Annotated in this window: 103 protein-coding genes, 3 rRNA genes and 1 riboswitch (1 of these 107 only partly in view); of the genes, 65 read left to right on the top strand and 41 right to left on the bottom strand. The window is 67.3% G+C overall.

Annotation, left to right across the window (positions count from 1 at the left end):
- The first annotated feature begins 218 nt into the window (after nt 1–218).
- From AB0L70_RS19070 to ribH, 6 genes are all read left to right on the top strand, one after another.
- Nucleotides 219–1,592 (top strand): serine/threonine-protein kinase, encoded by a 1,374-nt coding sequence (locus tag AB0L70_RS19070; protein ID WP_363685703.1) that lies wholly within the window; start codon nt 219–221, stop codon nt 1,590–1,592.
- A 169-nt stretch (nt 1,593–1,761) separates the two neighbouring features.
- Nucleotides 1,762–1,895, top strand: a riboswitch (FMN riboswitch).
- A 126-nt stretch (nt 1,896–2,021) separates the two neighbouring features.
- Nucleotides 2,022–3,071 carry a bifunctional diaminohydroxyphosphoribosylaminopyrimidine deaminase/5-amino-6-(5-phosphoribosylamino)uracil reductase RibD gene (gene ribD / locus AB0L70_RS19065; RefSeq protein ID WP_363685701.1) on the top strand — a complete coding sequence of 350 codons (1,050 nt, stop codon included), beginning with the start codon at nt 2,022–2,024 and terminating at the stop codon, nt 3,069–3,071.
- Nucleotides 3,072–3,677, top strand: a complete 606-nt coding sequence (locus tag AB0L70_RS19060) for a riboflavin synthase (RefSeq protein WP_363685699.1) — start codon at nt 3,072–3,074, stop codon at nt 3,675–3,677.
- Nucleotides 3,674–4,348: a nicotinamide riboside transporter PnuC gene (gene pnuC / locus AB0L70_RS19055; protein ID WP_363685697.1), complete on the top strand. Its 675-nt coding sequence runs from the start codon at nt 3,674–3,676 to the stop codon at nt 4,346–4,348. Before AB0L70_RS19060 ends, pnuC begins: the two co-directional genes overlap by 4 nt.
- A 1-nt stretch (nt 4,349) precedes the next feature.
- Nucleotides 4,350–5,588: a bifunctional 3,4-dihydroxy-2-butanone-4-phosphate synthase/GTP cyclohydrolase II gene (locus AB0L70_RS19050; RefSeq protein ID WP_363685695.1), complete on the top strand. Its 1,239-nt coding sequence runs from the start codon at nt 4,350–4,352 to the stop codon at nt 5,586–5,588.
- The gene (ribH, locus tag AB0L70_RS19045; RefSeq protein WP_363685693.1) at nt 5,588–6,058 is read left to right on the top strand and encodes a 6,7-dimethyl-8-ribityllumazine synthase; all 471 of its coding nucleotides are present in this window, start codon (nt 5,588–5,590) and stop codon (nt 6,056–6,058) included. Before AB0L70_RS19050 ends, ribH begins: the two co-directional genes overlap by 1 nt.
- Here the strand turns inward: ribH and AB0L70_RS19040 are convergent.
- Entirely contained in the window at nt 6,053–6,931 is an 879-nt protein-coding gene (locus tag AB0L70_RS19040) for an NAD(P)-dependent oxidoreductase (RefSeq protein ID WP_363685691.1), read from the bottom strand. The genes ribH and AB0L70_RS19040 overlap by 6 nt on opposite strands.
- 81 nt (nt 6,932–7,012) lie before the next feature.
- Nucleotides 7,013–7,975, bottom strand: a complete 963-nt coding sequence (locus tag AB0L70_RS19035; protein WP_363685689.1) for a hypothetical protein — start codon at nt 7,973–7,975, stop codon at nt 7,013–7,015.
- A 63-nt stretch (nt 7,976–8,038) separates the two neighbouring features.
- Here AB0L70_RS19035 and AB0L70_RS19030 point away from each other — a divergent pair, with 63 nt between their 5' ends.
- Together AB0L70_RS19030 and AB0L70_RS19025 are read left to right on the top strand one after the other, a co-directional pair.
- Nucleotides 8,039–9,004 (top strand): WYL domain-containing protein, encoded by a 966-nt coding sequence (locus tag AB0L70_RS19030; RefSeq protein WP_363685687.1) that lies wholly within the window; start codon nt 8,039–8,041, stop codon nt 9,002–9,004.
- An 86-nt stretch (nt 9,005–9,090) separates the two neighbouring features.
- A complete protein-coding gene (locus AB0L70_RS19025; protein ID WP_363685685.1) occupies nt 9,091–9,729 on the top strand; it encodes an NAD(P)-binding oxidoreductase in 639 nt (212 codons plus the stop codon).
- On the opposite strand, the gene AB0L70_RS19020 is transcribed toward AB0L70_RS19025, so the two are convergent.
- Entirely contained in the window at nt 9,730–10,689 is a 960-nt protein-coding gene (locus AB0L70_RS19020; RefSeq protein WP_363685683.1) for a P1 family peptidase, read from the bottom strand.
- A gap of 61 nt (nt 10,690–10,750) precedes the next feature.
- Here AB0L70_RS19020 and AB0L70_RS19015 point away from each other — a divergent pair, with 61 nt between their 5' ends.
- Genes AB0L70_RS19015 through AB0L70_RS19005 form a run of 3 tightly spaced genes read left to right on the top strand, consistent with a single transcriptional unit; the run spans nt 10,751 to nt 12,386 of the window.
- On the top strand, nt 10,751–11,014 hold the full coding sequence (locus AB0L70_RS19015; RefSeq protein WP_363685681.1) for a phosphoribosyl-ATP diphosphatase: 264 nt from the start codon (nt 10,751–10,753) through the stop codon (nt 11,012–11,014).
- A gap of 45 nt (nt 11,015–11,059) precedes the next feature.
- Nucleotides 11,060–11,908 (top strand): ATP phosphoribosyltransferase, encoded by an 849-nt coding sequence (hisG, locus tag AB0L70_RS19010; protein WP_363685679.1) that lies wholly within the window; start codon nt 11,060–11,062, stop codon nt 11,906–11,908.
- A 13-nt stretch (nt 11,909–11,921) separates the two neighbouring features.
- Entirely contained in the window at nt 11,922–12,386 is a 465-nt protein-coding gene (locus AB0L70_RS19005; protein WP_363685677.1) for a PH domain-containing protein, read from the top strand.
- Here the strand turns inward: AB0L70_RS19005 and AB0L70_RS19000 are convergent.
- Entirely contained in the window at nt 12,364–13,245 is an 882-nt protein-coding gene (locus AB0L70_RS19000) for an aldose 1-epimerase family protein (RefSeq protein WP_363685675.1), read from the bottom strand. The genes AB0L70_RS19005 and AB0L70_RS19000 overlap by 23 nt on opposite strands.
- 186 nt (nt 13,246–13,431) lie before the next feature.
- Between AB0L70_RS19000 and AB0L70_RS18995 the strand changes: the two genes are divergently transcribed.
- Genes AB0L70_RS18995 through AB0L70_RS18985 form a run of 3 tightly spaced genes read left to right on the top strand, consistent with a single transcriptional unit; the run spans nt 13,432 to nt 15,457 of the window.
- Nucleotides 13,432–13,776, top strand: a complete 345-nt coding sequence (locus AB0L70_RS18995; RefSeq protein WP_363685673.1) for a YciI family protein — start codon at nt 13,432–13,434, stop codon at nt 13,774–13,776.
- Nucleotides 13,777–15,021 carry an RNA polymerase sigma factor gene (locus AB0L70_RS18990; protein ID WP_363685671.1) on the top strand — a complete coding sequence of 415 codons (1,245 nt, stop codon included), beginning with the start codon at nt 13,777–13,779 and terminating at the stop codon, nt 15,019–15,021.
- Complete coding sequence (locus tag AB0L70_RS18985) at nt 15,005–15,457, top strand: oxidoreductase (RefSeq protein ID WP_363685669.1); 453 nt, start codon at nt 15,005–15,007, stop codon at nt 15,455–15,457. The genes AB0L70_RS18990 and AB0L70_RS18985 overlap by 17 nt, the downstream gene beginning before the upstream one ends.
- Here AB0L70_RS18985 and AB0L70_RS18980 read toward each other — a convergent pair.
- Nucleotides 15,436–16,116, bottom strand: coding sequence for a hypothetical protein (locus AB0L70_RS18980; RefSeq protein ID WP_363685667.1), 681 nt, complete (start codon nt 16,114–16,116; stop codon nt 15,436–15,438). The two genes, AB0L70_RS18985 and AB0L70_RS18980, sit on opposite strands and share 22 nt — an antisense overlap.
- Entirely contained in the window at nt 16,103–16,606 is a 504-nt protein-coding gene (locus AB0L70_RS18975; protein ID WP_363685665.1) for a hypothetical protein, read from the bottom strand. The genes AB0L70_RS18980 and AB0L70_RS18975 overlap by 14 nt, the downstream gene beginning before the upstream one ends.
- Before the next feature lie 111 nt (nt 16,607–16,717).
- Here AB0L70_RS18975 and AB0L70_RS18970 point away from each other — a divergent pair, with 111 nt between their 5' ends.
- Entirely contained in the window at nt 16,718–17,215 is a 498-nt protein-coding gene (locus tag AB0L70_RS18970) for an SseB family protein (RefSeq protein WP_363685663.1), read from the top strand.
- Here AB0L70_RS18970 and AB0L70_RS18965 read toward each other — a convergent pair.
- From AB0L70_RS18965 to AB0L70_RS18955, 3 genes are read right to left on the bottom strand one after another with little or no spacing between them, the layout of a single operon-like run.
- Complete coding sequence (locus tag AB0L70_RS18965) at nt 17,201–19,657, bottom strand: FtsX-like permease family protein (RefSeq protein WP_363685661.1); 2,457 nt, start codon at nt 19,655–19,657, stop codon at nt 17,201–17,203. The two genes, AB0L70_RS18970 and AB0L70_RS18965, sit on opposite strands and share 15 nt — an antisense overlap.
- A 3-nt stretch (nt 19,658–19,660) precedes the next feature.
- Complete coding sequence (locus tag AB0L70_RS18960) at nt 19,661–20,389, bottom strand: ABC transporter ATP-binding protein (protein WP_363685659.1); 729 nt, start codon at nt 20,387–20,389, stop codon at nt 19,661–19,663.
- Complete coding sequence (locus tag AB0L70_RS18955) at nt 20,386–20,811, bottom strand: DUF1707 domain-containing protein (RefSeq protein WP_363685657.1); 426 nt, start codon at nt 20,809–20,811, stop codon at nt 20,386–20,388. The genes AB0L70_RS18960 and AB0L70_RS18955 overlap by 4 nt, the downstream gene beginning before the upstream one ends.
- Nucleotides 20,812–20,951: 140 nt before the next feature.
- On the opposite strand from AB0L70_RS18955, the gene AB0L70_RS18950 reads away from it, so the two are divergent.
- Nucleotides 20,952–21,668, top strand: coding sequence for a TetR/AcrR family transcriptional regulator (locus tag AB0L70_RS18950; RefSeq protein WP_363685655.1), 717 nt, complete (start codon nt 20,952–20,954; stop codon nt 21,666–21,668).
- Here the strand turns inward: AB0L70_RS18950 and AB0L70_RS18945 are convergent.
- Nucleotides 21,665–22,831, bottom strand: a complete 1,167-nt coding sequence (locus AB0L70_RS18945; RefSeq protein WP_363685653.1) for a glycosyl hydrolase — start codon at nt 22,829–22,831, stop codon at nt 21,665–21,667. The two genes, AB0L70_RS18950 and AB0L70_RS18945, sit on opposite strands and share 4 nt — an antisense overlap.
- Before the next feature lie 38 nt (nt 22,832–22,869).
- Complete coding sequence (locus AB0L70_RS18940) at nt 22,870–23,886, bottom strand: LacI family DNA-binding transcriptional regulator (RefSeq protein WP_363685651.1); 1,017 nt, start codon at nt 23,884–23,886, stop codon at nt 22,870–22,872.
- Between the two features lie 100 nt (nt 23,887–23,986).
- Between AB0L70_RS18940 and AB0L70_RS18935 the strand changes: the two genes are divergently transcribed.
- The 3 genes from AB0L70_RS18935 to AB0L70_RS18925 are packed head-to-tail and all read left to right on the top strand — an operon-like array spanning nt 23,987 to nt 27,071.
- Complete coding sequence (locus tag AB0L70_RS18935) at nt 23,987–25,282, top strand: sugar ABC transporter substrate-binding protein (RefSeq protein WP_363685649.1); 1,296 nt, start codon at nt 23,987–23,989, stop codon at nt 25,280–25,282.
- The gene (locus AB0L70_RS18930) at nt 25,282–26,160 is read left to right on the top strand and encodes a sugar ABC transporter permease (protein WP_363685647.1); all 879 of its coding nucleotides are present in this window, start codon (nt 25,282–25,284) and stop codon (nt 26,158–26,160) included. Before AB0L70_RS18935 ends, AB0L70_RS18930 begins: the two co-directional genes overlap by 1 nt.
- Complete coding sequence (locus AB0L70_RS18925) at nt 26,157–27,071, top strand: carbohydrate ABC transporter permease (RefSeq protein WP_363685645.1); 915 nt, start codon at nt 26,157–26,159, stop codon at nt 27,069–27,071. Before AB0L70_RS18930 ends, AB0L70_RS18925 begins: the two co-directional genes overlap by 4 nt.
- 534 nt (nt 27,072–27,605) lie before the next feature.
- Here the strand turns inward: AB0L70_RS18925 and AB0L70_RS18920 are convergent.
- The 4 genes from AB0L70_RS18920 to AB0L70_RS18905 are packed head-to-tail and all read right to left on the bottom strand — an operon-like array spanning nt 27,606 to nt 29,112.
- Complete coding sequence (locus AB0L70_RS18920; protein WP_363685643.1) at nt 27,606–27,923, bottom strand: helix-turn-helix domain-containing protein; 318 nt, start codon at nt 27,921–27,923, stop codon at nt 27,606–27,608.
- 47 nt (nt 27,924–27,970) lie between these two features.
- Entirely contained in the window at nt 27,971–28,348 is a 378-nt protein-coding gene (locus tag AB0L70_RS18915) for a type II toxin-antitoxin system RelE/ParE family toxin (RefSeq protein ID WP_363685641.1), read from the bottom strand.
- Between the two features lie 33 nt (nt 28,349–28,381).
- Nucleotides 28,382–28,633, bottom strand: a complete 252-nt coding sequence (locus tag AB0L70_RS18910; protein ID WP_363685639.1) for a helix-turn-helix transcriptional regulator — start codon at nt 28,631–28,633, stop codon at nt 28,382–28,384.
- Nucleotides 28,633–29,112, bottom strand: coding sequence for a DUF2975 domain-containing protein (locus AB0L70_RS18905; RefSeq protein ID WP_363685637.1), 480 nt, complete (start codon nt 29,110–29,112; stop codon nt 28,633–28,635). Before AB0L70_RS18905 ends, AB0L70_RS18910 begins: the two co-directional genes overlap by 1 nt.
- A gap of 99 nt (nt 29,113–29,211) precedes the next feature.
- Here AB0L70_RS18905 and AB0L70_RS18900 point away from each other — a divergent pair, with 99 nt between their 5' ends.
- Both AB0L70_RS18900 and AB0L70_RS18895 read left to right on the top strand, forming a co-directional pair.
- Nucleotides 29,212–29,889 carry a TetR/AcrR family transcriptional regulator gene (locus AB0L70_RS18900; RefSeq protein WP_363685635.1) on the top strand — a complete coding sequence of 226 codons (678 nt, stop codon included), beginning with the start codon at nt 29,212–29,214 and terminating at the stop codon, nt 29,887–29,889.
- Nucleotides 29,886–30,989 carry an NAD(P)/FAD-dependent oxidoreductase gene (locus tag AB0L70_RS18895; protein ID WP_363685633.1) on the top strand — a complete coding sequence of 368 codons (1,104 nt, stop codon included), beginning with the start codon at nt 29,886–29,888 and terminating at the stop codon, nt 30,987–30,989. The genes AB0L70_RS18900 and AB0L70_RS18895 overlap by 4 nt, the downstream gene beginning before the upstream one ends.
- 60 nt (nt 30,990–31,049) lie before the next feature.
- On the opposite strand, the gene AB0L70_RS18890 is transcribed toward AB0L70_RS18895, so the two are convergent.
- The 3 genes from AB0L70_RS18890 to AB0L70_RS18880 form a co-directional block, all read right to left on the bottom strand.
- Nucleotides 31,050–31,364 carry a CopG family transcriptional regulator gene (locus AB0L70_RS18890; RefSeq protein ID WP_363685631.1) on the bottom strand — a complete coding sequence of 105 codons (315 nt, stop codon included), beginning with the start codon at nt 31,362–31,364 and terminating at the stop codon, nt 31,050–31,052.
- Complete coding sequence (locus AB0L70_RS18885) at nt 31,364–31,555, bottom strand: hypothetical protein (RefSeq protein WP_363685629.1); 192 nt, start codon at nt 31,553–31,555, stop codon at nt 31,364–31,366. Before AB0L70_RS18885 ends, AB0L70_RS18890 begins: the two co-directional genes overlap by 1 nt.
- Before the next feature lie 195 nt (nt 31,556–31,750).
- Entirely contained in the window at nt 31,751–32,125 is a 375-nt protein-coding gene (locus AB0L70_RS18880) for a DUF1844 domain-containing protein (protein ID WP_363685627.1), read from the bottom strand.
- A gap of 361 nt (nt 32,126–32,486) precedes the next feature.
- On the opposite strand from AB0L70_RS18880, the gene infC reads away from it, so the two are divergent.
- The 5 genes from infC (at nt 32,487) to AB0L70_RS18855 (ending at nt 35,590) form a co-directional block, all read left to right on the top strand.
- Entirely contained in the window at nt 32,487–33,131 is a 645-nt protein-coding gene (gene infC / locus AB0L70_RS18875; RefSeq protein ID WP_363685625.1) for a translation initiation factor IF-3, read from the top strand.
- Between the two features lie 87 nt (nt 33,132–33,218).
- Nucleotides 33,219–33,413, top strand: coding sequence for a 50S ribosomal protein L35 (gene rpmI, locus AB0L70_RS18870; protein ID WP_360159247.1), 195 nt, complete (start codon nt 33,219–33,221; stop codon nt 33,411–33,413).
- Between the two features lie 81 nt (nt 33,414–33,494).
- Nucleotides 33,495–33,887: a 50S ribosomal protein L20 gene (rplT, locus tag AB0L70_RS18865; protein ID WP_363685622.1), complete on the top strand. Its 393-nt coding sequence runs from the start codon at nt 33,495–33,497 to the stop codon at nt 33,885–33,887.
- Between the two features lie 28 nt (nt 33,888–33,915).
- Nucleotides 33,916–34,722: an RNA methyltransferase gene (locus AB0L70_RS18860; protein ID WP_363685620.1), complete on the top strand. Its 807-nt coding sequence runs from the start codon at nt 33,916–33,918 to the stop codon at nt 34,720–34,722.
- Nucleotides 34,723–34,888: 166 nt separating this feature from the next.
- Nucleotides 34,889–35,590: a hypothetical protein gene (locus AB0L70_RS18855; RefSeq protein WP_363685618.1), complete on the top strand. Its 702-nt coding sequence runs from the start codon at nt 34,889–34,891 to the stop codon at nt 35,588–35,590.
- Here the strand turns inward: AB0L70_RS18855 and AB0L70_RS18850 are convergent.
- Nucleotides 35,580–36,284: a TetR/AcrR family transcriptional regulator C-terminal domain-containing protein gene (locus AB0L70_RS18850; protein ID WP_363685616.1), complete on the bottom strand. Its 705-nt coding sequence runs from the start codon at nt 36,282–36,284 to the stop codon at nt 35,580–35,582. The genes AB0L70_RS18855 and AB0L70_RS18850 overlap by 11 nt on opposite strands.
- Nucleotides 36,285–36,342: 58 nt before the next feature.
- On the opposite strand from AB0L70_RS18850, the gene AB0L70_RS18845 reads away from it, so the two are divergent.
- From AB0L70_RS18845 to AB0L70_RS18815, 7 genes are all read left to right on the top strand, one after another.
- Entirely contained in the window at nt 36,343–37,875 is a 1,533-nt protein-coding gene (locus tag AB0L70_RS18845) for an MFS transporter (protein ID WP_363685614.1), read from the top strand.
- 91 nt (nt 37,876–37,966) lie between these two features.
- Nucleotides 37,967–39,076: a phenylalanine--tRNA ligase subunit alpha gene (gene pheS, locus AB0L70_RS18840; protein ID WP_363685612.1), complete on the top strand. Its 1,110-nt coding sequence runs from the start codon at nt 37,967–37,969 to the stop codon at nt 39,074–39,076.
- Nucleotides 39,076–41,616, top strand: coding sequence for a phenylalanine--tRNA ligase subunit beta (locus tag AB0L70_RS18835; RefSeq protein ID WP_363685610.1), 2,541 nt, complete (start codon nt 39,076–39,078; stop codon nt 41,614–41,616). Before pheS ends, AB0L70_RS18835 begins: the two co-directional genes overlap by 1 nt.
- A 46-nt stretch (nt 41,617–41,662) precedes the next feature.
- Entirely contained in the window at nt 41,663–43,213 is a 1,551-nt protein-coding gene (locus tag AB0L70_RS18830) for a gamma-glutamyltransferase (protein WP_363685608.1), read from the top strand.
- Nucleotides 43,214–43,229: 16 nt separating this feature from the next.
- A complete protein-coding gene (locus AB0L70_RS18825; protein ID WP_363685606.1) occupies nt 43,230–44,219 on the top strand; it encodes a glycosyltransferase family 2 protein in 990 nt (329 codons plus the stop codon).
- Nucleotides 44,216–46,423 (top strand): hypothetical protein, encoded by a 2,208-nt coding sequence (locus tag AB0L70_RS18820; RefSeq protein WP_363685604.1) that lies wholly within the window; start codon nt 44,216–44,218, stop codon nt 46,421–46,423. Before AB0L70_RS18825 ends, AB0L70_RS18820 begins: the two co-directional genes overlap by 4 nt.
- Nucleotides 46,424–46,553: 130 nt before the next feature.
- Nucleotides 46,554–52,358, top strand: coding sequence for a tandem-95 repeat protein (locus AB0L70_RS18815; RefSeq protein WP_363685602.1), 5,805 nt, complete (start codon nt 46,554–46,556; stop codon nt 52,356–52,358).
- A 35-nt stretch (nt 52,359–52,393) separates the two neighbouring features.
- Here AB0L70_RS18815 and AB0L70_RS18810 read toward each other — a convergent pair whose 3' ends face one another.
- Genes AB0L70_RS18810 through AB0L70_RS18800 form a run of 3 tightly spaced genes read right to left on the bottom strand, consistent with a single transcriptional unit; the run spans nt 52,394 to nt 54,402 of the window.
- On the bottom strand, nt 52,394–52,912 hold the full coding sequence (locus AB0L70_RS18810) for a GNAT family N-acetyltransferase (protein WP_363685600.1): 519 nt from the start codon (nt 52,910–52,912) through the stop codon (nt 52,394–52,396).
- Nucleotides 52,913–52,945: 33 nt separating this feature from the next.
- Nucleotides 52,946–53,839, bottom strand: a complete 894-nt coding sequence (locus AB0L70_RS18805) for an RNA polymerase sigma-70 factor (RefSeq protein WP_363685598.1) — start codon at nt 53,837–53,839, stop codon at nt 52,946–52,948.
- Complete coding sequence (locus AB0L70_RS18800) at nt 53,836–54,402, bottom strand: carboxymuconolactone decarboxylase family protein (RefSeq protein WP_363685596.1); 567 nt, start codon at nt 54,400–54,402, stop codon at nt 53,836–53,838. The genes AB0L70_RS18805 and AB0L70_RS18800 overlap by 4 nt, the downstream gene beginning before the upstream one ends.
- Before the next feature lie 145 nt (nt 54,403–54,547).
- Here AB0L70_RS18800 and argC point away from each other — a divergent pair, with 145 nt between their 5' ends.
- The 8 genes from argC to AB0L70_RS18760 are packed head-to-tail and all read left to right on the top strand — an operon-like array spanning nt 54,548 to nt 62,419.
- Nucleotides 54,548–55,579, top strand: a complete 1,032-nt coding sequence (gene argC / locus AB0L70_RS18795) for an N-acetyl-gamma-glutamyl-phosphate reductase (RefSeq protein WP_363685594.1) — start codon at nt 54,548–54,550, stop codon at nt 55,577–55,579.
- Nucleotides 55,576–56,778 carry a bifunctional glutamate N-acetyltransferase/amino-acid acetyltransferase ArgJ gene (argJ, locus tag AB0L70_RS18790; RefSeq protein WP_363685592.1) on the top strand — a complete coding sequence of 401 codons (1,203 nt, stop codon included), beginning with the start codon at nt 55,576–55,578 and terminating at the stop codon, nt 56,776–56,778. The genes argC and argJ overlap by 4 nt, the downstream gene beginning before the upstream one ends.
- Nucleotides 56,775–57,653, top strand: coding sequence for an acetylglutamate kinase (gene argB, locus AB0L70_RS18785; RefSeq protein WP_363685590.1), 879 nt, complete (start codon nt 56,775–56,777; stop codon nt 57,651–57,653). Before argJ ends, argB begins: the two co-directional genes overlap by 4 nt.
- Nucleotides 57,650–58,864, top strand: coding sequence for an acetylornithine transaminase (locus AB0L70_RS18780; RefSeq protein WP_363685587.1), 1,215 nt, complete (start codon nt 57,650–57,652; stop codon nt 58,862–58,864). The genes argB and AB0L70_RS18780 overlap by 4 nt, the downstream gene beginning before the upstream one ends.
- Complete coding sequence (argF, locus tag AB0L70_RS18775) at nt 58,861–59,796, top strand: ornithine carbamoyltransferase (protein WP_363685585.1); 936 nt, start codon at nt 58,861–58,863, stop codon at nt 59,794–59,796. Before AB0L70_RS18780 ends, argF begins: the two co-directional genes overlap by 4 nt.
- Nucleotides 59,793–60,305: an arginine repressor gene (locus AB0L70_RS18770; RefSeq protein WP_363685583.1), complete on the top strand. Its 513-nt coding sequence runs from the start codon at nt 59,793–59,795 to the stop codon at nt 60,303–60,305. Before argF ends, AB0L70_RS18770 begins: the two co-directional genes overlap by 4 nt.
- Before the next feature lie 13 nt (nt 60,306–60,318).
- Nucleotides 60,319–61,722, top strand: coding sequence for an argininosuccinate lyase (gene argH, locus AB0L70_RS18765; RefSeq protein WP_363685581.1), 1,404 nt, complete (start codon nt 60,319–60,321; stop codon nt 61,720–61,722).
- A 22-nt stretch (nt 61,723–61,744) separates the two neighbouring features.
- Nucleotides 61,745–62,419, top strand: coding sequence for a DNA-3-methyladenine glycosylase (locus AB0L70_RS18760; RefSeq protein WP_363685579.1), 675 nt, complete (start codon nt 61,745–61,747; stop codon nt 62,417–62,419).
- Here AB0L70_RS18760 and AB0L70_RS18755 read toward each other — a convergent pair.
- Nucleotides 62,416–63,369, bottom strand: a complete 954-nt coding sequence (locus AB0L70_RS18755; RefSeq protein WP_363685577.1) for an LLM class flavin-dependent oxidoreductase — start codon at nt 63,367–63,369, stop codon at nt 62,416–62,418. The two genes, AB0L70_RS18760 and AB0L70_RS18755, sit on opposite strands and share 4 nt — an antisense overlap.
- 109 nt (nt 63,370–63,478) lie before the next feature.
- On the opposite strand from AB0L70_RS18755, the gene AB0L70_RS18750 reads away from it, so the two are divergent.
- From AB0L70_RS18750 to rrf, 5 genes are all read left to right on the top strand, one after another.
- Nucleotides 63,479–64,516, top strand: coding sequence for a phosphatase domain-containing protein (locus AB0L70_RS18750; RefSeq protein ID WP_363685575.1), 1,038 nt, complete (start codon nt 63,479–63,481; stop codon nt 64,514–64,516).
- Between the two features lie 59 nt (nt 64,517–64,575).
- Entirely contained in the window at nt 64,576–65,880 is a 1,305-nt protein-coding gene (gene tyrS / locus AB0L70_RS18745; RefSeq protein WP_363685573.1) for a tyrosine--tRNA ligase, read from the top strand.
- A gap of 590 nt (nt 65,881–66,470) precedes the next feature.
- Nucleotides 66,471–67,990: ribosomal RNA gene (locus AB0L70_RS18740) — 16S ribosomal RNA — on the top strand.
- A 490-nt stretch (nt 67,991–68,480) separates the two neighbouring features.
- Nucleotides 68,481–71,607, top strand: a 23S ribosomal RNA gene (locus tag AB0L70_RS18735).
- A 162-nt stretch (nt 71,608–71,769) separates the two neighbouring features.
- A 5S ribosomal RNA gene (rrf, locus tag AB0L70_RS18730) occupies nt 71,770–71,887 on the top strand.
- Together the 16S, 23S and 5S rRNA genes form the textbook arrangement of a ribosomal RNA operon.
- A gap of 62 nt (nt 71,888–71,949) precedes the next feature.
- Here the strand turns inward: rrf and AB0L70_RS18725 are convergent.
- Nucleotides 71,950–72,231 carry a helix-hairpin-helix domain-containing protein gene (locus AB0L70_RS18725; RefSeq protein WP_363685571.1) on the bottom strand — a complete coding sequence of 94 codons (282 nt, stop codon included), beginning with the start codon at nt 72,229–72,231 and terminating at the stop codon, nt 71,950–71,952.
- A 67-nt stretch (nt 72,232–72,298) separates the two neighbouring features.
- Here AB0L70_RS18725 and AB0L70_RS18720 point away from each other — a divergent pair, with 67 nt between their 5' ends.
- Nucleotides 72,299–72,784, top strand: coding sequence for an AAA family ATPase (locus AB0L70_RS18720; protein WP_363685569.1), 486 nt, complete (start codon nt 72,299–72,301; stop codon nt 72,782–72,784).
- Nucleotides 72,785–72,811: 27 nt separating this feature from the next.
- Here the strand turns inward: AB0L70_RS18720 and AB0L70_RS18715 are convergent, their stop codons facing one another.
- The 5 genes from AB0L70_RS18715 to AB0L70_RS18695 all read right to left on the bottom strand — a co-directional run bounded on the left by AB0L70_RS18715 (nt 72,812) and on the right by AB0L70_RS18695 (nt 79,559).
- Complete coding sequence (locus tag AB0L70_RS18715) at nt 72,812–73,462, bottom strand: hypothetical protein (RefSeq protein WP_363685567.1); 651 nt, start codon at nt 73,460–73,462, stop codon at nt 72,812–72,814.
- 239 nt (nt 73,463–73,701) lie between these two features.
- Nucleotides 73,702–76,824 carry a chromosome segregation ATPase gene (locus AB0L70_RS18710; protein WP_363685565.1) on the bottom strand — a complete coding sequence of 1,041 codons (3,123 nt, stop codon included), beginning with the start codon at nt 76,822–76,824 and terminating at the stop codon, nt 73,702–73,704.
- Nucleotides 76,821–77,495 (bottom strand): hypothetical protein, encoded by a 675-nt coding sequence (locus AB0L70_RS18705; RefSeq protein WP_363685563.1) that lies wholly within the window; start codon nt 77,493–77,495, stop codon nt 76,821–76,823. Before AB0L70_RS18705 ends, AB0L70_RS18710 begins: the two co-directional genes overlap by 4 nt.
- The gene (locus AB0L70_RS18700) at nt 77,488–78,372 is read right to left on the bottom strand and encodes a hypothetical protein (protein ID WP_363685561.1); all 885 of its coding nucleotides are present in this window, start codon (nt 78,370–78,372) and stop codon (nt 77,488–77,490) included. Before AB0L70_RS18700 ends, AB0L70_RS18705 begins: the two co-directional genes overlap by 8 nt.
- Nucleotides 78,369–79,559 (bottom strand): hypothetical protein, encoded by a 1,191-nt coding sequence (locus AB0L70_RS18695; protein WP_363685559.1) that lies wholly within the window; start codon nt 79,557–79,559, stop codon nt 78,369–78,371. The genes AB0L70_RS18700 and AB0L70_RS18695 overlap by 4 nt, the downstream gene beginning before the upstream one ends.
- Before the next feature lie 302 nt (nt 79,560–79,861).
- On the opposite strand from AB0L70_RS18695, the gene AB0L70_RS18690 reads away from it, so the two are divergent.
- From AB0L70_RS18690 to AB0L70_RS18680, 3 genes are read left to right on the top strand one after another with little or no spacing between them, the layout of a single operon-like run.
- Complete coding sequence (locus AB0L70_RS18690) at nt 79,862–80,656, top strand: TrmH family RNA methyltransferase (protein ID WP_363685557.1); 795 nt, start codon at nt 79,862–79,864, stop codon at nt 80,654–80,656.
- Between the two features lie 49 nt (nt 80,657–80,705).
- A complete protein-coding gene (locus tag AB0L70_RS18685) occupies nt 80,706–81,686 on the top strand; it encodes an SGNH/GDSL hydrolase family protein (protein ID WP_363685555.1) in 981 nt (326 codons plus the stop codon).
- An 11-nt stretch (nt 81,687–81,697) separates the two neighbouring features.
- The gene (locus AB0L70_RS18680) at nt 81,698–82,027 is read left to right on the top strand and encodes a DUF1801 domain-containing protein (RefSeq protein WP_363685553.1); all 330 of its coding nucleotides are present in this window, start codon (nt 81,698–81,700) and stop codon (nt 82,025–82,027) included.
- Here the strand turns inward: AB0L70_RS18680 and AB0L70_RS18675 are convergent.
- The 3 genes from AB0L70_RS18675 to AB0L70_RS18665 all read right to left on the bottom strand — a co-directional run bounded on the left by AB0L70_RS18675 (nt 82,024) and on the right by AB0L70_RS18665 (nt 87,404).
- The gene (locus tag AB0L70_RS18675) at nt 82,024–82,974 is read right to left on the bottom strand and encodes a hypothetical protein (RefSeq protein ID WP_363685551.1); all 951 of its coding nucleotides are present in this window, start codon (nt 82,972–82,974) and stop codon (nt 82,024–82,026) included. The genes AB0L70_RS18680 and AB0L70_RS18675 overlap by 4 nt on opposite strands.
- A 34-nt stretch (nt 82,975–83,008) precedes the next feature.
- Nucleotides 83,009–84,034 carry an SWIM zinc finger family protein gene (locus AB0L70_RS18670; protein WP_363685549.1) on the bottom strand — a complete coding sequence of 342 codons (1,026 nt, stop codon included), beginning with the start codon at nt 84,032–84,034 and terminating at the stop codon, nt 83,009–83,011.
- Between the two features lie 523 nt (nt 84,035–84,557).
- Nucleotides 84,558–87,404, bottom strand: a complete 2,847-nt coding sequence (locus AB0L70_RS18665) for a DEAD/DEAH box helicase (RefSeq protein ID WP_363685547.1) — start codon at nt 87,402–87,404, stop codon at nt 84,558–84,560.
- A 114-nt stretch (nt 87,405–87,518) separates the two neighbouring features.
- Between AB0L70_RS18665 and AB0L70_RS18660 the strand changes: the two genes are divergently transcribed.
- Nucleotides 87,519–88,490, top strand: a complete 972-nt coding sequence (locus tag AB0L70_RS18660; protein ID WP_363685545.1) for a zinc-binding dehydrogenase — start codon at nt 87,519–87,521, stop codon at nt 88,488–88,490.
- Nucleotides 88,491–88,500: 10 nt separating this feature from the next.
- On the opposite strand, the gene AB0L70_RS18655 is transcribed toward AB0L70_RS18660, so the two are convergent.
- Nucleotides 88,501–89,835 carry a GGDEF domain-containing protein gene (locus AB0L70_RS18655; protein ID WP_363685543.1) on the bottom strand — a complete coding sequence of 445 codons (1,335 nt, stop codon included), beginning with the start codon at nt 89,833–89,835 and terminating at the stop codon, nt 88,501–88,503.
- Between the two features lie 120 nt (nt 89,836–89,955).
- Here AB0L70_RS18655 and AB0L70_RS18650 point away from each other — a divergent pair, with 120 nt between their 5' ends.
- Entirely contained in the window at nt 89,956–90,141 is a 186-nt protein-coding gene (locus tag AB0L70_RS18650) for a DEAD/DEAH box helicase (protein ID WP_363685541.1), read from the top strand.
- Nucleotides 90,142–90,240: 99 nt separating this feature from the next.
- Here the strand turns inward: AB0L70_RS18650 and AB0L70_RS18645 are convergent, their stop codons facing one another.
- Nucleotides 90,241–91,485, bottom strand: coding sequence for an MFS transporter (locus AB0L70_RS18645; protein ID WP_363685539.1), 1,245 nt, complete (start codon nt 91,483–91,485; stop codon nt 90,241–90,243).
- Nucleotides 91,486–91,865: 380 nt separating this feature from the next.
- Here AB0L70_RS18645 and AB0L70_RS18640 point away from each other — a divergent pair, with 380 nt between their 5' ends.
- Both AB0L70_RS18640 and AB0L70_RS18635 read left to right on the top strand, forming a co-directional pair.
- The gene (locus tag AB0L70_RS18640) at nt 91,866–94,421 is read left to right on the top strand and encodes an MXAN_6230/SCO0854 family RING domain-containing protein (protein WP_363685537.1); all 2,556 of its coding nucleotides are present in this window, start codon (nt 91,866–91,868) and stop codon (nt 94,419–94,421) included.
- Between the two features lie 194 nt (nt 94,422–94,615).
- The gene (locus AB0L70_RS18635) at nt 94,616–95,161 is read left to right on the top strand and encodes a hypothetical protein (RefSeq protein WP_363685535.1); all 546 of its coding nucleotides are present in this window, start codon (nt 94,616–94,618) and stop codon (nt 95,159–95,161) included.
- A gap of 69 nt (nt 95,162–95,230) precedes the next feature.
- Here AB0L70_RS18635 and AB0L70_RS18630 read toward each other — a convergent pair whose 3' ends face one another.
- Genes AB0L70_RS18630 through AB0L70_RS18620 form a run of 3 tightly spaced genes read right to left on the bottom strand, consistent with a single transcriptional unit; the run spans nt 95,231 to nt 99,092 of the window.
- Nucleotides 95,231–96,631, bottom strand: a complete 1,401-nt coding sequence (locus tag AB0L70_RS18630) for an ATP-binding protein (protein WP_363685533.1) — start codon at nt 96,629–96,631, stop codon at nt 95,231–95,233.
- On the bottom strand, nt 96,631–98,280 hold the full coding sequence (locus tag AB0L70_RS18625) for an FAD-dependent oxidoreductase (protein WP_363685531.1): 1,650 nt from the start codon (nt 98,278–98,280) through the stop codon (nt 96,631–96,633). The genes AB0L70_RS18630 and AB0L70_RS18625 overlap by 1 nt, the downstream gene beginning before the upstream one ends.
- A 53-nt stretch (nt 98,281–98,333) precedes the next feature.
- A complete protein-coding gene (locus tag AB0L70_RS18620; RefSeq protein WP_363685529.1) occupies nt 98,334–99,092 on the bottom strand; it encodes a FadR/GntR family transcriptional regulator in 759 nt (252 codons plus the stop codon).
- A 189-nt stretch (nt 99,093–99,281) separates the two neighbouring features.
- Between AB0L70_RS18620 and AB0L70_RS18615 the strand changes: the two genes are divergently transcribed.
- Genes AB0L70_RS18615 through AB0L70_RS18575 form a run of 9 tightly spaced genes read left to right on the top strand, consistent with a single transcriptional unit; the run spans nt 99,282 to nt 108,794 of the window.
- Nucleotides 99,282–100,787 carry an ABC transporter substrate-binding protein gene (locus AB0L70_RS18615; RefSeq protein ID WP_363685527.1) on the top strand — a complete coding sequence of 502 codons (1,506 nt, stop codon included), beginning with the start codon at nt 99,282–99,284 and terminating at the stop codon, nt 100,785–100,787.
- Nucleotides 100,784–101,731 carry an ABC transporter permease gene (locus tag AB0L70_RS18610; RefSeq protein ID WP_363685525.1) on the top strand — a complete coding sequence of 316 codons (948 nt, stop codon included), beginning with the start codon at nt 100,784–100,786 and terminating at the stop codon, nt 101,729–101,731. Before AB0L70_RS18615 ends, AB0L70_RS18610 begins: the two co-directional genes overlap by 4 nt.
- The gene (locus tag AB0L70_RS18605) at nt 101,728–102,546 is read left to right on the top strand and encodes an ABC transporter permease (protein WP_363685523.1); all 819 of its coding nucleotides are present in this window, start codon (nt 101,728–101,730) and stop codon (nt 102,544–102,546) included. The genes AB0L70_RS18610 and AB0L70_RS18605 overlap by 4 nt, the downstream gene beginning before the upstream one ends.
- The gene (locus AB0L70_RS18600; protein WP_363685521.1) at nt 102,543–103,523 is read left to right on the top strand and encodes an ABC transporter ATP-binding protein; all 981 of its coding nucleotides are present in this window, start codon (nt 102,543–102,545) and stop codon (nt 103,521–103,523) included. The genes AB0L70_RS18605 and AB0L70_RS18600 overlap by 4 nt, the downstream gene beginning before the upstream one ends.
- Entirely contained in the window at nt 103,516–104,376 is an 861-nt protein-coding gene (locus AB0L70_RS18595) for an ATP-binding cassette domain-containing protein (protein ID WP_363685519.1), read from the top strand. Before AB0L70_RS18600 ends, AB0L70_RS18595 begins: the two co-directional genes overlap by 8 nt.
- Nucleotides 104,373–105,806 (top strand): aldehyde dehydrogenase family protein, encoded by a 1,434-nt coding sequence (locus tag AB0L70_RS18590; protein ID WP_363685517.1) that lies wholly within the window; start codon nt 104,373–104,375, stop codon nt 105,804–105,806. Before AB0L70_RS18595 ends, AB0L70_RS18590 begins: the two co-directional genes overlap by 4 nt.
- A 9-nt stretch (nt 105,807–105,815) precedes the next feature.
- Nucleotides 105,816–106,580: an SDR family oxidoreductase gene (locus AB0L70_RS18585; protein ID WP_363685515.1), complete on the top strand. Its 765-nt coding sequence runs from the start codon at nt 105,816–105,818 to the stop codon at nt 106,578–106,580.
- Between the two features lie 9 nt (nt 106,581–106,589).
- Nucleotides 106,590–107,960 carry an amidase gene (locus AB0L70_RS18580; protein WP_363685513.1) on the top strand — a complete coding sequence of 457 codons (1,371 nt, stop codon included), beginning with the start codon at nt 106,590–106,592 and terminating at the stop codon, nt 107,958–107,960.
- Between the two features lie 12 nt (nt 107,961–107,972).
- Complete coding sequence (locus AB0L70_RS18575; protein ID WP_363685511.1) at nt 107,973–108,794, top strand: hypothetical protein; 822 nt, start codon at nt 107,973–107,975, stop codon at nt 108,792–108,794.
- Between the two features lie 94 nt (nt 108,795–108,888).
- Here AB0L70_RS18575 and AB0L70_RS18570 read toward each other — a convergent pair whose 3' ends face one another.
- Nucleotides 108,889–109,704, bottom strand: coding sequence for a L,D-transpeptidase (locus AB0L70_RS18570; protein ID WP_363685509.1), 816 nt, complete (start codon nt 109,702–109,704; stop codon nt 108,889–108,891).
- A 206-nt stretch (nt 109,705–109,910) separates the two neighbouring features.
- Here AB0L70_RS18570 and AB0L70_RS18565 point away from each other — a divergent pair, with 206 nt between their 5' ends.
- Complete coding sequence (locus AB0L70_RS18565) at nt 109,911–110,654, top strand: Type 1 glutamine amidotransferase-like domain-containing protein (protein ID WP_363685507.1); 744 nt, start codon at nt 109,911–109,913, stop codon at nt 110,652–110,654.
- Here the strand turns inward: AB0L70_RS18565 and AB0L70_RS18560 are convergent.
- Nucleotides 110,651–111,067, bottom strand: a complete 417-nt coding sequence (locus AB0L70_RS18560) for a hypothetical protein (protein ID WP_363685505.1) — start codon at nt 111,065–111,067, stop codon at nt 110,651–110,653. The genes AB0L70_RS18565 and AB0L70_RS18560 overlap by 4 nt on opposite strands.
- A 173-nt stretch (nt 111,068–111,240) precedes the next feature.
- Between AB0L70_RS18560 and AB0L70_RS18555 the strand changes: the two genes are divergently transcribed.
- Nucleotides 111,241–112,128, top strand: a complete 888-nt coding sequence (locus AB0L70_RS18555) for a LysR family transcriptional regulator (protein ID WP_363685503.1) — start codon at nt 111,241–111,243, stop codon at nt 112,126–112,128.
- On the opposite strand, the gene AB0L70_RS18550 is transcribed toward AB0L70_RS18555, so the two are convergent.
- Nucleotides 112,125–112,874 carry an alpha/beta hydrolase gene (locus AB0L70_RS18550; RefSeq protein ID WP_363685501.1) on the bottom strand — a complete coding sequence of 250 codons (750 nt, stop codon included), beginning with the start codon at nt 112,872–112,874 and terminating at the stop codon, nt 112,125–112,127. The genes AB0L70_RS18555 and AB0L70_RS18550 overlap by 4 nt on opposite strands.
- A 207-nt stretch (nt 112,875–113,081) precedes the next feature.
- Nucleotides 113,082–113,230: the 3' portion of an aldo/keto reductase gene (locus AB0L70_RS18545; RefSeq protein ID WP_363685499.1), read on the bottom strand. 826 nt of this gene lie beyond the right edge of the window; 149 of the gene's 975 nt are visible here — the last part of the coding sequence; its start codon lies off the right edge, out of view; the stop codon is at nt 113,082–113,084.

Below are 113,230 nucleotides of genomic sequence, written 5' to 3'. Positions count from 1 at the left end.
AATCCACAATCAGGCAGGGTCCGGAATGGCTTGAGCAGGTCGTAACCCGACCACGGCTCGGCTCAAAACCGGGCACATGGGGTCGGGGCGGGATGCTCGCCTTTGCGGGCTTCCCGAGCGAATCCTCTGCACCCGCGGACGTAGGGGAGTGGATCCTCCGCACCCCGGGACGCGGGTGGAATGGGCGTAGTGGGCGGGTGGGACGGTAGTTTCTTCGGGTGGAGGCGTTTGCTGGGCGGTATCGGCTGATCGACCTGATCGGGACCGGCGGGATGGGTTCGGTCTGGCGGGCGTGGGATCTGCGGCGTTCGGCGTACGTGGCGGCCAAGGTGCTCGGGCAGCATGATGCGGCAGCGTTGCTGCGGTTTGTCCGGGAGCAGTCGTTGCGGATCGAGCATCCGCATGTCGTTGCGCCACACGGGTGGGCCGCGGATGACGACAAGGTCGTGTTCGCGATGGAGCTCGTTCGTGGTGGATCCGCCGCGACCTTGCTCGGTGATCACGGTCCGTTGCCTTCGTCGTACGTCGCCGTTCTGCTTGATCAGCTGCTGCACGGGCTGTCCGCGGTCCACGCCGCGGGTGTCGTCCATCGGGACGTGAAACCGGCCAACCTGTTGCTCGATGCCACCGGTACGGGGCGACCACATCTCCGGTTGTCGGACTTCGGCGTCGCGGGCTTGGTCGACGAGCCGCGGATGACTCGCAACAGCACGATCCTCGGGACCCCGGGATACCTCGCGCCGGAGCAATTGGCTGGTGCCGACCCGGACTCGCGGCAGGACCTGTACGCCGTTGGCGCGGTGGCCGTCGAGCTCCTCACCGGCGGACGACCTGGCGTCAGCGGCGGCCTGCCGACGGTTGAGGGTCCGCTTGGTGAGTTCATCCGTCGGTGTACGGCGACCGATCCGTCCGACCGCCCCGAGTCCGCGAAGGAGGCCGGTCGCCTCCTCGCCGAAACCGGCGTACTCCCGCCCGACGGAACCACACCCTGGGCGGAGGCCCCCGACCCACCCGAAGTCTTCGACCAACTCCCACCCCTCCCACACACCTGGACCCCAACCGGCCCCGCAATCCACCCACCAACCGCACCCCCACAGCCCACGCCCGCGCAGTCGACACCCGGGCAGGCCACCTCCGCGCGGGCTACGCCTGCGGAGCCTGCGCCTCTGCAGTCCGGCTCACCGGCGGCCGTGCCTACACCACTGAGCGAGCTGAATGCGACTTTGGCGCCGTCGGACAGGCTGACTAGCTCGTCAGGTAGCTCGACTGCATCGGGGGATAGGTCGAGCGGGTCGTCGGATGGGTTGAGCGGGTCGTCGGACGGGTCGGCTAGATCGGCGGATCGGGCGACTACATCGGCGGACCGGGCGACCGGGGTGGCGGATGGCTCGATCAGATCGTCGGATGGGTCGGCCGGGTTGGCGGATGGGTCGACCGGGTCGTTGGTTGGGGCGAGCGTGGTGTCGGGTGGGGCGAGCGCGGTGTCGGGTGGTGGGCGGGGGCGGCGGGTGTTGCTGTTTGTGGTTGTCGGGTGCTTTGTTGGGGCGGCTGGGTTGCTTGGTGCTGCTGTGTGGGTGTTGCTTCGGCAGTGAAGACCGGAGTCGGTGCATGCGACCCCCGGCGCGCGCTCAGCGAGTGGTGACCCGGGTGGTGACCGGATGGGTCGGATGGCCGCCACTGCGCCGCCCGGGGACCACGATGTGACCTGGGTCGTGGTGTGAGTTGCGGGGGAGGGCATACTTGAAGCACGAGTGAACCCACTCGCGTGCTCCGGGGTCGGTGTAATTCCGAGCCGGCGGTGACAGTCCGCGACCCGGCCGCTGCGGTTTGGCGGTCGGTTGACCTGGTGGAATTCCAGGACCGACGGTGAAAGTCCGGATGGGAGGCGCACGCGGTCGGCGGGTGTGCTCTGGCGTCCGATCGGCGTTGCGAGAGCGGCGTACGCGAGAAACCCCGGACGGCGGAGCGTGTGCGCCGGTTGTCACGAGCCCCGGAACGCGTCCGAAACGACGAGGGGCCGGGTGACTGGCACAGTGAGCAACACGTCGCCGATTGACGTCGCGTGGATGCGACGCGCGATCGAGCTGGCCGCGAAAGGTGTCGGCAGCACCCACCCGAACCCGGTGGTCGGCTGCGTGATCACCGGCCGGGACGGACACCCGGTCGGCGAGGGCTTCCACGCGGTTGCCGGTGGCCCCCACGCCGAGGTCGAGGCGCTGCGGATGACGGGAGACCGAGCCCGCGGCGGTACGGCGTACGTGACGCTCGAGCCCTGTAACCACACCGGCCGGACTGGCCCGTGCGCTGATGCGCTGATCGAGGCCGGGATCGCGCGAGTGGTGTACGCCGTACCTGATCCGAACCGGCAGGCCGCCGGTGGCGCCGAGAAGCTCGCAAACAAGAACATCCAGGTCGAGCAAGGCGTCCTCCAGGACGAGGCCGAGGCCGTCAACCATGTCTGGCTGCACAGCGTGCGAGTGGGCCGCCCTTTCGTCACCTGGAAGTTCGCCACCACCCTCGACGGGCGCAGCGCGGCGCCGGACCGCACCAGCAAGTGGATCACCGGCCCGATCGCCCGAGCCGACGTGCACCGGCAGCGGGCCGCGTGCGACGCCATCGCCGTCGGCACCCAGACCGTCCTCGACGACGACCCCGAACTGACGGTCCGCGACGAGCACGACGTACCCGCCGCACGCCAGCCACTGCGGGTCGTCGTCGGCGACCGCGAGATCCCGCCGACCGCGCGAGTACGCAACGATCGCGCGGAGACCCTGCTGCTGCCCACTCATGATCCCGCCGAGGTGCTCCGGCAGCTGGACGACCGGCAGGTCCGGCACCTCTGGCTCGAAGGCGGCCCGACTCTGGCCGCCGCCTTCGTCCGCGCTCAGCTGGTCGACCAGATCGTCGCGTACGTCGCCCCGGCCGTGCTCGGCTCCGGGTACGCCGCGATCGGCGACCTGGGCGCGGAATCGATCGACCACCTGCGGAGGTTCAAGCTCACGGACGTCACGCGCCTCGGCGACGACGTCCGGCTGATCCTGACGCCGCTCGAACCGCAAAGGACGCACTGAATGTTCACCGGAATCGTCGAAGAGCTCGGCACCGTCGAAGCGCTCGACCTACTCGAAGGGGACGCCGCCCGGCTCACCATCCGCGGCCCCAAGGTGACCGAGGACGCCGGCCACGGTGACTCGATCGCGGTCAACGGCTGTTGCCTGACCGTGGTCGACACCGGCGCCGGCACGTTCACCGCGGACGTGATGCGCGAGACGCTGCAGCGCACCAGCCTCGGCCAGGCGGCCAAGGGTTCGCAGGTCAACCTGGAGCGCGCGGTCGCCGCCCACGAGCGGCTCGGCGGGCACATCGTCCAGGGCCACGTCGACGGCGTCGGCACGATCGCGAGCCGCACCCCGTCCGCGCACTGGGAGGACGTCCGCGTCGCCGCCGGGCCGGAGATTCTCAAGTACGTCGCCGAGAAGGGCTCGATCGCCATCGACGGCGTATCCCTGACCGTTACCGATGTGGACGACGCGACCGGGACGTTCGGCGTCAGCCTGATCCCGACCACGCTCGAACTCACCGTGCTCGGTCACAACAAGGTCGGCGACAAGGTCAACCTGGAGGTTGACGTGATCGCCAAGTACGTGGAGCGACTGCTTGTAGGAGGCAACAAGTGAACCCCGTTGATTGGCTGTTGCACGCCCAGGTGACGATCGCCGGCTCGCCCGTGCTCGTCCGCGAGATCGTGGGCAACGTCTTCGGTCTGGCCAGCGCGCTGTTCGGCATGCGCCGGCTGGTGTCGGCCTGGCCGGTCGGCATCGTCGGCAACGTCCTGCTCTTCACCGTCTTCGTCGGCGGTGTCTTCGACACACCGCAGGACAAGGACCTGTGGGGTCAGGCCGGCCGCCAGGTGTTCTTCGCGCTGGTCAGCCTCTACGGCTGGTACCGCTGGTACCAGACCCGCCACGGTGGCGCCGCGAAGGGAGTCCAGCCGCGCTGGGCGACCACGCGGGAGCGGCTCGAGCTGCTCGGCCTCGCGGTCGTCCTCTATGCGATCTCGTTCTTCGTGCTCCGCGCGCTGGGTTCGTGGGGTCCGCAGTGGGACGCCTGGATCCTGACCGGCTCGATCCTGGCGACGTACGGGATGGCTCGCGGGTTCGTCGAGTTCTGGCTGATCTGGATCGCCGTCGACGTGGTCGGCGTACCGCTGCTGGTGCAGTCGAAGTTCTACCCGTCGGCGACGATGTACGTGATCTACGGACTGTTCTGCGTGCTCGGGTTCGCGTCCTGGTGGAAGATCCAGAACCGCGAGCGCACCGCCGTACCGGAACCTGTCGTGGTGGGCTGACATGGGCACCGTGCTGAAGCTCGACACGATCGAGCATGCGATCGACGAGATCCGGGCCGGGCGCCCGGTGATCGTGGTCGACGACGAGGACCGCGAGAACGAGGGCGACCTGATCTTCGCGGCGTCCAAGGCGACTCCGGAGCTGCTGGCGTTCCTGATCCGGTACAGCTCCGGCGTGGTCTGCGTGCCGATGGAGGGCGCCGAGCTCGACCGGCTCGGGATCCCGCTGATGACCCCGCACAACCGGGAGCGGATGCGTACGGCGTACACGATCTCGGTCGACGCCCGTGACGGCATCAGCACCGGGATCTCGGCCGCCGATCGGGCGCGGACGATCCGGGTACTCACGGACTCCGCATCGGAGTCGTACGACCTGGTCCAGCCGGGTCACGTGTTCCCGCTGCGTGGTCGTGAAGGCGGCGTACTGGTCCGGCCCGGGCACACCGAGGCGTCGATCGATCTGGCTCGCCTGGCCGGGTTGACTCCGGCCGCGGTGATCTCGGAGATGGTGAACGACGACGGGACGATGAAGCGTGGTGCGGAACTGCGCGCGTTCGCCGACGAGCACCAGTTGGTGCTGGTGTCGATCGACGACCTGATCCGCTACCGGCGCCGTACCGAGTCACAGATCAAGCGGGTCGCGACCACCACGCTGCCGACGCAGTACGGCGATTTTGTTGCCCACGGCTACCGGAACACGGTGGATGGGTCGGAGCAATTGGCCTTGGTTCGCGGTGAGATCGGCGCGGGGCCGACGTTGGTGCGGTTGCACTCGGAGTGCCTGACCGGCGATGTGTTCGGCTCGTTGAGGTGTGACTGTGGTCCGCAGCTCGACGAGGCCATGCGTCAGGTCGCGGCCGAGGGCGGGGTTGTGGTTTACCTGCGCGGGCATGAGGGCCGCGGGATCGGGCTGCTGCACAAGCTGCAGGCGTACGAGTTGCAGGACGCGGGCCGGGACACGGTCGACGCGAACCTGGACCTCGGTCTGCCCGCGGACGCCCGCGACTACGGCACCGGTGCGCAGATCCTGGCCGATCTGGGCGTGAAGGAAGTCCGGTTGCTGACCAACAATCCGGACAAGCTGTCCGGCGTACAGGGTTATGGCATCGACGTGGTCGAGCGGCGCGGCATCTCGATCGACCCGACCGAACACAACCTGCGCTACCTGCGTACCAAGCGCGACCGGATGGGCCACCACCTGCCCGGTGGCGTGCTCACGGAAGAGAACGGAGCCGGCTGATGTCGGGCAGTGGAGCACCAACCATCGAGGTCCCCCGCGTCGACGGCGCCCGGGTCGCGATCGTCGCCGCCCAGTGGCACCCGAAGGTCACCGACGCCCTCGTCGCCGGCGCCATCCGCGCGCTCGACGACTCCGGCGTCACCAGCTACACCGTCATCCGCGTACCCGGCTCCTTCGAACTCCCGGTCGCCTCGTTGCACGCAGCAAAGAACGGGTACGACGCTGTCGTCGCGTTAGGCGTGGTGATCCGCGGCGACACGCCCCACTTCGAATACGTCTGCCAGGCCACGACGGACGGCCTCATGCAGGTCGGCGTAACCACCGGCATCCCGGTCGGCTTCGGCGTACTCACCTGCGACAACGACCCCCAAGCCCTCGACCGAGCCGGCCTCCCCGACAGCCGAGAAGACAAAGGCTACGAAGCAACCCAAGCAGCCCTGTCAACCTTGCTCGCCATCCGCGAGTTATAAGGCCGGGATGCGGCCTGGGGCCCAGAGGTTGGTGACGTCTTCGCCGGTGGCTTCACGGCGCTGGAGGTCGGTGAGGAACTCGATGAAGTCGTGGTCCGGGCGCCAGTTGAGTAGGTCCGCGGCCTCGCTGAGGTCGTGTTGCTCGACGGTTTCGGGGAGCGTGAGGTTGTGGCGTTCGATCAGGTCCGCTGCGCCCGGCAGCCGTGACTCCGACCATTCGGGGCCGCGGGTGGTGAAGTTGGCGCGGACCTCTTCCGGCATTCCGTGGTTGCTGTGGACGATGGTGCGGAAGAGGTCGAAGCGGTGGGCGAGGGCGGCCTGGGTCGCGGCGGCTGTTGCGGTCGCGATGTCGCGTACGTCGACGCCGTTCCGGAGCAGCCGCTCGCCCCAGCGCAGGTAGGGCTCGGGCACGAAACCGTGGTAGCGCAGGAGCGCGACCGAGGCCCCGGTGGTCTCCTGATACATCTTCCAGAGGTCCTCGCCGAGCACTTTGGTGACGCTGTAGACGCTGCCCCAGCCGTACGCCATCGAGGATGCGAAGACGACGCTCTGGATGCCGGCCGCTCGGCACGCCTGTACGACGTTGAACGTGCCGTCGACGTTGACCGCGAAGATCGTCTCGTCGCTGACACCCGGGCGGTGGGCGTTATGCCAGGCCGCAAGGTGCACAACCGCGTCGCACGACTCCACCGCTTCGAGCACGTCGGTCGGCGTGCGAGTGTCGCACCGTACGAACTCGCCGACCGCATCGTCCGCGGGATCAGGCGAGGGAGCCACATCCGCCCGCCGCACCCGATGCCCCGCCGCAACAAGCCGCCGGGAAACCTCCCGGCCCGCGATGCCAGACGCCCCGGTAACCAGGACTGTGCTCATTCGGATCCTCCACGTCGATCGGGAAGCATGGCCGAAGGCGACGCTACCCGGTCGACATCCACCCCTGAGCCGAACCTCAGATCACGAGATGCGGGTGTGTTGCATCTTCCAGTTGGGGTGCCAGGTTTGGCCGTTGTCGGTGGAGAAGGATTGCTCCCAGGCGGCCTTGTCCACGCCGGGGGTCCAGCGGAAGCGGACGTCGATGGGTTGGCCGTCCCATACATCCGGGCCTTCGAAGACGCCGGTGCCGTCGGCATCGAAGGAACCGATGACCGGGTCCTCCAACTGGCCGCGGAGGCTGTTGATCCAGTGGATGGCCCAGGTCTTGGACTCGGGGTTGTAGATGCGGAAGGTCGCGCCGCGGAAGCCTTCGGTGGGGAACCAGCCCTCGTCGAAGCTGATCGCGCCGTCGAAGTACGTCGTCACCTGCATCTCGGACTTCATTTCGTACCACTCGGCCGGCTCGCCCAGGGCGGGCTTGCGGCGTTCGTTGTGCATGTCCCAACGGCCGACCAGGAAGTCGAAGTCACCGGTCAGCTTCGGGATGTCCAAGGCGGGCGGGGGAGTGGAACGGCGGGTGAAGTCCATGATCCAGTTGGTCTCCCAGGTCTCGCCGCCGTCGTTGGAGTACGCCTGTTCCCAGTGCGCGGTCTCCGCGGTGACGTCCGACCACTCGTAGCTGCAGAGGATGGGCTGACCGTCGAACTCGTCCTCGCCCACCAACCGGCAGCTCTTTCCATCAGCGGCCCAACCGCCGCGGACCGGCGGGTACAGCCGCATTGTTCGGCTGTCGACCCACCAGATGCTCCACTGCTCGGCCACCGGGTCGAACAGCCGGACGGACAGCCCGTACGACCCCTTCGTGGGGAAGCGCATCTCGTCGATGCTGATCGCGCCGTCGAAGTACGTGTGCGCTGTCGTGGTGCCGTCGTACTCGAGCCACTCGTCGGATCCGGCGAAGGCTTGTTTCAGGGTGCGGTGCCGGACGTCGAAGTACCCGTTGAGGAAGTCGAAGTCGCCGGTTGCCTTGGTCCATGTCGTCATGCAGCCAAGCGTCGCGGGCATACCTGACAGTCCATGGCAGTGTTTGCGGCTAACCTGACAGACATGCGTTCGAGTCGGTTGCTGTCGATCCTGTTGCTGCTGCAGACGCGGCGGCAGCTGACGGCGCGTGAGCTCGCGGACGAGCTGGAGGTCTCGCTCCGGACGATCTATCGCGACGTCGAGGCGCTCGCGGCAGCCGGCGTCCCGGTGTACGCCGATCAGGGTCGGGCCGGCGGGTATCGGCTGGTCGAGGGCTACCGCACCAAGCTGACCGGGCTCACCGAGCAGGAGGCGGCCGCACTGTTCCTGGTCGGGATGCCGGGCGCGGCCGCTGCGCTCGGGCTGACCGCGGAGACGAGCGCGGCCGAGCTGAAGCTGCTGGCAGCGCTTGCGCCCGACCAACGAGATCGCGCCGGACAACTGAAGAATCGCTTCCACCTCGACCTCCCGGCTTGGTACCAGGACGCTGAGATCTCGCCCCACCTCGCCGCCGTCGCCGATGCGGTCCTCCACGACCGCCGGGTCAAGGTCCTGTACCGCCGCTGGGAGGCGCCGCGCGAGGTCGAGCGCGTGCTGGAGCCGTACGGCCTCGTCCTCAAGAACGGCGCCTGGTACGTCGTTGCCGCGACCCCCGGCGGGATGCGTACGTACCGCGTCTCCAACATCCTCGAGCTCACCGCGACCGAGGAGGAGTTCGAGCGCACGCCCGGCTTCGAGCTGGCCGATTTCTGGCAGGAGCACCTGGACCAGTTCGATCAGGTCCGCTTCACCGGGTACGCCGTACTGCGCGTCTCGGCGGGGTTGGTCGCGCGCATGCACGACGTGTCGTTCCCCCAACTGGTGAAGGCAGTCGCGGGCGCCGAGCGGGCCGAAGACGGCAGCGTCACGGTCACCCTGCCGATCGAGTCGATCCCCAACGCCGCCGCCACTCTCAGCCGGTTCGGCGATGGACTCGAGGTGCTGGAGCCCCCAGAGCTCCGCACCGAACTCGCAAACCTCGGCCGGACGTTGACCGACCTCTACTCCTGAACCCGTGGCGCGCGTCACGCGATCTCTCTCTATCTCATATCGTATGAGTTCCGTACGATATGAGTTACAGAGCAGAGGAGTGCGGGATGAGAATCACGGTGTTCGGGGCAACAGGCGGGATCGGCGGTCACGTCGTACGGCAGGCGCTCGACGCGGGGCACAAGGTGACGGCGGTGGTCCGGACGTCCTCGGCGTTCGAGCTGGAGCACTCGTCGCTGGAGGTCGTCCGGGTGCCCGGTCTGACGGATGCGGAGCCGCTACGGGATGCGGTCGACGGGAGCGAGGCGGTCATCTCCGGGGTGGGCGCCCGAGGCCGGAAGGACGGTCCGGTCGCGTCGAACAGCACGCGGTCGATGCTGGCCGCGATGTCAAAGGTCGGCGTACGGCGGTTTGTCGCGGTCAGCGCCGCGCCACTCGGGCCGATCCCGGCGGACGAGAGTTTCTTCAACAAGCGGGTCGTCTACCCGGCGATCAACGCCTTCGCGGCCGACGTGTACGCCGATCTCCGGCTCATGGAGGCGGACATCATGAGCAGCTCGCCGGCCTGGACGATCGTGCGGCCGCCGAAGCTCACGAACAAGGCGCTCACCGGGACCTACCGGACCCTGGTCGGCGGCACAGTCACCCGCGGCTACACGATCTCGCGAGCCGACGTCGCGCACCTGATGCTCGCGGTCCTCGACGACCCGACAACGATCAACCAGCCGGTCGGGACGGCGTACTGACTAGGTCGCTCGTCGGATCAGATCGTGGGGGACGGCGCGGGCGCTGTTGCCGCGGAATCCGGTCGTCGTCGTTGCCATCGTGAGGGAGTTGAGGAGGGCTTCCTCGACCGACTCGGTGACGGCCTGGAACGGGCTGCGGAGGTCGCGGTCCGCGTAGGCCGCCGTACCGCCCATGCTGAAGGCGATGGCGTAGTCGCCGCTGCCGGGGGCGTAGTCGGAGCCGACCCGGGCTAGCGCGAAGATCGCGCGGCGCGCGAGGCGGCCGAGTTGGCGGGCGTCGAGGGGGAGGTCGGTGCCGACGACGATCATGCAGGAGTTGCCGTCGGCGTCGATCGGTTCAGCCGGGATCGGGGTGCCGCGGACGGTGAGCGTGCCGGAGAAGTTGGACTGGACGAGCGCTCCGACGGTCCCGGCGTCGACGACCCGGGACGCCGTACCGATGCCGGCCTTGAAGCCGAGCGCGGTGGTCCCGGTGCCGGCTCCCACACATCCTTCCAACGGGAGGCCGGTCGAAGCCGAGTCCAGGGCGGCGTGAACGTGCTCGGGGGTGATCGGCCGGCGGCGGATGTCGGAGAGGAACCCGTCGTTGGTCTCGCCGACGACGGGGTTGCGGCTGGTGGCCGTCGGGTTGCGATCCAGGAGCCACGTCAGCAGAGCATCGGCGGCGCGGAACACGCTCAGTGTGCCGGTGAGCAGGATCGGCGTCTCGATCACGCCTAGCTCGTCCACCTGCGTGGTCCCGACCAGCTTTCCGTACCCGTTACCCACCGCAACCGCGGCCGGCAATCCGGTCGCATAGCTGTCGGGCACGATCGCGGTCACACCGGTCTGCAGGTCCCCCTCCGAGATCGTGGTCTGCCCGACCAGGACACCCGGTACGTCGGTGATCGCGTTCAGCGGGCCGGTGGGCAGTGTGCCGACGACGACGCCAAGATCGCGCACTCTTCGGGGAGCCTGCATCCAGCCAGTATCCGGACCTGGGGGCCGAGGAGTGGATCCGGCCCTCTAGGCTGGGCGGGCGATGAAGAGTTTTGAGGAGCTGTTTGCCGAGCTGGGTGAGAAGGCGGCGACACGGCCGGAGGGTTCCGGGACCGTGGCGGCGCTGGATGCCGGCGTGCACACGATCGGCAAGAAGCTGGTCGAGGAAGCCGCCGAGTCCTGGATGGCTGCCGAGTACGAGAGCAAGGACCGGGCCGCGGAAGAGCTGTCGCAGCTCCTCTACCACGCCCAGGTGATGATGCACGCACTCGGACTGGACCTCGACGACGTGTACCGACATCTGTGATCGACACACAGATCCGTTAGTTCACTCTTCGAGAAAGGCAGTGCCATGCTGCGCGTCGCAGTACCGAACAAAGGCTCGCTGAGCGAAGCGGCCACCGAGATGCTCTCCGAGGCCGGCTACAAGCAGCGCCGGAGCACCAAGGACCTGACCCTGACCGACTCGGCGAACGAGGTCGAGTTCTACTACCTCCGCCCCCGCGACATCGCCGTGTACGTCGGCGAGGGCACCCTCGACGTCGGTATCTCCGGCCGTGATCTGGTCCTCGACTCTCACGCGGACGCCGACGAGATCCTGAGCCTCGGCTTCGGCGCGTCCACCTTCCGGTTCGCCGGCCGGCCCGGTGCCGCCGACTCCGTGAAGGACCTGGGCGGCAAGCGGATCGCCACGTCGTACGCCGGTGTCCTGCGAGATCACCTGGCCGAGAACGGGGTGGATGCCGCCGTCGTCCGCCTCGACGGCGCGGTCGAGTCCGCCGTCCAGCTGGGTGTTGCGGACGTGATCGCGGATGTCGTCGAGACGGGTACGACGTTGCGCCAGGCCGGACTGGAAGTGTTCGGCGAGCCGATCCTGAAGTCCGAGGCCGTGCTGATCAAGCGGCACGGCGTGGAGACCGCGGCGAACGGGATGCAGCAGCTGGTGCGCCGGCTCGAGGGCGTTCTGATCGCGCGCAACTACGTGATGATGGACTACGACATCCGCGCCGAGGACGTCGACGCGGCGACCGCGGTCGCGCCTGGGCTCGAGTCCCCGACGGTCTCGCCGCTGCACCGACAGGGTTGGGTCGCCGTCCGGGTGATGGTCCAGCGGGCCGACGCCCAGCGCCTGATGGACCAGCTCTGGGAGGTGGGCGCACGTGCCATCCTCACCACAGACATCCACGCCTGCCGGATCTGACCGGGTCCCCGACATGGCACACGCCGGCCGGTTGTTTGCGTTCCATCCGCGGATTGTGGCGTTGATGGCCGGTGGGATGGGGTTGTCGCTGATCGCGGTGTTCGGGGTGATCTGGTTCCGGTTGCCGGAGAGCGCGCGGGACACGTTCAGCTGGTTCCAGCGGCTGACGTTGCTCGCGTTCTTCGGCGCGGTGCTGTGGATCCTGTACCGGATGACGACGTTGCGGGTGACGGCGTACGCGGATCGGCTGCACATCCGCAACGTGTTCAAGTCCTACACGCTGCGCTGGGACGAGGTGTCCGCGCTGCGGTTCCGGTCCGGTGACGCATGGCTGCAGCTGTTCGATGCTGATGGCAACCGGCTGGGCATTCTCGCGGTGCAGGCCGCGGAGGGACGGCGGGCGAGCCGGGCCGCCAAGGAACTGGCGGCCGTGGCCCGCGAGCACGGTGCAGGTCCTAAACGGAAACTCGGAACGTAGTCGAGTGCGATTCACCGGGCTTCAGGACCACCAGGTCCTGCCCGGTGCGGAACGAGTCGGGCGGACACGTCATAGGCTCGACCGCGAGCGCCGTACGCCCGATCGCGCCGCCGGTGTAGAGCTGCATCCACGGCGTGTCACTGGTCAGGACCGACCTGGCTCCCGTGTCCGGATCGCTCAATGTGACCGACCACGAGCCGCCGCCGAGCCCGGTGAAGGCGTTGTCGATATCCAGCGAGCCCAGCACCCGGCCGATCGCGAAGTCGAAAGGCGAATCGGCGACCGGTGCGAGCCCGATCGGGGTCAGCCGCTCCGCGGTCACCTCCAGCCACTCGGCCGCGCTGAACTCCAGCACGCACTCGTCGATCTTCCGGCCGACGCTCAGATAGGGATGCGTCCCATACCCGTACGGCGCCGCACTCGAGCCCACGTTGGTCGCCGACGCGGTGACCGTCAGGCCGTCGGACAGCTCGTAGGTCAGCGACAGCTCGAGCTGATGTGGATACCCGGGCTGCCCATGTAGCCGGTGGCCGACGGTCACCTTCGCCGGGTCGGAGTCCACCAGCGACCAGTTGGCCCACCGGGTCAGGCCGTGAATCGCGTTCTGCCGGGCCGGCTCGGTCAGGTACAGCTGCTGGTCCACGCCCTCGAACGTGTATTGGCCGTCCGTGATGCGGTTCGGCCACGGGAACAGGTGCTGGCCGATCCCCGCATGCGCCGGCTCGTCCTCGCCGTACCCGAGCAGGACCGGGCGTCCGTCGTACGTGAGCCCGCGCAACCCACCGCCCACGCTCACCACGGTCGCCTCGTACCCGCCGCCCTGGATCGTCCACTGCTCGCCCGATGGCAATACGCTCATACGCCAATCTTCGCCGATGCCGTACGTAAGGACAGGTAGTAGTCCATCCAGCCGACGCCCTCCCCGCCTGAGCGCCCCCGGCGAATCGTGGGAAAGGGGACTACTACCTGTTCTTAGGTACACAGATGTCCATCTGGGCCGACCCCGTTCGTGGTGATGCTGTAGACACGCTCACAGGAGGTTCTGATGAAGTACATGCTCTTGATCAACGCCGGCGAACTCGACCTGAGCGGGGGAGCGGTCGGGTGTGAGCCCGAGGACTGGATGCGGTTCGACAAGGAGATCAGCGACGCCGGGGTGGTCGTCGCGTCCGAGTCGATGGCCGACCTGGTCACCGCCACCAAGGTCGAGGTCGCGAACGACGGCAAGCGGACGATCACCGACGGACCGTTCGCCGAGACCCGGGAGGTGCTTGGCGGGTTCTACGTGATCGACGTCCCTGATCTCGACGTCGCACTCGACTGGGCCGCGAAGTGCCCGGGGTCGCGGGCCGGCGGGTCGGTGGTGGTCCGCCCGGTCGCGGAGTTCTGAGTGGATCAGGTCGAGGAGGTCTTCCGGGAGGAGCGCGGCCGGTTGCTGGCCGCGCTCGCCCGGCGGTTCGGCGATCTCGACCTGGCCGAGGAGGTCACCTCGGAGGCGATCGAGGTGGCGCTGGTCCGCTGGCCGGTTGACGGCGTACCGCCGAACCCGGGCGGCTGGCTGATGACGACGGCCCGGCGGAGGGCGGTCGACCGGCTGCGGCGGGACCAGGTGTACGCCGCGAAGCTCGCCGTACTGCAGATCGAGGCGGACCGGGCCGCGCCGCAGCCGATCGGCGACGAGCTGCCGGATGAGCGGTTGCAGCTGTTCTTCACCTGCGCGCATCCGGCGCTGGCTGCCGAGGATCGGGGTGCGTTGACGCTGCGCTGCCTGGCGGGATTGACCACGCCGGAGGTGGCGCGGGCCTTCCTGGTTCCGACCGCGACGATGGCGAAGCGGATCGTCCGGGCGAAGGCGCGGATCAGGGTGGCGCGGATCCCGTTCCGCGTTCCCGGCCCGGAGGAGTTGCCGGAGCGGCTGCCCGGCGTACTGCAGGTGATCTACTCGGTCTTCACCGAGGGGTACGCCGCGAGCTCCGGGCCGTACCTGCAACGCCTCGACCTGGCTGAGGAAGCGATCCGGCTGGCCCGGATCCTGTACCGGCTGCTCCCCAACGAGCGCGAGGTGACCGGTCTGCTCGCGTTGATGCTGCTGGTCCACGCCCGCCGCGACGCCCGCACCGGGCCGGACGGTCAGATCGTCCTGCTCGAGGACCAGGACCGCGGAGCCTGGGACCAGGAGATGATCACCGAAGGACGCGAACTGGTCGTCGCCGCCCTCACCGGCGGACCGGCCGGACCGTACGCCGTCCAGGCCGCGATCGCCGCCCTCCACGACGAGGCGACCGACTTCGCCGGCACCGACTGGCTGCAGATCGTCACGTTGTACGACGTACTGCTCGGCATCGACCCGTCTCCCGTGATCGCGCTCAACCGCGCGGCCGCGATCGCGATGCGCGACGGCGCCGAGGCCGGGCTGGCCCTCCTCGACGAACTGTCCGCCGAACCACGGCTGCGGGACTACTACCCGTTCGCCCTCGCCCGGGCCGACCTGCTGCACCGGCTCGGACGTTTGCCTGCGGCAAGGACGGCGTACGGGCGGGCTCTCGAGCTGGCCGGGACGGAGCCGGAGCGGGCGCATGTTCGTGACCGTCTGGCCGAAGTAGAGCAGACTGAGGCCCATGCAGACGGTGTATGAAGCAGCGGGTGGGGCCGAGGGGATGCTGCGGCTGGCGCACGCGTGGCACGAGCTGGTGATGGCGGACGAGGTCGTGAGCCACGCGTTCCACGGTGGGGCCAAGCCGGACCACACCGAACGGTTGGCGGCGTACTGGGGTGAGGCGCTCGGCGGACCGGTGGCGTACTCCGGGACGTTCGGCAGCGAGGCGGAGGTCGAGCGGCTGCACAGTGGGAACGGCGAGCACGACGAGATGAACCACCGCGCGATCGCCTGTTTCGACCAGGCGATGACCGACAGTGGACTCACCGATCCACGCCTGCGCCAGGTCCTGCACGACTACTTCGCCTGGGCGACCTTCACCACGATGTACCACCACAACGGGGACGAGATCCGCGAGGACGCCGGCGTCCCGCGATGGTCGTGGGACGGGCTTCAGGACGCAGCTGAGTCGTGAGGCGGTAGCGCGACCGACTTCGGGATGATCTCCAGCGCCGGATCGTGCGGGACGGTCGGGTTGCCGTCGACGATGACATGGGCGCGGGAGCGGGTGGCCTGCTCGGCGAAGTGGTCGCGCTCCCAGCGCATCCATTCCAGCCACTCGTCGCGTAGCGCTTCACCGTCGCGTTCGATGCCGCGGTCGAGCCGGACCTCGTTGGACGTCTCGATCCACAGCCGCAGCGACTGCCAGGGGCCGGCCTCGCGGTCGCAGGACGTGACGCCTTCGACGATGAGCAGGTCGACGGTGATCGGTACGACGTGGAGTTCGGCGTACGCACCGCTGTTCCAGTCGTAGCGGCGGTAGCGGCCCTCGCGGCCGTCGGCGATCCGCTGCAGGACGTGGTCACGCAGCAGGCCGAAGCCGCGGACGGCGCCGGCCCAGCCGTCGTACAGGTCGTCCATGTGGATGACATAGGTGTTCAGTCCGCGGGCCTCGGCCCGCGCCTGCAGGGATGCGGCCAGCGTGGACTTGCCAGAGCCGGCCGGCCCGTCGATGCCGATCAGTCTGGTCCGGCCCAGGTGAGGCGGGCCCGCCAGCACGTTGTCGATCAGGGAGTCGATGGTCAGTGGGGCTGTGGTGGTGCTGTGGTCAGCAGCACGATCAGTTGATTCCATGGCGTTTCAGAATGTCCTCGATCTCGTCGAACTCCGACGATTCCTGCTGCTTCCCCTTGGAGGGTTTGGCAGCTTTGGCGGGAGCGGCCGACGCGGGTGCGGGACCCGTCGTGGTCAGCTCACCCGCGGGCGAGGCGGGTTTCTTCTCCTTCGATGCCTTCGGCGCCTTCGCGGTGTCCCCACGACGGCCCCGGGCCACGCCGGAGACGACGTACAGCACCACCGAGACACCGAACAGCGCGACCCCGGCCCAGACGGTCGGCGAGAAGATCAGGTGGGTGACCCAGCTCACCGTCGAGTGGACCACCTCCCAGACCAGCTTCAGCAGTCCGGTCAGGTACAGCGAGACCGGAAGCAGGGACCAGGCCACACCGCGGGTGCCGGCCGCCGCCCCGCGGCGCCGCCAGGCGGCCCACGAGCCGATCAGGCCGAGCAGCGTGAGGCCCACGCAGAGCGGCAGCATCGTCGTCACATCGCTGAAGTCAGGCACATACCCAGGCTCGCACAGTCCGCGCCCGAACCAAGAGGGGAAGAGCCCTGACGCACCCCTGAAACACCGCTCCGGGGGAAGGGGAGGAAAGAAGGGGAGGACAATGGTCGGGTGCAACCACCACAGCGCCGCTTGGCCTTCACCGGGTTCGACAACGATGACGGGTCGGCCGACGCCGCGCTGGCGGCTGCGCTCGCGGAGGGTGATCACGGTGCGATGCTCGCCGCGCTGACCAAGGCGCGGCTGTTGGTGCCGGTGGTGGCGATGCTCGGCGAGGTCGAGTACGACGACAACGGGCTGGCGCACGACAAGACGTCGGACATGGCCGTCGCGCTCCTCCAGGGCCAGGACGGCCGCAACGCCCTCCTGGCCTTCACCGGGACCGAAAGCCTGGCCCGCTGGAGCCCGGAAGCCCGCCCGATGCCGGCCCAGACCCAACTCGCCGCGACCGCGGCCATCCAGGAAGGCGCCGCCGCGATCGTCCTGGACATCGCCGGCCCGGCGACCGGCGTGATCGAAACCGACGACGTACGCCGTCTGGCCGCCGGCCTCCAGGTGGTACGCCTGGAAGACGGCGGCTACGGGTGGGTCGAATCAGCCGACGGGTGAGCTGAGGGCGTCCATCGGCTTCGGACGCATCGCGATCCGGCCAGTGATCGCGGTGGTCGGGAGGACGAGGGCCAGGACCACGACGACCCAGGCGAGCAGGATCCAGGACGGACCGGAGGGGATCGGCCAGCCTCGGGTCGCGACCGCGATCGGCAGTACGGAGAACGCCGCCGCGATCAGGCCGAGGACGAGACCGAGGGCCGCGATCACCAGACCTTCCAGAGTGAGCATCCGCCGTACCTGTCGACGGGTCGACCCGGTCAGCCGTTGCAGACCGAACTCCCGCCTGCGGTCGAGCACCGCGACCGCGATCGTGTTGATCGAGGCGATCGCTGTGTACGCGACCGCGATCCCGGCCAGCAGGTACCCGATCCACGCGTCGACTCCGAGGCCGGCGTCGTACCCAGCGCCGAGCAGGTCCCGGTCACCGATCGTTGCCCCAGGCCACTTCGACAGGTCGAACGCGGGAACCTTGTGGTTGTCCGTGCGCAGCAGCAGTTGGCTGGGCAGCCCCGTCGTGGTGTGTGCGGCGAGCAGGGCCGACGGCAACAGGATCGACTCGTAGCCCGACGGCCCTTCGGCCAGCGCCACGATCTTGACCTTCACCAGCGCGTTGTCACCGAGTCGAACGCCGATCTCGGATCCGACGCCGACCTTCAGCTTCTTGGCAGTGCCGGGTGGGAGGGCCACAGTGTCGCCGGTCAGGTCGTCCAGCGACCCCTTGGTCACTTTCCCCTTGTAGACCGGACCGCTCAGGCCCAGCAGCGGCCACGCGTCACTGGTGTGCGAGGTGTCGTACGGCTCCTCGATCCAGCCTTTGCTGCGAACGAGTTCCGACGTCGCAGTCACGCCGGGCAGGTTGCGGGCCGCCTCGGTCAGTGAGGCGGGGATACCGCCGGTGCTGCTGGTCACGACGACGTTCGCGTTCAGGTTGTCCGTGTACGCGTCGACCGCGGCCTTCTGCTGGGTGGTCTGTGCGTAGATGTTGCCGAGCGCAATGGTCGTGGCGATCGTGATCGGGATCAGGATCGCGGCGAACTGGACGGCGCGGACCCGCAAGTTGATCACCGCGAGGACGCCGCTGGTCCCGCGCTTCTCGATCAGTGCCGTGAGCCGCGGTACGAGGGCCCGCTGAATCACCAGGGGAGCGAGGATCGCGACGGCGATGGATCCAGTCAGACCCGCCGGTCCACCGATCGCGGCCGCGTTGGTCGGGTTCATGAAGAGCGTGGACAGCGCGATCGCCACCGTCGCTCCGGCGAACACCGCGCCGATGATCAGCCGGATCTTCCCCAGCGCAACCTCAGGTACGGCGGCCTCCGCCAGCGCCTGGATCGGACGGATCCGGGCCGCGCGGCCGGCGGCGAAGCCGACCGTGATCCGCAGGACGAGGAAGGTCAGGATCGCTGCACCCGCGAAGGGGAGCGGGCCCTGGTCGAACCGCAGCTGGGCCGGCACGATGTCGCCGTCGATCAGCATCCCGAAGATCCAGTTGCCCGCGGTCCGGCCGCAGAGCAGACCGATCAGCAGACCGATCACGCCGACCACCATGGTCTCGGCGATCACCATCTTGGCGACCTGGCCAGGGGTTGCGCCGCTGGCTCGCAGCAACGCGAGTTCGCGCCGCCGTTGGCGGACCGAAAGTCCGATCGTGGCCGAGACCACGAGCGCCATCACCACGGCCACCATCCCACCGAAGACGCCGGACATGATGATGAGCGGGAGGCTCGTCGCGATCCCGCTGTACTCGGCGACGCCGCGGTCGTCTCCGGCGTACGCGCGGATTCCTTCTGGCAGGTCGAGTCGCTTGATCAGGTCCTTCGCCGGCCCGGTCGGAAAGACTCCGATGGCGTCGACACCTGGTGCCATCCGAGCAGCGTCGGCATCGGCGAAGAAGATGGACGGTACGTCGACCTGCCGCTCAGCAGTCGCGATCCCGGCGAGGGTCAAGGTCTGCGGTTGCCCGCTGACGGTCACGGTGACCTGGTCACCGGGCTTGGAAGAACCGACGAGACGCTGGTCAAGCACAACCTGACCACTCAGCGGTGCCCGCCCGGCGGTCAACGTGTACGGCGTGAGGGCCGCGGACGCCCAACCGTGCCCGCTCGACGCACCAGAGTTCACCACAGCTGGGACCGAGCGGTCTGCGATTGCTTTTGCGACTCCCGGCGTACTGGCGAGTTTGGGGGCGAGGGTGGGGTCGACGCGGTGGCGTTCGGGGAAGGGGGCTGAGCCGGAGCCGTTCGGGGGGTGGTAGGCGGGGTCGCCGGTGACGACGATCGGGGCGGCGGCGAGGCGTTGGGGTGGTGCGTTCAGGCGAAGTCCGGTTTCGAGCAGTCCGCCGGCCGCACTGAGCAGGGCGCTGCCGAGCAGGACCGCGACGAAGATCGCGAGGAAGGCGGCGGTCCGGTACCGCAGGGTGGTGAGGGCCAGGCGGATCATGATTCAGCGCTCCGAGGGAGACAGGCTGAGGTGCGCGAGTTCAGCAGCGACAGCCTCGGCGGTCGGTTGGATCGATTCCGAAACGATCTGGCCGTCCACGAGGTAGACGACGCGATCGGCGTACGACGCCGCGACAGGATCGTGGGTGACCATCACAGTGGTCTGCCCGAGATCGCGGATCAGCGCGAGCACTTCCAGCGCGGTGACCGTGTCGAGTGCGCCGGTCGGCTCGTCGGCGAACGTGATCGCCGCCCGCCCGGCCAGTGCCCGCGCGATCGCAACACGCTGCTGCTGACCACCGGACAGCTCACTCGGCCGATGCCGCATCCGCTCGCCCAGACCGACGCGCTGGATCACTTCCGACACCCAGGCGTTGTCCGGCGACCTCCCGGCCAGTGTCAGCGGCAGTACGACGTTCTGGCGCACAGTCAGCGCCGGCATCAGGTTGAACGACTGGAAGACGAAGGCAACGTGTTCACGCCGCAGTTGGGTCAGTGCGGTCTCGTCGAGCCCGCGCAGCGACTGTCCGGCCAGGTGCACGTCACCGGAGGTCGGTGAGTCGAGACCAGCCGCGCAGTGCAGCAGTGTGCTCTTGCCGGAGCCAGACGGGCCCATCACCGCAGTGAAGGAGCCCGCCGCGAACCCGTAGGTCACACCGGCCAGCGCGGTCACCGCGCTGGGACCGGTGCCGTAGACCTTCCGGACGTCGGTGAGCTGGACCGGCGCGTTCACTGCGTGACCAGTACGTCGGACTTGCGGTGGTACGACTCGTTGGTCCACCAGAGGATGCCGACGACCATGCCGAGGCCGATGTCCGACCAGAGCCACCAGGGCCAGTCGAAGTGGCCGAAGGTGGCGAGCACCACCCAGATCACGAACTGCACGACGCAGGTGACCAGCCAGAGCGCACTGGCCGCGCGGAGCGCCATAGTGAGGCCGCGGGCCGGCAGAGCCTCGGTTACGCCGTCGAAGACCTGACGAAGCTCACCGCGGGTTCGCGCGGCGTCAAGGAGTTCGAATCGGTCGAGGGCCTGCGGTGGGGTGAGCTTGCCCTGCCGGACCGCGCTCTCGAGCTTGGCGGCGGCGGACTTCCGGTCCGCGGCGGACAGCTGGACCTGGTCGGGGAGCAACAGGGGTTCGAGCATCGTGTGCATCGGAGGATTCCTTCCGGGAGTGGCTTGATGTGAAATAGCGTATGGGTTGAACAGTTTCTGTCGCCCGGTGTCCAGGACCCGTTTTCGAGGTGGTGCTAGCACCCCTCTGTGCCGATGGCGTCGTACGCGAAGATGGAGACATGACCGAGGACCGCGCGGACCTGCCGCCGGGGCTCGCCCTGTCCTGGGGCGTGCAGCCGGTCCAGCGGCGTGGGCCGAAGCCGGCGCTGTCGGTCGAGCAGATCGTGGCGGCCGGGATCGAGTTCGGCGACCGGGACGGGTTCGAGGCGATCTCACTGCAGAAGATCGCGGCCCACTTCGGCGTCAGTACGAACGCCATGTACCGCTACGTCCGGTCCAAGGACGAGCTGCTCGTGCTGGTCCACGACAAGGCGATCGGGCAGCCGCCGGAGCTACCGTCCGGCTGGCGGGAGGCGGCGACCGCCTGGGTGACCGCCCAGGTCGAGCTGTACGCCGAACGCCCCTGGCTCCTCGATATGCCGATCCACGGTGCGCCCGCGACGCCGAACGCACTGCGCTGGCTCGAGTCGATGCTGCAGGCCATGGCCGACACCGGGCTCAGCCAGCACGACACCTTGGGCTGCCTGATGCTGCTGGACGGGTACGCGCGGAACTACGGCGATCTGGCCCGGCAGCTCGGAGCCGCCGACAACATGCCGGTCCAGGCGGAGCAGGTCGGCCAGTTCCTCGTACCGCGGCTGATCGAGGGTGGCTACCCGATGCTGACCGCCATGTACACGAATCAGGAGTACGAGGACGGCCTCGACGACGACCTCGAGTTCGGTCTCACCCGCATCCTGGACGGTATCCAGGTGCTGATCTCGGGCAAGTCTTAGGGCAGGACGATCCGCACCGGTCCGTTGGCGCGGGCGGCGACCCACTGCAGGTGGAATTCGCTGCCGGGCGCAACTTCCGGGCGGCGATGCGGCTCGGTGCGAAGGTTGACCGGCGCCGTGATTGTGGTCGCAGGCTGCGGTCGGATGCCTCGAGTACGCGTCTCTTCGATGAGGTCAGCCAGGGCTTGTGCAGCCGGCTTCCGTTGGTGGTCGACGGTGAACAGGCCCAAGTCGTACTCGCGATCGGGGAAGTCCAGCAGCCGCCGATCGATGTCGTGCGAGGACCACCAGGTCACACCCCACAACGCCGGGTTGGGCAGCACGGTCTCGACGGTCCGCCGGGTGAACTCGGCCTGCAGCTCCACCGGGATATCCGGTCCGGGTACGCCGATCTCCTGCAGCCATACGGGTCGGGCCGGATCGAGCGAGGTCGCCCTGGCCAGCTCGACCAGGTAGTCGGCGTGGGTGAGCGTGGCCGGTCCGAGGGGACCGTCCACCCGTGAGACCCCGTTGAAAACCCACGAGTGGACAGTGCTCAGGTCACCCAGTTCCACGACATCAACGGGGTGGAACGGGTGGTCCGCCTTGTACCAGGCGTCGTCGAACAGCGAGTGCAGTGCGAGTACGTCGGGTGCCGCCTTCTTCACCGTGGTGAGCAGGTCCTGCGCCCACCCGGTCGAGCTCTCGGAGGTCGTCGTACTGTCCGGCCAGAGGTTGTTGACCTCGTTCCCGAGCGTGATCGCGAAGACGTTCGGCCGGGTCGCGACCGCGCGCGCCACGGCGTCGACGTACGCCGTGAGTCCGTCGCGGATGGTGGCATCGTCGAACAGGCCGGCCTTGTGCCAGGTGAGCACCCAGGACGGCAGGAAGTCGAAGCTGGAGAGGTGGCCCTGGATCAGGTCGACCGCGACGCCCAGGCCGTGTTCGGCGGCGGCGTCGATGGTGTCCAACAGGTCCTCGATCGCGCGCTCGCGGATGATCGCCCGGTTCGGCTGGATCCACGGCCAGACCGGGAACACCCGGACGTGGTCGAGGCCGATCCCGGCCAGGTCCGCGAAGTCCCGTCGGACCGCGTCACCGTCGTAGTCGAGCCAGCTGTAGAACCAGCCGGCCGAGGGGACGTAGTTCGCGCCGAACCGGGGCGAGACGGGATCCGAGGACATATCGACGATGCTAAATCGGTTTAGGAAGCCGAGCAAGCTCAGGCCGGGGGAGCGGTCGACTCGCGGACGGTCAGGACTGGGTCGGCGGTGCGGCGGTTGATCACCTGGGTGGGGTCGGCGATGACCTCGAGCAGCACCTCGGCGGCCTGGCGGCCGAAGTCGAAGGTGTCGCGGGACAGCGCGGTCAGGGCCGGGTGCATCAGCTGGGTCAGGATCGAGTCGTCGAAGGCAACGATCGACAGGTCGCCGGGGACGGACACGCCCATCTCCATCGCGACGCCGAGCCCGGCCACCGCCATCACGTCGCTGTCGTAGACGATCGCGGTCGGGCGGTTCGCCTGGGAGAGCAGCTTGCGAGTCGTTGCCGCGCCCTCGGCGTCGCTGAAGTCGGTGGTCAGCGAGGGTGCATCGATCAGCCCGAGCCGCGGTGCGGCGTCGCGGACGGCCCGGATCCGGCGCTGGGTGTGCTGGAACACCGGCGTACCGGCGACGTGGGCGATCCGGCGGTGGCCGAGCGCGGCCAGGTACTCCACGATCGAGAGCATCGCGTCCCGGTCGTCCGCCCAGACGGACGCGAGCGCGCCCTTGCCGCCGCGGCCGCCGATCACGACGGCCGGCAGCTCGAGCGCCTTCAGCTCGTCGACCCGCAGGTCCTTCACGGTCAGGTCGACCAGGATCACGCCGTCGACGCGGTGCTCGGAGGCCCAGCGGCGGTAGACCTCGATCTCCGCCTTGGTGTCCTCGACGATCAGCAACTGCAGCGAGATCGACTCCGCGGACAGACCGGACTGCACGCCGGAGAGCAGGTGGGCGAAGAACGGCTCGACCCCGAGCGTGCGGGCCGGCCGGGCGATCACCATGCCGACCGAGTCGACCCGGCCCTCACCGAGCGCCCGCGCCGCACTGTGCGGCCGCCAGCTCATCTGCTCGGCGATCTTCAGGATCCGCTCCCTGGTCGCGTCGCTGACGCCCGGCCGCCCGTTCAGCGCGAACGACACCGCGCCCTTGGACACTCCGGCCCGGTTCGCGATGTCGGCGATCGTCGGTCTGGCCATCCGGCACCTCCCTCCGAGACTGTCTGTCTCCCCTTGACAGCGGATTCTACGATGTGGATAGTGCAGGAGCTATACCGGTTTATCAAACCCAGGAGAATCCATGCGTAGACGCCGTCTGGCGCCGGTGGCCGCCCTCGCCGCCGCTGCCCTCACTCTGGCTGGTTGCGGCCTCGGATCCGACTCCGGCAGCGACAGTGGGGGCTCGAAGCCGACCGTCGGCGCGGATGCACAGGTGACCGGTGAGGTCAGCTTCCAGACCTGGGCCCTGAAGCCGAAGTTCACGACGTACGTCGAGGGCGTGATCAAGGCCTTCGAGGCGAAGTACCCGGGCACGAAGGTCACCTGGCTGGACCAGCCCGGCGACGGCTACGACAAGAAGGTGCTGAGCCAGGCGTCGGCCGGTCAGCTGCCGGACGTGACCAACCTGCCGCCCGACTTCGCGCTCTCGCTGGCCAAGCAGAACATGCTGCTCGACGTCGGCGCCGCCGATCCGAAGATCAAGGACGAGTACGTCGAGGGCGGCGTACAGGCGTACGAGTACCAGGGCATGGACGGTACGTTCGGCTACCCCTGGTACCTGAACACCGACATCGACTACTGGAACTCGACCAAGTTCGCCGCGGCCGGGCTCGATGTGAAGAACCCGCCGAAGACGTTCGACGAGCTGCTCGCGGCCGCCAAGGTCATGCACGACAAGACCGGCGGCAAGGAGTACCTGATGAGCCGGCTGCCCGGCATCGGTGACTTCACCAACGCCGGCGTCAAGATCGTCTCCGACGACGGCAAGAAGTTCGTCTTCAACACCCCTGAGGCCGCCGCGCTGCTGGACAAGTACCGCGACGCCTACAAGGCCGGCTATCTGCCGCGCGACATCCTGACCCAGGAGTACCTGGGCAACTCCAAGCTCTTCACCCAGGGCAAGGTCGCCTGGACCACCGGTGGTGGCAACGCGATCCAGGACTTCCAGAAGGACAACCCGTCGCTGAAGGGCAAGGTCGTCCCGTCGCCCGCGCTCGACACCCCGCCGCTGTACGTGCAGGGCCTGTCGGTGTCGGCGAAGACCAAGAACCAGGCGGCCGCGATCGCGCTGGCCCGGTTCGTCACCAACGCGGAGAACCAGGCCGCGTTCGCCAAGATCGTGAACATCTTCCCGTCCACGAAGGCGTCGGCCTCGGACCCCTACTTCTCGAAGAGCGACGGTACGCCGGAAAGTGACGCGAAGGTGCTCGCCTTCGAGTCGCTGGCCAAGGCGAAGGTGCTGCAGCCGCCGGTAATCAGTGGTGCGACCAACGACTTCATCGGTCAGCAGATCTCGCTCGCGATCTCAGGCAAGCTCTCGTCCCAGGCAGCCCTCGACGCGGCGGTGGCGAAGGCCAACCAGCTCCTCACGCAGTAATGCGCTACAACCGGTGGTTCACCCCGTGGGTGCTGGTGATCCCAGCACTCACGTGGTTGCTGGTGTTCAACCTGTGGCCGTCGATCAACACCGTCATCCTGTCGTTCACGAACGCCAGGCCGATCGGCGGCGGCCACTTCGTCGGGCTGAAGAACTTCGAGACCCTCCTGCATGACGAGCAGCTGCGCTGGGCGTTGCTGAACAGCGTCATCTACATGGTGGTCTGCCTGCCGTTCCTGACCGTCCTGCCGCTGTTCCTCGCCGTACTGGTGGAGAAGAAGTTGCCCGGGATCACCTTCTTCCGGACCGCCTTCTACACACCGGTGGTGGCGTCGGCGGTCGTGGTGGCGCTGATCTGGCAATGGATCCTGGACGATCGCGGTCTGGTCAACGGACTGGCCGAGAAGCTCGGCGTGATCTCCGGCCCGTTGCCGTTCCTCTCGGACCAGTGGCTGTTGTTGCTCAGCGCAATCAGTCTGACGATCTGGAAGGGGCTCGGGTACTACATGATCATCTACCTGGCCGCTCTCGGGAACGTCGGTCGTGAGCTGCACGAAGCGGCGGCAGTCGACGGTGCGGGTTCGTTCCGGCGGTTCGTTCACATCACGATCCCCGGCGTACGCGGGACGATGATCCTGATCTCGATCCTGATCTCGGTGTCGGCGCTGCGGGTGTTCTCCGAGTTGTTCATCCTCAGTGGTGGCAAGGGTGGTCCGGGTGGGCGGGACAACTCGGTGGTGATGCTGATCCAGCAGTACAGCCAGGGCTTCGAAGGCAACCTCGGGTACGCCTCGGCGTTGTCGATCGTGCTGTTCTTCGTGACCGTCGTACCGATGCTGGTGCTGGCGCGGCTCAACCGTCGAGGGGCGGAAGCATGAGCGTTGTGACTGATCCGGCTCGGCCTGCGGTGCGTCCGGAGGTTCCCGGTCCTGGTGGGCGGCGTCGCGGTTCCTTTGGCTTCAACACTGTGTCGCCGCGCGAGAAGGTCGTCCGGTATCTGCTGCTGGTGTTCGTACTGCTGATTACGATCGGGCCGTTCCTGTGGCAGCTGTCGACCTCGCTGAAGGGGTCCGGGGAGGACATCTACACCCGGATCCCGCGGCTGCTGCCGGCTCAGCCGACGTTCGATCATTACAAGGAAGTCACCGACACGATCCCGGTGCTGGACTACGCGCGGAACTCGCTGGTCGTGGCATTCCTCGTTGTCGGCGGCAACGTTCTTGGTGCATCGCTGGCTGGGTTCGCGTTGTCGCGGTTGCAGTTCCGGGGGCGTCGGTTGGTGCTCGGGTTGTTTCTGGCGACTCTGGTGCTGCCGGGTGAGGTCACGATCATCTCGCAGTACGTGACGGTGCGGGAGTTCGGACTGGCTAACACGCTGTTCGGTGTCGCGCTGCCCGGCATGATCGGTGCGTTGAACGTGTTGCTGATGTACAACGCGTTCAGGTCCCTGCCGATCGAGGTTGACCATGCCGCGATCGTGGACGGCGCGAACGCGTGGCAGCGGTTCATTTACATCGGTCTGCCGTCGGTGCGCGGGACGATCAGCGTGGTCGCGATCTTCGCGTTCATCGGCGCATGGGACGACTTCCTCTGGCCGCTGATCGTGCTCACCGACCCGAACAAGTACACGCTGACCGTGGGCCTCCAGTACCTGTCCGGCACCTTCAGCAACAACCCCCGCCTCATCGCCGCCGGCACGATGATCGCCTTCATCCCCATCGTCATAGTCTTCGCCACCCTCCAACGCTTCTTCTTCAAAGGCGTCGAGGAAGGCGCCGTCAAGGGCTGAACCTGTACTTGGGGGCGCGCGTGTGGTCCGCCCCACGCGTGCTGCGCGGCCGCTCTCCTCGTCGCTGCGCTCCTCACCGCGCCCGCTCCGCGCGCTCCCGCCCGCCCCAGGGGCGCGCGCTGTCGCGCTTCATCGACTACACCGGGGTCCCGGGGCACGTGGTGATGTGAGCTGGCCGGTGGCGGGGTGCGCGCGTGGTCCGCCCCACGCGTGCTGCGCGGCCGCTCTCTTCGTCGCTCCGCTCCTCACCGCGGCCGCTCCGCGCGCTCCCACCCGCCCGGGTGCGCGCTGTCGCGCTTCATCGACTACACCGTGGCTCCGGGCATTGTGGTGATGTGAACCAAGCGGTGATGGGGTGCTCCTCGCAAGAGCGCGTGCTGTCCCGCCTCGCCGTCTGCACCGTGGTTGCGTGGTGAGGCGACCCAGCCCGGTTGACCGCGGGATTCTGCTCGTTCGTCCCAGCGGTGCCGCGCTACCGCGTAATTGTCAGCGTGGATCTAGCTGGAGGCGGGCGACCTGTTGAGGCGTTCGACGTCAGCCGAGGACCAAGCGCTCGTCGCCGAAATTCGCGACGATCTCGATCCGGCCGCCTAGCGCCTCGACGTACTTCTGGATCGTGCTCAGCTCGGAACGGCTCAACTCACCACGCTCGATCGACGACACCGCCGCCTGGCTGATGTGCATCGCGTCAGCCAGTTGGACCTGCGTCAGGCCCTGGTGCCGCCGCACTTCCTTGAGCCGATAGGCGCGTTGCTCGGCCCGAGCAGCCTCGCGATGAGCAGTGACCCGCGCTTCAGCCTCCGGGGTGGTGATCCGTTCCGACCGCACGCTGTCCCATGAGCGGTGTGCCATTCTTCTACTCCTTCGCCGAGTGTGAATATCCCTTGCGTGCAGGTTGTCTAGCCTCCTAGTTGGTCCGGGCTGTCAGCCCAGTCCGGATTCCGTTCCAGATTGGCCAGCCAGTCGTCGAACAGATCGTCCGCGATCGGGATGTTCTCGTCGTACCACTCAGTCCACCGATTCTCCTTGCTGCCACCGATCAGGAGCACAGCATGAGTCTGCGGGTCGAACGCGAACAGCACGCGAAGCTTGCCGCACCGTAGTTCCTTCATGTTGGAGTGCCGCGAACCCTCGATCGTGTCAACGGTCGGTCGTGGTGTCGCCGGTCCATGCTCGGCCAGTAGATCAATGCGGCCGGCGAGTGGCTCGAAGTCTTTGTCCGGCAACGAGTCCAGCCACTTCTGGCACCCGTCTAGGACGCAGATCGCGTACTCCATCGCGCCAACGATACAAGATCCAGTTTATATAAGCTAGGTCTTGTTTTCCTGTCGGGCGCTTACGTGCTGCTCGGTCGTGTCCTCGGGGATCCATTCCAGGAGGTCACCCGGTTGGCAATCGAGGACTTCGCACATGGCTTCCAAGGTGCTGAAGCGGACTGCTTTGGCTCGGCCGTTTTTGAGGACTGCGACGTTGGCCGGCGTCAGACCGACCTTTTCGGCGAACTCGCCGACGCTCATCTTTCGTTTGGCCAGTTCGACGTCGATGCGGACCACGATCGGCATCAGATGACTGCTTCCATGTCGGTGCGCAGCGTCGTTGCCTGTTGCAACAAGGCGCGCAGTACGACGACCAGCAGGATCAGAACCCCGCCGACCAGCATCATGCCGGTCATGACGATCGGCAGCGCGGGATCGGTGGCGAGCAGGCCCAGGTAGATGTAGACGCCGAAGAACAGCACCCAACCGATACCGAGCGCCCACACGATCGCGTCGACCCAGGCAAAGGCCGCCGTACTGAAGATGCGGTCGGCGGTGACGAGGGTGAGCAGCTTCCAGGTGCAGATGATCACGGCCTGGACGCAGAGCAACTCCACGATCGACCAGATCGTCAGCGGCCAGCGCAGATAGGCCATCTCCGGATCCTCGCGCGCCATGTACGCGAACTGCCCCGGCATGCTCATCACCTGCGCCACCACCAACCCCGCGAACAACAGCACAAGCAGGACCCGCAGCGGCCACACCACCCGATTCAGCAGTCTCATGGATCGACTGTCGGCCACTATCTATCGACAGTCAATAGATCCAGGACGATTGCAGCCAACGAACTTGTTCGTAACGAACATGTTCGTTACCGTCAGAGCATGACGGAAGAACCGAAGAGTCGACGAGAGCGCCCGGCCAAGGCACCCCTCAACCGGCGCGGGATCGTGGCAGTCGCGGTCGAGATCATGCGGACCGAGGGCCTCGACCGCGTGACGATGCGGCGACTCGCGAAGGAGCTCGATACCGGCCCGGCCTCGCTGTACGTCTACTTCCGCAACACGGCCCTGCTGCACGCCGCCGTACTCGACGACCTGCTCGGTGCAGTCGACCTGTCGCCGGTCGAGGCCGACGGAGATTGGCGCGACCGGTTGGAGGCAGTGCTGGCGTCGTACACGCGAGTGCTGTTCGAGTACCCGAGTCTCGCCCGATCCGCGGTGTCGACGCGGCCAGCGGGGGAGAACTATCTCCGGCTGGTGGAGGGCCTGCTCGCGCTGCTGGACGAGGGCGATGTGCCACCGCCACAGGCGTCCTGGGGTCTCGACCTGCTGTTGCAGGTGGCAACGGCGACGGCAGCCGAACACGCCGGTGGCGACGACCCGGACCAGTGGGATGCGATGACCGCCGCGATGCGCGCGGTCCGGCCCGAAACACACCCGCGGATTGCCGCGCTGGGGGAGGACCTTCTCGGCGGTGCCGGGCAGCGATCGTCCTGGGGCGTCCGTGTCCTGATCAACGGAGTCCTTGCCACTCCACGTACTGAAGGAGATGCGACATGACCACCCACCACGCAATCGCGATCATCGGCGCGGGCCTCGGCGGCCTGACGCTGGCACGGATACTGCACGTCAACGGCATCGAGGCCGCTGTCTACGAGCTCGACTCGTCACCCACCGCCCGCACGCAAGGCGGCATGCTCGACATCCACGAGGACTCCGGCCAAGCCGCACTGAAGGCAGCCGGCCTGTACGACGAGTTCCTCCGCATCATCATGCCCGGCGGCGAGTCGATGAAGCTCTACGGCCAAGACGCCGTACTGCGCTACTCGGACGATGACCGTGATGGCGGCCGGCCGGAGGTGCATCGCCGGGACCTGCGCGACCTGTTGATCGGCAGTCTGTCGGACGGTGTCATTCGGTGGGGTTCGAGGGTTGTCGAGATCTCGGACGATCGGGTGGTGCGGCTCGCGGACGGCAGGACGTTCACCGCGGAGCTGCTGGTCGGTGCCGACGGCGCTTGGTCCAAGGTTCGACCGCTCGTCTCGGACGCGATGCCGGCGTACACGGGTCTCTCGTTCGTGGAGTTCGATCTGCGGGATCCCGACGTACACCCGGACAGCGCCGAGTTGATCGGCGCGGGCGCCATGATGGCGCTCGGCGACGGCCGCGGCTTCCTGGCCCACCGCGAACCCGACCGCCTCCATGTGTACGCCGCCCTTCGTACGGACGCGGACTGGTCGACCAGACCCATCACCAAGGAGTCCTTGCTGACCGAGTTCCCGGGCTGGGACGAGCGTTTCCTCCGCCTCATCCGCGAGTCCGACGGCGCCCTGACCCCGCGCCCGATCCACGCTCTCCCCGTCAGCCACCAATGGAAACGAGTCCCCGGCATCACCCTCCTAGGCGACGCCGCCCACCTCATGTCCCCCTTCGCCGGCGAAGGCGCCAACCTAGCCATACAAGACGCCGCAGACCTAGCCGCAGCCCTCCTAGCCAACCCCCACAACCTCGAGACCGCCCTCGAGTCCTACGAGTCCACCCTCTTCCCCCGCTCCCACCAATCCGCCACCGAATCCGCCGCCAACCTAGCCCTCTCCTTCGCCCCAGACGCCCCGGCAGGCATCCTCAACTTCTTCACGACCATGCCACCAAGGGACTAGCGCCGCGTACTCGGTGGCCCGTCGGGCTGCATGGGCCATTCCTGAAGCGTCTGGGTGCGGTCAGCCGGCGATGCGGTGAGTTTCGAGATATTCGCGCACCGCTTCCCTTACCACTTCGCTCGGAGTGGTGTGGCTTTGCTCGGCGAAGGCAAGCAGGTCGGCGTCGAGTGCACGCGGAAATCGCACCTGCCTCACAGGCGACTTCTCGCCTGGCGGTGCGGTGGGATCGATCGATGGCCGCCCGCCGCGGGAACGCTCGATCAGGTCTCGTCCGAACTCGGTCGCCGCCTTGCCGCGCAGCGCAGTCTTTGAGTTCTCGGGCAGTTGCATGTCGTGCTCAGCCCACTCGGCAGCAGCGTCGTAGTCGTGAGTCATCACTGTTCCTCCTTCATGCGCTCAAGGTGCTTGGAACGGGCAACCATCACGTGGAACACGTGCACATCGCGAGGCGGACTGATCTCAACCATGACCTCCAGGAGGTCGCCGCCGAGTTGACGTGGTGGACCGATGAACAGGGTTGGTCGAATCGTCGCCGGCGGCCGTGGTTCGTCGAACTCCTCCTCCACGTAGTACGCATGTGCTATCGCATGCAGCGCATCTTCACGATCGACACCGTGCTTGTCTGCGCTGGGTGCCTATGTGATGGCCATGTGAATAGTGTACGACACAACATGGTTTTGTATGACATAACGCCACGAGGTTTTGTGTTACACAACCCAACGTACTTCGTTGGATCGTCGATGTCTGCCTTTGGGTGTGAGTCACCTGTGGGAGGCGGTGGGGTGGACTTGGCCGGTGTATTTTTCGCCTGGGCCGGCGCCTGGGGCGTCGGGGATCTCGCTGGATTCTCGGAAGGCCAGCTGGAGGGAGCGGAGGCCGTCTCGGAGGGGGGCGGCGTGGTGGTGGCCCAGGGAAGGGGAAGCGGCGTCGAGGAGGCCGGCTAGGGCGTCGATCAGGGAGCGGGCTTCGTCCAGGTCCTTGTGGTCGGGGAGGTCTTCGGCCAGGCCGAGGTTGACGGCGGCGGCGCTCATCAGGTGCAGGGCGGCGGTGGAGATGATCTCGACGCTCGGTACGTCGGCGATGTCGCGCGATACCGTCGACAGTGGATCGGGTGAAGTGGCACCTGGATCGGTCATGCTGCTACTCTTACACGGCGACCGACCTGGTCCGATGGTGACCCCTGAGCGGAATACTCAAGGCGAGCCAACGGTTCAAGTCTAAGCGGAGGGCCACCTCCCACCCAGTCGATGAAGAGTCGGCGGGTCCCGGTCACGCTGAGAGATTCTGGAGGACATCCGGAGAATCGAGGCGATCGTACGGCGTAGCTCGCAGGAGCCGTCGTCGATCTGGGAATTGGGCCTTCGTGTGATCGCACGAGGGCCTTCGTGTTTTCCAGGGGGACTTCGGAGATCACGAGGTGGCACCAGTAACTAGAACAACCCAGGAGGACCCATCACCATTGAACTGCGCGTCAACGAGCGCATCCGCGTTCCCGAGGTGCGACTGGTCGGACCGAACGGTGAGCAGGTAGGCATCGTCCGGATCGAGGACGCACTTCGGCTGGCACAGGAAGCTGATCTCGACCTGGTCGAGGTTGCAGCCACGGCACGCCCGCCGGTCTGCAAGCTGATGGATTTCGGCAAGTACAAGTACGAGACCGCGCAGAAGGCGCGCGAGTCCCGCCGGAACCAGACCAACACCGTCATCAAAGAGATGAAGCTGCGGCCGAAGATCGACCCGCACGACTACGAGACCAAGAAGGGTCACGTCGTACGGTTCCTGCGTGCCGGTGACAAGGTCAAGATCACCATTATGTTCCGTGGGCGCGAGCAGTCCCGGCCCGAGCTCGGGTTCCGGTTGCTGCAGCGGCTGGCCGAGGACGTGAGCGAGCTCGGATTCGTCGAGTCGTCGCCGCGGCAGGACGGCCGGAACATGATCATGGTGCTCGGACCGCACAAGAAGAAGTCCGAGGCGCGCGTGGACGTGGAAGCCGAGAAGGCGAAGAAGCAGGCCGAGCGTGAAGCCGAGCAGGAAGCGGAGCGCGTCGAACGCGCCGAGCAGGTGCAGGCACACGAGGCCGAGCGCGCCGCCGGCCAGACGAAGAAGCCGAAGGGTCCGGCAGACAACCTCGACCCGGAGTGACGTGTCGCTCCGGCCGCCGAGAGCGTCGGCCGGAGCTGGTCACCCGAAGATCGAGTCAACGAAAAGAATCTCAGGAGCACAACAGCCATGCCGAAGATGAAGACCCACTCGGGGATGAAGAAGCGTGTCCGGGTCACGGGCTCGGGCAAGATCCGCCGCGAGCAGACCGGTATCCGCCACCTCGCCGAGGCGAAGTCGTCCAAGCGCAAGCGTCGCCTGTCCGGCACCGTCGAGGTCGCGCCGTCGTTCGCGAAGAAGGCCAAGAAGCTCCTCGGCATCTGAGCAGCACCCTTACCCCCCGAACATCCCCGCCGAGTGGGCCCTAGTCCGGCTCCGGCGCAGAAATACAAGGAGTAACACCTCATGGCACGCGTGAAGCGGGCGGTCAACGCCCACAAGAAGCGCCGGGTCGTACTGGAGCAGGCCAGCGGTTACCGCGGCCAGCGCTCGCGGCTGTACCGCAAGGCCAAGGAGCAGGTCACCCACTCGCTCGTCTACGCCTACCGCGACCGCAAGGCGCGCAAGGGCGACTTCCGCAAGCTGTGGATCCAGCGGATCAACGCTGCGGTCCGGGCCGAGGACCTGACCTACAACCGCTTCATCCAGGGCCTGCGGCTCGCCGAGGTCGAGGTCGACCGCAAGATCCTCGCCGACATGGCTGTCAACGACCCGGCCGCGTTCTCCGCGCTGGTGCAGGTGGCCAAGGCCGCCCTCCCGGCCGACGTGAACGCGCCGAAGTCCGACGCCGCGGCCTGAGCAACACCCCGCAAGTAAGCACTTACAAGTGGCGAGCCCTGGTCTGCTGACCGCACAGTCTGTGCGGATCAAGCAGGCCCGGCGGCTCGCCACTCGTGCGTTCCGGCGCAAAACCGGCCGCTTCCTGGTCGAAGGCCCGCAGGCGGTCCGCGAAGCCCTCGAACACCGCGAGCTCGTCCTCGAGGTGTACGCCGAACCCGCCGTCGCCGAGCGCCATCGTGACCTCCACGACCTCGCCGCGAGCGCCAACGTGCCGTGGTTCGAAGTCAACCGCGCGGCCATCGAGGCCCTCAGTGAGACCGTCACCTCCCAAGGCGTCGTCGCCGTCTGCTCACTCGTCGACGTGCCGCTGGCACTCGGACCCACCACCAAGCTGGTGGCCGCAGGCGTTCAGGTCCGTGACCCCGGCAACGTCGGCACCCTGATTCGTACGGCGGACGCCGCCGGTGCGGATGCCGTCGTACTGTCGTCCGAGTCCGTGGATCCACATAATCCGAAGGCGGTCCGGGCCAGCGTGGGCAGCATCTTCCATGTACCCGTCGTCGTCGATGTGGACATCGCCGCGGCCGCCAAGGCCTGGCGGGATCAAGGCCTGCAGGTGCTCGCAGCCGATGGGTACGGCGCGACCGACCTCGACACGTGTATCGATGACGGCACGCTCGCCAAGCCCACGGTCTGGCTCTTCGGCAACGAGGCCCACGGCCTCCCGGACGGCATCGACGCGATCGTCGACCAGTCGGTCAAGGTCCCGATCTACGGCCGCGCCGAATCCCTCAACCTCGCCACCGCCGCGGCGATCTGCCTCTACGCCTCCGCCCGGTCGCAACGGCGTTGACGGCCGCACCGGCGGCGTGTCAATTTAGAGCCAGCGCGCGCCAGGGCGCCTCCTCTCCGCGGCAAGCACCGAGTGCACCTGGGACAACTGCAAGACCCACAATTGGCCGGTGACCCCTTCGGGACGGCCTGGTTCAGCGGAGCGGGCTGCCCTGGAAGGACTGTCGATGTCGACCACACCCCTGCCTGCCAAAGCCAGCCTCAGCCAGTTGCGCGCCCAGGCCAAGGACCTCCGCAAGGCCGTCGTCAAAGGCCGGCCGGATGCGATCGAGCGGATCCGGGAGCAGCACCGCGACCCGGAGAACTTCACTCTCCGGGATGCGCAGCTGACGATCGCCCGCGAGTACGGCCTGGCCAGTTGGGGCGAGCTGATGGAGAAGGTAGCCACCGAGCTGGTCGAGGGCCGCGAACTGCACAGGTACTTCGGTGTCGAGCTCAACAACGAGACCTGGGACCTCCTCGAGCAGATCGACGAGACCAGCCCACTCCTCGACCAGGAACGCGTCCTGTACGGCGCGTACGCCGCCTGCCTGCACTGGCTCGAAGCCGGCAACGAAGCGAACCACGCACGCGCCGAGCACCTGATCGCCCGGGTCGCCCTCCGGATCGGTCGGGCCGAGCTCGGGCTGCAGCACGCCAAGCGGTGTCTGCAACTGGTCCAGGACCACCCGGATCAGATGGCTGACTGGGACGAGCCGTTCGCGCGGGAGGCGCTCGGCCGTGCGCTCGCGGCGACCGGCTCCCGCGATCAGGCGCTGGCTGAGCGGCACCGGGCCGAGGAGCTCACGCAGCAGGTTGCCGGCGACGGCGACCGCGAGGTGCTGCTGACCGAGCTCGCCAAAGAACCGTGGTTCGGACTCACTTCTTGACGCGGGCCTGGAGCCCGTCGAGCAGGGCGTCCAGCCCGAACACGAAGGTCTGGGTCAGCGCCGCGTCCAGGTCCTGCCGGGTCCGGCGCCGGACCGACGCCTGCATCTCGGGGTAGTCGGTGGCGATGGCCTCCGCCTGGCTCAGCATCCCCTCGGCCCACTCGTCCATCGACTGACCCGACCGCCGGACCATCTCGCGGGTGGCGACCTCGGCGCTGACGGTGCCGAGCACGTACGACATCACGCTGCTCATCGCGAGATCGACATCGTGCTCGGAGAAACCGGCGGCACCGAACAGCACCAGACCGCGCGAGCCCAGGCCCATCGCGTTCGGCCCGACGCTCGGCCGCGTGTACATGACCTCGGGCAGCCAAGGATGCCGCAGTACGGCGGAACGCAGGCTGTGCCCGAACAACAGGGCACCGCTGCGCCACCCGGCCAGCTCCGGTTCGGGTACGTCGATCTCGCCCCAGATCTCGTCGATCAGCAGGTCGATCAGGTCGTCCTTCGTCGGCACGTGCCAGTAGAGGCTGGTCGCGCCCGAACCGAGCTTGGCGGCCAGCTTCCGCATGCTCAGTCCGGCCAGGCCGTCCGCATCGAGGGTCTCCATCGCGACCTTCACGATCTGGTCCCTGGTGAGCGTCTCGCGAGCCGGTGCCGTGGCGCGCTGCCGGGTCCAGACCGATTCCTTCATGACGCCATCTTAGCCAATGCACTGGAACACTGTGCGAGTCTTGTCGTACAGTGTGCGAGTGACTAGTACACCGTTCGAGTCTGCTGACACCTCCACAGCGACCGGTCATCCGCGACGCTGGTGGATTCTGCTGATCCTGTGCCTGGCCGTGATGGTGCTCGTCGTCGACAACACCGTCCTCAACCTGGCCATCCCGTCACTGATGCGGGACCTGGATGCGACGCCCCAGGACATCCAGTGGGTGATCGACGCCTACATCCTGGCGTTCGCCGGACTGCTGCTGACCGCGGGCAGCCTGTCCGACCGGTTCGGCCGGCGGAAGATGCTGCTGATCGGGCTGGTCCTGTTCGGGGCCGCGTCCTTGCTGGCGACGATGGCCGAGACGCCCTGGCAGCTGATCGCCTGCCGCGGGCTGATGGGTGTCGGCGGCTCGCTGCTGATGCCGAGCACGCTGTCGCTGCTGTTCACGGTGTTCCCGCCGGAGGAGCAGCGCAAGGCGATGGCCGGCTGGTCGATGGTCGCGATGGTCGGTGTCGTGGCCGGCCCGACCGTTGGCGGCGTACTGCTGAACCACTTCTGGTGGGGCTCGATCTTCCTGATCAACGTGCCGATCGCGGTACTGGCGATCATCGGGACGGTGGCCCTGATCCCGGAGTCGAAGGGCCCGGCGCGCGATGTCGACCCGGCCGGTGCGGTGCTCTCGATCGTCGGTATGGCGGCGATCGTGTGGGCGATCATCTCGATCCCGGCCGACGGGTTCGGCTCTGCCAAGGTGCTCGGCGGGCTGGCCGTCGGGGTGGTGGCGCTGACCGGATTCGCCCTGTGGGAGAAGCGAAGTGAGCATCCGATGGTGCCGCTCGCGCTGTTCCGGGACCGGAACTTCAGTGGGACCAGCTTCTCGATCGTGCTGCTGTCGTTTACCGCCGGTGGGTTGCTGCTCGCGTTGACGCAGTACCTGCAGTTCGTGCTCGGGTACACGCCGTTGAAGGCCGGCCTGGCGTTGATCCCGTACGCCGTGGCCGCGACCGTGTTCAACGGATTGGGCGCGACGCTGGGCAAGAAGATGGCGGACCGGAGCCTGATCTCGCTCGGACTGGCGATCATCGCCGTGAGCTTCGGGATCATGTCCCAGGTCTCCGACTCGAGTGGTTACGGCCTGCTGATCATCGGCCTGCTCGTGATGGGCGTCGGTGGTGGACTGGCCGGACCCGCGGCGTACACGCTGCTCATGCAGTCTGTGCCGGCGGATCATCGCGGGGTTGGTTCCGCGATGAACGACACCGTCCAGCAGACCGGGGCTGCGTTGTCGGTGGCCGTACTGGGGAGTGTGCTGGCTGGGGCGTATTCGTCCGCGCTGCCGGACTCGGTGCCTGAACAGGCCCGCAAGTCCATCGCGGACACCCTGGCTCTCGGTCCTGACTTCATGCCTGCGGCCCGCACCGCATTCGTGGATGCGATGTCGATCGCGATGACTGTTGGCGCCGTCGGTGCGGTAGCTGGTGCGGTGGTTGCATTGGTCGTGCTGCCTCGCCGACAGGCCAAGGCGGACGCGGCGGACCTGGTCTCGGCCGGGGACGACTCGGCCGGCTGAATCCACAGGCTTGTGGACACCGATTCACGCTCTTGGGGTTCTGGTTTCTAGACTGCAATCCGCAGAAGTTCCAAAACCCCGAGAGCGAGCCATGTCCGGTCCCAACACTGATTACGACCCGGTCGAAGTGACGCCGCTGCATGCCGAAGAGGTGGAGCGGAGCCGCGACGAGGCGCTGAAGGCGTTTACCGGGGCGGCCGATCTGGCTGCCCTGCAGGAAGCGAAGGTCACGCACCTCGGGGAGAAGTCGCCGATCGCGCTGGCGAACCGGGAGATCGGCGCGCTGCCGCCGCAGGGCCGCAAGGAGGCCGGTCAGCGGATCGGCGCGGCCCGGAAGGCGATCAACGAGGCCTTCGCCGGCCGCCTCGCCGTGCTCGAGGCCGAGCACGAGGAGCGGATGCTGGCCACCGAGCGCGTCGACGTGACGCTGCCGTGGCACACCCCCGAGCTCGGCGCGCGGCACCCGCTCTCGCTGATCTCCGACCAGGTCGCGGACGTCTTCACCGCGCTCGGCTGGGACGTCGCCGAAGGCCCCGAGGTGGAGGCCGAGTGGCTGAACTTCGACGCCCTGAACTTCCAGCCCGACCACCCGGCCCGGCAGATGCAGGACACGTTCTTCGTCGAGCCGGCCGGCTCCGGCAAGGTGCTGCGGACCCACACCTCTCCGGTGCAGGCCCGCTCGATGCTGACCCGGAAGCCACCGATCTACGTGATCTGCCCGGGCCGCGTGTTCCGCACCGACGAGCTGGACGCGACCCACACGCCGGTCTTCTACCAGGTCGAGGGCCTGGTCGTGGACGAGGGCATCACGCTCGCGCACCTGAAGGGCACGCTCGACCACTTCGTCGTCTCGATGTTCGGCGAGGGCCTGGAAGCACGCCTGCGGCCGAACTTCTTCCCGTTCACCGAGCCGTCGGCCGAGGTGGACCTGAAGTGCTTCGTCTGCCGCGGCGCATCCGTCGGCAACCCGGACCGCCCGTGCCGCACCTGTGGCAGTGAGGGCTGGATCGAGTGGGGCGGCTGCGGCGTGGTCAACCCGCGCGTCCTGCAGGCCTGCGGCATCGACACCGACCGCTACTCGGGCTTCGCGTTCGGGATGGGGCTGGAGCGGACGCTGATGTTCCGCAACGGCGTCGAGGACATGCGGGACATGGTCGAGGGTGATGTGCGGTTCAGCCGCCAGTTCGGGATGGAGATCTGATGCGGGTCCCACTGTCATGGCTTCGTGAGTACGTCGACCTCCCGGCCGGAGTCACCGGCCGCGACGTCGGGGAGAAGCTGATCCGGGCCGGCCTCGAGGTCGAGACCGTCGAGGAGTCGGACCTCAAGGGCCCGCTCGTGGTCGGCAAGGTGCTCACGTACGAGAACGAGCCGCAGAAGAACGGCAAGACCATCCGCTGGTGCTCGCTCGACATCGGCAAGGACGAGCCGCAGTGGGTCGTCTGCGGTGCGCACAACTTCGAGATCGGTGATCTCGTGGTCGTCGTACTGCCGGGTGCGGTGCTGCCCGGTGGGTTCGCGATCTCCGCGCGCAAGACGTACGGCCATGTCTCCAGCGGCATGATCTGCTCCAGCACGGAGCTCGGCCTCGGTGACGACGGTACGCACGGCATCGTCGTACTGGAGCCGGGTGAGGCCGAGGTGGGCGATGACGCGATCGAGCTGCTGTCGTTGAGCGACGACGTACTCGACATCGCGGTCACGCCGGACCGTGGGTACTGCCTCTCGATCCGTGGGGTCGCGCGCGAGGCGGCGACGGCGTACGGCGTTGCCCTGAAGGACCCGGCGGATCTTTCGCTGACCGGATCCGGTGCGGGTGGGTACCCGGTGCGGGTGGATGACTCCGAGGCCTGCAGTGTGTTCGTGACCCGGACGGTGACCGGGATCGACCCGAAGGCGTTGTCGCCGCGGTGGCTGCAGAAGCGGCTGCTCGCGACCGGGATGCGGCCGATCTCGATCGGGGTCGACGTCACCAACTACGTGATGCTCGAGCTCGGTCAGCCGATCCACGGGTACGACAAGGACCGGCTGAGCGGCGAGATCGTGGTCCGGCGGGCGAACTCCGGCGAGAAGCTGGTGACGCTGGACGACCAGACCCGTGAGCTGGACGCCGAGGACCTGCTGATCACCGACGACTCCGGGCCGATCGGCGTGGCCGGCGTGATGGGTGGCGCGTCCACCGAGATCTCCGACTCGACCAGCACCGTGGTGATCGAGGCCGCGCACTTCGACCCGATCGTGATCGCGCGGGCGTCGCGCCGGCACAAACTGTCGTCGGAGGCGTCCCGGCGGTTCGAGCGTGAGGTCGACCCGCTGCTGCCGCGGTACGCCGCGCAGCGGGTCGCTGATCTGCTGGCCGAGCTGGCCGGCGGCACGATCCAGCCGGACGAGACCGTCGTCGACACCCACAGCCTGCCCGAGCCGGTCACGATCCGCGCCGACCACGCAGCCCGCGTCGCCGGCGCCCCGATCTCCATCGAGGAGACCGTCCGCCACCTCGAGTCGGTCGGCTGCTCGGTTGACCCAGCCGTGGCGGAAGCGACTCCGGCGCCGTTGGCTGCCGGCGCACACGCGGCGGCCCTGGTTGCCGGTGGGGACGACCTGCTGACCGTGACTCCGCCTTCGTGGCGGCCGGATTTGCGGGATCCCAATGACTTTGCCGAAGAGGCGATTCGGCTCTTCGGGTTCGACAACGTGCCGTCGGTCCTGCCGCCTGCGCCTGGTGGTCAGGGTCTGACGGTGTCGCAGCGGCGCCGCCGCCGGGTCGCGACCGCGCTGGTCGGCGCGGGCCTCACCGAGGTCGTGTCGTACCCGTTCACAGGCGAGGCCGACTTCGACGCGATGGGCATCCCGGCCGACGACTCCCGCCGTACGACGGTCAAGTTGGTCAACCCCTTGTCCGACGAAGAGCCGTCGATGCAGACCACGCTGCTCGCGACCCTGCTCCGGACCGCCGAGCGCAACGTCGGCCGCGGCTCCGGCGACCTCGCGATCTTCCAGACCGGCCTGGTCTTCAAGCCCAAGCCGGAAACGAAGCCCGCGCCGTTGCCGTCGGTCGCGCAGCGCCCGAGCGAGGCCGAGCTCAAGTCCTTGTACGACGCTCTGCCCGAGCAGCCGCTCCACATCGGAGTCGTGCTGACCGGGTCACTCACCCCAACCGGTTGGTGGGGCAAGGGCCGTCCGGTCGGCTGGGCGGATGCCGTTCAGCTCGCCCGGACGATCGCGTCTGCTGTCAGCGTCGAGCCGGTCGTGCAGAACGCCGAGCTCGCGCCGTGGCACCCGGGCCGGTGTGCGGAGTTCTTCGTCGACGGCAAGTCCGTCGGGCATGCCGGTGAGCTGCATCCGAAGGTCTGCCAGGCGTTCGGTCTGCCGGCCCGGTCGAGTGCGGTCGAGCTCGACCTGGGTGCGTTGATCGCGGCCGGTCCGGCGTCGGTGTCGGCCGAGCCGTTCTCGTCGTACCCGGTGGCCAAGGAGGATGTGGCGCTGATCGTCCCGGCCGACGTGGCCGCGGCGGACGTGCAGGCGGCGCTGGCCGAGGGCGCGGGCGCGCTGCTCGAGTCGGTCCGGCTCTTCGACCTCTACACCGGCGAGCAGATCGGCGAGGGGAAGAAGTCGCTCGCGTTCGCGCTCAGGTTCCGGGCGCCGGATCGAACCCTGAAGGAGAACGAGGTTGCCGACGCGCGGCAGGCCGCGGTCCAGGTCGCGGTCGATCGCTTCGGCGCCGTCCAACGGGTCGGCTGATTCCCATGAGGCGGGGCCGGGCGCCACGCACTGACGGGCCGACGCGATGAGCGGCGGTCACCCGCGGGTTGCGGTCGCGGCGCCGAACGCGGCCGCGGCCGAGGCCGGCGTCCGGGTCGCCGCCGAAGGTGGGAACGCGGTGGACGCGGCGATCGCGGCCACCCTGGTGACGATGGTGAACGAGATCGGCGTGGTCTCACCGGCCTCGGGCGGCTTCGTCACCCTGCAGGTGGCGGGTGGCGACGCGGTCACCATCGACGGCTGGGTCGAGATGCCCGGCCGAGGCCTGCCCACAGACCGCTTCGGCCGAGGTGTCTGGGACATCACGACCGACTACGGCGGCGGTACGACGACCACCGTCGGCCACGGGTCCGTGGCCACGCCGGGCGGGATGAAGGCGCTCGACCTGGCCCACCGCCGATCCGGCAAGGCGCCGTGGCACGAGGTCGTCCAGCCCGCGATCGACGTCGCCCGTGACGGCTTCCCGCTGAGCCGCACCTCCGGCTACTACCTCGGCTTCACCCACGAGATCATCTTCGGCTGGCATCAGCCGAGCCACGGTGTCGTGCACTCCGAGGACGGCGAGGTGATCAAGGCCGGCACCACGGTCGTGATCCCCGAGCTGGCCGAGGCGCTCGAGCTGATCGCCCGCGACGGCGCCGAGACTCTGTACACCGGCGAGCTCGCCCAGCTGCTCATCCGCGATATGGCTGAGAACGAAGGCATCCTCACTGCGGAGGACCTGGCCGCGTACGAGGCCGTCGTACGCCCGGCCCTGATCGTCAAGCAGAACGGGTGGCGTCTCGCGACCAACCCGCCGCCGGCCGTCGGTGGCGTCGCGGTCGCGGCGATGCTGGCGTTGCTCGACGGTGTGCCCGCGGACGGTAGTTGGCGGCCGTCCGAGCTCGAGCGGCTGGTCGACGTGCAGCACGCCGTACTGGGGCAGCGGCTGGCCGAGTTGGACGGGGAGGATCAGCGGCAGCTGGAGGGCAAGAAGCTGCTGGACCTCGCTTCGGCTGGTGATCTGCGGGCGTTGACGTCACCCAGCACGGCAACTGTCTCGGTGGTCGACGACGAGGGCGACGCGTGCGCGATCACCGTGTCGTCCGGGTACGGCTCCGGCGTACTCGCCCCGGGGACGGGCATCTGGCTCAACAACGCGCTCGGGGAGCAGGAGCTGCTGCACGGCGGTCCGCACAGCCTGGCGCCGGGGACGCGACTCACCTCGAACATGGCGCCGAGCGTCGCCCGCCGCGAGAGCGATGGCGCTGTGCTCGCGATCAGCTCACCCGGTTCGGACCGGATCCCGACCGCGCTGGCCCAGGTTTACGCGCTCTACACGCACGGTGGGCTGCCGCTGCGTGAGGCGATCGACCACCCGCGGCTGCACGTCCGGGTCCGCCAGGACGTGGTCGTCGACTACGAGGACGACCTGGAGGAGGTGGCCGGTGCGACCTCGCTGCCGACCCGGCCGATGCCGCCGCACTCGATGTACTTCGGCGGTGTCGCGGCCGCGTTCTGGGACCCGGCCGACGGCCTGATCGCGGTCGGAGACCCCCGCCGCACCGGTGCCGTGGCGGTCTCCCCGCCGACCTGATCGGTATGGTCAACCCTTGATCACTGAACCGGAAGGTCCGCAGCCGATGCCCGAGCTCTCCGTCGTCGTACCGATGTACGACGAAGAAGACGTGCTGCCGATCTTCTTCGACCGGATGCATCCGCTGCTCGACAGCCTCGGCATCTCCTACGAGTTGCTCGTCGTCGACGACGGCAGCCGGGACAAGACCGCCGCCCTGCTGCTCGACGCGGCCACGGACTGGCCGCAGCTCCGCGTCGTCCGGCTGCTGCGCAACAGCGGCCACCAGGCGGCCCAGTCGGCCGGCTTCCGCCGCGCCCGCGGCCGGTACGTCGTCACGATCGACGCCGACCTCCAGGACCCGCCCGAGGTGATCGCCGAATTCCTCCAGACCGTGCGCGAGCGCGACGTCGACGTCGTGTATGGCGTTCGCTCGGATCGGTCGAGTGATTCATGGCCGAAGCGAACGTCGGCCCGGCTGTACTACCGGCTGATGTGCCGCCTGGTCGGCAAGGACATCCCGTTCGACGCCGCCGACTTCCGGTTGGTCTCGCGGCGCGTGGTCGACGCGGTCAACGCGTTGCCGGAGGACGGCCGCGTCTTCCGGTTGGTGATCCCGTGGCTCGGGTTCCCGAGCACGGAAGTGAAGTACGTCCGCGCCGAGCGAGCCGCCGGGACCACGAAGTACAACCTGTCCAAGATGCTCCGGCTCGCGTTCGACAGTGTGACCGCGTTCTCGGCCGCGCCGCTGCGGCTGGCGACCTGGCTCGGGCTGCTCGGCGGCGTGATGTCCGGGTTCTTCGTGGTCGGCGCGCTGGTGATCAAGCTGGCCGGCCGCAGCATCCCGGGCTGGACGTCGACCGTCATCGCGGTGAGCGTGATCGGCGCGATCCAGCTGCTCTGCCTCGGGGTGCTCGGTGAGTACGTCGCCCGGCTCTTCCAATCGAGTCAGCGCCGGCCGCAGTTTCTCGTCGGTTACGACAGCCTCGAAGACCAAGGGCACCAGGAACCGGTCCACCAGAGATGAGGCGGTTGCTCCCGTGGCTGCTGCCTCTGCTGGCGGCGGTCGCCGGGCTCGCCACGGTCGACGTCGGCCCTGGCCCGATCATCAAGTACGGCGGCTACTTCGTGCTGGCGATCGCCCTCCCGGGCACCCTGCTGCTCCGCGCGGCCTGGCGTAGTACCGGCAACTGGGCCGAGGACCTCGGCCTCGGCTCGGTCGTCGGCGCGACCTGGCAGCTGATCGGCTGGGCGATCTTCACCGCCCTCGGTTGGCAACGCTGGTTGATCGTCTGGCCCGCGCTGGTGCTCATCGCGTTCGCGATCGCAGGACGCAAGTACTGGCGCATCGCCGACCCGAAACCGTTGCCGGTGGCATGGACCTGGGGTCTGGCCGTGTCGGCCGCGGTCATGGTGGGCGCGACCTGCGTCGGCGTCTTCGCGTACCACCCGATGCCACCGGACGGTACGGCGTACTATCCGGACCTGCTGTATCACCTGTCGATGGTGAACGAGCTGACCCGATCGGTGCCGCCGGAGATGCCGCAGGTGGCGGGGGAGCGGCTGGACTATCACTGGTTCGCGAATGCGGACATGGCCGGGGCTGTGGACATCACCCGGCTGACACCGGTGGTCGTGCTGTTCCGGCTGTGGTTGCTGCCGTGGCTGGTCGTCGTACTGCTCGTGTGTGCGACGTTGGCCCGGATCGTGAGCCGCACGTGGTGGACCGGCGTACTCGCGGCGCTCGCGTTGGCGGCGCCGCAGGTCTATCTGTTCGTCGACACGAGTGTGAATCTGACGGCGCCGGTCAGCTTCCTCAGTCCGTCGCAGACGTTCGGGATGGTTGCGGCCGTGACGGTTGCGGTGGTCCTGATCGAGCTGTTGTTCGCCGGCGCGCGTAGCACTGCCTGGCTGGTGGTCGTGCCGGTTGCGATCGTGGGCGGCGGGTCGAAGCCAACAGTGTTGCCGCTCCTGGTCGCGGGAGTCGCGTTGGCAGCTGTGTATCTGCTGGTGACGACTCGGCGGGTGTCGCGACGGGTCATCATCGCTGGAGCTGTGCTGGTCGCGGTGGGCGTCGGGACGATCCTGACTGTTGCCGGTAGCACCAATGGCTCGAGGGTGCAGTTGCTGGCGGTGCTGAAGTCGCTGCCCGTCTACTCCGCCGCGACCGGTGACTCGACGCCGCCGGGGGCGGGTGGTCTGATTCTGCCGGCGCTGGCGCACGGTGCCGTGATCGGGACGTTGGCGCTGCTGCTCGGTCTGCTGCTCACCTTGCAGGCGATGGCGTGGGCCGGCTTCGGAGTCGTCGGACGCCGGGATCCGATCGCCTGGTTCCTGCTCGGCGTGATGATCGCGGGCTGGCTGGGATACCTGCTGGTCGATCATCCGTCCGTCAGCGAGTCCTACTTCATCTACACCGCTGCGCCGTTCAGCTTGGCGGGTGCGGGCTGGTTCGCGGCGACCAGCGCCCGAGCCGCGGGACGACCGATCCCGATTGCCGCGGTCGCACTCGGATTGTCCGTGCTCTACGCCGCCCTGCTGGTCTGGGCGAAGGGCGTGCCGGCCGGTCCGCCGACCCGGCACCTCTGGCTGAGCACCCGCCTGCTGTTGGTGGTCCTGGCGTTCACGATCGTGCTGCTGGTCGTGTGGCGGCTGTTCTTCCGGCAAGCCGGTGGGGGGCTGCTCGTCGTACTGATTCTGCTGGCGACCGCACCGATCAGCTCGTTCGCACAGAGCGCGCTGCATGGGGACACCGAGAAGTCGCCGACGTACCGGGCGCCGCAGTGGCGGGTGTTTCCGGATGAGACGTCTGCCGCGCTCTGGCTCGGGCAGAACTCCGCGCCGACCGATGTGGTCGCGACCAATACCTGGTGCCGTCCGGCCGGCAAGGTGGCGCCGGGGTGTGACGCGCGCGGGTATCTCGTCAGCGGCATCGCCGGTCGCCGGACCCTGATCGAAGGCTGGGCGTACACGAATCAAGCCATGGCCGCGCAAGGCGTCGGCGGCCGCCGCTACACCGAGCAGCCGTCGCCCTGGCCCGACCGGGTCGCGCTCACCAGCCAGGCCCTCGTCGCGCCGACTCCTGAGGTCCTGCACCGACTGCACGACGAGTACGGCGTTCGCTGGTTGTACGCCGACACCCGCAACGGTCCCGTATCACCCGCGTTGGACCGGCTCGCCGAGCTGCGACACAGCGCCGGGATGGTCCGGATCTACGAACTCGGAGAGTGATTGTCCCGTAACATTGGGTCCGCGTAGGCCGTTACCTGTGCATATTTTGACAGCTCATCGCGTCTGGCGCAGGCCCGCCCGCCCGCGGCCGAAACATGCGGCGACGTGATTGCTCGGGAGGGCGGCAGGAATGCGGGCGACACGACCGGGCGCGGCCATCGTTGTGGTGCTCGGCCTGCTGGCACTCGGCTCCGTCCGGGCGACGGCGTACGAGGTCCCCGCGACTCCCTTCAGTACCGGCGACTCGGCGACCGCGGTCATGCCGGAGACCGAGCTGAAGCAGACGATCACCGTCACCGGCCAGACCGAGTTGAGTGACGCGACCACCGCCGGGATCCGTGGGACAGGGCCGACGACCTATCAGCCCGCGATCTCGCGGACCACGCCTGCGCAGGACGTGGTCGTGAACACCGGCACCTGCGCCTCGATCGGCAGTTGCGGCGACCGCGGCACGGTGACGATCGCGTTCAGCCAACCGGTGCGCAACCCGGTCCTCCACCTCGCGGGCATCGGCGGCGCAGCTGTCCAAACCGTCAGCGGTACGCCGAGTGCCCAGTCCGAACTGCACTCGATCCTCAAACTCACCACGGCCGGACTGAGCCTGACGAAGGTCGGTCAAGGCAACAATCTCGCCGTCACCAGCGACACGATCACCGCCGCCAATCACGACGCCGGCCCGAACTGCGTCAACGCCAAGACCGGCATCGGCCTCGACGCCACCGCGAGCGCCGCCTGCGGCTCGGTCCGCGTCAACGGTGTGGTCACCAAGGTCACCTTCGACCTCACCGCCTTCTTCACCAAGCACGCGAAGCTCCCGGCCTTCAACACCACGTCCTCCGGTGACGTGTTCTCCATCCTCGCGTCCACCGGCGAAGACTTCGGTGACGCACCTACGAAGTACGGCGCCGCCTGGTCGGTGCTCAGCGACGTACGGCTCGGCAAGGATGCGACCGAGGACAACGCGACCGTTGCCAATGGCACCACCGGCCCGACGACCGCCGATCAGGCCGACGACGGGGTCGTCTTCAAGCCGCTCCGCACCAACACGACGACCTACACTGCCGAGCTTTCGCTGACCGGAGCATCCAAACCTGGTCGGGCGTGTGCCTGGATCGACCTCGATCTCGACGGCGCCTTCGAGCCGGCCGAACGATCGTGCACCAACTTCGCCGCCGGTCAGGGTGCGGTCACGCTCAACTGGACCGAGCTCAGTCCGAAGGCAGGAGCGTCGTACGCGCGAGTGCGGGTCGGCTACACCGAAGCCCAGGTGGAGAAGCCGACGGGTCCGAGCGACGCCGGTGAGGTCGAGGACTACCCGGTGACGATCACGCCGCCGCCTCCGCCGATCCTGGTCAACGACAGCGCGGCGACGGCCTTCAACACCCCAGTCATCGTCGATGTCCTTGGCAACGACAAGCCGGGCGCTTCGGACACGCCACTCAAACCCAGCACCTTGTGCCTGGTCGACGGCAACGACTGCGTCGTGATGGTGAACGTCGTGGGTGAGTCCAAGTACGTCGCCCAGGCCGGGAAGATCCGGGTCGAACCGGTCCCAGGTTTCGTCGGCCCCGGTAAACCGGTCACCTACCGCGTTGCCGACAGCAACGGGACGACCGCGACCGCGAAGCTGACCCTCACCGTCGCGTTACCTTCCAAGCCCGTCGCCACCCCGGACACCGCGCTCACCCCGCAGAACGTCAGCATCGCCGTGAAGGCGTTGCTCAACGACCGCGCGGCCCCCGGAGTGAAGTTCGTCCCGGGGAGCGTCGTGCTCCGCGATCCCGCCGATGCGACCTTCAAGAAGAAGGTGGTCATCACCGGTGAGGGCCAGTACGCCGTCAAGCCGGACGGCGGCGTGGACTTCGTCCCGGTCCCGCAGTTCACCGGCGTCGGCACGTCGATCGGCTACCGCGTCACCGACTCCACCCACCAGAACGCCGAGTCGACGCTGGTCGTGACGGTCACGCCGGTGCAGCCCACAGCCACCGGGGATTCCGTCTCGACGGCCTTCGACACGAATATCGCCGTACCCGTGCTGGACAACGACCTGCCGGGCTCGCCGGATGCACCGCTCGATCCCACCAGCCTGCGGCTCGTCGACCCGATCAGTCACAAACTCGTCGACAAGGTAGCCATCGCGCGACAGGGCAACTACCTGGTTGCTGCCGGCAAGGTGACGTTCCAACCGGTGCACGGCTTCCAAGGTGTCGGTACGACGCTGACCTACCAGGTGCTGGACAAGAACGGTACGCCGGCGCGGGCCGGTCTCACGGTGTCCGTCGACGCTCCCGGTCCGCCCGTCGCCAACCCGGACACGATCACGACATTGCAGGGCGGTTCGGTGGTGGTCGCCGTACTGGACAACGACAAGGAAGGCCCGACCGGATCGGCGCTGAAGCCGGACAGTGTGCGACTGATCGCGCCGGGCAGCGCAGAGGTCGGGACAAGTCTGGTGGTGGCCGGGCAGGGTAAGTACACGGTGAAGCCGGACGGCAAGATCGTGTTCGACCCGCTCCCGGTCTTCAGTGGAGCGGCGACCCCGGTCGGCTATCAGGTTGCTGACGGCAATGGTGCGATCGGGACGTCGACGCTGACCGTGCACGTGACTAAGGTCCAGCCGGATGCTTCGGACGACGTCGCGAGTACGGCGTACGACACGACGGTCACCGTGTCGGTCCTGGCGAACGACGAGGCCGGCGATCCGGCGGTGTCGTTGGTGCCGGGCAGTGTCCGGCTGCTCGATCCGAAGACGAAGCAGCCGAAGACCACGGTCGTCGTCGACGGCGAGGCGACGTACAAGGTGACGGCGGAGGGGAAGGTGACGGTCGATCCGGTGCCGTCGTTCACCGGCGTCGCGTCGCCGATCGCCTACCGCGTCTCCGATGTGAATGGCACGTTGGCCAGTGCGATCCTGACCGTGACGATCGCGAAGCCGGCGGCTCCGGCCGCCAAGCCCGACGTTGCCACCGGCAAGCAGAACGTCCCGCTGCGGATCGATCCGCTCGCCAACGACACCGCGGGCGAGGGCACCGGACTCGATCCGCTCAGCCTGGCGATTCTCGACCCGGCCGATGGTTCGCTGAAGAAGCTGGTGAAGATCCCGGGCCAGGCCGCCTACCGGGTGAATCCGGACGGCACCGTCACCGTTGACCCGCTGCCAGGCTTCACGGGTACGGCGACCAAGCTGACCTACCGGGTCACGGACTGGTTCGACCAGGCGACTCGGTCGACCATCTCGGTCTCAATCACGCCAGTCACCCCGGTGGCGGTCGACGACACCGCGAGGACGCCGTACGACAAGGTCGTCGCGGTCAAGGTGCTGGCGAACGACAAGGCCGACGATCCGTCCGCACCACTGGTGCCGGGCAGTTTGCTGCTCACCGACCCGAGTGATGGGTTGCTGAAGGCAACGGTGACGATCCCGAACGAGGGGGTCTATACGGCAGCCGGGGGAGTGGTCACGTTCGATCCGGGCGCGACCTTCCGCGGACCGGGTACGTCGCTCACCTATCAAGTGGCCGACAGCAACGGAACGCTGACCACGGCAACGGTGTCGATCACCGTCGGCCAGCCACCGACGGCCGTCGCCGACACCGCGTCGACGCTGCAGGACGTCACCGTTTCGGTGAACCTGCTGTCCAACGACAGCCCGGGCACCGACGCTCGGTTGGACGCTTCCTCTGTGGGCCTGCTGGATCCGGCGGCGCGGACCGCGGGATATGTGAAGAAAGTGACCGTCGCCAACCAGGGCACGTACACCGTGCAGCCGAGCGGTGCGGTCGTCTTCGATCCCGTGCCGGCCTTCCGGGGTCGGGCGCTCGCGATCAACTACCGCGTCGCCGACTCGAACGGGAACTTCTCAGCGTCGACCCTGAGCATGACGGTGACACCGATCTGGCCGGTGACCGTGGACGATTCGGCGATCACGCCGCACGACCATGCGATCACCGTCAACGTGCTCGGCAATGACAAGCCCGGCGATCCGAGCGCACCGCTGATCGCGTCGAGTCTGGTGCTCAAAGATCCGGCCGGTGGTTACCGCAAGAGCATCACGCTCGCCAAGGAAGGTACGTACCTCGCTGGCGAGGACGGGACCATCACGTTCACCCCGGTCAAGGGCTTCCAGGGTGTGACGACGCCGGCGACGTACCGGATCACCGACGACAACGGGACGACGGCGGAGGGATTGCTCCTGCTGACCGTCGGCAAGGGACCGTCGGCGGTCGCCGACACCGCGACCACGAAGCAGAACGTCACAGCGACCGTGGATCCGCTGGTGAACGACGAGCCGGGGACGGGCGCTGACCTCGACCGGACCACGGTTCAGGTGTTCGGCGCGACCACGGTGCAGTCGTTCGCCACGCCCGCACGTGGTTGGGCCCGGACCGCGGTCATCCCGGGCCAGGGCGTGTTCACGGTGAATACCGCGTCGGGGAAGGTCACCTTCGACCCGGAACCGGCGTACCGCGGGGTGGTCTCGATCGCCTACCGGGTCACCGACACCACCGGGAACACGGCCACGTCGATCCTCGCGGCGACGGTAGCTCCGGTCAGTCCGGCAGTCGCGGACGACAAGGCGACGACGCCGTACGAGACTGCGGTCACGGTTGCGGTGCTGGCGAACGACCAGCCGGGCGACGCGAGCGCGCCACTTGGTGTAGTCCGACTGACGGATCCGGCGACCGGGGATCCGGTGCAGGCGCTGTCGGTTGCGGGTGAGGGGACGTACACGGTCCAGCCGACCGGGGGGATCCGGTTCGTGCCGTCGGACGGGTTCGTCGGGTCCGCGACGCCGGTCGACTATGAGGTTGCCGATCGCAACGGTACGACGGGCACGGCCACGCTGACCGTCACCGTGCAGGCTCGACCGGTCGCCACTCCGGACGCGGCTCGGACGAAGCAGCACGTGCCGGTGACGATCAACCCGCTCGGCAACGACAAGCCCGGGCCGGGTGCGACCCTCGATCCCGCCTCGGTCTTGCTGGTTGGTCCTGATGGTGCGCTGGTCGACCAGGTCACGATCGCCGGGCAGGGCGAGTACGTCGTTGCCAAGGGCAAGGTCACGTTCAGTCCGGTGGCGACATTCACGGGTACTGCGCGGCCGGCGGCGTACGAGGTGAAGGACAGCAACCGCAACTCGGCCCGCGCGACCATCACGGTGGCCGTGCTGCCGGTTCGTCCGGCTACGGTCGACGACAGCGCCAGTACTGCGTATGGCACCGCGGTTGTCGTCAAGGTGTTGGGCAACGACAAGCCTGGTGACGCATCCGCGCCGCTCGTGCCGGATTCCGTCGTACTGCGGGATCCGGCGGACGGTCGGGACAAGAAGTCGGTGACTGTGCCGGACGAGGGTGCCTTCACGGTCGGCGCGGGCGGTGTCGTCACCTTCACCCCGGCCACGGACTTCATTGGTACGACGCGATCGCTGGCGTATCGGGTCACCGATGCCAACGGGACGTCGAACACGGCGCTCCTCGATGTGACTGTGGCGGGTCCGCTGCTGGCCAAGGCCGTGCCGGACACGGCGACTGGGACGCCGGGGAACGCGGTGGCAGTGAATCCGTTGCTCAACGACAGTGGCGCGATCACTCCGAGTTCGGTGTGTCTCCGGACTGGGCCGGCTACGTGTGGCAAACGCTTTGCCGATGCCGCAGGCAATTGGTCGGTTGCGAGCGACGGGACGATCACTCTCACGCCGGCGGCCGGCTTCACCGGATCGGCCAAGCTCACCTATGAGCGACGTGACACCACCGGCGCTGCGGTCACCGCGCCGGTGAGGTTCACCGTGGGGGAGCGGGCGGTGGAGGAGGTCCGGTCGGTGAACCGAGCCGAACTCCCACCGACCGGCGGACCGCCTGCCATCCTGCTGACCCTGGGCAGTCTGCTCACCGCGCTGGGGGCGACACTCGCCGCCCTCTCCCGCAGTCGTCGCTGAACGAGCTATTGCGCACTCCCGGCAGGGAGCCGTCGTTAGAGGTCCAGGACCAGCATGATCTCGTCGCGGTAGTCGTCCGGTGCGACTCGGACCGCGCGTGGATGGTTGCCGACGACCCGGTAACCGAGCGGCCCGTAGAACTTCTCGAGCCCGAGACCGCCGCGGATCGTGAGCTCGAGCTGCTCCAGACCGAGGTCCACGGCCGAGCCACGCAAACCCTCCATCAGCAGCCGGCCGGCACCGCTGCCCTGATGATCCGGATGGACCATCACCCGCAACACCGTCCGCCAGTGCGCCTGCAGAGCACTCCCACGATCGACGAGCAGACCCATCCCGGCGTACCGCTCGCCGGTGTGCAGGACCCCGAGCAGATCCACACCCGCCGCGACCCGGCCGAGCGCCTCGTCGAGTGTGTCCGCGATCCGTTCAACCGGCGCCGGTGCCGTGAACCCGACCGCCCCGCCGGCATCGGTGGCCGCGATCCACGTGTCCAGCAGGTCCGCCCGGACACTCGGGTCCAACGCCTCTTCCGGTTCCACCACCAGATACTTCACGGCACCTCCATCTGCGACTGAGTTGCAGATAGCTTACGGCGCCAGGTCGTGTTTCGCCGGGACGGTCCCCAGCTTGTCCGGGTTGCGGATCAGGTAGAGCTCGGTGATCAGTCCGTCGGTGGACTCCAGGAACGCGACCGTGTCCGGCTCGTCCTCGAAGTACGCGATGAACGCGATGTCGTCGTTCAGCCTGGCCATCTTGATCTCGAACTGCGGGTTGTCCGCCATCACGGCGAACATCCAGCGGGCGATCTTCTCCGGTCCGTGGATCGGACGTAGCGCGGCCCGCTTCTTGCCGCCGCCATCGCTGATCAGTACGGCGTCCGGCGCGAGCAGTGAAACCACTTCGTCGAAGTTGCCCGATCCGGCCGCCGCCATGAACCGTATGGTGAGCTCGTTGTGCCGCGCCTTGTCGACGTGGTGCCGCGGCTGTCGCGCATGCACGTGCTCACGGGCCCGGTGAGCGAGCTGCCGGACCGCGGATTCGGACCGGCCGAGGGTGTCCGCGATCTCGTCGTACGGAAGATCGAAGACCTCACGCAGGACGAACGTGGCGCGCTCGAGCGGCGAGAGCGTCTCGAGTACGACGAGCATCGCCATGCTGACCGAGTCCGCGAGTTCCACCGCGGCTGCGGGGTCGTCGTTCGACGCCGAGGTCGGGGTGATCGGCTCGGGCAGCCAGGGACCGACGTACTGCTCGCGCCGGGCCTTCTGCTCGCGCAACCGATTGAGGGCCAGGCGGGTGGTGATGCGGATCAGGTACGCGCGCACGTCCCGGATCTCGTCGTGGTCCACGCCGGTCCACCGCAGCCACGCCTCCTGGACCACGTCCTCCGCGTCGGTCACGCTGCCGACGACCCGGTACGCCGCTCCGACCAGAACGGCGCGGTGTTCGGCGAACTCCCGGGCCAGCTCTTCTTCCGTCATTTCACCGGCCCCTTGACCGGGCGCAGCTCGCAGTACTCCTTGAACCCTTGGCTGGTCAGACCGAGGGCGGCGTTGGTCCGGGAGCGGTAGTTCTCCAGCGAGACCATCGCGGTGAGCTCGACCAGCTGCTCATCGGTCAGGTCCTGACGCAGCCGCTCGACCTGCTCATCCGTCACCGTCGGCGGAGTCACCGTCATCGCCTCGGCGTAGTTCATCACCGCGCGCTCCAGATCCGTGTAGGTGTCACTGTCCCGCCACCCTGGCACATCTCGCAGCTTCACCGGATCAACACCCTGGTGATGAAACTCCCAGTACCCGAAGTCGATACACCAACTACATCCAATCTCGGCGGACACCACCATCACGGCGAGCGCCTTGAGGGTCGGGTCGAGCTTGTTCCACTTGCTCGCGGACCCCTCGAGGAGGAGGGTCGACACGAGCACCCGGCGGTTGTGCAGCGCCACCTGCCCCGGTTCCACGACCTTCCCGTACTTCCGCCGGCTGCCCCATTCGGCCACCCGCACAAACCAGTTCCGTCGATGCTCCAGCGCAATCCGAGCCATCCCACGCACCTCCAGGTTCGTCGTCCCCTCCCGGACACGCGGTGGATGGTGCGGTGTGACATGAGCTAGGTCACGTCGGGAGTTTCCCGCTCGCTGCCGCCTCCGACGCTTGGATATTCTTCCGATATGCGGCATACTCATTCATATGAGTGTGAAGGTGGCTGTCGCTGGAGCCAGCGGATATGCGGGTGGTGAGCTGCTTCGACTGCTGAGCACCCACCCGGACGTCGAGATCGGCGCGCTGAGCGCCGGGGGCAACGCCGGTACCCAACTCGGCGTCCACCATCCACACCTCGTGCCGCTGGCGCACCGGACCCTCGTCGAGACTACGGCGGAGAATCTCGCCGGTCACGACGTCGTGTTCCTGGCCCTCCCGCACGGACAGTCCGCCGGAATCGCCGAGCAGCTCGGCGAGGACGTCACCGTGATCGACTGCGGCGCGGACTTCCGGCTGACCGAGGCCGAAACCTGGACCGAGTTCTACGGCGGTCAGCACGCGGGCTCCTGGCCGTACGGGCTCCCGGAGCTTCCCGGCCAGCGGGACAAGCTCCGCGGTTCGCATCGGGTCGCCGTACCAGGGTGTTACCCGACCGTCTCCACGCTCGCCCTGCTGCCCGCCGTACAGAGAGGTCTCGTTGATCCCGGCCAACTGGTGGTGGTCGCGGTCAGCGGTACGTCGGGTGCGGGGAAGGCGCCGAAGGCACACCTGCTCGGCGCGGAGGTGATGGGCTCCGCCTCCGCGTACGGCGTGGGCGGGGTACATCGCCACACCCCGGAGATCGAGCAGAACCTTTCGCCGTACGCCGATCAGCCGGCGAGCGTCTCGTTCACCCCGGTGCTCGTACCGATGGCGCGCGGCATCCTCGCGACCTGCAGCGCACCGATTGCCGAGGGCACCGACCTGGCAGCCCTCCGGCAGGCCTATGAAGACGCCTACCGCAACGAACCGTTCGTATTCGTGCTGCCCGAAGGACAGTGGCCGCAGACGCAGGCCACGCTCGGCGCGAACACCGTGCAACTGCAGGTCGCGCTCGACCAGCGCACCGGCCGCGCCGTCGTCGTGGCCGCGATGGACAACCTCACCAAGGGCACTGCCGGCGGCGCCGTGCAGTGCATGAACCTGGCCGTTGGTCTCGACGAGACCCTGGCCCTGCCCCTCATTGGAGTAGCCCCGTGACCGTAGCTGTCACCCCAGACGCTCAAGTCGATCGGAGCGCCGGGGTCACCGCGCCGGCCGGCTTCCGCGCGGCCGGAGTGATCGCCGGGATCAAACCGGCCGGTACGCCGGACCTCACCGTGGTCGTCAACGACGGTCCGCAGAAGGTTGCCGCCGGCGTCTTCACCACCAACAAGGTCAAGGCCGCGCCCGTGCTGTGGTCCCAGCAGGTCCTGTCCGCGGGCGTGCTGAAGGCCGTCGTGCTCAACTCCGGCGGCGCGAACGCCTGCACCGGACCCGAAGGATTCCAGGACACCCACAAGACCGCCGAGAAGCTGGCCGAGGTGCTCGGTGTCGGCGCGGCCGAGATCGGGGTCTGCTCGACCGGCCTGATCGGTGAGCGCCTGCCGATGTCCGCGCTCATCCCAGGTATTGATGCCGCTGTGGATGCACTGGGCGACACGCCCGAGCACGGCCTGGCCGCCGCAACCGCGGTCATGACGACCGACAACGTACCGAAGCAAGCGGTGTTGAAGAGTGCGGACGGCTGGAGCATCGGCGGGTTCGCCAAGGGCGCCGGGATGTGCGCGCCGAACATGGCGACGATGCTCAGCGTCATCACCACCGACGCCGTGCTCGACCAGCCGCACCTCGACCACGCGCTGCGGAACGCGGTCGGCAAGACGTTCAACCGCCTCGACGTCGACGGCGGTACGTCGACCAACGACACGGTGCTCCTGCTCAGCTCGGGTGCCTCCGGTGTCACCGTTACGCCTGAGGCGTTCGAGGCCGCTCTGACCGTGCTGGCTGCTGACCTGGTGAAGCAGTTGCAGGCCGACGCCGAGGGCGTCACCAAGCACGTCAGCGTCACGGTGAAGGGCGCGGCCACCGAGGCCGAGGCGCTCGCCGCCGCTCGCATTGTTGCCGAGGACAACCTTTGCAAGACCGCGTTCTTCGCCTCCGACCCGAACTGGGGACGGATCGCGATGGCGGTCGGGAACGCGCCCACCGCGTTCGACCCGGCGTTGCTCGACATCACGTTGAACGGGGCGCCGATCTGTGTTGCCGGTGGCAAGGGCGTCGACCGCTCCGAGGCGGATCTCAGTGGCCTCGAGATCGACGTATTGATCGACCTGCACGCCGGTCCGGCGTCGGCCACGGTCCTCACCACCGACCTGTCCCACGCCTACGTCGAAGAGAACTCGGCGTACTCGTCATGAACAGTCACGCCGACGCGGTCGAGAAGGCCGCGGTCCTGACCGAAGCGCTGCCTTGGCTGAAGGAGTTCCACGGCAAGACGGTCGTCGTGAAGTACGGCGGCAACGCGATGGTCGACGACAAGCTCAAGCAGGCGTTCGCCTCCGACATCGTGTTCCTCCGGTACGCCGGGGTCCGGGTCGTCGTCGTACACGGCGGCGGACCGCAGATCAGCGACATGCTCAGCCGGCTCGGTATCGACAGCGAGTTCCGCGGCGGCCTGCGGGTCACCACCCCGGAGGCGATGGACGTCGTCGGCATGGTCCTGGTCGGCAAGGTCGGCCGCGAACTCGTCGGCCTGCTCAACGCCCACGGTCCGTTCGCGGTCGGCATGTCTGGTGAGGATGCCGGGCTGTTCACCGCAGAGCGCCGTACGGCGCTGGTCGACGGGGAGGCCGTCGACATCGGTCTGGTCGGTGACGTGGTCGAGGTCCGGCCGGAGGCAGTGATCGACCTGATCGACGCCGGCCGGATCCCGGTGGTGTCGACGATCGCGCCGGACGAGGACGGTCAGGCGCACAACGTCAACGCCGACACCGCGGCCGCCGCACTGGCGGTTGCCCTCGGCGCCGAGAAGCTCGTCGTCCTGACCGACGTGGCCGGGTTGTACCGGAACTGGCCGGACAGCGACGAGATCATCACGCAGATCGACGCGACCGAGCTGGCCGAACTGCTGCCGTCGCTCGCGTCCGGGATGGTGCCGAAGATGGAGGCCTGCCTGCGCGCGGTCCAGTCGGGCGTTTCCCGGGCGACCGTCATCGACGGGCGCGTGCCGCACTCGCTGTTGCTCGAGATCTTCACCGACGCCGGAAGTGGAACCCAGGTGATCCCGTCATGACCGAACTGCTGACCGTCGACGGCACGCAGGCCGCGCTGACTTCTCGGTACTCGAGCGCGTTGATGAACACCTTCGGGGCACCGAAGCGCGTGCTGGTCCGCGGCGAGGGCGCGTACCTGTGGGATGCCGACGGCAACAAGTACCTCGATCTGCTCGGCGGACTCGCGGTGAACTGCCTCGGCCACGCGCACCCGTTCGTGGTCTCCGCGGTGACGTCGCAGCTCGCCACCCTTGGTCACGTCTCGAACTTCTTTGCCTCGGCACCCCAGATCGCGCTGGCCGAGAAGTTGCTCGGTCTTTTCGATGCTCCGGGCCGTGACACTGGCCGAGTGTTCTTCACCAACTCGGGCACCGAGGCCAACGAGGCCGCCTTCAAGATCACCCGCCGGACCGGCCGGACCAAGATCGTCTCCACCATCGGCGCCTTCCACGGCCGGTCGATGGGTGCCCTCGCGGTGACGTGGAAGCCGGCGTACCGGGAGACCTTCGCGCCACTGCCGGGCGACGTCACGTTCGTCCCGTACGGCGATGCCGATGCGCTGGCCGCGGCCGTCGATGACGAGACAGCGGCCGTCGTACTCGAGCCGATCCAGGGGGAGAACGGCGTCGTCGTACCGCCGACCGGCTACCTGCAGGCGGCGCGGCGGATCACCCAGGAGCACGACGCCCTGCTGTGGATCGACGAGATCCAGACCGGGATCGGGCGGACCGGGACCTGGTTCGCCTACGAGGTCGAGGGGATCACGCCGGACATCGTGACTGTGGCCAAGGGCCTCGGCGCGGGCATCCCGATCGGCGCCTGCATCGGGCTGGGCGCTGCCGCGGAACTGCTCCAGCCGGGGAACCACGGTACGACGTTCGGCGGCAACCCGGTCGCATCGATCGCGGGCCTCGCCGTACTGACCGTGATCGAGCGGGACGGGCTGCTCGCCCAGGTGAATGCTGTTGGCAACCACCTCGCCTCGTCGATCATCGCGCTCGATCACCCGCTGATCGCCGGTGTGCGTGGTCGCGGGCTGTTGCTGGGGATCGAGCTGACCCAGCCGGTGTCGGATCAGGTCACCGCGCTCGCGCTGGAGGCGGGGTTCGTGATCAACAATCCCGTTCCGGACGCGTTGCGGCTGGCGCCGCCGTTCATCCTGAGCAAGGCTGATGCCGATAGTTTCGTCGCGGCCCTCCCGGGGCTGCTGGACCAGGTGGAGGCGGGATGACTGTCAGACACTTCCTCCGGGACGACGACCTGAGCCCGGTCGAGCAGGACGAGGTCCTCACCCTGGCCGCGCAGCTGGCGACGGACCGGCATGGGCATCAGCCACTGGCCGGGCCGAAATCGGTCGCGGTGATCTTCGACAAGACGTCGACCCGGACCCGGATCTCGTTCGCGGTCGGTATTGCCGAGCTGGGCGGATCAGCGCTGATCATCGACGCCCAGACCTCGCAGATGGGCCGTGGCGAGCCGATCGCCGACACCGCGCGGGTGCTGGACCGGCAGGTCGCGGCCATTGTGTGGCGGACCGCCGGGCAGACCCGGATCGACGAGATGGCCGGCGCGTCGAAGGTGCCGGTGATCAATGCGCTGACCGACGAGTTCCACCCGTGCCAGATCCTCGCCGACCTGCTCACGGTGCGGCAGCACAAGGGATCGACAGCTGGGCTGAAGCTCGTCTACCTGGGCGACGGCGCCAACAACATGGCGCACTCCTACCTGCTCGGTGGTGCGACTGCCGGGATGCACGTTGTGATCAGCTCGCCGGCGGAGTATCAGCCGGATGCCGCCATCCTGGCCCGGGCCGTGGAGATCGCGGGCGAGAACGGTGGCTCGGTTGCCTGGACCGCGGACCCGTTGGAAGCTGTCGACGGTGCGGATGTCGTTGCCACCGACACCTGGGTGTCGATGGGACAGGAGGCCGAGGCAACGTTGCGAGAGGCACCGTTCGTTCCGTATGCGGTGACCGAGCAACTGATGTCGAAGGCGAATTCGGACGCGATCGTGCTGCACTGCCTGCCCGCGTATCGTGGCAAGGAGATCGACGCGGCCGTGATCGACGGCCCGCAGTCGGTCGTCTGGGACGAGGCGGAGAACCGGCTGCATGCGCAGAAGGCGCTGCTGTCGTGGCTGTTGGCAAGGAGTTTCAGCGGATGACCATCGCCGTACCGACCACGAAGACCGCGCGGCAGCAACGGATCGTCGACCTGCTCGGTCGGCAGCCGGTGCGCTCCCAGACCGAGCTGGCCGACCTGCTCGCAGCCTCCGGGCTCGTCGTCGGCCAGGCGACGTTGTCCCGGGACCTGGTCGAGATCGGTGCGGTGAAGGTTCGTGATTCGTCCGGCCAGCTCGTGTACGCCGTACCTGGGGAAGGCGGCGACCGAACACCCCGAGCCGGTGAGGCCGCGGCGTTCGAGGCCCGGCTGGCCCGGGTGGCCTCCGAACTGCTGGTGAGTGCCGAGGGCAGTGCGAACCTGGTGATCCTGCGAACCCCGCCGGGTGCGGCCCAGTACTTCGCGTCGGCGATCGACCACGTGGGACTGGACGACGTACTCGGCACCATCGCCGGCGACGACACCGTCATGGTCGTGTCGCGCAACCCCACCGGCGGCCCCGACCTGGCTACCCGCTTCCTGTCGCTGGCCGCCCGCTCCGAACACAAGTAAGGAACTGAGACACATGAGTACGGGAGACAAGGCTGCCCTGTGGGGCGGCCGGTTCGCGGGCGGGCCGGCGGATGCACTGGCGGCGCTGAGCAAGTCGACACAGTTCGACTGGCGACTGGCGCCGTACGACATCGCTGGGTCGAAGGCGCACGCCAAGGTGCTGCACCGCGCGGGGCTGCTGACGGACGAGGATCTGACCAAGATGCTCGCCGGGCTCGACCAGTTGCTGGACGACGTCCTGGCCGGACGTTTCCTGCCGGCGCTCGAGGACGAGGACGTACACACCTCACTGGAGCGCGGTCTGCTCGAACTGCTCGGCGCCGAGCTGGGTGGCCGGCTGCGGGCCGGACGGTCCCGGAACGACCAGGTCGCCACGCTGTTCAAGGGCTACCTGCGTGAGCACGGCCGGATCATCAGCAAGTTGGTGTTGGAGCAGGTGAACACGCTCGCCGAGCAGGCCGAGAAGCACCTCGGCGTCGCGATGCCGGGCCGGACCCACCTGCAACACGCGCAGCCGGTGCTGCTCTCGCATCATCTGCTCGCGCACGCCTGGCCGCTCATCCGTGATCTCGACCGCCTCGCCGACTGGGACGCCCGCGTCGCCGCGGACTCGCCGTACGGATCGGGTGCGTTGGCCGGCAGCTCGCTCGGGCTCGACCCGCAGTTCGTGGCAACCGAGCTCGGCTTCACCAACTCCTCGGCAAACTCGATCGACGGGACGGCGTCGCGTGACTTCGTGGCGGAGTTCGCGTTCGTCACCGCGCAGATCGGGATCGACCTGTCCCGGCAGGCCGAGGAGGTGATCATCTGGGCGACGAAGGAGTTCGGGTTCGTCGAGCTGGACGACGCGTTCTCGACCGGGTCGAGCATCATGCCGCAGAAGAAGAACCCGGATATCGCCGAGCTCGCCCGCGGCAAGGCCGGCCGGCTGATCGGCAACCTGAGCGGCCTGCTCGCGACGCTGAAGGCGCAGCCGCTGGCGTACAACCGGGACCTGCAGGAGGACAAGGAGCCGGTCTTCGACTCCATCGACACGCTCGAGGTCCTGCTCCCCGCGTTCACGGGGATGATCCGGACGCTGCGTTTCAACACCGCGCGGCTGGAGGAGCTGGCTCCGCAGGGCTTCTCGCTCGCGACGGACATCGCCGAGTGGCTGGTGCGGCAGAAGGTCCCGTTCCGGGTCGCGCATGAGCTGGCCGGCGCGTGCGTTCAGGAGTGCGAGAAGCGCGGCATCGAGCTGTGGGACCTCACGGACGAGGACCTGGCGGCGATCTCGCCGTACCTCACTCCGGAGGTCCGCACGGTGCTCACGGTCGAGGGCTCGCTGGCGTCGCGGAACACCCGCGGCGGTACGGCGGTGAACCAGGTGACGGAGCAACTGGCCGAACTGCGTACCCGGGCCGCCACCTTCGCCTGACTGTTCGCTTAGGGTGCTGCGCATGCCTGTGCGTCGCTCGGTTCTCGCGGGTCCCGTCCTCGAGGTGGCTCCGAGCCTGCTCGGCATGGTCGTGCGCAGCACCACCAACGAGGGCACGGTAGCCGTCCGCCTCACAGAGGTCGAGGCGTACGACGGCCCGAACGACCCGGGCTCGCACGCCTATCGCGGCGAGACTCCGCGCAACGCGGTCATGTTCGGCCCGCCCGGCTTCTTGTACGTGTACTTCACCTACGGCATGCACTACTGCATGAACGTGGTGGTCGGGCCCGCCTCGCGTCCATCGGCGGTCCTCCTCCGGGCCGGGGAAGTCATCGAGGGTGTCGAGCTGGCGCGTCTCCGCCGAGGTCAACCCGACACCCCTCAGAAGACCGTCTTCAACCAGGTCAGATCGGGACCGGTCGTGAAGCGGGCAAAGGCCGACCCGGATCGCGATCTGGCGCGCGGCCCGGCCCGCCTGTGTGTTGCCCTCGGCATCGGGCGGGACGGCAACGGCACCGACCTGCTGGCCAAGGGCTCGCCGATCCAGCTCCTCCCCGGTCCAGGCTTCGGTGGCGAGCCGTCCACCGGACCCCGGGTCGGTCTCCGCGAGGCCGCCGACTGGCCGTGGCGCTTCTGGATCCCCGATGACCCGACAGTCTCGCCGTACCGCCCGCACGTCCCGAAGCGTCGCTCCTAACTCCGGCTCTGGGCCAGCTCCAGCACGTAGTCGAGCTGCGGAAGTCCGTGCTCGACCTCGGGGTCCGGGAACAGCCCGATGTGATCGACCCCAGCTGCCTCCAGTGCCTCGATGTGGGCGGCCGCGTCGTCCAGCGTCCCGATCGCCCCGATCTGCGTCCACCAGTCGACCGGCATCCCCACCAGCCCCTCGACACCGGACTGCTCGAACAACTTCTTTAAGTCGTCGAAGAACGGCAAGGCCGTCACACCGGGGTGGTTGTCGTTGATCCGCCACCCCAGCCACGGCGCGGTCCACTCGTACGCCGCCTTGCGGTCACCCCGGACACACATCGCCGTGAAGACCGCGACCACGAACCCCTCCGGTGACCCGGCCAGCTCGACCGACTGACGCACGTACGCCGGCGTTGCGGGCTCCGCGAGTACGACGCCTCCCGCGACCCGCCCGGCGAGCGCCATCGACTTCGGTCCCATCACCCCGAGCAGGATCTTCGGCGGCTCCGCCGGCGGGGCGTCCAGCTTCACGTCCTTGAGGTAGACGGCCTTGCCCTCGAAGTTCACGTTCTCGCCGGCGAGCAGCCGCGTGACGGTTGTGGTGACCTCTTCGAGTGTGGTGAGCGGCGACTTGGGCTTGACGCCCATCTGGCCCATCCACTCCTGCACTCCGTGCCCGATGCCCGGGATGAACCGGCCCGGCCCGAGCGCCTCCAACGTCGCGAACTCCATCGCGGTCACCGCCGCGGTGCGCGCCACCGCGGGCACGATGCCCAGGCCGACCTTCAGCCGCTCGGTTGACGTCAACGCGGCCGACACCAGCGAAGGACCCGCTGTGAAGAAGCAGTCCTCGATGATCCAGAGTTCGTCGGCGCCGCCCTGGTCGAGGCGGCGCGCCACGTCCCTGACGAGGGCGGCGGGGTAGGTGCGGGGGAAGCACATTCCGAGAGCGGTCATGCGAAGACGGTACGGACTCCCGCCGACAGTTCCGGCAGAGGTCGGTAAAGGTGTTCCAACGCCGCGGGGCAGCAGGCGTAGGGGACCTCGGTCCGGGTAGGTTTCCGGTATGGCCCGTCCGCACTATGCGTCCCGTCTCGAGGACTGGTTCAACATCGGGGTAGCGGCGATCCTGCGGCGGCGTGGCTGGCAGGAGCGGATCATCCCGCAGGTCGGTTACGGCACCACGGAGTTCGTCCGGGTGCTGGCCCGTGTCGTACTCGGACGCGACCCGCGCAACCAGCCCAGGTACGACGAGGACCACGTCGTCCGCGGCTGGCGTGTCTTCGTGACGGCGCCCGCGACCAAGGTGCTCGTGACTGTCACGGTGGAAGGGCAGACGTTCAACGCGGTCACTGATCGCGGTGGCTTCATCGACCTCACCATCCCGGTGGTGCTGCCACCGGGGACGCACGAGATCAGTCTCGGCGTACACGGTGAGCGGCATGCGCGAGCGCGGATCTACGTTCCCGACCCGGACGCCACGTTCGGACTGGTCAGCGATATCGACGACACGGTCATCCTGACCATGCTGCCGCGACCCTTCATCGCCGCGTGGAACACGTTCGTCCGCGACGAGCAGGCGCGTCGCGTCGTACCAGGGATGGCAGAGCTGTACGACGAGCTCCTCGCAGACCACCCCGGAGCGCCGATCTTCTACCTGTCCACCGGTGCGTGGAACACGGCTCCCACCCTGACCCGCTTCCTGGCCCGGCACGGGTATCCGGACGGCCCGCTCCTGATGACGGACTGGGGCCCGACCAACACCGGCTGGTTCCGCAGCGGCCAGGAGCACAAGCGGACCGCACTACGCCGGCTGGCCCGGGAGTTCCCGAACGTCCGCTGGGTCCTGATCGGCGACGACGGCCAGCACGACCCCCAGCTGTACGGCGACTTTGCGCAGACCCACCCGGATCACGTCCGGGCCATCGGCATCCGCCAGCTCACGCCGGCCGAGCAGGTGCTGTCCCACGGTCTGCCAGTCCCCAACCCGGACCCGGGTGCTCACGACCCACAGCGGCCGACGGCTGCCACAGTCCAGGGCCCCGACGGCCATGCGCTCCGGCCTCAGCTTCGTGCGGTGCTGACTCGTCCCGAGCCCACCTGAGGCTCGTCGGCGTGAGTACAGGACACTTGTAGCTGACCGACGTACTCGAGGAGAGACAAGTGACCGACAGCGGGACCGCACGCCGCACCCAGGTGCTGGACGACCTGGAGAGCCGTGGCCTGATCGCCCACTCCACCGACCCGGATGCCCTATGGGCGTCCATGGCGGAGGGACCGATCACGTCCTATGTCGGCTTCGACCCCACCGCACCCAGCCTGCACATGGGGAACCTGCTGCAGCTGCTGACGCTGCGACGGCTCCAGCTGGCCGGCCACAACCCCATCGGCCTCGTCGGTGGTGCCACTGGGCTGATCGGTGACCCGAAGGAGACGTCCGAGCGGGTGCTGAACCCGAAGGACGTCGTACACCAGTGGGTCGAGAGAGTGCGCAGTCAGGTGGAGAAGTTCATCGACTTCGACCAGGCGCTGCCGAACCCGGCCAGGATCGTCAACAACTACGACTGGACCAAGGACCTCAACACGCTCGACTTCCTGCGTGACATCGGCAAGCACTTCCCGGTGAATCGGATGCTCGGCCGGGAGGTCGTGAAGGCCCGGTTGGAGCAGGGGATCAGCTACACCGAGTTCAGTTACGTGCTGCTGCAGTCGCTGGACTACCTGGAGCTCTACCGGCGCCACAACTGCACGCTGCAGACAGGCGGCAGTGATCAGTGGGGGAACCTCACCGCCGGTGTTGAGCTGATCCGGCGTGCTGATTCCGGGAAGGCGCATGCACTGGCCACCCCACTGGTGACCAAGGCCGATGGGACCAAGTTCGGGAAGACGGAGTCCGGGTCGGTCTGGCTGGACGCCGAGCTGACCTCGCCGTACGCGTTCTACCAGTTCTGGTTCAACAGCGATGACCGTGACGTGATGCAGCTGGTGCGGTTCTACACGTTCCGTTCTGCTGAGGAGATCGCCGCGCTCGAGCAAGCGACAGCTGAACGTCCACAGGCCCGCGAGGCACAGCGTGTACTCGCGGAAGAGGTGACAACCCTCGTCCATGGTCCGGAGGAGACCCGTCGCGTGCAGGAGGCGTCGAAGGCCCTCTTCGGCCAGGGGGAGCTCGCATCACTGGACGGCTCGACCCTTGTGGCGGCACTGCGTGAAGCACCCCATGTCGAACTAGCCGCCGGCGAACCGATGCCGACGTACGGCGACCTCCTGGTGAAGTCCGGGTTGGTCGCCAGCAAGTCCGCGGCTCGGCGCACGGTGGCCGAGGGCGGTGGGTACCTGAACAACGAGAAGGTGAAGGACCCCGAGTACGTGCCTGGCACGGACGACCTACTGCCTGGGGGAGTGCTGGTCCTGCGGCGCGGGAAGCGTTCTTTTGCAGGGGTTCTGGCGTCTCCGGCACAAGGCTGACGGTCTCGCGGCGGAGCCGGCCGTCAGGTCGGCTCCACTCCCACAGATGGGTTGCCGGGAGCAAATTACAGCCGTGTGATTCAGCCCACCGGGAACCGATTTGACCGGCTACCTGGAAGCCACGTAATGTTCTTCTTGTTGGAGCGAGGCGCGGGACGCGAAAGCGGCCGGTCGCTCCGAACCCCCCAAGGCTAGCTGAGCCGAACCGTGTCGTCTGACCCGGGGCGGTGGCTTGGATGCGGGTGGAAGGTCAGAAAAATTGGGTGTTGACCCGGTCGATCTGGTCGTGTAGGGTACTGCAGGTTGCCCCGGGGTCCTGGCTGAAAAGTCCGGGCGCGGTGTGCGTCCGATTCTTGAGAACTCAACAGCGTGCCGAAAGTCAATGCCGAAATTAGCATTAACCCCGTACACAGGCATGGGCGTTTATCTTCTACCTGGATCTCCTTCGGAGTTTTGGGTGGTGGGTTGTCTATGTTTTGTGTCGGATTCCTTTGAAATATTTTCTGGATTCAAGTCAGTTTGATTTGTTTCTGATGTTCAAAGGATCACTCGATGTGTCGACTCACCGGTTTTCCGGTTTGTCATATTTTTCAACGGAGAGTTTGATCCTGGCTCAGGACGAACGCTGGCGGCGTGCTTAACACATGCAAGTCGAGCGGTAAGGCCCCTTCGGGGGTACACGAGCGGCGAACGGGTGAGTAACACGTGAGCAACCTACCCTCAACTTTGGGATAAGCCTCGGAAACGGGGTCTAATACCGAATATCATCACAGGCTTCATGGTTTGTGGTTGAAAGTTCTGGCGGTTGGGGATGGGCTCGCGGCCTATCAGCTTGTTGGTGGGGTAATGGCCTACCAAGGCTTCGACGGGTAGCCGGCCTGAGAGGGCGACCGGCCACACTGGGACTGAGACACGGCCCAGACTCCTACGGGAGGCAGCAGTGGGGAATATTGCGCAATGGACGGAAGTCTGACGCAGCAACGCCGCGTGAGGGATGACGGCCTTCGGGTTGTAAACCTCTTTCAGCAGGGACGAAGCGAGAGTGACGGTACCTGCAGAAGAAGGACCGGCCAACTACGTGCCAGCAGCCGCGGTAATACGTAGGGTCCGAGCGTTGTCCGGAATTATTGGGCGTAAAGGGCTCGTAGGCGGTTCGTCGCGTCGGGAGTGAAAACTCGGAGCTTAACTCCGAGCCTGCTTCCGATACGGGCAGACTAGAGGTAGGCAGGGGAGAGCGGAACTCCTGGTGTAGCGGTGGAATGCGCAGATATCAGGAAGAACACCGGTGGCGAAGGCGGCTCTCTGGGCCTTACCTGACGCTGAGGAGCGAAAGCGTGGGTAGCGAACAGGATTAGATACCCTGGTAGTCCACGCCGTAAACGTTGGGCGCTAGGTGTGGGGGACATTCCACGTCCTCCGTGCCGCAGCTAACGCATTAAGCGCCCCGCCTGGGGAGTACGGCCGCAAGGCTAAAACTCAAAGGAATTGACGGGGGCCCGCACAAGCGGCGGAGCATGCGGATTAATTCGATGCAACGCGAAGAACCTTACCTGGGTTTGACATATAGGGAAATCCTCCAGAGATGGGGGGTCCGTAAGGGTCCTATACAGGTGGTGCATGGCTGTCGTCAGCTCGTGTCGTGAGATGTTGGGTTAAGTCCCGCAACGAGCGCAACCCTCGTCCTATGTTGCCAGCACGTTATGGTGGGGACTCATAGGAGACTGCCGGGGTCAACTCGGAGGAAGGTGGGGATGACGTCAAGTCATCATGCCCCTTATGTCCAGGGCTTCACGCATGCTACAATGGCCGGTACAAAGGGCTGCGAAACTGCAAAGTGGAGCGAATCCCAAAAAGCCGGTCTCAGTTCGGATTGGGGTCTGCAACTCGACCCCATGAAGTCGGAGTCGCTAGTAATCGCAGATCAGCAACGCTGCGGTGAATACGTTCCCGGGCCTTGTACACACCGCCCGTCACGTCATGAAAGTCGGCAACACCCGAAGCCGGTGGCCTAACCCCTTGTGGGAGGGAGCCGTCGAAGGTGGGGCTGGCGATTAGGACGAAGTCGTAACAAGGTAGCCGTACCGGAAGGTGCGGCTGGATCACCTCCTTTCTAAGGAGCATTCGGCAGGCCACTCGATGAGTGTCCTGTCTATTCATCGTTTCTCAGGCAAACGTCCTGGGGCGATGGTGCTTCGGAATGTGGAACATTGACCATTAGGTCTGGATCTCGTCTGATCGAGCTAGTACTGCTGAACCTCTTCTGGAGGGGAGGCGTGGAACGTGAGTGATGAGGGGTGAATGGCCGAGGCGCGCTGTTGGGTCCTGAGGAATCGGGCTCGGCTTTCTGGACTTTAGGGTCTGGGGGTTGGGACTGGTTTTTCTGGGTCACGATCGCACTGGAGTGTTCTGGTGTGTGGGTGGCTGGGGCCGGCTCTCACCAAACCGTTGGTGTGGGTGTTGTTGTTTGGGTGTTTTGTTTCCCTGGGCTTCGATGCTGGCATGACAGGTGGTGTGGATGGGTTGGTTACTGCCCGTATTTTGAGAACTGTATAGTGGACGCGAGCATCTTTTTGTAGCGTAATTTTGTTTGTTCTTTGTGGTGACAAGCTACTAAGGGCAATCGGTGGATGTCTTGGTACCAAGAGCCGATGAAGGACGTTGGAGCCTGCGATAAGCCCCGGGGAGTTGGCAACCGAGCTGTGATCCGGGGGTGTCCGAATGGGGAAACCCAGCTGGCATTCTAAAGCCAGTTACCAGTGCCTGAACACATAGGGTTCTGGAGGGAACGCGGGGAAGTGAAACATCTCAGTACCCGCAGGAAGAGAAAACAATAGTGATTCCGTGAGTAGTGGCGAGCGAAAGCGGATGAGGCTAAACCATGTGCGTGTGATAGCCGGCGTGCGTTGCGTATATGGGGTTGTGGGAGCATTCGGGTCTTAATGCCGTGAGACCGGAGAGTTATAAATCACTGTTGAAGTCGAATCTTCTGGAATGTTGAGCCGTAGTGGGTTATAGCCCTGTAGGCGTAAGACAGTGACTCTTGAGTGTTTTCCCAAGTAGCACGGGACTCTTGAAATCCCGTGTGAATCTGGCGGGACCACCCGCTAAGCCTAAATACTTCTTGGTGACCGATAGCGGACTAGTACCGTGAGGGAAAGATGAAAAGTACCCCGGGAGGGGAGTGAAATAGTACCTGAAACCGGTTGCCTACAATCCGTCGGAGCATGTTCCTTGTGGATGTGTGACGGCGTGCCTTTTGAAGAATGAGCCTGCGAGTTAGTGGTGTGTGGCGAGGTTAACCCGTGTGGGGTAGCCGTAGCGAAAGCGAGTCTGAATAGGGCGCTTTAGTCGCATGCTCTAGACCCGAAGCGGAGTGATCTATCCATGGGCAGGTTGAAGCGTGGGTAAGACCGCGTGGAGGACCGAACCCACCAGGGTTGAAAACCTGGGGGATGACCTGTGGATAGGGGTGAAAGGCCAATCAAACTCCGTGATAGCTGGTTCTCCCCGAAATGCATATAGGTGCAGCGTCGCGTGTTTCTTACCGGAGGTAGAGCACTGGATGGTCTAGGGGGCTTACCGGCTTACCGAAATCAGCCAAACTCCGAATGCCGGTAAGTGAGAGCGCGGCAGTGAGACTGCGGGGGATAAGCTCCGTAGTCGAGAGGGAAACAGCCCAGATCACCAGCTAAGGCCCCTAAGCGATTGCTAAGTGGAAAAGGATGTGGAGTTGCCCAGACAACCAGGAGGTTGGCTTAGAAGCAGCCACCCTTGAAAGAGTGCGTAATAGCTCACTGGTCAAGTGATTCCGCGCCGACAATGTAGCGGGGCTCAAGCAATCCGCCGAAGCTGTGGCATTCACATATGTACCCGGCACAGACTTGATTTGTGTCCAGGTGTGTGGATGGGTAGGGGAGCGTCGTGCAGCGTGTGAAGCAGCCTAGTGATGGAGTTGTGGATGCTGCACGAGTGAGAATGCAGGCATGAGTAGCGAATGACGGGTGAGAAACCCGTCCGCCGGATGATCAAGGGTTCCAGGGTCAAGCTAATCTGCCCTGGGTAAGTCGGGACCTAAGGCGAGGCCGACAGGCGTAGTCGATGGACAACGGGTTGATATTCCCGTACCGGCATTAACACGACCCGACCGAACCTGCTGATGCTAAGCCAACAAAGCCTTGATGTCTTCGGACGGATTGGTGGAGTTGGTGACCCGAGGTGGTAGTAGGTGCATTGAGGAGTGACGCAGGAGGGTAGTCCAACCGCGGCGATGGTAGGCGTAAGCTGATCCGCGGGCAAGGTGGTAGGGCGAGACATAGGCAAATCCGTGTCTCACAGAGCCTGAGAGCCGAGGCGGACCCGTTTAGGGGAAGTGGATGATCCCATGCTGCCGAGAAAAACTTCGCAGTGAGTGTTAGAGCCGCCCGTACCCCAAACCGACACAGGTGATCAGGTAGAGAATACCAAGGCGATCGAGTGAACCATGGTTAAGGAACTCGGCAAAATGCCCCCGTAACTTCGGGAGAAGGGGGGCCGGATGCGTTAGGCAGTTCTCCTGCCGAAGCGTTGATGGCCGCAGAGACCAGGCCCAAGCGACTGTTTACTAAAAACACAGGTCCGTGCGAAGAAGTAATTCGATGTATACGGACTGACGCCTGCCCGGTGCTGGAACGTTAAGGGGACAGGTTAGTCGGTTTCGGCCGGCGAAGCTTTGAACTTAAGCGCCAGTAAACGGCGGTGGTAACTATAACCATCCTAAGGTAGCGAAATTCCTTGTCGGGTAAGTTCCGACCTGCACGAATGGCGTAACGACTTGGGCGCTGTCTCAACCGTGGACTCGGCGAAATTGCATTACGAGTAAAGATGCTCGTTACGCGCAGCAGGACGGAAAGACCCCGGGACCTTTACTACAACTTGGTATTGGTGGTCGGTACAACTTGTGTAGGATAGGTGGGAGGCTGTGAAGCTCGGACGCCAGTTCGGGTGGAGTCATCGTTGAAATACCACTCTGGTTGTTCTGGCTGTCTAACTTTGGTCCGTTATCCGGATCAGGGACAGTGCCTGGTGGGTAGTTTGACTGGGGCGGTCGCCTCCTAAAAGGTAACGGAGGCGCTCAAAGGTTCCCTCAGCCTGGTTGGCAATCAGGTGTCGAGTGTAAGTGCACAAGGGAGCTTGACTGTGAGACAGACATGTCGAGCAGGGACGAAAGTCGGAACTAGTGATCCGGCGGTGGCATGTGGGAGCACCGTCGCTCAACGGATAAAAGGTACCCCGGGGATAACAGGCTGATCTTCCCCAAGAGTCCATATCGACGGGATGGTTTGGCACCTCGATGTCGGCTCGTCGCATCCTGGGGCTGGAGTAGGTCCCAAGGGTTGGGCTGTTCGCCCATTAAAGCGGCACGCGAGCTGGGTTTAGAACGTCGTGAGACAGTTCGGTCCCTATCCGCTGCGCGCGCAGGAGACTTGAGAAGGGCTGCCCCTAGTACGAGAGGACCGGGGTGGACGAACCTCTGGTGTGCCAGTTGTTCCGCCAGGAGCACGGCTGGTTGGCTACGTTCGGGAGTGATAACCGCTGAAAGCATCTAAGCGGGAAGCACGCTTCAAGATGAGGTCTCCCACCGGGTTAACCGGGTAAGGCCCCCAGTAGACCACTGGGTTGATAGGCCAGAAGTGGAAGCACCGCAAGATGTGGAGCTGACTGGTACTAATAGGCCGAGGGCTTGTCACACACACCCCAACGGGTGTCACAGAGTCTGACATGCTGCGCTACAAGTAACATTGATGTTCGCGTTCACTGTACGGTTCCCGAAATACGGTCAACCCCAGCCTCCACAACCCCACACGGGGGTTGTGTGACTGTGCAGGTGGTTGGTTGATATTTTGATAGAGTTTCGGTGGCCATAGCGTCGGGGAAACACCCAGTCTCCATTCCGAACCTGGAAGTTAAGCCCAACAGCGCCGATGGTACTGCGACCGGGAGGTCGTGGGAGAGTAGGACGCCGCCGGACATTCACACTGTTAAGGGCCACCCCAATGGGGTGGCCCTTAACATTTCTCCTTGCACTTCGAGTCAGTGGACTGTCTCGTTGGCAAGGAGTTTCTTGCGTGTGGGCGTATAGGTCCACCACGGGCGCCCTGGATTGCCGTTCGCCTGGTCTGTGGCGGACATGATCGTGTCCAGGAGACACGGGTCGAGGCGCTGGCCGTCGATGGTGCAGATCGTTTCGTAGAGGTCCACGGGGTCGCGGCCGGCCAACTCGTCGACCTTGGTGATACCCGCACGTTCCAGGTACCGGGCTACTGCTGGACCCACGTTCATGAGACTCGTCAGGTCTGAGGCTGTGGCTTTCATACGCCCATCGTGTCGGACCGCGGTATCCGGCGTCTTGAAGGTTTCGGACACTCCGTAGGGTCTGCGCATGGAACAAGCGGTGATGGCGCTGATCGTCGGGCTGCCCGGGGCGGGGAAGACGACCCTCGCTCGGCAGTTGGAGGACGAACTGAAAGCAATCCGGTTCACGCCAGATGAGTGGATGGACGGACTGTTGGGAGTGAGCGAGGAGGACGGCAAGCGCTGGGTCCTCGAGTCGGAGCTGCTCTGGGGGATCGCTGCCCGCGCGTTGGTACTGGGTACGAGCGCTGTCCTCGACTACGGCTGTTGGTCCGAGGTCGAACGCGACCTGTTCCGAGATCGTGCGCACGAACTGGGCGCCCTGACGCAGATCGTCGTACTGGATTTGCCGTTGGATGAGCTGTGGAAGCGGCTCGACGCGCGGAATGCGGCGTTGCCGGCTGGGACCTTTCGGATCAGTCGGGATGAGTTGGAGGAGTGGGCCGCCAAGTTCGAGGCGCCTAACGATGCAGAGTTGGCGCGGTGGGACCGTCAGATCGTCGTGACCGAGTAGCTCGACCGTCCCCACTGAGGAGGTCGGTCAGGCCTCGGGGGCGATACCGACCAGTGCGGCCGCTGCGCAGATGTGGACCGGGGTCAGGTCGGCGGGGGCTACCGGAGCTTGCAGGAGCGTGCCGCGTTCGAAGGGCGTCAGTCCGATGTCGATGCCATGGGCACCGGCGACCATGCCGCGGACGTACGTGAGCCAGCCCATCATCGGGATACCCCGGCGGAAGACGCCGGCCGCGGCAGCGAGCTCAGTGTCGGCGATGCTGGCCCACTCTGGTTCCCAGATCGTCACGACCGCGCGCAGCACCTGGGCGAACCGCTCCGACTGTGCGAGCGCGTCCTCGTCGCTCCAGTGCAGCGTGAGCTGATCCGAGACCGTGGTGAGCGTCCCGCCCATGGACAGGTCGAACAGCCAGGGCAGTTCGCCCGTGCTCTGCAGATGCAGGCGCGTCGTGCTGGAGCCGTTCGCGAGGACCTTGGTGGTGGCCTCGACCATCTCTTGGAGCGGGTTGGAGCCGTCGGCCTCGAGTACGTGGTAGCCCCAGCGTTCGTCCTGGGTCCAGTTGTGTACGTCGGGGAACGCGACAGCGACCGCGGTCAGGGTACGGCCGACCCGGAGTGCGCGGTGTTCGACAGACTCGTCACGATGGGGCCACTGGGCGCGGAGTAGCCAGGATGCCATTCACGCCCTCCGATCGTGACGCGGCCGGTCCCGCGCTGGAGACGGTACGCCGGAAGTCAAGCGATTGACCAGAGCTCCGCGCACACTGCGTGAGCGAACCGCGGACCGAGCTCGCCAACGGCAGGCAGGTGCGGTGCGGATCTCTGGAGCGTTCACCGGTCCAGTCTGAGGCCCCACGGGCCGCGCGTCTGCACCGGGGTCCGATTTAGGTAATCACCCGGCCAAAGTCTGGACAACTGTCAAGGAGTCAGAGTGGGTGACGCGACGTCCAGAGTTGGGGTCGAGCCTCGGTAGGACGTCAGCCACTCGCGGAGGAGCTCGACGCGGCCGCCGTACTCTTCGTTGCCCTTGACGACGGGTGCCTGGTTGTAGGCCATCGTGTCGGAGCTGCGCCGGAGTTTGACGTACAGCCGGGACGACGCCAGTGCGTAGCGCTCCATGTCGTCCTGCAGCGCGCCGATGACCGTGATGTTGCGGTCGCGGCCGATCTGCTCGAACAGTGCGACGGCCTCTCGGCGGTGCTGCGATCCCAGGTTGCGGCCAAGCTCGTCGAGGATCAGCAGGAGCGGTCGGTCCGAACCGCCAGCGAGCGCGGCTGCGCAGACCAGCTTGACCGCCTTCTCGTCCATCTGGGCGGTGTTGCCCTTCACGTTGAACGCGGAGAACGGCCCGCCCTCCGAACGGCGCCACTTCGGCGTGACCGTCCAGCGCCACGGCTTGTCCGGCTCGGCCGGCGGGTCAGGCTCCGGGAACTCGAGCTTCGCGCCGTACCCGCCGTACTGCTGGTCGAGGCGGTCGAACTCCTGGGAGACCAGCCGCAGGCGCGCCTTGATGCCGTCCGCGAGGGATGCGCGGTGGGCGCGGGCGGTGCTCTCGGCTTCGCCCAGGCCTTCGCGGGCGCGCTCGAGGGCGGCGTTGCGTTCAGCGCGCTGGCTGGCGATCTGCTGTTGCTGCAGGCTGTCGAACGTCTCGTGCTGTGCGAGGTGGCTGCTCAGCGTCCGATGCAATGCCGGGACAAGGCTGACGCGGGCGCCGAGAGTGCCGTTCGTCCAGCCCTCCGGGCCGTTGAGGATCTCCCAGAGCTCGGTCGGGATCTCCTCGCGCGAGCGCGCGTTCGGGAAGCAGCGGCGAATGACATCCTCGAGTTGGGTGCAGGCCTGGTGGTTCCAGTCAGCCGTCGTACGGCGCTGGGCGTCGTCCGGCAGCCCGAGAATGAACGCCTCAGCCTCGCTGGGTGACCCTCCCCAAGCGGTCGTTCGCGTTGTCAGGTCGAGTGAGGTCTGCTCCTCGATCAGCGTGAGCCGGCGAGCTGTCAGGTCGTCGAGCATCCGTTCGTGGTCGCGGCGGGTCGACTCGAGGTTCTTCAGCCGTTCGTCACGGACGAGTTGCTGCCCGGCGGCGGCCTCGGCGGACTCCTTGGCGGCCTGCAGCTCCGGCGCGAGCGAGTCACGGTCGGTCTCGTGCCGGTCGATCTTCTCGCGGAGCGCGAGGATCTGCTCCTGCACCGACTCGGCGTCGGCGAGTGCGCGGGCAGCCGCCGTACGACGTTGGGCTTGGTCGACCCGGGATCGCGCCTGGTCGAGCGCGGCGGAGGCGACAGCTCGCGCCTCGACGGCGGCCTCGACGCGGCGGCGAGCAGCCTCGATCCGTGCGGTGCGGCCGGTCAAGGGCTCGTCGAACTGGCCGACTGCGACGACACCGGCGACGTCGTCGATGTTGTCCTTGGTCGCGCGTTCACCGATCACGGAGAAGAAGGCGTCCAGCTTGAAGCGCTTGTCGGCGGACTTCGGTCCACCGCGCAGCCCCTTGCCGGCGCCCGGCCGGTTCGCGAGCACCAGCAGGAATCCGGCGTACCCGGCATCGGCCAGGGCAGTCGAGGCGACGGTCGCGTCGACGGCGTCGATGACGACTGCCTCGCGGTACGGCGCTAGGCGCGGCTCCCACTCGGTGCGGTCCGAGGACGGCAGCTCGGTGATGTCGGTCAGCGCACCGCACTCGATGCCAGCGTTCTCCAGCACCTGCTGCTGCGGCGCCGACACGGTCTGACCGCTCTCGGCTTCGCGCAACTCAGCCGACGCATGGTCGACCGCGGACCGGGCGAGGTGCTCCCGGCCGATGTGCTCCTCAAGAATCGCGCGCGCCTCGTCTTGCTCCTGAGCCGCGGCGTCCAGGTCGCGTCCGTCGGCCGAGCGGCCCGCCTCGAGCAGCCGGCGATGCTCCTGACCGAGCCGCTCCAACTGCTCTCGCACCGAACGCTGGGCCAGGTCGAGTTCACGGTCGCGCGCGTCGAGCTTGTCGCGCTCCTGCCGGGTCAGCTGAACGTCCCGGAGCAGGACCTCCTCATTGCCAAAGGCATCGATCTCGGTGTCGACGGCCTCGCGCCGGGCCTCCTGCTCGGCCACGCGTTCGTCGAGTACGCCGAGCTCCTGCCGGATCTCGGCGTTCCGCGCCTCGCCATCGATCAGGTGCCGGGCGCAACGGGCCTGCCACGATTCCTTCGCGTCGGCGAGTGCCTCACGGGCCGCGGCACGCTGCAGGATGCCGGCCTCGACCGTCGCCATCTCCTGCTCCCAGCGCTGCAGGTCGGCGGTCGCCTGCTTGGTCGCCTCGCGTTGCGTGTGCTCCGCGGATCGGTGCGCCTGCTCCTGCTCGAGCTCGTGATCGAGGCCGGTCAGGGTGGCGATCGCGTTGAAGATGCGGGCCGGGCCGAGTTCGTTGAGCGGTTCGGCGAGGAGGTTGGCGGTCGGGCTGGATCGCACCGACGTCGACAAGAACGAGACGCAGCGGACCTGACCGCCGTACAAGACTGTGGACAGCTTGTTGGCGTGGAAGTCGGTGCGGCCGTTCGAATGCGGGAGGGCGGCCCAGAGGGCGTCGGCGCCGGCGGCGCGTTCGGCTTCGGTGGCGCCGTACGGGACGTGCAGGCCGCTCTTCCAGCGCAGGTCGATGTACGACGCTTTGCGGTTGATGCGGATCCAGACTGTGATCGCGGCCGCTTCGATCTCGGCCAGGTCGGTCAGGTCGGGGTCGGAGAAGACGCCGACGATGTAGCCGCGGTCGACGTTCGACCAGTTGCCTTCCTGGCCGGCTGCTTCGGCGGTGAAGAGGAGCTCGGCTGCGCCGGGAGCGCCGCTGGTCAGGCGCCATTGGTCGTCGGCGTGCAGGAGGCTGAGGGCTGCGATCCAGGAGGACTTGCCGGCGCCGTTCGAGTCTGTCGGGCCTTGGCCGGCGACTGTGACGAGGCCCTGGCCGACCATCGGGATCGGGTGCGTCGAGAGGCGGGACAGGTCGACGACCTGGACGCCGAGCAGCACCTTGGACCCGAGGATGTCGAACGGACCGTCCTCTACACCGCTGCTCATGCGACTCCTTCTTCCGTGGTGCTGTCATCCGTAATGCTGGGGGTGCCGGCGCGGGCTCGGATTGCTTCGGCGATCGGGCTCGCGGGGGCGGCGGCGAGGATCAGTTGGTCTTGCAGTCGGCGGCGGGCGGCTGGGGTGAGCCGCTGGAGTTGTGGACCGGGGATGTAGCTCGGGCCGCCGGAATGGTCTCCGGAGAGTTGGATCAGGCCGGCTGCGCGGAGGCGTTGGAGGGCGAGGCGACGTTCCTCGCCGCTGATCCGAGTGGTGCGTAGCTCGTCGACGGTGGTGGGGCGGGCTGACTTCCAGCTGTCGCCCGTCAGGATCCCTTCGCTGCGGGGGATCGCGACGGAGTGGATCAGGACTAGGACCAATACGGCGCGATCGATGACGGAGAGGGGTTGCCAGCCTTGGGTGGTGAGGGTCGCGGCGACGTCGTCGGCGTACCCGGCGGTCCAGTGGGTGCCGTCGACGTGGACCAGGGTGCGGCCGATGAGTTTCAGCATCTTCTGGACATGTCGGCGAAGCGTTACGTCCCTTAGGCCGGCTAGTTGGACTTCGGCTACCGGGTGGGCGGCGTATTGGACGGCGCTGAACGCGGCCAGTACTTCGTCGCGGGAGCGGTCGCTCAGATCCTGCAACAACGGATCAAACAACACGTGCAGATCACTCATCAGATGCTCCCGTACGCCGTTCTCCCGCCAGACCGCCATCCGCCAGACCCTCGCCCGTGGGGTCAGAGGAGATGGAGGAGGAGTTGCCGTCCGTGGGGGCAGAGGAGGTGGAGGACGAGTCCGCAGCGCGATCCGTCGGGCTCTCGTCCGTGGGGTCAGAGCCGGCCGTGTCCGCAGCGCGATCCGTCGGGTTGTCGTCCGTGGGACTGGAGGAGATAGGAGTGGGGTCTGCCGCGAGATCAGTTGGGCCGGGGTCCGTGTCCTCGCCATCCGAGTCGCTGGGGAGCGCCTCTGCGGGTAGTTCTGGGGTGGGGGTGGTTAGGACTGGTGGGGGTGGGTCTGGGAGGTGGCGGCAGAGGTCTCGGAGGGTGGCTTGGTCGGTGGGGGTCCAGGTGACTACTCGGGGGCCCAGGCGGACTTCGGCGGCCTTTTCGTTCCAGAGGAGCCAGTGGGTGGCGTGGAGGCGGCGGAGGCTGCCGATGATCAGGGTGAGATCGCTGGACTGTTCGGGGCGGCCGCGCATACCGGCGTACACGGATCTGATCTGGGCGAGCGTGCCCGTCGTACCGGGCCACGCGGGACCGCTGCGGTCGGTCCAGCAGCAGGCGACGCAGATCGCGAGTACGCGGGCGGTCTCGTTCGGCTGCTCGACGGCGACCGGGGGAGTGCCGAGCTCCTCCAGGACGGTGTGCCCGGCTCCGGTCGGCAGCGTCGGCACGAGCCAGACCGTCGAACCGTCCGGCGAAGTGGCCCTCGTCAGGCCGGCGACAGCGGGCGTGTCCGGCTCGACCTCGAGCGGACCGGCGGACTGCACCTTCGCCCACCACAGCGCGTTGTAGAGCCGCCGCTCGACGGCCTCCGATGGCGGCGTACTCATGACACCACCCGCCGGAAGACGCCCTCGGTTGCCCAAGGGGTGCCTGCGTTGGGGTCGATCCGCATCCCGTCCGACCACACCAGCTCGTACTCGAGCTCATCGTGCAAATGAGCCGCAGTCAGCTCGGCCAGGACGCGGCGGGCCGTGATCCAGTCGCCCGCGTCGTCGATGACCTCGACCACGTCGACGGATGCCCGCCCGGCCAGCACCCGCTCGGCCTCCGCACGGAGCTCTTCCCGATCCGTCGCGGCAGCTGATTCCGGTGCGTCGACGTCCCCGGTCGGTCGCGGCGGCGCCATCCGGGCGGTCCCAGTACGCCGTCCTGTCTCGACGGCCTCGACCATCGTCTGAGGTGAGAAGTCTGGCGCCGCAGCATCGAACAGCAACCCATCCAGTACGCCGGCCAGGACCTCCGGCGAGCTGCTCCGGGTGAACGTCAGCCACGTCTCGATCGGCAGCAGTCCGAGCGCGCGCGTCGTACCAGCTCGCTCCACCAGTCGACCAGCCGCCAGCTGCACGGCATCGGCGTACGCCGCCAATGCCATCCGCAGCGAAGTACACGCGCGATGCAGCCCAGGCCATCGGTCCAGCACGATCCGGTGGACCTTCTCGGCCTGCTCGATCAGGCGCTCGTTGCCCCAGGCGAGCTGGGCGTTCTCCCGGAGCTGGGCGGTGGTGCTGGTCGAGACGAGGATGGCGAGCTCGTTCCCGAGCAGGCGGAACACCTTCGTCAACCGCTCGATGGACGCGAGGCCGTTGTCCTCGGTCGCCTTCGGATCACTGACGCTGTGCGCCTCCAGCGTGAGCAGCTGGTGCAGCTCGCCCTGACCGCCCTGCACGGACATCCGGCGCAGGAACATCAGCATCACGTACGGCGCGAACGCGGCGCGGTGACGCAGTTCGTTCGGCCGGTCGACGAGTTTGGTGATGGCGCCGTACTGACGCAGTACGTCGAAGCGCCGGACGATCACGTCGTGGGGATAGGTGCGGCAGGCGAGCGTGGCTTGTTCGACCGTGAGGCCGTCGCTGCCGGCCTCGGCGAAGGCGTCCAGGATCGCCTGGTCCACGTCGAGTAAGTCGGGGTCGACGATCATCGCGCCGGCTTCGCGGGCGAGCACGGCGAAGACCTGGCGATAGACACGCAGCACGGCCGCTTCGGCCTCGGCGTCGAGCAGTGTCGCGTCCATCCGTACTCCCTCCCGTGTGATAGCGCGCGGCTACCAGAGAAAGGACTCTAACCACCCGCTCCCACAACCCAAAACCCACCTGCCGCGAACCTGTGGACAACCTCAGGCGGGCTCGGTGGAAAACCAGATGCAGAGGGTCGGACGGGTGCTTACCATCCGAGATGTGATGAGAATCCTTGGCTGACGCGGTCACTAAAGACCGCGTCAGTACCACGTCGCCTTAGGGCGTTCGCAACGCCGGTGTGGACCCGCTACAGGGTCCCCGGTGCGCTTGCTGATTCTCTCCTTTCGGAGCTTTGCACATGACCGTGCATGACGCGCGCCCCATCGGTGCGCAACACCCCTGTGTCCGCGACCTGCTCACCGTCCGCAAGGACGCCTCACCCGGCCGGATCATGGTCGAGGGCAGCTGGGAACACGATCGCCTACTCGCCACCCAGACCACCATCGACGCCTTCTTCTGGTGTCCCGAGGCCGGTACGACGGACGCGGTACACCGGATCGCGGCACGCGCCGCCGAGGTGTATCGCATCTCGGAGAAGCTGCTCGCCCGGCTCTCCCGCAAGACCCGCCCCGACGGGCTGATCTCGATCGCCAGGCTGCCGGTGTGGAAGCCGCAGGCGTTCGAGTTCACCAACCGATCCCTGGTCCTCGTCGCGGACGGAGTCGAGTACGCCGGGAACCTCGGCACTCTGATCCGTACCGCCGACGCCGCCAACGCAGACTGCCTCGTCCTCACCAGCAGGCGAGCCCGCCCCAGCCACCCCGCCGTGTACTCCGCCAGCCGTGGGACCGTCCTGTCCACACCGGTCCTGGAGTTCGACGACATCGCGGCCGCCGCGGAGTGGTTGCGCGACCACAACTTCCGCGTCCACCTCGCCGACCCGGCGGCGACCGGGAGCTACCGGGTGCCGCAGTACGACGGACCGACCGCTTTCGTGGTCGGTTCGGAAGGTATGGGCCTGTCGCGCGAATGGCATGAGCAGGGTTTCGGCGCGGTGTCGATCCCGATGCTCGGGCAGGCGGACTCGCTCAACGTCGCGCTGTCGGCCGGCATCCTGCTGTTCGAAGCGCGGGCTCGGAAGGAAGGCTGGTGAGCGGCCAGGCAGAATTGCGTCTGCCGCCATAGACACGAGGAGTGAGCCAGTGCCGTTCGAACCAGGCGAGGTCGTCGCCCCGTCAGATCCACGCATCGTCCTGGAGGGACAGTGGGGTCAGCAGCCCGGAGTGGCGATCACCGTCAACTCCGGGTCGCGGATCTCGTTCTCGTTCGCGGGCGAACGGCTCCAGCTCCTCTTCGACACCGACGGCCTCACCGTCGCGCCGCACCTGTGGGTCACGGTCGACGACGGTGAGCCCGAGCTTCAGCTGCTCGACGCCCCCGTGATCGAGCTGTCCGCGCCGACCGGGCAGCACAGGGTCGAGGTCGTGGTGAAGGACGTGAACGAGCACGCCAATCGGTGGAACCCGCCGTTCGAGTGTGCGGTCGTGTTCGCCGGGCTCGTGCTCGACGTGAACTCGCGGCTGCGGCTGAGCGGTCGCCCGGGCGGTCCGCGGATCGAGTTCTACGGCGACTCGATCACGCAGGGCGTGCGGTCGCTGAGCTCGCACTCGGAGTCGGAGGGCGCTGACGGTACGACGACGTACGCCTATCTGACCGCCCGCGCGTTCGGGGCGACGTCGTACCAGGTCGGCTTCGGGAGCCAGGGGATCAGCAAGCCGGGCAACGGCGAGGTGCCGGCAGGGGTCGAGTCGTTCGGCTGGAACTTCGCCGGCTCGCTCGCCGAACGCGTCGAGCCGTCCGACGTCGTCGTGATCAACCTCGGCGTGAACGACCCGACCCTCGAGGCCGAGGAGTACGCCGGATACGTCAGGCGGGTGCGATCGGCGTACCCGGAGTCGACGCTTGTGGCGCTCACCCCGTTCAACGGCAAGCACGCCGACACGATCGAGGCCGCGGTCAAGTCCCTCGACGACCCGAACCTCGTCTACCTCGACTCCACCGGCTGGATCACCGAAGACGACTGCACCGATCTCGTCCACCCCAGCGTCGCCGGGCACGCGAAGATCGCCGAGCACCTCATCCCGGCGCTGGAATCCCACACGTCATTGCGCCGCCGAACATGACATTCGCGAGCGTGGACGAGTACATCGAGTCCTTCCCGCCGGATGTCCGGGAGATCCTCGAGCAGGTACGCCGTACCATCCACGCCGTCGTCCCCACAGCCGGCGAGAAGATCAGCTACCAAATCCCCACCATCACCCTCAACGACAAGCCCCTCATGCACTTCAGCGCCTGGAAACACCACATCGCCCTCTACCCCATCCCACCCCTCGACGAGCCCCTAGCCACAGCCGTAACCCCCTACCGCTCCGGCAAAGGCACCCTCAAGTTCCCCCTAAAAGACCCCATCCCTTACGACCTCATCACCAGGCTGACCCAGGCGTTCGTGGCTGCTCGGGGTTAGCTTCCGAACGCCGGAGCGATCGCTCGAGCGAACGCGAGGATGGAACCCGCACGCATCGAGCCCACGGGGAACGAGAAGACCCCGACGAAGGATTGCCGCTTGCTCTGGAACGTGACGTGTCCGTCAGCGCCCTGCCAACCTTCGGCGCCAACAGACACCTTGTGGGAACGCGTAGCGCCAGTTCCCTTCTGCATAACCAAGAAGTCCTCGGCCGCATCGGAGCTCCCGTCACCGGCGCGAGCGAACACCGAGCGAGTGGCGGATCCCCACTGACAGCGCAGGTATCCCTTGACGATCGCGTCTCGTCGCACCGTCGCCTTCGTACCGAGGATGTCTTCGGCCGCCCTCGTCCCACGTGCGCACTCGGGGCGTTCGACAACGGCCGCAGCGGTTGGGATGCCACCGGCCAGGTTCGTGATGGTCCGCGCCATGGACCGGAGCTCGTCGAGGTCTCCGTAGCCGGCGTTCTCTGTCTCGAGCCTGAGCTGCCGATCGTTCACTTGGAACACGAGCCAGGCCGTGGCTCGTGCGGGGTTCGCGGCCCAGGAATCCGTGCCCACTCCACCGTCGATGACTTTATTGGCGGCCGAGTACGCACGTTGCGCCACCTCGTCATTCTTCCGGAACGTGGCAGCGTCAGCCGCGGTCACCGGGAGGACCGACACCGAGACATGAATCGCGTGTTCCAACACCTCTGAGTCGACCAGCAAACAGGTGTCGGACGGGGGCACATGCAGGCCGGGTATGGACGGCTCGACCGTCCAATGTCCCTTGAACTCATTGCCTGTGGGCTCTGCTTGGAGCCGCTCACAGAGGTTGCCGGTTGGCTTTTGGGTGGTTGCTGGGTGCTGGGTCGCGGCTTGGTTCATGGCGTCGGGTTGTTTGTCGGAGCAGGCCGTCAAGGTTAGTGCGGCCAGTACGCACGCCAGGCCGATGATTCGACGCATGTTTGTAGACCCTCCCCAGGAACTCAGCGGGAGCTTAGAGGAGGTCTTGGGGGTCGGGGGAGGGTGGGCTGGTCAGGGTCCAGTCGTTGAAGTGTTGGGTGAAGTGGTACCAGAGGTTGTCTTGGCCTAGGCGGAGTTGGGTTTTGCCTCGGGTTACTCGGTTGGCTTGGGTGGTGGCGCCGGGGAGGGCTTCCAGGGCTTCGGCCAGGGATTGTGGGTCTACGTCGGTTGGCTCGTCGATGGTGACTGCCAGGCCGCCGGGGCCGGCTTCGCGCCAGGCCACGGCCCAGCTGGTGAGTTGACGGGCTGGTACGCCGGCTCGGTGGGCCAGGTCGGCGAGTTCCGGCGTACCGAGGAGGATGGCGGCGCGGCGGGCCAGGTCTTGTTGGAAGGTCAGGGCGAGACCACCGTCGCCGTCACCGGAGGCGAACTCCCAGGCTCGGCGGGCAGCGTCGGTTGCGAGGCTGACTAGGTCGCGTACGTCGACTCCCGAGGATCGGGGTGGGTCGAGGACGCGTACGGCCGCTGGGCTGCCGGGTGATCCGAGTGGTCGTGGTGGGACTGGGATCTCACCAGCGTGGGCTTTGTCGAAGGCCGCCTTGGCTGGGATGCCGGCGGGTGGGGGAGTGCGGATGGGGATGGCTGGGTCTGGGGTGGAGCGGCGGGCGCGGAGGGCGGAGAGGAGTTCGTCTTTGCGGCGGCCGCGGAGGAGCAGCAGCGCGAACGGGTCGTCGTCGAGCGAGTCGGCGATGAGGTAGCAGACGGCTGCTGAGTGTTTGCACGGTACGGCGAAGTCTGGGCAGCTGCAGTTGGTGAGGATCTCGCCGGCTCCTGGGAGGAGATCGAGCCCGGCTGCGTGGACGTCGTCGACGACCTCGGGTGGGAGTTCGCCGTCGAGGAGCGCTGCCACGCGGCCGATCTGCGCCGAGACCACGTCGAGGACGGCGTCCCACTCGGAGGTCGAGAACGCGCGGATCCGCACAGTCACCTGGTACGGCGTGACTCGGCTGCCCTGCACCACCGCCTCGACCTCACCCGGGGAGACCGTCAGCTCCAACACGCTCCCACGTCGTGCGTACGAGCGTCCCCGTGAAAGCCGGCCCGGATCCAATCGAGCCCGCTGCTCCAACGCCTCCAACCAAGCCCGCCCCCACCAAGTAGCTCCAAACGACCGCCGAGCCCCCGCCCCCTTCGCGGCCGGCAGTCCCGCATCCTCATCCCCCTTCCGCCGCCACCCCTGCCAAGGCACCCGCTCACCCGCAGGCGGCCGCTCACCCCCACCACCCTCCACCTGCTGCCGCCACTCCAAGCTCCCCGCTGGGCGCGGCGCACCTGGCACACGCTCGTCTCCGCGTGATCCGTCTGGGGGGCGGGGCGTGGGGTGGGGTTCGCTCGCGGCGGGATGGTCATCACGTGGTTGCTCTGCGGCGCGGGGAGTTGGATGGGGTTCGCCTATCGCGGGCTCGTGCTCACGTGGTTCGTTTGCGGCGCTCGGATCATCCTGCACGTGCTTGTCTTCGCGGGGTTCTTCGACGGCGCGGGGCGTGGGGTCGGGGTGGTTGTTGGCGGGAGGAGGTGTGTTGTCACTCATCGGTCTCGCCGGCCAACGACACACGTCCGACGGTTGATGGGTTGTGGATGCCTGCTGCGCCGGCGCGTAGAGGTGTGGTGGACAGCTCGACGAGTTCGGTGAGCTCGGCGTCGGACAGCTCGCTCAGCCAGGCCTCGCCCGATCCGACGACAGCGTCGGCGAGGTTGCGTTTGGTGTTGATGACTGTGGCGATGCGATCTTCCAGTGTGTTCTCGGTGACGAGGCGGTGGACCTGCACCGGTCGGTCCTGGCCGATCCGGTAGGCCCGGTCGGTCGCCTGGTCCTCGACCGCTGGGTTCCACCACCGGTCGTAATGCACGACATGCGTCGCCCGCGTCAGCGTCAACCCGACCCCGCCGGCCTTCAGCGACAGCAGGAACACCTGCGCCTCGCCGTCCTGGAACTGCGAGACCAACTGCTCCCGCTTCCGCACTCCGATCCCGCCGTGCAGGAACAACGACTTCACCTGCCGCGCCGCCAGATGAGCCTCGATCAGCCGGCACATCTCGACGTACTGGCTGAAGATCAGCACCGACTCGCCCTCGGCCAGGATCACGTCCAGCAACTCGTCCAGCGCCGCGAGCTTGCCCGACCGTCGCTCCAACGGCCCAGGCTCGTGCAGGAACTGTGCCGGGTGGTTACACACCTGCTTCAACTGCGTAAGCAGACTCAACACCAACCCACGCCGCGCGATCCCCTCCGCCGACTCGATCTTCGCCAGCGTCTCCTTCGCCACCGCCTGGTACAGCGTGGCCTGCTCAGTCGTCAGCGGTACGACGACATCCTGCTCCGTCTTCTGCGGCAGCTCCGGCGCGATCCCGGGATCACTCTTCTTCCGGCGCAACAAGAACGGTCGTGTCACCCGAGCGAGCCGAGCCGTCGCCTCGTCGTCGTGATACCGCTCCACCGGTACGGCGACATCGTGCCGGAACCGCTCGAGCGTCCCCAGCAATCCGGGCGCCGCCCAGTCCAGGATCGACCACAACTCCGACAACCGATTCTCCACCGGCGTCCCGGTCAACGCGATCCTGGTTGCCGACGGCAACGTCCGCAACGAACGCGCTGTCCGCGACAACGGGTTCTTCGCGTGTTGCGCCTCGTCCGCGACCGCGAGCCCCCAGAACACCTCGCCGAGCACCCGATGGTCCTGCCGAACGACGCCGTACGTCGTCAGCACGACCTCGTCCGGCGCCAGATCACTCAACGTCCGCCCCGCGCCGTGATACCGCCGCGTGGGCACCGACGGCGCGAACCGGGCGAACTCCCGCTCCCACGTCCCCAGCAACGTCGACGGACAGACCACCAACGTCGGACCACGCCCGAGCAACTGAAGGTGCAACGCGATCACCTGGATCGTCTTACCCAGACCCATGTCGTCCGCGAGACAACCACCCAGCCCGAGATCCGCGAGCTGCGCCATCCACGCAACCCCACGGCGCTGGTAATCCCGCAGCGTCGCCTCCAATCCAACAGGCTCTCTAAACGGCGCCGGCGCCCGCAGCCGCGCGAGCATTGACGCCAACGACCCGTTGGCGTCGAACGCGACGAGCTCCCCGTCGACCTCGATCGTCCCGGTCAGCGCAGCGCCCAATGCCTCCGCCCCGGTCAGCTTCCGCGAATCGCCCCGGCGCAGCTTCCGGACGAGATCGTGATCGACCCGGACCCACCGCCCGCGCATCCGGATCATCGGCCGCTTCGCCTCCGCCAGCGCCGCGACCTCCTGCTCGGTCAGCTCCTGCCCGTCCAACGTCGGCCGCCACCGGAACGCGACCAGGTCCGTCAAGCTGAAGTCCGGCCCCGTCACCGCACCCGGAGCCGGCGTCGCGACCGTCCCACGCACAGCCAGCTCACCCGCGAACAACTCGGTCGGCCAGAGCACCTCGATCCCGGCACCCTCCAGCGCCGTGCTGCCCTCGGCCAGCTCCTCCAGATCCGTGTCATCAACGTCAACATCCGACGGCGCCGCGTCCCGCAACGCTGCACCCAACGGCGGCCAGACCCGAGCCCCACGTCGCAACGCCAGCAGCAGATCGGTCTCCGCACGCTCCCCAAGCGCCGCGAGCACGGCGGCCGGCGCACTCCACACGTCTGACACGTCGACCAGCAGGCTCGGATCCACGCCACTGCGCAACTGCAGCACAGCCCGGAACTCCTCGACCGTCTCGGACGGCGGCTCGATCCGCAGCACCAGCCGAGCCCCGGCCTCCTCACTCAAAGCAGTCTCGTCCAACCACCCCGACGGCCCACTCAGCTCCATCGGATCGACACTCGCAAACGCAGCCGCACCAGGACGTACGGCGACCCCGGCCGCCGGCGTCCGCACCAGAGTGTCAGCGAGCGCATCCCAGAACGCCCGGACCAGCTGCTCCGGATCCACGAGCCGCACCGGCCGCGTCCCCTCGATCGGCACCGCATGCCCGTACGCCGGCATCGCGGCGGCCAGATTCCGCAACCAGCCGCGGTCCAAGGGATCGAGCGGCGCCACCCGCCAAGCGCCGTACCCGAGCGGACTGCGATCCGGCACCAACCGACCGCGCCCGATCAACCCGAGCCCGGCCAGCGCTGCCGCCCGCCACGCCTCCCAACTACGCGAGCCACTGTCCCCGGACAGCCGAGAGAGCACCTCGTCGATCCGCAACAACCGCGCCGGCACCGTTGTTCGTCGCACCGAAGATCCCTTCGGCAGCACGAGATCCACCGTCCCGTCGGGGACCTCCCCGGTCGCCGACAGGTCGCCGTACAGCGCCAACCGGCCCGCGCGCGGCGGGTCAGCTGGGACGAAGACGGCGTCGAACATGACCAGCACAGTACGCCGGACCACCGACAACTTTCCGCCCACCGGAGCGAGCCTGTGGACAACCACCCGAGTTGACCTGAACCTACGTTGAGGTTGCACCCTCGAAAGCACAATCCCGAAGCACCACAGCCCGAAGTACAGAACCAAGGAGCGGATATGCGAGCAGCAGTAGTGACCGAGTTCGGCGGCCCGGACGTGATCAGGACCCAGGACTGGCCGGACCCGGCGCCGGCCGCGGGTGAGGTCCTGGTCGAGGTCGCCGTCACCGACATCATCTTCGTCGAGACCGCGATCCGGTCCGGCCGGCACGGCGGGTTCTTCGACGTGAAACCGCCTTATGTGCCAGGCAATTCGCTCGGCGGACGCGTGCGTGCGGTCGGCGCCGGCGTACCCGACGAGTGGCTCGGCAAGACCGTCGTCGGCCGCTCGATCGGCTTCGGTGCACATGCCGAGCTGGCGCTGACGACCACCGACCTCATCGAGGTCCCCGCTGCCCTCGACCTGGAGACCGCGGTCGCAGTCTTCGGCGACGGCTTCACCGCGCTCATGCTCGAGGAACTGGCACCGCCGATGCAGGGCAAGAACGTCCTGATCACCGCCTCTGCCGGCGGCATGGGCCTGCTCCTGACGCAGCTCGCGCACAAGGCCGGAGCTCACGTCATCGCGGCCGCCCGCGGTCAGGAGAAGCTCGACCTCAGCAAGGCACAAGGCGCCGACCTGACCATCGACTACAGCAAGCCGCGCTGGGAGAAGTTGGTGCTAGAAGCAACGAGCGGTCAGGGCGCCGACATCGTCTTCGAGGGTGCCGGCGGCGAGCTCGGCGCGACCGCGTTCACGGTGGTGAAGGACTGCGGCTGGTTCTCGGCCCACGGAGCTCCGAGCGGCGGCTTCGCGGCGTACGACGCGGCCGAGGCGGAGCGACGCGGGATCACGGTCAAGGGCATCCTCGACCTCCGCGCCGACACGACCACGACGGGAGTCACCGGTGCTGAGGTGATCAAGCGAGCGGTCGCCGGAGACCTGGTCCCGGTCATCGACCAGATCTACGACCTCGACCACCTGGCTGACGCGCACCGAGCCCTGGAGAACCGCACCCTCCGCGGCAAGGCCCTACTTCGAGTGAGTTAGGAGACGCGCCCTAGTCGCCGACCGGCTGATCGGCGTGGTCCATGACGGCAGGCGGGTTGGGGCGTGCGGAGACGATCCGGTTGCGCCCGTCCCGCTTGGCGGTCAACAGCGCGTTGTCGGCGGCCAGGATGAGCTGATCCATGGTGTCCGCGACCTCCGGGTACACGGCCGCGCCGATCGAGGCCGGTACGCCGCTGATCACCGCAGTGGTGGCCGTGGTGGTGTCCACCGAGACGCTCAACGCGCTGAGCCGGTCGCGGATCCGCTCCGCCACCTCGAGCACCTCGGTCTCCGATGCGCCCGGCAGCAACACCGCCAGCTCGTCGCCACCCACCCGGGCAACCAGGTCGCCCTGACGGACCTCCGCCCGTACGCTCTCGCCGACCGCGCGCAGCGCCTGGTCACCGGCGGGGTGACCGTAGGTGTCGTTGATCTCCTTGAACTTGTCCAGGTCCAGCATCAGCAGACCGACCGTGCTGCGCAGCGTCTGGGCCCGAGCCAGCTCGGCCGGTACGGCGCTGGCCCAGTACGCCGGAGTGGCCAGACCGGTCTTGACGTCGGTCCCTGCAGCCCGCTGGAACTGGGGGAGCAGCAGATCACGGTGCAGTGCGAGCACTGTGACCATCAGGATCGGGACGACCCATGGGAACGACGCCTGGAGCGCGCCGACCGCCACACCGAGCCCTAGACCGGCGAACACGACGAATTGGTCGGACAGATCGCCCAGAGCGCTCCGGGCGGTCGCTTCCGGGGACGCCAGCAGGATCGCGCCGACCACCAACGCGAAGTTCACCAGCCACCAGGTGCCGATCGCGGCCAGCACCACGATGAGGGTCCATGGCCCGGTCGGTATGCGCGGCTCAGTCAGCAGCCCCCCGGCCTTCAGGACCGCTGCGGACGCCGCACTGGCCAGGATGAAGGTGCTGGCCGAGAAGACCTTGCGGTGGGCGATGGTCCGGCCGTAGACACGGAACCAGGAGTATCCGTACGTCACGGCGACCAGTGCGATGACCAGGCTGAGCGGGAGCAGCAGCAGGCCGGCGAACACCCACAGGTCCTTCAAGTTCGTGTACGGCGAAGTGTTCGCCGCCATCTCGCGTCGGCGCTCGATTCCGCGGGCAGACTCCAGATGAAGGACCGAGGCGACGGCCAGTACGGCGAAGGCCGTCCACTCGGACGGCCTGACGCCGGCTCGGGCGCCGGAGATCGTCGAGGCCACAGCCAAGGCGGTGATGACGACTGCGACAGCGTCCACGCCGAGCACGTAGCTCAACGCGGGACGCGGCAACGACCAGAGCTTCCACCGGCGGGGTGGCACCCAATTGCTCCGACCGATCAGAATCATGGTGGCCTCACACAGATAGACCTGAACGGTTATTCGTAAATAGTAACTGGTTGTTCACGCGAGGTCATCCCCGACCCGCATCAATTCCATCTGGCGGATGGTGAAGGAAGGATCCAGACCATGTCCAAGATCAGCACTGGCAACGAGTGGTTCAACGGCGGCAACGAGTGGTTCACCGGCGGCGGCAACGAGTGGTTCCACGGCGGTAACGGCGGGAACGAGTGGTTCACCCAGAGTGGCAACGAGTGGTTCCGCGGCCGCCGAGGTGCAGGAAACGAGTGGTTCATCGGTGGCAACGAATGGTGACCCGCCGCTAACCCACGGAATTTCTTTACCCATATTTTACGGAGCGTGTCCGGAGGTAATTCCCCTGAATCTCCGGCCCGCTCCGCCGGCACCTCATTTTCAGCCGGCCGTCTTTTCTGCGGCGCCGGTCCGGGATCGGCGGGCGCGTGCCCAGGCACCGCCCGCCGCCAGGGCCGCCACCGTTCCGACGGCGCCCATGACCCCCACGGCGACCGAAGGTGCGGCCTCGTCGGCGATCAGGCCGGCGAGGAGGATGCCCACGCCCTGACTGCTCTTCAATGCGGTGCTGGCGACCCCGAACGCCTGCCCGCGCTGTGCGTCCGGCACCGCCTGTACGAACGCCGCACTCGTCGGCAGGTGGTACGCCGATGCGAGGCCGGACACCGCCCACAACGCCACCGTGGGCACGAGACCTGGCCCGAGGAAACAAACGATCAGTGGAACGCACGCCAGCACGGCCAGCGGTCCCAGCAGCCTCATCCGCTTCTCGGGCGACCACAGGGTGATGAGCCACATCCCGAGGACCGCACCGGCTGGGCTGGCGGCCAACAGGAGCCCGGCCGCCGACGTGCCCTGGCCGATCTCGTGCGCGTACGGGACCGCCAAGCCCTCCACAGTGACGTAGAAGCCGGCGATCGTCGCCAGCACGACCAGCGCGCGGAGTTTCGGCGCACGGGCGACCAGAGTGATGCCTGCTGACAGGTCTTTGAAGTAGTTGGTCGGTGGCGCAGCAGTGTCACGCTCAGGCACGGAGCGTGGTCGGACGCCGACTGCCACCAGCACCGCGGACAGCAAGAAGGTGGCGGAGTCGAGCAGGAGGCCGCCGGACGTCCCGACGGCGACCACGACCACACCTCCGGTGCCGAAACCGAGGACCTGGCTGAACTGCACGACCATGTCGTTCGCAGCCTTGCCGAGGACGTAGTGATCGCCCGGGAGTACGGCGGGGAGGGTGGCTGCTCGTGCTGCGTTGAACGGTGAGCCGAAGGCCTGCAGTGCGAGCAACAGCAGGATCACCACGAGGAGCGGCAGGGCCTGGATCGCCATAGCTGCAACGAGGATCGCTCGCGCGAGGTCGGTGACGATCATCACAGTACGGCGGGGGTATCGGTCGGCGAACCCGGCCAGCAGGGGACCGAACAGAAGGTCCGGCAGATAGGTCAAGGCATAGGTGAGGGCGGTCAGCCCGGCGGACTCGGTGCGGTCGAAGACCAGCACGGACAGCGCGACGCGGGCCAGCTGGTCGCCGGCCACCGACAGGACGCCGGCCAGGAACAGAGCCCTGAACTCGGCATGCCCGAACACCTCACGCCAGCGCGCACGCTCGACGACCTCACTCGCCACATCTAGACCTTAACCACAATCCGTGGCGTGACACCTCCCGGCAGTAACTGAAAGGGTTTCCCCGCACCGTGAGGACTCTGGTTCAAAGGTTTGTTCGCGGCGCATCAGTGCCAGATGCGGTACCCGGTGGCGCCGCATTTGGGTGAACGTTCTACTCTGGAGACCTCCGGTGGCGGGGTCTGGGCGGGGCGGCCCCGACCCTGCCACCGGAGCTCTTTATGTCCGGCCCCGGTCGCGCCGAAACTGTCGGCGGTGCGCGGTAGCGTTCTCAGTGCCAGGGGCGGCTCCTGGACGTGCTTCCTTCTCCTCTACCAGGCATGTAGCGCGTCCGCTCTCCGCCCCTGGCGCCTTCGTCCCAAACGCCCAACGGGGGAGACGCCTTGGATCCGCTTGCCGCTGTGCTGCTGCGCCGCCGGCGCCTGGTTGACGCCGCGGCGCTCACGCCGCCGACCAGGCGTTCCGCGTGGCAGTGGCTGCATCGCCCGCTCACGATCCAGGCCGGACTGTCCGCGCTGCAGGCCGACCTGATCCAGCGCGGCTTCCTGCTGTCCGTCAACCTCTACCGGCACTGCACCGCCCTGTCCGCACCCGCTCTCGCCGGATTCGGTACGGCGCTGCTCGATCTGCTCGACGCCGAGTCGGGTCACGACGCCAATCACACGCCGCTGTTCCGAGGATTCCCCGAGAGCGTTCCGGGCAACACCGAGACGTTCTACATCAATCGGATCTTCGCGCAGCTCCTGCAGGAGCCGGAGCAGCCCTGCGTGCTGTGCGGCGACGCCAAGTCGGTGCACGCGGTCTCGCCCTGCGCACACCTGGTCTGCCGGACCTGCTGGGACGGCTCCGACTTCAGCGCCTGTCCACTCTGCCTGCGCCGCATCGACCCGAAGGACCCGTTCCTCAAACCATCGTTCGATGAGGTGCAGCCCGCGCACGTGCGGTCGGACCGCCTCCGCCTGCTCGACCTCGCAACGCCCGATTCGGCTCGCCAGACCGTCGACGGCCTGCTGGTACGACGCTCTCCACTCTCAGCCGCGGATCGTGCCGACCTGAAGGTCCTCCTGGCCGATGCGGATCCGTCGTGGTTGCCCGACGACATCCCGGTCCGCGAGACCCGAGCGCTCGTATTCGCGCACTTCCTCGCCGACGCCCCGGAGCTGATCGATCGGACCGGTACGGCGACCGACGTACTGCGACTTCTCTATGCGTTGATGGACGCCGACCCCGGGTTGCGGACGTCGCCGGCCCGGCGGAAGTCGTTGCCTCGGGCAACTCGCCGGCTCGTCCTGCAGCGGCTTGACCGGCTGCCGGCCGAGACGCTGGTCGAGGACATGCTGCGCCATGAGCGAGCCTGGAAGCGGATCGCGGAGAATCTGCATCCGTTCGAGTTCGCGACGCGGTATCGGGTCGCGGCGCTGGCGTTCGCGATCCTTCGGCAAACCGAGATCGATCTGTCGACACCGGCCGGGCGAGCGGTGGCAGGCGAGGCCTCGCGGAATCCCTTTGTGCGGGTAGAAAATGGACGTCTCGCGACCAGCACGTTCGCGTCGCGGGTGGAGGGCGCGCTGGCCGACGGGCGGCCGGGTCATGCGCTTGATCTGCTCCGGCAACGGCCGGGTGAGCTGGTGCGACGGCTCATGCAGTTGGCGCGGGCCCTGCCCTCGGACCAGCACGGCGCCCTCGTGGACGCGCTGACGACCGCTGTCTCGGACGTGTCTCCGGCCGTCATCACCGCCGCGCTCGGTCAGGTGCGTACGCCGCCGGGCGATCTGCGGCTGTTCTTCCCACGGGGCGGCACCGCTCGGATCTGGACGACCGTGGATGAGCGGGAGCCGTTGCCCAGTGAGCTCGCCGCCGCGCTGACCGGCGTACTGGTCGGGGAAATGTTGCGGCGGGCAACTGAGCTGCCACGGTGGCGGCGGGCGTTCCTGGACGAGGAGCTGACCCGGCTGGCGGCGCCCGGTTCGGAGCGGAGTTCGTCGTCGACGCTGCAGCGGATGACGCGGGGGAGTGCGATCACGATTCCGCCGGACGAGTTGCTGCGGCTGTTCCTGCACTGGGTCGAGCCGAGCGGCCGGCGGGTCGATCTCGATCTGTCGATCGCGGTGTTCGACGAGGAGTGGGGTTTCCTCGGACTGTGCGACTACACGCGCCTGCGGTTCGACCAGGACGCGTTGGTGCACTCCGGCGACCTGACGTCCGCGCCGGCGCCTGACGGGTCGACGGAGTTCGTGGACGTCGACCTGCGCGCGGTGCGGCGCGTCGGCGGCCGGTACGTCCTGCCGGTCGTCTTCAGCTACAACAACGTGCCGTTCGACCAGCTCGAGCGCGGGTTCGCCGGCGTGATGCGACAGCCGGCCGGCCTGTTCGACCCGGCCGCGGTCGAGGAGCGGTTCGACCTCACCAGTCCGGCGAAGATCCTCCTCCCGTTCGGCGTCGACCTGCTGACCAAGGAGCTGCGCTGGTACGACGTCGACCTCAGCGCCGCCGGGTACGGCCACAACATCGCCCGGTACGCCGGTCAGCTCGCGCTGATGGCCGCGACGATGGAGGAAGTGCACGCCTCCGGCGATCGGGTGAGCCTGTGGGAGATCTGCTGCTGGCACGCGGCCGCCCGCTCCGACGAGATCGCCGTACGGTGTGCCGACGGGTCGGTCGTCGGCTACCACCGCGATCCGGGCGAGGACCTCGCGACGTTCGCTCGACGGCTGACGGCTCGGCTGGAGCCTGACCGGGCGGTCTGGGATGAGGACGCGGCCGGCCGGTCCGACTTCGTCGCCGTCCTGACCGGCGACGTCACGGCCCGCTCAGGCGCCGAGATCTACGCGTTGCACCCACATCTGCTCGACCCGACGAACCACCGGCTGATCGACGCGCCACATCTCCTCGCGGTGCTCGCCCCCGACTCCCGCGCCCACGCACCACTCCCGACCTGACCTTGCAGCGCTGCCGTGCTGACCCGCGCCGCGGGCCGACCTGGCCTCCATCGCGGCCGAGCTGACCCGCGCGGTCGGGCGAGTCTGGCAAGAGCCTGAGAAGTCGTTGACATTTCCGTGACGGTGCTGCGGCGGGTGCTTTGGTGCGCTCCCGGGCAGGAGTACAACGGAAGTGACTGCGAAGGGAGCCACGAATGACGTACGACGTGGTTGTGCTCATCGAGCGAGAGATGAGCGAGGGCGACGCGCGCCGCGTTGCCGCCCTGCATGCAAGGCACGAAGAACCTGTGAACTACCACCTGCTGGTCTCCAGCCATCCGGAGGGCGTACGCGGTGGTCCGCTGGCGCTGCTGGGCTCGACCTTCGCGGATGTGGCCGGCGTTTCCGGCTCCGCGGCCGTCGTCGGCACCGCGACGGCCCCGTCCGCGCGCGTGACCGCGGCTCGGAGCTCCAGCAGTACGACGGCCACTCTCGCGGACCCGGCCGTCGACCTCGCCTCGGTGATCGAACACAGCTCGCGGCGGCTCCGCACGGCGAGCGGCCACCCGGCCAATGTCTCCATCACCCACGGCGAGGTGCTGCTGGCACTGATGACGCTGGTGAAGAGCACCCAGAGCGCGGAGGTCGTGGTGGTCGCCTGGCCGGAGACCGCGGCCGCCTTCCTCTGCTCGGACTGGATCACGAAGGCCCGCAAGGCCCTCAAGGTCCCACGCGTTCGCATCCTCGAACACGACACCTGAGTTCCGAACGACAGGAGGTAGTCACCACCTGGGAGCGGGCGGGCTCCGTGGTGAGGGCGCGCACCGCCACTACCTCCTGTCGTTCGGTAGCGGTCCCTCCAGGCGGAGCCGGACTTGCAGTGTGGTTTCGCCCGGTTGCGAGGTGATCGTGATCGTCCCGCCGTGGTGGTCGGTGACGATTCGCTGGGCGATGTCGAGCCCGAGGCCGGTGCCCTTGCCGACGTCCTTCGTTGTGTAGAAGGGCTCGAACGCACGGGCAGCGACCTCGGCCGGCATGCCAGGTCCGGTGTCGGTGAACTCCACCACGACCCGGTTACCGTCGATCCGGGTGCCGATCCGCAGCGTCCCGGTGCCGTTCATCGCGTCGACCGCGTTGTCGATCAGGTTCGTCCACACCTGGTTCAGTTCGCCCGCGAAGGCGTCGATCCGCGGTACGTCGGCGCCGTACGAGCGGACCACCTCGATCCCGTCGCGGAGCTTATGGCCGAGCATGACCAGCGTGCTCTCGATCCCCTCGGTCACGTCGATCGTCTGGATCGAGCCACGATCCATCTGCGAGTACGAGCGGACCGCCGCCACCAGCTCGGTGATCCGCCGGGTCGACTCCTTCACCTCGCTCAGCAAGGTCGAGGTCGAGAGCGTGCTCGCGACCCATTCCAGGCCGGGCTCCAAGGCATCACCCAGTACGACGGCAGCCCGGTCGCACCACTCGACTCCCGCGCCGACGGCCGCCAACGGTGGTGCGATCAGCCAGCTCCGCTCGACGCCATGGTCGTCGAGCCAATCCGAGATCCGGTTCTCGTCGTCGGCCAGGTCGACCGGGTCGGGCACGGTCGCCCGTGGGCCGAGCTCACGGCGCAGGTCGTCGAGTGCGCCAAACTGTGCGGCCGTCACTTCACCGACCGCGAGCCCTCGCAGCGCCGACAGCAACGAGTCGCAGGCCGTCTCGAGGGCACTGACCGACCGCGCGGCGGCCGCAGCGGGGTTGTTGATCTCATGTGCAAGCCCGGCCGCGAGCGTGCCCAGCGTGATCAGTGCGTCCCGCTGCCGGGCGGTCGATTCGATCGCGCGAGCGGTCCCGTACACGCCCTTGATCAGGTGACCGCCGAGCGGGAACCAGGCGTCGATCCGGTCCCGCAGCACCTCCGCGGGCACCCGCAGTACTCGCCCTTCGGTGAGCCCACGGCCGCTGGCCAGATAGACGCCGTGCTCGTCCCAGGCGCGGAATCCGCCGGCCCAGCGGCCCGGAACGTCGATCTTGCCCATCACCGTGTCCTCGCGACCGATCTTGCGGTGCAAGGCGATCGCGCCCTCGACGAGAACCCACCAGAAGTCGGCCGGCTCGCCCTCGTGGAACAGGTCGACGCCCGGTTCGATCGGCAGCTCGGTGCTGCCGGCAACCAGTTCGTCGAGTTGCGCATCGGTCAGTCCGGCGAAGAGGGCGATGCCGCGCAGGTCGTCGGCGTTCATCAGATCGTCGCCAGGTAGCGGTGGACGAGATAGATCGACATGGCGCCTTCGCCGACCGCGGACGCGACCCGTTTCATCGAGTCGAGCCGGACATCACCGGCCGCGAACACGCCCGGCACGCTCGTCTCGAGTGCGTACGGCGGTCGCCGCAACGGCCAGCGTTCCAGCGCCACAACGTCCTGACCGGTGACCACGAACCCCTTGTCGTCACGGACCACGGATTCGCCCAGCCACTCGGTGCGTGGTGAGGCACCGACGAAGATGAAGAGCCAACTGGCCGCGACTTCCTCGACTCGATCCGAGGTCCGCTCGGCCAGCGTCAGCGCTTCGAGATGACCGTTGCCCCGGCAACCAACAACCTCGGTCCGGCAACGAACCTCGATAGTCGTTGCCTTGGTGATCTTGTCGACCAAGTACTTCGACATCGACGATTCCAGCGTTTCGCCACGGACCAGCAGGACGACGCGTTTGGCATAGCGGGCGAGATTGAGGGCCGCCTGACCGGCCGAGTTCGCCGCGCCGACGATGTACACCTCCTCGTCCTGGACCTGACTGGCTTCGCTGGCCGTCGCGCCGTAGTACACGCCGCGGCCGGTGAGCTCGCCGAGGCCGGTCACGTCGAGAGTGCGGTACGAGACGCCGGTCGCGACGATCAACGCGCGGGCCTCGATCTCGCCCGATCCCTCCAGCAGTACGGCGTGCACCGGTCCGCGCGACTCGACTCCGATGACCGAGCGGGCCAGCACCATCTCCGCACCGAACCGTGAGGCCTGGGCGACCGCCCGCTGGGCCAGGTCGGAGCCGGTCAGTCCGCGCGGGAAGCCGAGGTAGTTCTCGATCGCGGCACTCAGACCGGCCTGACCACCTGGCGCCTCGCGCTCGACGATTACGGTGCTCAGCCCTTCGGAGGCCGCGTAGACCCCGGCGGCCAGACCCGCTGGTCCGCCGCCGACGATGCAGACGTCGTACAGCGGTTGTTCGGCCCGCGTGCGTAGTCCGAGCGCGGAGGCGAGGTCGACCGTGGACGGCGAGCGGAGCGTCTCGCCCTCCGGCACGAGGACCAATGGCAGTTCGGCGTCGGAGGCGTCGGCGAGGTCGCGGAGCCGTTGGCCCTCGGCGTCCCGATCGACGTCGTACCAGAGGTACGGGACGTGGTTGCGGGCGAGGAAGGTCTTGAGGTCGTGCGCTCGGTCGGACCAGCGGCTGCCGACGATGCGGAGGTCGGAGGTGTGCTCGGGGTTGGCGTGGTGCCAGTCGCCGAGCAGGTCGTCGATCACCGGGAAGAGCTGATCCTCAGGTGGGTCCCAGGGCTTCAGCAAGTAGTAGTCCAGGCCGATGTCGTTGATGGCCTTGATCGCGACGTCGGTGTCGGCGTACGCGGTGAGTAGGAGGTACTTCGCTCCCGGTGCGTGCTCGCGGGCCCGTTCGAGCAACTCGGTGCCGGTCATGCCGGGCATGCGCTGGTCGGTCGCGATCAGTGCGATCGGCTGGTTGCGCAGGGCAAGCTTGGTCAACGCGGCCAGCGCCTGGTCACCCGAGGTCGCCTTCACCACCAGGTAGTCGTCGCCGTACCGCCGGCGCAGGTCCCGGGAGATGGCCGCAGAGACCATCGGGTCGTCGTCGACCGTGAGAATCGCAGGTTTGCTCACGCGGTGCCCCCCACAGCAGTGAACTGATCCCGTCAGAATGACACGAGATCCACCTAGTCATCTATGAGAGCGCGGAGGGTTTCCTGTTCGGGGTCGGGCACATACCCGGCGTAATAGTCGTACATGTTCTGCCGGGCGATCCGCGCGGCCGCGTGCCCGTCGCCGGCCCGGATCGCGTCCACCACCTCGGCGTGATGCTGCAGGGACTCCTGCATCAGGGCGCGGCTGTTCGGTGCGTGCGCGATCTTGTCCGAGATCAGGCTCAGTACGACGCCGCGTACGACCTCGTTGCAGGTCTGGATCAGCGAATTGCGGCTGATCCGCGCGATCACGTCGTGGAACGCCAGGTCCGCCTCGCTGAACGCGGCGAAGTCGACGTCGATCGCGGCTCGCATGGCGACCAGCGTCTCCTCCATCTCGGCGAGCTGTTCGGGCGTCCGCAGCCGGGATGCGACCTGGATCGCGGCGCCGTCCATGATCATCCGGAAGCCGATCAGCTCGGCCAGCGTGAGTTCGTCCACGCGCGCGAGCCGCACCATCTGCTTGCGCAGACCGGACTGCGAGAACGGCAGGAGCTCCGGTCCGTTCGGATCTCCCGGCCGGGACCGGACCACACCATTGCTCTCGAGCACCCGTAACGCCTCGCGCACGGTGGACCGGCTGACCTCGAACTGCGCCACCAGTTCCCGCTCACTCGGCAGCCGCTGACCCGGCGCGAGGTCGCCCCGGGCGAGCGCGTCCTCGACCTGTTCGACGATCCGTTGGTACGCACGCACGGGCTGCACCGGCTGGAACTGCGGGCCTCTCGCCATCTGTGCACCCCGTTTCGCCTTGACAGACCCGTGTGGTGCGACAAACCTAGTGCCCCACTGATACCTAGTCCACTGGTCAGACCAGTCACAGCTGCACGGCGAACTCCGCCGTACGGCGTGGCCCCGGTGGTACCGCTGGACCGGGTTCGTCAGAATGCGGCGACAGTTCGAGGCACTGGAGGAGTTCGCGTGAAGTGGTTGCCCACCCGTGCGGTCGCATTCGCCGCTGCGGCACTTTTGGCCCTGACCGCCTGCTCGGCAGGTTCGACTGCGTCGTCCGGCAGCTCACCGGGAGGTGATCAGCCACTGTCGATCGGCCTGGTCGCCGAGCCGGCCAGCCTCGACTTCACCACCACCGACGGCGCCGCGATCCCGCAGGTGCTCCTCGGCAATGTGTACGAGGGCCTGGTCAAGCAGGACGACTCCGGCAAGATCGTGCCGTCGCTGGCGAAGTCGTGGACCGTCTCGCCCGACCGGAAGACGTACACGTTCGATCTGGTCGACAACGCGAAGTTCACCAACGACAAGCCCTTCACCGCGGCCGACGCGGTGTTCAGCATCAACCGGGTCAAGACCGCCTGGACCACCTCGCTGAAGGCGGCCATGGATGTCGTGTCCGCGGCCAAGGCACTGTCGCCGACGCAGCTCCAGGTGACGCTGACCAAGCCGAGCAACGACTGGCTGTTCCGGATGACGACCCGGATCGGGGCGATGTTCTCCGAGACCGGCGTCAGCGCGCTGGCCACCGAGCCGATCGGCACCGGGCCGTACAAGTTCTCGAAGTGGAACCGCGGCGACTCGATCGTCATGGTCCGCAACGACAACTACCGTGGCAGCAAGCCGTTCTTCCAGCAGATCACGCTGAAGTACTTCAAGGATCCGACCGCGCTGAACAACGCGCTGCTGACCGGCACGATCAACGTGATCGGCACGGTCCAGGCGCCGGAAGCGCTCAGCCAGTTCACCAGCAACGACAAGTACCAGGTGATCGAGGGCACCACGAACGGCGAGGTGCTGCTGTCGTTCAACAACTCGAGGCCGGTCTTCTCCGACCTCCGGACCCGGCAGGCGATCCGGCAGGCGATCGACCACAAGGCTTTGCTGGACACGTGTTTCGCTGGTCGCGGCAAGCTGATCGGCAGCATGGTCCCGCCGACCGACCCCTGGTACGAGGACCTCACCGGCGTCGCGCCGTACGACCTGGCCAAGGCGAAGTCGTTGCTGCAGGCATCCGGTGCGGCCGGCAAGACGCTCCGGCTGCGGCTGCCGACGTTGCCGTACGCAACGTCCTGCGGGCAGGTCGTGAAGAGTCAGTTGGAGCAGGCCGGATTGAAGGTACAGATCGACCAGCTCGAGTTCCCGGCGGCGTGGTTGACCACGGTCTTCAAGAACGCCGACTACGACATGTCGATCATCGCGCATGTCGAGCCGCGTGACCTGGGTGCGGTGTTCAACGCGAAGTACTACACGCGCTACAACGATCCGACCCTGCAGGGCTATCTGGCGGCTGCGGATGCGGGTGACGAGGCCGCGCAGGTCGACAACATGAAGAAGGCGGCGCGGCGGCTGTCCGAGAACGCGGCCGGTGACTGGCTCTTCCTGCTGCCGAACCTGATCGTCGCCGACAAGAACCTCAAGGGACTGCCGGAGAACGCGATCACCGAAAGCTTCGACCTCTCCACGCTCGCGCGATGATTCTCCGACTGATCGAGCGCACGGGTGTGTTCTTGGTCAGCCTTGCGGTGAGTTCGGTGCTGGTGTTCGGGTTCATGGCGGTGCTGCCCGGCGACCCGGCCCGGGTCGCGCTGGGGGTGAACGCGTCCGATCAGGCCGTGGCCGAACTGCGTCGTCAGTTCGGTCTCGACCGGCCGTTGCCGACGCAGTACTTCGACTGGCTCGGCGGACTGCTTCGCGGTGATCTCGGGACGTCGTACGTCTCGAAGGTCGCGATCGGGCCGCAGGTGTTCGACCGGCTGCAGGTGACGCTGTGGCTGGTCGTCGCCGGCATGATCATCGCCTTGGTGGTGGCCGCTCCGGCCGGGACCGTGATGGCGTCTCGGCACCGTCAGGTCTCCGGGCTGGTGTTGTCGGCGTTCTCCCAGCTGGGGGTTGCGGTGCCCGCCTTTCTCGCGGGGATCCTGCTGATCATGCTGTTCGCCGTGAAGCTCGGCTGGCTGCCCGCGAACGGGTGGACTCCGCCGGCCCAGGACCCGGGCATGTTCCTGAAGCAACTCATCCTGCCTGCGCTCTCGCTCGGCCTGGTACAGGGTGCCGTGCTCACTCGGTATGTGCGCAGCGCGGTCCTGGAGGTGTTGCGGGAGGACTATCTACGGACGGCGCGGGCGAAAGGGCTCCGGCCGTTTCAGGCGTTGTGGCGGCACGGTTTGCGCAATGCCGCCGTACCGGTCGTAACGGTCCTGGGCCTTCAGCTGGCGACACTCTTGATCGGCGCCGTCGTTGTCGAGCGAGTCTTCGTGATCCCCGGGCTGGGCAGCCTGCTACTCGACGGCGTCTCCAACCGTGACCTCCTGCTCGTCCAGGACGTCGTGATGGTTCTCGTCATCGCCGTGCTCCTGGTGAACTTCGTGGTAGACCTCCTCTACGTAGCCCTCGATCCCCGATTGAGGACGGCATCATGAGGCGGCTGAACCCGAGCCTGGTTGCCGGTGGCGTGATTGTCGGCGTCATCGTGCTGATGGCGCTGGTGTCGTTCGTGTGGACGCCGTACGACGCAACCCTGGTGGACCCGGCTGGGCGGCTGGCCCATCCGTCCTGGCAGCACTGGTTCGGGACGGACAAGTTCGGGCGGGACGTGCTGAGCCAGATCATGGTCGGGTCGCGGACCACGCTGTTCGTCGGTGTGGTCGCGGTCGGGGTGGCGGCGGTGATCGGCGTACCGCTGGGGATTCTGGCGGCGATGACGCGGCGGTGGGCCTCGGAACTGGTGATGCGGGGCAACGATCTGCTGCTCGCGTTCCCGGCGTTGCTGTTGGCCATCATGTTCGGTGCGGTGTTCGGGGCCAGCACGCTGACGGCGATGGTTGCCATCGGCATCGCTTCGGTGCCGAGTTTCGCGCGGGTGATCCGGAGTGGGGCGCTGCAGGTGGTGCGGACCGAGTACGTGCTCGCGGCCCGGGCGGCGGGTCGGCAGCCGTGGCCGATCGCCGTCCGGCACGTGCTGCCCAATGTGACCAGTCTGATCACTGTGCAGGCGTCCGTTTCGTTTGCGATTGCTGTGCTGGCGGAGGCGGCGTTGTCGTTCCTTGGTTACGGCACTCCGCCGCCTACGCCGTCGTGGGGGCGGATGCTGCAGGAGAGCCAGGAGTTCTTGTTCAGTGCGCCTCGGTTGGCGATCTTCCCGGGTGTTGCGATCGCGATCGCCGTACTCGGTTTCAACCTGCTCGGCGACGGGCTGCGCGATCGGTTCGACCCGAAGCTGGAGGATCGCCGATGAGCGACGTACTCAGCGTTCGTGGGTTGAACGTCACCGTGCGGGACACGCCCTTGGTCTCCGATGTCGACCTGACGGTCGGGCCGGGGGAGCGGGTCGGGCTGATCGGTGAGTCCGGGTCCGGCAAGTCACTTACGGCGTTGAGCATTCTCGGGCTGCTTCCCGAAGATGTGTTGGCCTCCGGGTCGGTGCAGCTGGCCGGAGTCGACCACGATCTGATCGGGGCCGACGAGCGGCGGATGTCGCGGGTGCGTGGGCTGCAGATCTCGATGGTCTTCCAGGAGCCGATGACCGCGCTCAACCCGACCATGCGGATCGGTGACCAGCTCGCTGAGGCGATGCTGATCCACCACACTCGCTCGGGCCGCGGCGCCGCTCGAGCCGCTGCGGCCGAGCTCCTGGAGCGGGTGCAGTTGCCGGCGGACACGTTGCGGGCTTATCCGCACCAACTCTCCGGTGGCCAACGGCAACGAGTTGTGTTGGCGATTGCCTTGGCCAACGATCCTGCTCTCCTGATCTGCGACGAGCCAACGACCGCGTTGGACGTCACGGTGCAAGCACTCGTGCTCGACCTCATCGTCCAGGGCGTGGTGGCTCGGTCGTCCGCGCTGCTCTTCATCACCCACGACCTCGCCGTGGTCGCGACCGTGTGCGAACGCGTCCTCGTGATGTACGGCGGTCGCGTCGTCGAGTCGGGTCCGGTCGGTGAGGTGTTCACCCGCCCGCGCCACCGCTACACCGAGGGCCTGCTTGCTGCGTCGGATCTGGAGACTGCCGACCGGCGGCTGACCACGATCCCCGGCAATGTTCCGCCGGCCGGCCAGTTCCCGTCCGGCTGTGTCTTCCGCACCCGGTGCGCTCACGCCACGGAGATCTGCGCGACCCAACCTCCCTGGACCGACGGGTTCGCCTGCCACCACCCAGCCGGAGCCGTCGACGCCCCCGCCGCCCAGGACCGTCCCGGAGACGCTCATGCCTGATGATTTCAGCGGGCACCTCCCCGTGGCTGTCCAAGTGGTTGATGTGGTTCGCGATTTCCCGCGTCCACGGACCTCGCTGACCCGTCCGGCTCCCGTCGTACATGCCCTGCGCGGTGTGAGCCTCGAGGTCAAACAGGGTGAACGCTTCGGCATCGTCGGTGAGTCGGGCTGCGGCAAGTCCACGCTCCTGCGGATCATCGCCGCCCTCGACCGCGCCACCTCCGGCCATGTGATTGTCGAAGGCACCGACATCACCCGCCTGCCCGAACGACGACTGCGGTTCCTCCGCGAGAACCTCCAGCTCGTCTTCCAGGACCCGATGAGCTCCCTCGACCCGCGCATGCGCGTCCGCGACATCATCGCCGAACCACTCGTAGTCCAAGGGCATCCAGCCTCCGGAGAGCGCGTTCGTGAGCTGCTCGAAGCCGTCGGCCTGTCCGCGGACGCGGGTGACCGCTACCCGCACCAGTTCTCCGGCGGCCAGCGTCAGCGCATCTCGATCGCCCGAGCCCTCGCACCACGCCCGCGGATCCTGATCGCCGACGAACCCGTGAGCGCTCTCGACGTCTCCGTCCGCGCGCAGGTCCTCAACCTCATCTCCGACCTCGTCGACGAACTCAACCTCACGCTGGTCTTCGTCTCCCACGACCTGTCCGTCGTGAAGCACGTCTGCGACCGCGTCGCCGTCATGCATGCTGGCCAGATCGTCGAGACCGGCTTCACCGGCGACGTCTACGCGGCACCGCAGCACCCGTACACGCAGCGTCTCGTCTCGGCCATCCCGACCCTGCCGCGCGCGTTGTCCGGGGCAACGACGTCCGACCTGCTCACGACGAAGGGAGAACCCGCGTGAAGTTCCCAGCCGGCCTGCCAATCGGTGAGTCCTGGATCGAGACGCCATCCACCGCTCCGGTGATCTTCCCGTACGACGGTTCGACGGTGGCGGCAGCGCCCGTCGGGACTGTGGACCTGGCCCAGCAAGCGTTGGCGAATGCGCTCTCCGTCCGCGAGACAGTCGGCCGATTGTCGTCGTATGTACGCCGGAATGTCCTGCAGAGCGTGCATTCGGCCGTTCTGGCGGCACGTGATGACTTCATCGAGTTGCTTGTTCTCGAGACCGGTAAGCCGCTCGTTGACTGCCGGGTCGAGATCGACCGGACGCTGCTCACGTTGGAGACTTCGGCCGAGGAGGTCGCTCGGCTTCATGGCGAGACCGTGCCGCTCGACCTGCTTCCGAGCGGCGAGGGTCTGCTTGGTTTCTGGGTACGCAAGCCGATCGGTGTCGTTGTCGGTATCACTGGGTTCAACTACCCGCTGCTGCTCGCGGCCCATAAGATCGCGCCGGCGTTCGCGGCCGGTTGCCCGATCATCATCAAGCCCGCGCCGCAGACTCCGCTCGCCACTCTGTGGCTTGTTGACCTCATGCGCTCTGCGCTGCTTGAAGCGGGCGCACCGGAGAGTGCGGTGCAACTGGTCACCGGGGGAGCGGATGTCGGCGCGACCCTCACCACGAACGGCCGGATCGGTGCTGTCTCCTTCACTGGCTCCGCTGCCGTCGGCCACCAGATCGCGCGTGATGCGGCTCCGACCAAGGTGTTGCTCGAGCTCGGTTCCAACTCCGCGCTGGTGGTTGCCGAGGACGCCGATCTCGACGCGGCCGCCGACGCGATCATCCGCGGGGGCTACTACGCGTCCGGTCAGGCGTGCATCTCGGTCCAACGGGTGATCGCGGTCGAGTCGATCCGGGCGGCCTTGCTGGAGAAGCTCGGCGCGCGTCTGCCTACGGTCACGGTCGGGGATCCGCGGGATCCGGCGACTCGGGTGTCCGCGCTGATCGACCCCAAGTCGACCGCCCGGGTTCGGGATTGGGTGGAGGAGTCGGTCCATGCCGGCGCCACCATCGCCTACGCATCCGATGGTGAGGTCCTCGGACCGACGGTGCTGACCGACGTACCGTCCGGTCAGCTTGCCTGGGATGAGGAGATCTTCGGGCCGGTGATCGCCGTACGGTCGGTGCCGGATATCGACAGCGCTCTCCGGACCGTGAACGAGACCCGGTACGGGCTGCAGGCCAGCGTGTTCACGTCCTCGCTCGACACTGCGTTCAGCGCGATCGATCGGCTCGAGGTCGGGGGAGTGGTGATCAACGAGGTGCCGGGGTTCCGGTCCGACGTGATGCCGTACGGCGGGGTCAAGGACTCCGGCATCGGCCGCGAGGGACCACGATTCGCCATCGAAGAACTGACCACAACCCGGATGGCGATCATCCGCCCGCGGCCCTGAGAGGTGACCATGGACTACACGAACCTCTTCCGCCTGGACGGCAAGCACGTGCTGGTGATCGGCGCGGGGAGTGGGATCGGCCGGGAGAGTGCACTCGCCCTCGCCGCTCACGGAGCACGCGTCACGTGTGCCGACCGCGACGTCGCGGCCGCCGCGCAGACAGTCGGGTCCGGTCGGATGACGCCGTACGAACTGAATGTGCTGGATGACGCGGCGATCGAGCGGGCGGTCGTCGAGTTGGGGCCGGTCGACGTACTGGTGTTCACCGCGGCGACCAATGTGCGGAAGCGGATTGTCGACTACACCGCGGAGGACTTCGATCGGGTCGTGTCGCTGAACCTGCGTGCTTCGTTCCAGCTGATCCGTGCCTTCGGCAAGGAGATGGCGGAGCGGGGGAGTGGCAGCATCATCGGGTTCAGCTCGATCCGCGGTACGACGGTCGAGCCCGGGCAATCGGTGTATGCGGCAACCAAAGCCGGTCTCGTCCAACTGCTCCGGACCGCGGCCGCCGAACTCGGACCGTACGGCGTCCGCGCGAACGCGATCGCACCCGGCGTCGTCGAGACCCCGCTGACTGCCCAGATCAAGGCGAACCAGGAGTGGTACGACGCCTACGCACAGAAGGGCGCGCTGGGACGCTGGGCCCAACCGAGCGAACTCGCCGGCGCAGTCGTGTACCTGGCCTCCGACGCCGCCAGCTTCGTCACCGGCAGCGTCCTCGCCGTCGACGGCGGGTGGACCGCGGTGGATGGTCGCTTCAATCCACCGAACTAAGGAGCCTGCATGAGTCTTGCCGACTTGACCGCGACCGAACTGCTCTCGCAGTACCGCGACGGCTCCCTCACACCTGTCGAGGTGATCGAAGATGTACTCGCGCGGGTCGAGGAGTTGGAGCCTCAGATCTGCGCGACCTACGCGCTCGATCCCGACGGCGCGCGGGCGGCGGCGCAGGAGTCGGAGGATCGCTGGCGCGACGGCTCCGCCGGGGCGCTGGACGGCGTACCCGTAACGATCAAGGAGAACATCGCGACCCGCGGCACTCCGGTCCCGCAGGGCACCGCTGCGACGGAGCTCGTCCCGGCGGTTGAGGATGCTCCGGCGGCCGCTCGACTTCGCGCTGCGGGTGCGGTGATCTTCAGTAAAACAACGATGCCTGAGTACGGGATGCTCTCGTCCGGCGTCTCCACCTTCCACAAGCTGACCCGCAATCCGTGGGACCTGTCGAAGACCGCCGGCGGGTCCAGTGCGGGTGCCGCGGCGGCCGCGGCGGCTGGGTATGGGCCGATTCACCTGGGCACCGACATCGGCGGCTCGATTCGCTTACCCGCCGGGTGGTGCGGCCTGGTCGGCCTCAAGCCAACTCACGGACGTGTTGCCGTCGGCAACCCGTATCCGGGGCGGGCGATCGGCCCATTGACGCGTACGGCGGCCGACGCGGCGCTGGCGTTGTCCGTCATCTCCGGCTACGACCCTCGCGACCACACGTCGATCCCTCTGGCGTCGGACCGGTTCGAGATCAATGTTGCCGGACTTCGCGTGGCGTTGTTACTGGACGCCGGTGTCGGCCTGCCCGTCGACCCGTCGGTGACTGCGGCCGTTTCGTCGGCGGCCGCCGTGCTCGAGAAAGCGGGCGCGATCGTCGAACCGATCGCCCCGATCATCACCCGCGAGATGCTCGACGGCCTGGACCGCTTCTGGCGCGTCCGCTCCGCCGCGGACATCGCCGCCCTCCCCGAGGACCGCCGCGCCAAGGTCCTCCCACAGATCCGCGAGTGGGTCTCGACGGCCGGCGAACTCACCGGCTTCGACGTCTTCCACGGCTACACCCAAATGGGCGTGATGGCCGCCGCAGTAACCAAAACCTTCACGACGTACGACGTCATCCTCTCCCCGGTAGCCCCCATCACCGCCTTCCCCGCCGAACTCGCCTATCCCACAGACGACCCCCTGCGCCCCTTCGAACACATAGCCTTCACCGTCCCCTACAACATGTCCGCCCACCCCGCCACCACAGTCAACGTCGGCTGGTCCCCCTCCGGCCTCCCCATCGCCGCCCAACTCGCCGTACCCCACCACCAGGACCTGACCGCACTAGCGCTGGCCGCCTACCTCGACAACCACCAGCCCAACCAACGAGACTGGCCGATGAGGTGAGTTCTTGGTCTGATGGACGGCTCCGGCTTCGAGGACGCGGCAGCGCGCGCTGATCCACACCAGCGTGGCTTGATCTCGCACTGCTACCGGATGCTCGGCTCCGTGACCGAGGCAGTCGAGGTCGCCCGCGGTAACGCGACGTACGAGGCAGCCACGCGAGAGTGCCTGGAGCGCGCCACGACGCGTCCGCTCCCGACCGACCTGGCCGACGCGAGCGACGACCCCCAGGGCAAGCTGCAGCAACGCTCGGAGGTCCTCTGGCTCGAACCGTTCCCCGACGACCTCGCCGACGGCAACCTCGTCGACCTTTCGCTCATCGCCGCGCTCCAACGAATGCCCGCCGACCAGCGTGCCGCGGTGATCCTGCACGACCTGGAGCAGTGGTCCCCGGACCGGATCACCAACTTGCTCGGCCCGATCGATCTCCCTGGTGCGAGGGCCAGTCTCCGCCCGCAGCCCGGCCATCAGATAAATCGGCCCGCACTCGCCGCCGCCTACCGCGATGCTTTCGAGCAGTACGACGTACCCGCGATCCTCACGTTCTTCGCCGCCGACGCGATCTGGGAGATGCCGCCGTTCACGTCCTGGTTCCGCGGCCCCCGCAACATCGGCCGCCTCATCTCAACCCACTGCCCGGCGAAGGGCCCCGGCGATCAGGTCCTCGTCCCGCTCAAGGCCAACCGCCAACCAGCGTTCGCCGTCTACATGCGAGACCCGACCGACAACATCCACCGAGCCTTCCAACTCCAGGTCCTAACCCTCACCGCGGCCGGCATCATCCACGCGATCGCCTTCTTCGACCTGTCCCTCTTCCCCACCTCCCAGAACTCCTGACAGGCCTCCCACCCAACCCCTACGACGGCACCCCCAAACTCCACATCCAACGCCTCCACCACGACTAGGCGGCTCGCTGGGCCGGGGTGTTACCTCAGAATTCGCCGTAGACCTGGACTTTGGTGCCGATGGGGGTGTCGGCGAAGATTTGGTGGATTTCTGGGCGTAGGACTCGGACGCAGCGGTGGCTGGCGGGGTAGGGCTTGATGAGGGAGTTGACTCGGGAGCCGTGCAGGGCGATGCCGGGGCGGTCGCGGAGGAAGTAGAGGGAGTCGTACATGTACGCGTCCTCGTACAGGCTGCTCTCGTGGGCGCCGGCCCACTTGCGCCAGACCTTGCCGGTGCGGTTCGGGGTCTCGTATCCGGGGGCGCCGGTCGAGATCCAGACAATCCGCTTGTAGGTCTTCCCGACGATTTGGTACAGCATCTGGCAGGTCTTGTTCACGTAGATGCCGGGCGCGCGGGTCGGCGTCGGCTTGCTCGTTGCGTTGAGCACCGAATACGCGTCGTTCAGGTTGAGCCCGGCGCGGCTGATCGGCATCCCGTGGGTCTCGCGCCACGCGCACAGCGCCTGCTTGGCGCGGGCGGTGATGTCACCGTCGATGTCGCCGACCGGGTACCCGAGCTTGTCGAGTTGCTTCTCGACCCGGAGCGCGTAGTACGCCGGCTTCTGCTTCACCCTGGGCTTCACCGGAGTCGGCTTGGCGGTCGTCGGCGTCGCGGTCGTCTGGGAGGCGGACGGCGTACTGGACGTCCCCGTGCTGGAAGGCGCCGTACTGGAAGGACTGGAAGGCGCTGTGCTGGACGGGCTGTCCGACGGACTCGATTCACTCGCGGCCACGTCGGAACATCCGGCGAGCACGAACGCTAGTACGACGGCACCGGCAACGAGACCACGTCGACGCGACACGGATTCCCCTCTCCCTCGAGCTTTTTCAGGGTCGCAGAACCACAGTGAGTGATCCTGCAGCGACCCGCCGAGATTAGTGCGCCGAGGGTTCCCGGGCGTGTCGTTACCCGATCCCGTCACCGAACCGTTGTCGACCACGGCTCCAGGCCTGCTGAATGTCGGCGCAATGCCCTACCTTCGATCCACTACCTCAGGAAGGCAGGAACATGAAGGCTCTCCTCACCTCGGGCGGGATCACCAACAGCACCATCGAGGACGCACTGATCGACCTGCTGGGCAAGCCGATCGCCGAGTGCAGCGCCCTCTTCATCCCCACTGCCATCTATGCGTTCCCCGGCTCGCCGTACATGGCGTACCGGGCGATGAGCGGCCAGGCTCCGTCGCGGTTGGCGAGCCTGGGGTGGAAATCGTTGGGGATCCTCGAGTTGTCGGTGCTTCCGAGCATCGAGGAGGACGCCTGGGTGCCAACGGTCCGGGACGCCGACGCGCTGCTTGCCTGGGGCGGCGACCCGATGTTCCTTGCCGACTGGATGCAGCGCTCCGGTCTGGCCGAGCTACTGCCGAAGTTGCGCCCCGAGGCGGTTTACGTCGGGGTGAGCGCCGGGAGCATGGCTGTGACCTCGACCTTCGTCGAGACCTACACCGAACCGCCGCACGGGACCGATGCGCCGCTGAAGGTGGAGCCGGTTGTCTTCTCGACGCCCGACGGTGACGTGGACAGACTCCTGGTCACGGGTCAGGGTGCGGGACTCGTCGACTTCGCGGTGATCCCGCATCTGCAGCACGAACACCACCCGGACGCGTCGTTCGCCAATGCCGAGAAATGGGCGGCCCGGATTCCGGCCCCGACGTACGCGATCGACGACGACTCCGCCATCAAGGTGGTCGACGGAGTCGCCGAGGTCGTCTCCGAGGGAGAGTGGAGGCTGTTCGAGCCGCTGAAGGACTAGAGGCCCAGGTCCCGGAGGAATTCTGGCTTGTATGCCTGAATGGCGACGTACCGGGGGTCCGGCACCTCCATGCCCGCGTTCTTCGCCTCGTCGCTGGCGGCGTCGTGTTCGCCGACCGGTACGTTCGGGTCGGTCCAGTCCTGCTCGGCCGGATTCCAGCGCGTCACCGTGTACTCGGCCTGCAAGTTGTCCGCGGCAACGAGTTCCTTGGCGGTCCGCTCGGCCTCGAGCGCATCTTCGAGGGTGTGCGTGTAGAGCAGCATCCGGTTCCCGTCCCGGGTCACCGTCACCTGACTCCCGAGCCGCTTCTGCGCGTCGTCATCCAGATCCAGCGCCCGCAACCGATCCCAGACCGACAACCCGTGCTCCTCGCTCCCGAGCACCACCTCAACCCGAAACTCCTCATCCGCCATGCCGCTTACCCTACCGATCCCACCGGCTCTCCCCGTCCCCAGCCGCCCTCACCCGCCCGCGCGAGCGGCTGGGGAGGTTCGTGCACCCGAATCGGGGTGCGATCCTCCCCAGCCGGCCGCCAACATGCGGGGGAGGTGAATCGATTGGGTTCGATCTACTAGAGTTCTTAGTTATGGAGCTCAGGCACTTGGAACACTTCGTGGCGGTGGCGGAGCAGAAGCATTTCACCCGGGCCGCTGAGGCGATGTCGATCTCGCAGTCGGGGCTGTCCGCCTCGATCCGCGCGCTCGAACGGGAGCTCCGTGCCTCGCTCTTCGTCCGCAACACCCGCAGCGTCGAGCTCACCGAGGCTGGGCGGGCGCTGCTGTGTGAAGGACGTCGTACGCTCGCAGCCGCCGAAGCAGCCAAGGACGCCGTCGCCGCGGTGCAGGGTCTGCTGCGCGGGCACCTGACGGTTGGGCTCGAGCAGTGCCTCGGGGTGGTCGACGTACCAGCGCTGCTCTCCAAGTTCCGCTCCGCCTATCCGGGCGTGGAGATCGAGGTGCGGCAGGCGGGCTCGACGCCGATGCTCGACGAGTTGGCGTCGGGCCGACTCGACGTAGCCTTCGTCGCGACGGCCGGCGACCCGGTCGAGGGCCTCGACCTCCGGCCGCTCTCACGCGAGTCGATGGTCCTCGTCTGCGCCCCCGACCACCGCCTCGCCAACGCGACCGCGGTCTCGCTCGACGACCTGGCGGGGGAGTCGTTCGTCGACTTCGACCCCACCTGGGGCGCCCGCGCGATCTCAGACCGCGCCTTCACCACCGCCGGCGTCGCTCACCCGGTGACGATCGAGGTGAACGACGTACACACGCTCCTGGCTCTCGTCGCGCACAACCTAGGCGTAGCCCTCGTCCCCGAGCGCATCGCCGCCAAACGAGGCGACCACATCACCGTCCCTCTGGTTCCCGGCTGCGCCGCCGACTGGCAGGTCTCCGTAGCCGTCCCCGCCGGCACCGCCGCCTCCCTAGCCGCAGACGCCCTCATAGGCATGCTCCCCACCACCGCGGTCCACGCCTAGTCCGTGCCGTGCCCGACCCAGCTCAACAGCTGCATCTCGGGCTCTTGCCGCGGACCGAAATGACCGCCGTCGACCCAGATCAACTCGGCGTTGGGGATGTGGTGTACGAGCCATTCGCCATGCGCGGGCGGCACCGAGGTGTCACCGCGCGCCAGCATGATGCGTGTCGGCACGTGGACGTCCTCGACGGATAGCCCCCAGTCACGTGCGTCCGACAGGCAGTCGTCGACGTACCCAGCCGGACCTTGGCGACTCGACTCCTCGAACGCTTCCAGCAGCATCGCTCGATCGTCCTCGGGAGCATCCAGGTCGGGCATGCCTGCCCTCACCCAGTCCATCGTCTCGCGCCAGTCGGCCTCCAGCGCCGCTTCGCCCAGCAGCGCATGCTCCCAGCCGTGCCGGGCGTACTCGTCCATTGCGTCGTAGAAGTCGAGCCCCTCGGCGGTGAAAGGAGCTGATCCGACAACAGTGGCGCACCGATTCACCCGATCCGGCAGCAGAGCAGCGGCAGCCAACGTCGGCGAGGAGCCGCCCGACACGCCCGCGACCCCGAACTGCTCCAGCCCGAACGCGTCCGCGATCGCCCGGATATCGGCCGCCGCATCCGCCCCGCGCCGACCCGGGAGCCGCGTGGACACCCCATAACCCGGCCGATCGTAGGTGAACACCCGAAGGTGCCTGCGGGCATACTCATCACCCGGTTCACGCAGAAACCTGCTCCCCGGTGTCCCGTGCAACCAAAACATCGGAGCCCCGTCGGGATCCCCCCACACGCAAACGCCCAACCTCCGACCATCCGGAGTGTCGACAATCTTCGTCCGCTCGTCCACGGCTTCCCCCACTCGCGCTGCCGTTTCTTGCAGCATGGCTTCTCAACCGGAAGCCCGCCATGGCGCGGCTCGATGTGTGCCGATGACTTATCGGCACACATCGAGCGGGGGAGCTGTCAGCTCTTACCAGGCGTAGTCCTCGGGGGAGGTTTTGTAGCCGGGGAAGATTTCGTCGAGGCGGTTGAGGGCCTTTTCGTCGAGCTTGACGTCTACCGCGCGTACGGCGGACTCGAGTTGCTCCATGGTCCGTGGGCCGACGATCGGGCCGGTGA

The sequence above is a fragment of the Kribbella sp. NPDC051952 genome (assembly GCF_040680855.1).
In the GTDB taxonomy this organism is placed as follows: Bacteria; Actinomycetota; Actinomycetes; order Propionibacteriales; family Kribbellaceae; genus Kribbella.
Note: the sequence above shows the minus strand (reverse complement) of the source record. Positions and strands in the feature narration are given on the sequence as shown.

Bases quoted from the DNA above. Each gene is read 5' to 3' on its own strand.
- AB0L70_RS19060 (WP_363685699.1), top strand. From the start codon at position 3,072: ATGTTCACCGGAATCGTCGAAGAGCTCGGCACCGTCGAAGCGCTCGAC.
- AB0L70_RS19050 (WP_363685695.1), top strand. From the start codon at position 4,350: ATGGGCACCGTGCTGAAGCTCGACACGATCGAGCATGCGATCGACGAG.
- ribH (WP_363685693.1), top strand. From the start codon at position 5,588: ATGTCGGGCAGTGGAGCACCAACCATCGAGGTCCCCCGCGTCGACGGC.
- AB0L70_RS19040 (WP_363685691.1), bottom strand. From the start codon at position 6,931: ATGAGCACAGTCCTGGTTACCGGGGCGTCTGGCATCGCGGGCCGGGAG.
- AB0L70_RS19035 (WP_363685689.1), bottom strand. From the start codon at position 7,975: ATGACGACATGGACCAAGGCAACCGGCGACTTCGACTTCCTCAACGGG.
- AB0L70_RS19030 (WP_363685687.1), top strand. From the start codon at position 8,039: ATGCGTTCGAGTCGGTTGCTGTCGATCCTGTTGCTGCTGCAGACGCGG.
- AB0L70_RS19025 (WP_363685685.1), top strand. From the start codon at position 9,091: ATGAGAATCACGGTGTTCGGGGCAACAGGCGGGATCGGCGGTCACGTC.
- AB0L70_RS19020 (WP_363685683.1), bottom strand. From the start codon at position 10,689: ATGCAGGCTCCCCGAAGAGTGCGCGATCTTGGCGTCGTCGTCGGCACA.
- AB0L70_RS19015 (WP_363685681.1), top strand. From the start codon at position 10,751: ATGAAGAGTTTTGAGGAGCTGTTTGCCGAGCTGGGTGAGAAGGCGGCG.
- hisG (WP_363685679.1), top strand. From the start codon at position 11,060: ATGCTGCGCGTCGCAGTACCGAACAAAGGCTCGCTGAGCGAAGCGGCC.
- AB0L70_RS19005 (WP_363685677.1), top strand. From the start codon at position 11,922: ATGGCACACGCCGGCCGGTTGTTTGCGTTCCATCCGCGGATTGTGGCG.
- AB0L70_RS19000 (WP_363685675.1), bottom strand. From the start codon at position 13,245: ATGAGCGTATTGCCATCGGGCGAGCAGTGGACGATCCAGGGCGGCGGG.
- AB0L70_RS18995 (WP_363685673.1), top strand. From the start codon at position 13,432: ATGAAGTACATGCTCTTGATCAACGCCGGCGAACTCGACCTGAGCGGG.
- AB0L70_RS18985 (WP_363685669.1), top strand. From the start codon at position 15,005: ATGCAGACGGTGTATGAAGCAGCGGGTGGGGCCGAGGGGATGCTGCGG.
- AB0L70_RS18980 (WP_363685667.1), bottom strand. From the start codon at position 16,116: ATGGAATCAACTGATCGTGCTGCTGACCACAGCACCACCACAGCCCCA.
- AB0L70_RS18965 (WP_363685661.1), bottom strand. From the start codon at position 19,657: ATGATCCGCCTGGCCCTCACCACCCTGCGGTACCGGACCGCCGCCTTC.
- AB0L70_RS18955 (WP_363685657.1), bottom strand. From the start codon at position 20,811: ATGCACACGATGCTCGAACCCCTGTTGCTCCCCGACCAGGTCCAGCTG.
- AB0L70_RS18950 (WP_363685655.1), top strand. From the start codon at position 20,952: ATGACCGAGGACCGCGCGGACCTGCCGCCGGGGCTCGCCCTGTCCTGG.
- AB0L70_RS18945 (WP_363685653.1), bottom strand. From the start codon at position 22,831: ATGTCCTCGGATCCCGTCTCGCCCCGGTTCGGCGCGAACTACGTCCCC.
- AB0L70_RS18940 (WP_363685651.1), bottom strand. From the start codon at position 23,886: ATGGCCAGACCGACGATCGCCGACATCGCGAACCGGGCCGGAGTGTCC.
- AB0L70_RS18935 (WP_363685649.1), top strand. From the start codon at position 23,987: ATGCGTAGACGCCGTCTGGCGCCGGTGGCCGCCCTCGCCGCCGCTGCC.
- AB0L70_RS18930 (WP_363685647.1), top strand. From the start codon at position 25,282: ATGCGCTACAACCGGTGGTTCACCCCGTGGGTGCTGGTGATCCCAGCA.
- AB0L70_RS18925 (WP_363685645.1), top strand. From the start codon at position 26,157: ATGAGCGTTGTGACTGATCCGGCTCGGCCTGCGGTGCGTCCGGAGGTT.
- AB0L70_RS18920 (WP_363685643.1), bottom strand. From the start codon at position 27,923: ATGGCACACCGCTCATGGGACAGCGTGCGGTCGGAACGGATCACCACC.
- AB0L70_RS18915 (WP_363685641.1), bottom strand. From the start codon at position 28,348: ATGGAGTACGCGATCTGCGTCCTAGACGGGTGCCAGAAGTGGCTGGAC.
- AB0L70_RS18910 (WP_363685639.1), bottom strand. From the start codon at position 28,633: ATGCCGATCGTGGTCCGCATCGACGTCGAACTGGCCAAACGAAAGATG.
- AB0L70_RS18905 (WP_363685637.1), bottom strand. From the start codon at position 29,112: ATGAGACTGCTGAATCGGGTGGTGTGGCCGCTGCGGGTCCTGCTTGTG.
- AB0L70_RS18900 (WP_363685635.1), top strand. From the start codon at position 29,212: ATGACGGAAGAACCGAAGAGTCGACGAGAGCGCCCGGCCAAGGCACCC.
- AB0L70_RS18895 (WP_363685633.1), top strand. From the start codon at position 29,886: ATGACCACCCACCACGCAATCGCGATCATCGGCGCGGGCCTCGGCGGC.
- AB0L70_RS18890 (WP_363685631.1), bottom strand. From the start codon at position 31,364: ATGACTCACGACTACGACGCTGCTGCCGAGTGGGCTGAGCACGACATG.
- AB0L70_RS18880 (WP_363685627.1), bottom strand. From the start codon at position 32,125: ATGACCGATCCAGGTGCCACTTCACCCGATCCACTGTCGACGGTATCG.
- rpmI (WP_360159247.1), top strand. From the start codon at position 33,219: ATGCCGAAGATGAAGACCCACTCGGGGATGAAGAAGCGTGTCCGGGTC.
- rplT (WP_363685622.1), top strand. From the start codon at position 33,495: ATGGCACGCGTGAAGCGGGCGGTCAACGCCCACAAGAAGCGCCGGGTC.
- AB0L70_RS18855 (WP_363685618.1), top strand. From the start codon at position 34,889: ATGTCGACCACACCCCTGCCTGCCAAAGCCAGCCTCAGCCAGTTGCGC.
- AB0L70_RS18850 (WP_363685616.1), bottom strand. From the start codon at position 36,284: ATGAAGGAATCGGTCTGGACCCGGCAGCGCGCCACGGCACCGGCTCGC.
- pheS (WP_363685612.1), top strand. From the start codon at position 37,967: ATGTCCGGTCCCAACACTGATTACGACCCGGTCGAAGTGACGCCGCTG.
- AB0L70_RS18835 (WP_363685610.1), top strand. From the start codon at position 39,076: ATGCGGGTCCCACTGTCATGGCTTCGTGAGTACGTCGACCTCCCGGCC.
- AB0L70_RS18830 (WP_363685608.1), top strand. From the start codon at position 41,663: ATGAGCGGCGGTCACCCGCGGGTTGCGGTCGCGGCGCCGAACGCGGCC.
- AB0L70_RS18820 (WP_363685604.1), top strand. From the start codon at position 44,216: ATGAGGCGGTTGCTCCCGTGGCTGCTGCCTCTGCTGGCGGCGGTCGCC.
- AB0L70_RS18815 (WP_363685602.1), top strand. From the start codon at position 46,554: ATGCGGGCGACACGACCGGGCGCGGCCATCGTTGTGGTGCTCGGCCTG.
- AB0L70_RS18805 (WP_363685598.1), bottom strand. From the start codon at position 53,839: ATGACGGAAGAAGAGCTGGCCCGGGAGTTCGCCGAACACCGCGCCGTT.
- AB0L70_RS18800 (WP_363685596.1), bottom strand. From the start codon at position 54,402: ATGGCTCGGATTGCGCTGGAGCATCGACGGAACTGGTTTGTGCGGGTG.
- argC (WP_363685594.1), top strand. From the start codon at position 54,548: ATGAGTGTGAAGGTGGCTGTCGCTGGAGCCAGCGGATATGCGGGTGGT.
- argB (WP_363685590.1), top strand. From the start codon at position 56,775: ATGAACAGTCACGCCGACGCGGTCGAGAAGGCCGCGGTCCTGACCGAA.
- AB0L70_RS18780 (WP_363685587.1), top strand. From the start codon at position 57,650: ATGACCGAACTGCTGACCGTCGACGGCACGCAGGCCGCGCTGACTTCT.
- argF (WP_363685585.1), top strand. From the start codon at position 58,861: ATGACTGTCAGACACTTCCTCCGGGACGACGACCTGAGCCCGGTCGAG.
- AB0L70_RS18770 (WP_363685583.1), top strand. From the start codon at position 59,793: ATGACCATCGCCGTACCGACCACGAAGACCGCGCGGCAGCAACGGATC.
- argH (WP_363685581.1), top strand. From the start codon at position 60,319: ATGAGTACGGGAGACAAGGCTGCCCTGTGGGGCGGCCGGTTCGCGGGC.
- AB0L70_RS18760 (WP_363685579.1), top strand. From the start codon at position 61,745: ATGCCTGTGCGTCGCTCGGTTCTCGCGGGTCCCGTCCTCGAGGTGGCT.
- AB0L70_RS18755 (WP_363685577.1), bottom strand. From the start codon at position 63,369: ATGACCGCTCTCGGAATGTGCTTCCCCCGCACCTACCCCGCCGCCCTC.
- AB0L70_RS18750 (WP_363685575.1), top strand. From the start codon at position 63,479: ATGGCCCGTCCGCACTATGCGTCCCGTCTCGAGGACTGGTTCAACATC.
- AB0L70_RS18725 (WP_363685571.1), bottom strand. From the start codon at position 72,231: ATGAAAGCCACAGCCTCAGACCTGACGAGTCTCATGAACGTGGGTCCA.
- AB0L70_RS18720 (WP_363685569.1), top strand. From the start codon at position 72,299: ATGGAACAAGCGGTGATGGCGCTGATCGTCGGGCTGCCCGGGGCGGGG.
- AB0L70_RS18715 (WP_363685567.1), bottom strand. From the start codon at position 73,462: ATGGCATCCTGGCTACTCCGCGCCCAGTGGCCCCATCGTGACGAGTCT.
- AB0L70_RS18710 (WP_363685565.1), bottom strand. From the start codon at position 76,824: ATGAGCAGCGGTGTAGAGGACGGTCCGTTCGACATCCTCGGGTCCAAG.
- AB0L70_RS18705 (WP_363685563.1), bottom strand. From the start codon at position 77,495: ATGAGTGATCTGCACGTGTTGTTTGATCCGTTGTTGCAGGATCTGAGC.
- AB0L70_RS18700 (WP_363685561.1), bottom strand. From the start codon at position 78,372: ATGAGTACGCCGCCATCGGAGGCCGTCGAGCGGCGGCTCTACAACGCG.
- AB0L70_RS18695 (WP_363685559.1), bottom strand. From the start codon at position 79,559: ATGGACGCGACACTGCTCGACGCCGAGGCCGAAGCGGCCGTGCTGCGT.
- AB0L70_RS18690 (WP_363685557.1), top strand. From the start codon at position 79,862: ATGACCGTGCATGACGCGCGCCCCATCGGTGCGCAACACCCCTGTGTC.
- AB0L70_RS18675 (WP_363685551.1), bottom strand. From the start codon at position 82,974: ATGCGTCGAATCATCGGCCTGGCGTGCGTACTGGCCGCACTAACCTTG.
- AB0L70_RS18660 (WP_363685545.1), top strand. From the start codon at position 87,519: ATGCGAGCAGCAGTAGTGACCGAGTTCGGCGGCCCGGACGTGATCAGG.
- AB0L70_RS18655 (WP_363685543.1), bottom strand. From the start codon at position 89,835: ATGATTCTGATCGGTCGGAGCAATTGGGTGCCACCCCGCCGGTGGAAG.
- AB0L70_RS18650 (WP_363685541.1), top strand. From the start codon at position 89,956: ATGTCCAAGATCAGCACTGGCAACGAGTGGTTCAACGGCGGCAACGAG.
- AB0L70_RS18635 (WP_363685535.1), top strand. From the start codon at position 94,616: ATGACGTACGACGTGGTTGTGCTCATCGAGCGAGAGATGAGCGAGGGC.
- AB0L70_RS18630 (WP_363685533.1), bottom strand. From the start codon at position 96,631: ATGAACGCCGACGACCTGCGCGGCATCGCCCTCTTCGCCGGACTGACC.
- AB0L70_RS18620 (WP_363685529.1), bottom strand. From the start codon at position 99,092: ATGGCGAGAGGCCCGCAGTTCCAGCCGGTGCAGCCCGTGCGTGCGTAC.
- AB0L70_RS18610 (WP_363685525.1), top strand. From the start codon at position 100,784: ATGATTCTCCGACTGATCGAGCGCACGGGTGTGTTCTTGGTCAGCCTT.
- AB0L70_RS18605 (WP_363685523.1), top strand. From the start codon at position 101,728: ATGAGGCGGCTGAACCCGAGCCTGGTTGCCGGTGGCGTGATTGTCGGC.
- AB0L70_RS18600 (WP_363685521.1), top strand. From the start codon at position 102,543: ATGAGCGACGTACTCAGCGTTCGTGGGTTGAACGTCACCGTGCGGGAC.
- AB0L70_RS18595 (WP_363685519.1), top strand. From the start codon at position 103,516: ATGCCTGATGATTTCAGCGGGCACCTCCCCGTGGCTGTCCAAGTGGTT.
- AB0L70_RS18585 (WP_363685515.1), top strand. From the start codon at position 105,816: ATGGACTACACGAACCTCTTCCGCCTGGACGGCAAGCACGTGCTGGTG.
- AB0L70_RS18580 (WP_363685513.1), top strand. From the start codon at position 106,590: ATGAGTCTTGCCGACTTGACCGCGACCGAACTGCTCTCGCAGTACCGC.
- AB0L70_RS18575 (WP_363685511.1), top strand. From the start codon at position 107,973: ATGGACGGCTCCGGCTTCGAGGACGCGGCAGCGCGCGCTGATCCACAC.
- AB0L70_RS18565 (WP_363685507.1), top strand. From the start codon at position 109,911: ATGAAGGCTCTCCTCACCTCGGGCGGGATCACCAACAGCACCATCGAG.
- AB0L70_RS18560 (WP_363685505.1), bottom strand. From the start codon at position 111,067: ATGGCGGATGAGGAGTTTCGGGTTGAGGTGGTGCTCGGGAGCGAGGAG.
- AB0L70_RS18555 (WP_363685503.1), top strand. From the start codon at position 111,241: ATGGAGCTCAGGCACTTGGAACACTTCGTGGCGGTGGCGGAGCAGAAG.
- AB0L70_RS18550 (WP_363685501.1), bottom strand. From the start codon at position 112,874: ATGTTTTGGTTGCACGGGACACCGGGGAGCAGGTTTCTGCGTGAACCG.